Genomic DNA, 115,343 nt, shown 5'->3' on the forward strand with positions numbered 1-115,343 from the left:
TGAATTTCCAGTACATCGTAAAATTCAGCCACTCGCTCTGCTTCCTCTACTGATTTATTCAGGACAGTCTCGAAGAACTCACCTTTTTCGCAGCCTGATAAAATAAGCAACCCTTCCCTTAATTCGGCAAGCTTCGATTTAGGAATACAGGCAACTCTTTTGAAGTATTCGGTATGAGACAACGATACTAATTTGTAGAGATTTTTCTTCCCAGTTGTATTAAGCGCATAAATACAGCAGTGGAATGGCCGGGCATTCGACAAATCCTTGCCTACCTTAGCGTTAAGCTGATCCAACGTCTTATAGCCTTCAATTTTTACCGCATCCTCCAGAAGCCCGTTAAGAATTTCACCAAGTGCCAAAGTATCGTCGATCGCCCGGTGATGATTCTCAAGCGATACCTTATATTTGGCTGCCAAAGTGTTGAGGCGGTGATTCTTCATCGTAGGAAACAGCATCCGGGCCAGCTCAAGCGTATCCAACACCGGATTATTCAGCTGAGATAGCCCCAATTCCTTCAGCTTTGCATTTACAAAGTCGATATCGAATCTGGCATTATGGGCAACTAGTATGGCATCGCCAACAAATTCGACAAATTCCTTCAGGACAGGCTCTACGTCAGGAGCATCCTTCACCATGTCATCGTTAATATTCGTCAATTGCTGAATATTGTATGGAATGCGAACATGGGGATTGACGAATGTCGCATAACGGTCAACTTCCTTACCTTCCACCATTTTGACCGCGGCTATTTCAATGATCTTGTTTTGCGTAACCGATAAGCCCGTCGTCTCAATATCGAATACGATATAAGTAGCGCCCTTTAAATCATCCGATCGTGGATTCAATACGACGGCAACATCATCATTTACGACGTTGGCCTCGAGTCCATAAATCATTTTGATCCCATGCTTGCCTGCTGCTTTGACCGCTTCCGGGTAGCTTTGAATCCCGCCATGATCTGTCACAGCAATCGCTTTATGCCCCCATTTTGCCGCTGTCTTAATATACTCACCAATGGGGGTTACTGCATCCATCGTACTCATGGTTGAATGCAGGTGGAATTCGACGCGCTTCTCCGGGGCATTATCCTTGCGGCTTGGCGGTGAAGGCACTTCGTTAACGTCTGAAGGTATCATAACAAGTTCTGGAACTTGCATGAAGCGATCCATTTCCACCCGGCCGCGAGCCCTGATCCATTTGCCATTAGCCAGTTGATTCATTACTTTCAAGTCTTCCTTATTCTTGGCAAACATCTTCATCTGCAAGGAGTCCGTGTAATCGGTCAAATTGAATATAAATAGAGTATTCCCATTACGAAGCTCTTTGCGATCCAGGCCAAAAATCATGCCCTGAATCGTAATCTTCTTCTCTTCATCCTGAATTTCCTGAAGCGGAACGGGCTGCTCCTTAATATCATACCCGACCTGCAGTTTGATGACTTCCCCAGCATCCTCTTCCGGTGGAGCTTCCACCGCCATGCTCTCCATCATCTGCTGAATAAAATCCCGTTCTTCCTCAACAATGCGCTGTTGAAATTCCTCAAAAGCCTCAGCACTATTCTTCCCCGTCTGAAGCTTCACGCGCAGAGTCAGGGCGAAATATGTTTCGTAGAAGGACACGATATAACGATCGATATTCTTCTTCTTAGCGAGCTCAAGAGCCATATCGTCAGTAAGGGTAATCGTTAGCAGATCCCCCTCGGTTTCGTAAATAGCCCGGGCCATCCAGCCATTCACTGAGGGCACTTCACGCTGCACCCACTCGAGGAACAGCTTCCAATATTCCGACACAATATCGGCGGCCGCTGCATCTTTTCCATAGCGAAATTCAAACGAGATTTGAGCGATATGCTCCAGTCGTTCTTTCACACGCAAACAAAAAGTACGATAAGCCTGAGCGGGAACGAGCGTGTCTTTGCAAATCACAATCTTCCACTCCCTGTTGCTGCGACTTACTTCCACCTGCTCGATCCACCCGTCCAAGAAATAAGGATTTATTAATCCATCAGGCATTTCCGCTTGCTGCATTAACAATTCCAGCCTCTGTCTCTTCTCCCCAACTGCGGTCATGATATCCTCCCCTTGATACATTCCTCAATATGAGGTTAAGGTACTCGCTGTTTAAGAAATCCTATGATTTAAAAAAGAGAGCTTCCGTTACGAGGTCCGAGCGGGAATCATGCCCACCCGGCAGCTCACTGCCGAAAGCCCTCCTATGCTATATTACCTATATTACTAACCTAACCAGTGACAAATCAGCTACTGTAGGGAGCTTTTTCGCCAAACACGATAAATCAGTATGCTCTTGCAAAAACAACAGTGTGCTGAGCCTTTTCACCACATACAAGACACTTCGACTTCTTCGTTGCCGGCTCAAAAGGAATATTGCGGCTGGTTGCACCTGTCTCATCTTTGACATGCTTCTCGCAAGCCTCCGATCCACACCAGCCAGCCAGCGTGAAACCACGCTTCTCCTCAATGCTCGCTTTCATCTCATCAAGTGTATCTACACTGTAGAAGTGCTCATCGCGGAAGGCTTTTGCCCGCTCATACATTTCATTATGAACCTGCTCCAGCATCACCTGAACTTCTTCCACAAGTTTGTCCTGTTGCACGACCTTCTTCTCACCGGAAATCCGGGAGACGAGTACACAGACTCCATTGTCCATATCACGAGGGCCAATCTCTAAACGAACCGGCACGCCGCGCATTTCATATTCATTGAACTTCCAACCTGGACGCACGTCAGCGCGATCATCCATACCGACACGAATGCCCGCTTTCTTCAACTCGGCAAACAGCTCGTCTGCCCGGCCAATAACAGCATCCCGCGTTTTTGGCGGTCCGATCGGAATAATCATAACCTGCTTAGGCGCAACCTTCGGCGGTAAGGCAAGTCCTCGATCATCTCCATGCACCATAATGAGCGAGCCGATCAAGCGGGTACTCACTCCCCAAGAGGTGGTATGAACATATTCCTGAACGTTGTCCCGGTTCAAATATTGAATATTAAAAGCGACGGCAAAATTCGTTCCAAGGTAATGAGAAGTACCCGCTTGCACCGCCCGACCATCCTTCATCATCGCTTCAATCGAATACGTATCCACCGCCCCGGCAAACTTCTCCGAAGGTGTCTTCTGCCCGACAATGACGGGAATGGCCAAATAATTTTCAACGAAGTCACGGTAGATCTCCAGCATTTGCATCGTTTCTTCTCGAGCTTCCTGCTCATTCTCATGGGCCGTATGACCTTCCTGCCACAGGAACTCACTCGTCCGCAAAAACGGCAATGTCCGCTTTTCCCAACGAACGACGTTGGCCCATTGGTTAATCAGAACCGGCAAATCCCGGTAGGATTGGATCCATTTCTCGTACATATGGCCAATCATCGTTTCCGAGGTTGGGCGAATAGCCAAACGCTCCTCTAACTTCTCGCCTGCCGCCTCTGTTACCCAAGGAAGCTCGGGATTAAATCCCTCGACATGCTCCTTCTCCTTCTGAAAGAAAGTCTCTGGAATAAAGAGTGGAAAATACGCATTGCGATGCCCTGTCTCTTTGAAGCGACGATCCAACTCTTCCTGGATGTGCTCCCATATTTCGTAACCGTCGGGCTTGAATACGATACAACCGCGCACTGGCGAATAATCCATCAAGTCTGCTTTTTTGATGACATCAATATACCAGCGTGAGAAATCCTCACTTTGCGGGGTAATCTCCGTTACGAACTGCTTCTCCTCGTTTGCCATTAAAACCTTGTCCTCCTGTTAAAAACAACTTTATTTTGAAGCACCGAATAAACCTATTTTAATTGGTTAACTCTGTATCAACCGCAATATATCATTATACGTCACCGCGAGCATAAGCAAGAACAGTGCAGCGAAGCCGATAAAATGCACCAAGCCTTCACGGTTAGGATCCACCGGTTTGCCACGCAGCGCTTCAACCCCCAAGAATATAAGTCGGCTTCCATCCAGGGCAGGAATCGGCAATAAGTTAAAGATCCCTAAGTTCAGGCTTATTATTGCTGTCCAAAACACAAAATCGGTAAACCCTTGCTTTACAATTTTACTTGTTGCTTCAATCATACCAACCGGCCCGGCCAAATCATTCATGGAGAATCGGGCAACCAGTTGCTGTAAGCTAGAGAAAATCAGCTTGCTCATGCTTGTCATTTTTTCGGCAGCTACGGTAAATGTCTCACTGAAGGAAGCGCTGCGCGTCTCGAAATAAGTGACAACGACCGCGCCGATCTTGCCGCCTTCCTCATTCTCCACAGGCCGCGGAGTAACATTAATCGTTAACAGTTCATCTCCACGCCGGACCGTCCAATTCATCGGGATGTCCTTGGAGCCGGAAATCGTTTCGATCAGCTTGGTTGCGTCTGTACCTACAGGTACGCCGTTAATTGACTCAATAACGTCACCCTTCTTAAGACCTGCCTCAAAGGCGGGCCTTTGCTCTATGATATCCCCGAGTTCCAGATGCTCCGGTTCATCCAGCGGAATGCCCGCCATTTGCGTATGAAGTGCAAACAGTACAAATGCTAGAAGAAAGTTCATCAAAGGCCCGGCAAAAATGGACAACGCACGCTGTCCTACTGTCTTGCTGCCATATTGACGGTCACGGGGCGCAATTTGCGTCTCACTGCCTTTCACGACGATCATGGCCTGCGGATGAACCCGGTAGGAGATAACTTCCCCGTCGACGTCAAGCACGATTCGCAGTCGATCTTCAAGGTCCACCTCTTGTATTTCACCACGGATTACATTCTTACGGTTGTCCAGGCGATCGAGATAAATTTTGCGAACCTCGTCCCCTTCTATTCGCAGGGCTACGGTTTGTCCGGTCTGAATTTGAACGAGCTCCGGATCCTCACCAGCCATCCTCGCATATCCGCCAAAAGGCAGCAATCGAAGCGTGAATTGGGTTTCGTCTCTTCGATAAGAGAACAATTTCGGCCCGAAACCAATCGCGAATTCACGTACCAATATACCCGCTCGTTTGGCAAAATAGTAATGTCCCCACTCATGTACTGTAACGATAATAAAGAACATGAATACTGTCAAAAATATGATCTTCAGTAATTCCAATCGAAAGCATCCTCCTTTTGGCCACAGATCGTCCAATTCATTTAGATTATCATTATTCTCCGATCAGGCACAAGAGAATACCAATATGGAAACTTTTTCATACCGTGATCGGGGTGATCACAATGATGCAGCCATAGCTCTAGCCCACTGATCGGCAGCTTGAATCGTCTCTAGATCGGCTTCTTGTTGAGGTATATGCCTGGAGAGTACGGTTTCGATAATCGTTTCAATCTGCAGAAATGGAATTTCTCGCTTCATAAAACGGGCGACCGCCACTTCATTAGCTGCATTGAACACCGTCGTCGCCGTCCCTCCTATTTTACCACATTCAAAGGCAAGTCTTAAACAAGGGAATCGTTCGTAATCCATCTCTTTAAAATGGAGCTTGCCCACCTCTGCCAGCGATAGCCGCTTGGATGCGGAAGGAAATCTTGCAGGGTAAGTCATGGCATATTGAATCGGTATCCGCATATCCGGAGTACCAAGCTGAGCAATCACGCTCCCATCACGATATTCAACGAAAGAGTGGATAATGCTCTCCGGATGCAGGAGCACATTTATTTTGTCATAAGGAAGACCGAAGAGCCAATGCGCCTCAATGACTTCCAATCCTTTGTTGACCATCGTGGCCGAATCTATCGTAAGCTTGGCCCCCATTGACCAGTTCGGATGCTTCAGCGCATCCTCCAGCGTTACATCCTTAAGCTGCTCCCGCGTCAAATGACGGAAAGAACCACCCGAAGCCGTCAAAGTGATTTGTTCAACATCATCTAGACTCTCACCTTGCAAGCATTGAAAGATGGCAGAGTGCTCACTATCTACAGGAAGTAATGCAACGCCTTTTTGTTTAGCCAATCCTGTAACGATATGCCCTGCCGTCACAAGCGTTTCCTTATTGGCGATTCCGATCGTTTTCCCTTCAGTAATGGCGGCTAACGTCGGCGGTAATCCCGCACTGCCTACAATCGCACTGAGCACAAAATCTGCATCGGTGCCTGCCGCTACTTCAACTAAGCCATGCTCGCCGTAGAAGAGCTCGACTCCAGCCGGAATCAGGGGAGCTATTTGATCCGCCAACTGCTTATTTCCAATCGAAGCCTTCTTCGGACGAAACGCATTGACCTGCTGAACAAATAGATCGATATTCGTTCCGGCAGCTATACCTTCCACGACAAATTGATCAGGATGTTGTCTAACGACATCTAATGTTTGCGTTCCAATCGATCCTGTGGAACCAATGACAGCTATTTTTCTCATAACATACCTCGCATGATTTAGATGACTATTCTGACGGCAGTCTTAAAATCGTTCAACGATTAAATTCTCAATAGTAAGGAAGCAGCATTAGAATATGTACAAACGGAAACACCACAACCCAACTATCACAGCGATCAAGAATGCCGCCATGACCCGGCAGAAGTTTGCCTGAATCTTTGATTCCGTAGACTCGTTTGTAGGCAGATTGAATTAAATCACCAAGCTGTCCCACTACAGCAGCCGCCATGCCAAGCAGTAGAGCCCGTCCAATCGAAAGAAGCCCGTCAGAGAATAGGGAAAACAGTACTGCTGCAACAACGGCAAGCACGATACCGCCGATCGCTCCCTCCACAGTTTTATTCGGGCTGATAGCAGGCCAAAGCTTATTTTTCCCAAATCTTCTTCCAGTGAAATATGCCCCCGCATCACTGCTCCAGATCGCAGCCAGCATAAGGAACGTCCAAAATACGCCTTGTCCGTCCGGTGTTATCCGCGTAATCGCAATGGCTGAAAAACCGATCCCAATATAGGCTGTGCCAAGAAACAATATCGCGGCCTGACTAACCGGGAATTCATTTTTGCTAAATACTGTAACTGCCAAAAACAGGAACATCATTAACCACAGGGCAGGCAATACCTCAAGCGGCATGTTCAGACCCAGCAGGCTCCAAGGAAATGTCATATAGAGTATACATAAATAACCGAGAATTGCAGCGCCTCTGAAAGCCGGCAATTTGATCATACGCACAAACTCATAATAACCAACCAAAGCCATCGCCATAATAAGAAGTTGATACCCTAGCCCACCGAGCAGGCACATGCCTAGAAAAAAAACGCCAGCAATCAGTCCTGTAATTAACCGTGTCTTCAACCTTCCACACCTTCTATCCTGCTATGATAACCCACCATAGCGACGCGTACGCCGCTGATATTCGGCGACCGCTTCTAACAGCTGCTCGCGACCGAATTCAGGCCAATATAAGTCCGTAAACCACAATTCACTATAAGCCACCTGCCAGAGCATAAAATTGCTAAGCCGGAGCTCCCCTCCCGTGCGAATAAGCAAGTCAGGATCGCTCATTCCACAAGACAACAAGTTGGAATCGACCATTTCTTCTGTAATGTCATCCGGGGACAATTGTCCATCCCGAACCTTACGCGCGATCACCTTCATACTCTCCGTCATTTCACGACGACTGCCATAATTCAATGCAAAATTCAGTATAAGGCCGGTATTATCCTTCGTCCGAGAGATCGCTTCCTCCATGGCTTCAATCGTATGCTTAGGGAGATTATCCGTATGTCCCATCATCCGAACCTGGACGTTCTTCTCAATAAGCTCCTCTAGTTCGAGTGCCAGAAATTCCTGCGGCAGCGACATCAGGAAATCCACCTCTTCCTTTGGCCGCTTCCAATTCTCTGTGGAGAACGCATATAAGGTCAAGATTCGAATGCCGAGCTCATCTGCAGCAATAGTGGCTCGTTTCACAGCCTTCATACCGTTGCGATGTCCAACCACACGCGGCAGTCCTAATCTGCGAGCCCAACGCCCATTCCCATCCATAATAATGGCAACATGCTCTGGAATGTTGTCGTCTTGCAATATTTCTGCAGTACGCTTCCCCTTATTTTTCCACCAGGATTGAAATAACTTGATCATTCCTCTTCCTCCAGCCGGTGACGAAAAAGAGACAAACCCCACCGTAAAAGGAGGGGCCGCTTTTCGTCTCTTAAACTTCCATAATCTCTTTTTCTTTCGAAGCGAGTACTTTATCGACTTCCGCAATAAATTTATCCGTCGTCTTCTGGATATCATCTTGATGACGGCGAGATTCATCTTCCGAGATTTCCGTTTTTTCAAGCTTCTTGATATCATCATTGGCATCACGACGGATGTTGCGGATCGCAACCTTCGCTTCTTCACCGTATTTCTTCGTCATTTTGACCAGATCAACGCGGCGTTCTTCCGTTAGCGGTGGAATCGACAGTCGAATGATCGAGCCATCGTTAGCGGGCGTAAGTCCCAGATCGGACTTCTGAATCGCTCGCTCAATTTCAGCCAGGGATGACTTATCCCAAGGCTGGATCATCAGCGTACGTGAATCTGGCGTGTTGATATTCGCCAACTGGTTAATCGGCGTCGGCGTTCCATAATAATCGACTTGAATACGATCCAGCAATGAAGGCGCCGCTCTACCGGCACGCAGCGTTGCTAAATCTCTTTTTAAAGACTGAATCGCCTTATCCATACGTTCTTCAGCATTACTCTTAATCGATTGTGGCATTAATCTACACTTCCTTTCACAGTCGTTCCGATTTTCTCACCAAGGACTACTCGTTTAATGTTGTCTTGTTCCGTAATTGCAAACACAATGAGCGGGATGTCATTGTCCATGCACAGTGAAGATGCTGTAGAGTCCATAACGCCCAGATTTTTATTGAGCACTTCCATATAGGTCAACATTTCATACTTTTCTGCGGACGGATCAACAAATGGATCCGCAGAGTATACGCCATCGACTTTATTTTTAGCCATCAAAATCACTTCAGCTTCAATTTCAGCGGCGCGCAAAGCTGCTGTCGTATCCGTTGAGAAGAATGGATTACCCGTGCCAGCAGCGAAAATAACGACCCGCCCCTTCTCCAAATGCCTAATCGCCCGGCGCCGTATGTATGGCTCAGCGATTTGCTGCATAGCAATCGAGGTCTGTACGCGTGTAGGCACATCGATTTGTTCAAGCGCATCTTGCAATGCAAGTGAGTTCATGACTGTTGCCAACATCCCCATATAGTCCGCCGTAGCACGGTCAATACCCTTTGCACTGCCCGCAATACCGCGCCATATGTTGCCCCCGCCGCAAACGATAGCGACCTGTACGCCCAGCTCAACGACTTCTTTCACCTGCTCGGCAATCGACGAGATGGTTTCCGCATCGATTCCATATCCATTTTGACCGGCTAACGATTCCCCGCTAACCTTCAAGACAACACGTTTAAAAACTGGCTGCTCCAATTGTATACCCTCCACTTTAGATGAACCCTCTTAGAGGTTACCTGGAAAGGCGGTGACAAAAGTCCGCCTACCCAGGCTCACACAATTAAGGGCGTTTGGTTAAAAAAGAAGGAACACACCGTGTTCCATCTCGCTATAACATTTAATTTAACAAACTCTTATTGATTCACTTGGGACATAACTTCTTCTACGAAGTTATCCACTTTTTTCTCGAGTCCTTCGCCAAGCTCATAACGAACGAAACGACGGATCGAGATGTTCTCGCCGATCGTTGCGATTTTCTCGTTAAGCAATGTAGCAATTGTTTTGTCAGGATCTTTAACGAAGGTTTGCTCCATCAAGCAATATTCTTCGTAGTATTTAGAAATACGTCCTTCAACCATTTTTTCAACGATTTTCTCAGGTTTACCTTCGTTGAGTGCTTGAGCTTTCAGGATTTCCTTCTCTTTTTCGATCTCCTCTGCCGGAACATCTTCGCGACGAACATAACGAGGGCTTGACGCAGCAATATGGAGCGCGATATCGCGTACGAATTCTTTAAATTGATCCGTCAAAGCAACGAAGTCAGTTTCACAGTTCACTTCAACGAGAACGCCGATTCGGCCACCAGCATGGATGTAGGATTCTACGACACCTTCAGTCGCAATACGTCCAGCTTTTTTCGCAGATGCAGCCAAACCTTTCTCACGAAGAAATTCAATTGCTTTCTCGATATCACCATTCATTTCTTCAAGCGCTTTTTTGCAATCGAGCATCCCTGCACCCGTTTTTTCACGTAGTTCTTTTACCGCTTTTGCATCAACTGCCATTATTATTCCCTCCACATCGTTAATTAGGACGAAATCCGTGAATTTATCCAGAGATTTATCCTTTAAAAAAAGGGCAGTGAGAGGTTTGACACCTACCAACCACCCTTTTCATTTAATTCATTCTTTATAATAGAAGCCCAGCTATTAAGCTGTTGTTTGCTCCCCTTGGTTAGCTTCAATCACAGCGTCTGCCATTTTACCAGTCAACAATTTAACCGCGCGAATCGCGTCATCGTTACCTGGAATGACATAGTCGATTTCATCCGGATCACAGTTAGTATCTACGATACCAACGATTGGGATACCCAATTTACGAGCTTCTGCAACAGCAATACGCTCTTTGCGAGGATCAATGATAAACAGTGCGCTCGGCAGACCCTTCATGTTTTTGATTCCGCCTAGGAATTTCTCCAGACGATCTTTCTCCTTGCGAAGAATAATAACTTCTTTCTTCGGAAGCACTTCGAAAGTGCCGTCTTCTTCCCAGCTCTCCAATTGTTTCAAACGATCAATACGCTTTTGAATCGTTGAGAAGTTGGTTAGAGTTCCTCCGAGCCAACGTTGGTTAATATAGAATTGACCAGCGCGCTCAGCTTCTTCTTTTACGGAATCTTGAGCTTGTTTCTTTGTACCTACGAAAAGAATTGTACCGTTGTCTTCGGCAATACTTTTCACAAAGTTGTAAGCTTCTTCGACTTTTTTGACCGTTTTTTGCAGGTCAATAATGTAAATCCCGTTTCTTTCTGTGAAGATATAACGATCCATTTTCGGGTTCCAGCGACGTGTCTGGTGACCGAAGTGTACACCTGCTTCAAGCAGTTGCTTCATGGAAATGACTGCCATCTCCACGCACCTCCTAGATTTGGTTTTGTTTGATGCTTCCTCCGCGGGTTTCATCCCTCACCAAGACTTCTCATCCTCATGAAAAGCACCCTTGGTAAAATCAACCCCCGTGCGTTATAACACCGTCAATTAATATACCATAAGTGGCAAGTGGATGCAACCAAAGTTCATCCGTTTGCCACTTAATAAACTCCTTTTCAATAAACATGAAAAACCATCTTACTTTCCAGATGGTTTGGCGGTAATCTTCGTAATAATAGAACTGTACTTTTCCCCAATTTGAAACGAGTACGTTCCCGTCCTAATTTTTGTGTTAATGCCCCGCTTCGATGCTTCCTTAATAAATGCTTCGCTACTAGAGATGATGCCAGCCTGCTTTAAACCGTCGGCTACCGCTGTTAAGCTGTCACCGTAAGCAATTTTGTATTTTACCGTTACGGGTTCAGGTTTATCAACTACTGCAGCCTCTGTACTTTCCGCGGCTTTGGGCACTGTAGCCTCTGGCTGCTTCGGAGCTGTCGGAACGACAGCTTCCGATTTACTAGTTGAGGGCTGGTCAGAAGTTTTGCCGCCATCCGATTGCGGCTCCTGAGGGGTCGAAGGCGATTCTGGAGCTTCAGGCTGCATTGGCTGGTCTTTCTCCCCCGCCGCAGACTCTTCCTCTGCCTTTTGCTCCAACTTAGCCTCCCACTCCTCTTCCGTCAGGAGCTGCTCATCTTCACCGACAACTTTTAAATTAAGTTTCTCAGCAGCTTGCTGAACTTGCTCAACTGTAATGATCTTACTCTGTTGACCTTGCCCGATATTCATAATTTGTAGCAAAAACGCACCGATAATAAGGCCTACACCAAGTCCCAACATGAAGTGGCGATTTCTAAACATTACGCATCCTCCCTGTTAGCCAATTGCAAAATAAGCTGAACCTCGCCGCGTTGGATACCGACTGTTTTGGCGATCATATCGATGGACTTACCTCTAGCATACAAATCAAACAGCTCAGGATATCTACTGCGCAGTGAGTTCGTAGCTTCCGGTTCCTCCTGCTCAAGTAATGTAGCCTGATCAGGGTTCTCCGACACCTCAAAGGCTTCAATTGCCCCTAAATCTGCTGAAGAAGAGCCAGTATCAGGCAGATGAGATATGGTCATTTGAGAAGGTGATTCGCCAAAATTTAGAGTCGATGAAATTGCAGTGCTTGATGGAGATGACGACGCAGCAGATGTCTCAAGAGTTCCGAGACGGGACTCAAGCTGCCGGTTCAACTGCTCCACTTCAAGCAGCCGCTGACGCAGCTCAGATATCGATTCCTGCTGCGACATTTGCTTGGATGCCAGATCCTGCTTCATCCCCGAAACCAAATCGACCAGTTCCGCATTTTCCTTTTCGATCTCAGCCATATACTGTTCAAGTATGACTTCCATATCACTGGCAGCCTCACTTATTGCACTACTGGAGGTTGTCCGGCCCGGTAGAAAGAATGCATAGAGTATAGAGGCAACCCCCAGTATGACAATATAAAACCAAGGTTCTCCTAATGACAATGTTATCCTCACCTTTTACTGTTCGTAATGATTTATGTCGGCTTGTTGCTAGAGTGACAGGTCGATATGCCGTCCTTTAAAAGGATGCTCCGCCGCCTGTTCCTTTTCCCGTTCTCCCTGTTTCTCTTCAGCTTCGGCTTGTTCCTGCTCCTGATCAGCAGCAGCATTCCCTTCCCTCTTAACAGCCTTGTTATGAGCGCTTTGTTCCATAGCTTGGCTTTTCTTGCGTTCAAGTTCGCTCGCCTTCATATTCTGACCGGCAAGTATGCTCTGATCAATAAGCGGTCTTTGCTGCTGTTCCTGCTGGATGCGCCCTGCTTCGCTAGTACGAGGGAGCGCAATTTGCATTTCAACAGATTTCATATTCATGAAAATCACCTCATGACAATATCATAGAATAGCATGTCTTTAAGTGATATTCTAGACATAGGCCGACATGGATATGTCCCCTTCAGTGTAATAGAAAGACATCCTTGATACAGGCTCTTTGATATATTTAGTATATCTGCCAATTACGATTTTAGAGCCACCATAGATCATTTTCAAAACGTCTACCCGTGCATTGCCGGTTTCTTCTAGGGCCTTCTCGATGTACAGCATGCGCTCTTTAATCTCATCGAGCTCTTGATAGTGCGATTTCTTCGTAAGATTAAGCTTAGATCGCATCGCTACCTTATCCGGTGTCAGCTTGCCCATAGAAGCTAATTGATCAAGTAGGGTAAGCGCTTTCTCAGTCTTGTCGATATTTGCCATCTGGTCTTTCAGCTGCTGGCGCAATTCCAACAGCTCATTTCGCAGTTCCGGATGTACGCCAACCTCAATCGATGTAGCTGTTGATGTCGGATTACCAATAACCCTAGCCGTAACCCGTTCGCCGGCCTGAATGTTTCCTCCAACAATCAGACCTCTAGAGCCCCTGCATATAACGTCCCTGCCAGCCCGTACGTTAGAATGCATGATACTCTGCGTCACAACGACATCTTCGCCGGCCGAAACATTGCCGTCCTGAATAAAGGAGCTTTTTACCTGTTGCCCTGCTTTTACGAGTCCTTTATTATATCCAATAATACCACCGGAAATCTCAATGGAGCCCTCGGCGATCAACTCTGCACCTTCAACACCGCCAATGACACGAATATCCCCGGAAGCACAAACTCGAAAACCTGTCAGAACATTACCACGGATCACCACAGTTCCCACAAAGTCAATATTGCCGATGCTGTAGTCGACATCCCCATTGACTTCGTATACTGGAAATACATTCAACTTATCTTTATCAGTCCGTGTTACTAAACCATCAATCGCCGCATACATCGCAGTTTGCTCTGAATTGAGGACGACGTTCTTTCCCACCTTGAACCGCGCCGGCTTCCCGTCTTTACAAGGTATCTGCTCTCCGGTGACCGCCATTCCCGGACTACCCGCTACCGGAGGGATAAGCTCGGCAATAATTTGCCCCCTCCGAACGTTGTTCAAGCGAGTAACATCCTTAAAGTCCACGGTGCCATCATCGCTTTCCGAAGGACGTATTTGTTGCTCCTCATCATCTAGCGGCACGGAATACTTGATCGAACCATCCTGCCCTTGCACGGGTTCGACCCCAATGGCAATCGGAGTTTTACTAAAGAAGTATTCTTTCGGATTAAGGACGAATCTACTCACAATATCCTCTTGAATACCATATTTTACACCTTCTCCCCGCAAAAAATGATGCAAGGTATCCGCGGTACAGGAAAAATCTTCATCCTTTTTTAAAAATTGCAGGTAGGCTACCGTCTTGTCATCGTTCATCGTGACACTCAAAATTTGACCCAGATCATTCATATATTCCATAAGTCGTCCTCCCTTCATTCATAAATATTTATAAGTCAATTGTACTCGTTAATCCTCCAACATCAACAAATCTTTCTGCTTCTCCAAGCTGCCGCGAAGTCTAAGAATGGCTTTGGAATGGAGCTGAGAAATACGTGATGGAGAGAGAGACATCACCTCCGCAATTTCACTTAAGGATAAATCCTCGTAATAGAGCAAGGACACTACAGTTCGTTCTTTTTCTGTCAGCTTTTCGATCCCTTTCGCTAGAGATTCCTTAAGGAAGAATTCTCTTACTTTATAGTCAGGGTTCTTGGCTTTCTCGTCGATCAACAGATTCAAGCGCGTTTCGGATTCTTCCTCACGGATCGGATCCTCCAATGAACACAGCGTCATAACAGCAACTTCCTGCAGCATATTTTGAAATTCCCTTTCACTTACATTCAAATATTCGCTCATTTCTGAATCTGTTACGGAGCGAAGATACTGCTGCTCCAACTGCTGATACCCCTCTTCAATTTTTTTGGCTTTCTCCCGAACGGAACGAGGAACCCAGTCCCCTTGCCTCAAACCGTCCAAAATAGCGCCTCTCACTCTCCACGAGGCATAAGTCTCAAATTGCAATCCTCTTTTATAATCAAATTTCTCCACAGCATCAATTAAACCCATTACGCCATTACTGGATAAATCATCTTTAGAGACATTTTTGGGAAGGCCTACAGCCAGACGTCCGGAAACATAATCGACAATGTGCAAATGCTTCTCGATAAGCTGCTTCTTGGCCTCAATATCTCCGTGTTCTTTCCATTGCTTCCACACATCGGCGTAGTTCAAAGTGGATGTCTTCCGCTCGTTCAATTGCCTTCACCCTCCTTAGTTTTCTGTCAGGTGACGAACAACTTTAGCTAGCTCTTCAGGATCTTTGTCATCAGGCGTTTTAACCAATCTTGGCGGGTTTAACGGTGTAAAATCGTCATTTCCTGTCTGATTTCCCGGTGGCTGCTTTAGCAATTCGTTCAATTCATCCGTTTCATCAGGTGTTGTCAAATCTAGCTGTCCACCCTTACCCTCATCATCTTGGGGCGTGATCAGATCCTCGTCCATCGAAGCAGGAGCCATCTCTTTCATAAAACCGATCATCCAATTGGCAGCATAAGAGAGTCCAAACCAAACTATAAAAGCGATAATCCCTCGAACGAGGCTTGTCGTAAACAAGTTACTACTAGAAGCCACTGCAAAAGTAAGCAAAAATCCAAAAAGTCCAAACAACACAAAATATCTCATTTTTCCTGGCATGGCTACAATTCCTTTACACCCTTTTGTACGCTACGTATAAATAATATACCCGTTTCGCAATCAAGCTCGATTGTTCTTCCGTAATTGCCTCCCGTATCTTCTGCTAACAGCGGGATACCCAGCTCTGAAAGCTTTTCCTTACAAGACTCCACATTTCTTGGGCCAATCCGCAGCGAATCGCCAGATCCGGCAAAGGTAAACATCTGAGATCCGCCTGCCATTTTGGCCACAATCCGTTTTTGCTCTGCTCCGATGTTCAATAATTGTTCCAACAAAGCCGGAACAGCAGTATCTGCATACTTTGCAATATTTAATGCGCCATCACGGGCAATAGAGGAGGTAGGAAGCATGACATGAGCCAGTCCAGCCGCTTTTACGACTGGATCAAATAATGTCAGTCCCACACAAGAGCCAAGCCCTGTCGTCCGAATTAGTCCCGATTGCTGAATAATATTGAGATCCGCCATACCAACCTTTACAATTCGCTGTTCCTCAATCATCATTCATCGGTACTCCTAAAGCAATAAATATTTTGTCGAAAAATTCAGGATCCGGGATGAGGATAAATTGTCCCTCCACTTCTTGCTGGTCCTCGATGAATGTCGTATCAATCAGCAATGCCGAATCGCCCATCTCGCCAAATTGCAAAAGTCCATATCCTAGTATGGCACCAGCCATATCCATAGCTAGCGCAGGAACAGTTGGGGTCATGGCCAGCGATGTAAAGTCGGCTAGAGAAGATAGATAAGAACCTGCTAGTATGTTGCCAATCTCCGATAGTGCTGACCATTCCATTTCAGAGAACTCTTCCTCGCTCTCAACCTGAATTCCAACTAGACGTTGAAGGAGCTTCTTCGCCGCTTCAGGACTGAGGATAAAAAATAGATTGCCCGGGGCATCCCCTTCTACTCTCAAAAAAATGGCTAGTACAACACTTTCCGCTCCCCCAACCTTGTCAGCTACAGCCTCGAAAGGCAGCATTTGAACTTTTGGAACGGCCATATCTACCGGTTTATCAAGAAGTCTGGATAAAGCCGTTGCCGCATTGCCTGCACCGATGTTTCCGACTTCTTTCAACACATCCATTTTAAAGTCTGCAAAGCCTTTAAATAGATCCACCTTTTAACCCTCTAAACTTTCCAGTTGAATGATTTCAGAACGGTTCAGTACTTCAGACAAATTCAGCATGACCAGTAGGCGCTCCTCGGAAAGACGAGCTACACCATGCAGATACTTTGCTTTGATTCCGCCAACAACATCTGGTGGGGAGTCGATTACATCGCTGTTCAAATCTATAACGTCATTCGCCGAATCTACGATAAAGCCTACTTCCATCTCATTTACCGCAACGATAATGATCCGGGTATGATCCGTGTACTCAGTCTCCGGAAGGCCGAAGCGTCCGCGCAAATCCATCACCGGAATGACCACGCCCCGCAGGTTAATGACACCCTTCACAAAAGAGTATGTCTTCGGCACGCGGGTAATCGGCATCATGCGTTCAATCGTCTGGACCTTGTCTACCTCAATACCGTATTCTTCCTCTCCCAGTTTAAAAACGATGACTTTCATTTCCTCTCCCATGGAACATCCTCCTTAATGGTTGTGGCAATGACAAATCTGCTCTGCCTGCCGCTTTTGTGTAATGTCTTACTTAATGAATGCATTGGGATCTACAATAAGAGCTACTTGTCCATCACCCAAAATTGTCGCTCCAGCAACGCCTTGCACAGGAGGCAAATATTTGCCCAAGTTTTTGATAACAATCTCACTTTGGCCGATGAAGTCTTCTACCGTTAAGGCCGCCAAACGATCTCCCTTTCGAATAACGACAATCTCCGTCTCCTCTTCAGCAGCCTCATCAAAATCGGAAACCTCAAACAGACTAGCTAAGGATAACAAAGGTATATTTCCGTCACGGTAAGGCACCATCGTATAGCCATGCACATTACGAATCTGTTTTCGCTGAATGATTCCCGTTTCGACGATCGATGAGAGAGGTATCGCATATTTCTCCGAGCCTACCTTGATCAACATCGCGGAAATAATAGATAGAGTCAATGGTAGCTGTACAGAGAACTTCGTTCCTTTGCCCAGGGTTGAAGTGACGGAGACATCGCCGCTGAGAGATTCGATTTTGGAACGCACCACATCCAGGCCGACTCCTCGTCCGGAAATGTCTGATATAACCTCAGCCGTACTAAAGCCTGCAGCGAAGAGCAGCATAAACACCTGCTCGTCCGTCATTGCAGCAGCTTCACTTTGCGTGACGACCCCGTTTTTAACCGCTTTGCTGACAATTTTGTCGCGGTCGATCCCGCCCCCGTCATCCTCAATTTCGATGAACACATGGTTGCCGCTATGGAAGGCACGGAGTTGCACAGTTCCAGTCTCCGGTTTGCCTGCCGCAATGCGTTGAGCAGTAGACTCTATCCCATGGTCTACCGCATTTCTAAGCAAGTGTACAAGTGGATCCCCGATCTCATCAATGACTGTGCGATCCAGCTCGGTTTCGGCGCCAAGGATAATCAGATCGATTTTCTTATCCAGCGATTTAGCCACATCCCGAACCATTCGCGGAAAACGGCTGAATACCGTATCGATCGGAACCATCCGCAGCTTAAGTACAATATTTTGCAAATCACTGCCAACCCGGCTCATATGCTCTACCGTCTCGGTTAGGTCGGAACGTTTGATTTCATCAGCAAGCTGCTCCAGTCTTGAACGGTCAATCAACAACTCACTGAGCAAATTCATAAGCACATCTAGCCGCTCAATATCCACGCGAATGGTCCTGGACGGTGCTGCTCCTCCACCCGCTCGTGGAGTCCCCTTGGAATCTGGCGCTGCCGGCTTGGACGCCTGAGCAGGCTTCCCATCGACAGGAGCCGAAGCAGGAACAGTTGGCGCCTCTGCCGTTTCAGCTGCTGCTGCTACCTTAGCTTCGGAGGAAAGCTGCTTCAGCGTCTCATGATCAAGAGACATCACTTCAGCTGATTCGATCTCGGAAAGATTCACAATCATGCTCTGCAATTCTGAAGCTTCCTTCTGCGTTATGTAATACAGTGAGAATCTGCGATCAAATTTCTCTTGTTCAATATCTTGCACAGAAGGATGCGATTTAACGATTTCCCCATAGCGCTCTAGTAAATCAAACACTAGATAAGCACGTGCTGCTTTTAATTGACAGTCTTCGCGAATAGCAACCTCAATATATAGCACCCCGTGGCCTTCCGAGATCGATTGCTCCAAAACAGAGTGCTGAAATTCATCCAACTGAATGCCCGTATTAATCGCCGCTGTAGCTCCCGTCGCCTGTGTAGGTGGATTGCTGTCAGTTCCTCCAGGAACCTCACCGCGAACGATCGCTTGAAGTGAAGCTACGATAGATTGAACGTCAGCTTTACCATCACCGCCTTGCGTTATATCCTGAACCATCATTTGCAGGGCATCCAGACTTTGGAACAGCGTATCAAAAATATGATCCTGCATTTTTAATTTTTCATTGCGTACCAAATCAAGAACATTCTCCATTTGATGAGTCAGCGAGGATAAATCCTCAAAGCCCATTGTTGCAGCCATCCCTTTCAAGGTATGTGCAGACCGGAAAATAATTTGCACTATTCCGATATCGTCAGGAGCTTTTTCTAGTTCTAGCATATTCTCATTTAATGATTGCAAATGGTCGTTGGACTCATCGATAAACATGGATAAATACTGATTCATGTCCATGGTGAGGCACCTCCTCTAAGAGATTCCTTATTTCACTACTTGTACAAGTTTGGGGCCAATTTCTTGTAACGGTAAAACATGGTTTACACAGTTCAATTCTATCGCCGAGCGCGGCATACCATATACAACACAGGTCTCTTCACTTTCAGCAATAGTAGAAGTTACTCCGGCCTCGTACAACTGTTTCATGGCTTTTGCCCCGTCACTCCCCATCCCCGTTAAAAGCACAATATGCCTCCTCAGGGATTTAAGCGGCAACAGCGACTCGTATAATACTTCCACGGATGGTCGATGACCATTCCGCGGCGCCTGACTACTCAAGCTTACCTTGTATCCTTCCACATCCTTAATCACACTCATATGGAATCCGCCAGGTGCGATATAGGCGGTACCCGGAAGAAGCCTCGACCCTTCTTCTGCCTCTATCACATGCAATGGGCTCAGACTATTTAAGCGCTGGGCAAGTGACTTCGTAAAGTTCGGCGGCATATGCTGCACAATCACGATTGGCGCCGGAAAGTTACGAGGGATATTTTCCAGCACAGCCTTCAATGCCTTAGGCCCACCTGTTGATGTGCCAATAGCCACGATATCTGTAAAGTCAGTTTTGTTAAATCCGGGCTTTTCCTCTTGCAATTTTCCCTGATTTTGAGTTTTTACTATTGATGTACCTGACTTTTCTATCAATGATTCTTTAATTGAATTTGTAGGACTTTTCTTTGGACTCGGGAGCTTTGCGACTCCTTTATCTTGAATTGCCGGACTGATTCTTCGTTGTTCCGCGCTACCAGCTCTAACTGGTTCAACATTCGCTTTAGTCAAAGAGTCCAGTTTGGCATATCCCCTTTTAGCGGGATCATCACGAGTTGACCCCATTATGCCTTGATCGACGCCTCTAGTAGTTGCCCCGCGCTCCTGCTTAAGTTTACTCGGTGCTTTTCTTAGTTCGGCATCCACTGAACTCAGCGAGTTATCGACCGGCCGCACATTCGGTATAATTTGAGACTGAATTGCGGACTCCCTTGCGGCTTTACGCTCTTTCATCAGCATAGCCGTTCGAATCTGTTCATGGAGTTGGCGTCTCACCTGCCCAATGTCATGCGTATTCGTAGAAGCAGATGGTTTACGAATAAAATCGAAGGCGCCGAGCTCCAAGGCCATGATCGTTTCACGCATCCCCTGCTCATTAATGCCGGAAAGCATAATAACAGGTAGCGGGTGACGCTCCATAATAATTTTCAAAGCGTCCAGTCCATTTAATTCTGGCATTTCCACATCCATTGTGACCAAATCCGGCGATAAAACAGCAATTTGTTCAATGGCCTCGCGTCCATTTCGAGCAGTACCGATCACTTTGAAAGCAGGATCCTGCTCAATCAAATCTGACACGATCTTCCTCATAAAAGCCGAATCATCAACCACCATAATCCGGTAAGCCATCGTCCCACCCCTGTTCCTTAATACAGAATCATTTTGTGTGTTTGAGCCATCTGTGTATAAATCCTTTGATTCCTGTCAAGGTATCTTTTTGCCCCACCTGTGGAACTTCTAAAAATTTCATAGCCAAACGTTGAATGTCACGTGCAGCTGCACAGCTAGGAAATGCGGTTGAAAATGGGATTTGTTTCTTGACTGCCTGCATGACATGAGGGTCATCATGGATATGTCCGAGCATTGGGATTTCCATATCGAGAAAGCGTTTAGCTACCAGCGACAGCTTATCGGTTACTTGCCGTGCCTCCTGCTGACTCGCAACCCGGTTAACCACTAGCCGAAACGGTATTTCCTGCTCCATACCGTGAACAACTTTGATTAATGCATAAGCATCTGTAATGGATGTTGGTTCAGGTGTTGTTACCACAATGCATTCATCGGCAGCAGTAATAAATTTTACAGTTTCTTTGGACAGGCCTGCACCCGTATCAAAAATGATGTAATCCATCTTCTCTGAAATCTTTTCAATTTGGGATGTAAAGTAGTTCAGATCGGATTCCGATAAAGTAAATAAGTCTGCCATCCCTGAGCCTCCTGCAATGAAGGGCAAACCGTTCAGCCCAAGCTCGATGATCTCCTCTAAATTTCTCTCACCTTTTAATAAGTGATATAAGTTGTATCTTGCTCGAACGCCCATAAGCACGTCGATATTCGCCATGCCGATATCCGCATCAAAGATAAGCACTTTTCGTCCCAGTGTTTTTAAAGCAAGAGCAAAATTCAAGGTGAAATTGGATTTGCCAACCCCACCCTTGCCACTGCTTACGGTTAAAACCCGGGCGGAATGAGTTCTGAACGCTTGTCTTTCACGCGAAGCTTCCAACTTCGAAACAAGTCTTCTAAGAGATTGGGCCTGATCGTTCATGTCCGTTTAGCCCCAAGGAGCATATCTGTAAACAGTTCATTATTCGCAGGCAGCAGATCATCCGGTACATTTTGTCCGTTAGTTACATATGAGACCTGCACGGGATACTCATGCAGCAAATTATAAATAGGTCCTACACTTTCCGTTTCATCTAGCTTCGTAAATATCACCTTCTGGATGCCGTATTTGCTAAAATGCTCGGTAATTCTCTTCATATCCCGACTTTTGGAAGTCAAGCTTAACACTAAATAAGTTTCGCTTTGTTCCATGGGGTTAAGAAGACTATGAAGCTCCGCTACATATAACTCATTGAGATAATTTCTACCCGCTGTATCCATTAAAATCAAGTCACAATGCTGCAAACGCTGCATAGCTCTTTGCACATCACCTGGCGACTGGACAACCTCCAGCGGAACATTCAAGATTGAGGCGTAGGTGCGCAATTGCTCAATCGCAGATATTCGATACGTATCTGCCGTTATAAATCCGACCTTTTTACGGAGACGGAAAATTTGATCCGCAGCGAGCTTGGCTATCGTCGTCGTTTTCCCGACCCCAGTCGGTCCGACAATATAAACTACTCTAGTTCCATCCTCAATGCCGTTGTCGATACGGTCCTCCATGAATGACTGTGCGCTTATTCTTACCGAAGAGATCAACTCCTCATCGCTCAGCGTCATCTCACTGTGCTCCCAAGCTTTATAGGTAGTATCAATCCATAAATCAACGAGTTCTTCGCTCACCTCTTGCTCCAGTAGCCGTTCTTTCACTTCGCTCAAAGGCTCAGGCAACTCGGGTAACCCCTCCTGAAAGCGGGCAAGCTTAGACATGAGCATCTTCATCTGTTCAATTTCTATAAACAGCCGATCTTCCCTAGTGTCTCCCCTAGTATGATTTGGCTGCACTGACAGTGTACTTTCATGTCGCTTCTCGCCTACCACACTGAGCTTGGTTGAGTTCGCATTCTGCATTAACAATGTACTGTGCTCCATTTCCGACAGAGTGACGTCTTCCTTACCTGCCGCAAGTACAGCAGCAGATAATCGATTATCCTCGAAACCATCCTTATCTTCCATCTTACTGGAAGGCTGTCCCTCGTCTGCATGCTGCGACATCATCAAAGTGGATTTACGATAGGCCTGTGGCACAGATTGAGGTGCAATGGACGGGATGGAAGGAGCAGGAACGACGGTCCGAGAAGGTTGGCCTTTCGGTACAGTAGACTCCTTACTTTCCGATGCAGCGATGACCTCAATCTTTTTCTTCTGAAACATTCCGAGAAATCCGCCGATTTTCATTTCCTTTGTGCTTAAAATAACGGCATCTTTTCCAAGTTCATCACGAATTTTCTGCATCGCATCAGGCATTGTGTCGACGATATAGCGTTTTACTCTCATAAGTTCACCACTCCGACACTCTGAATTTCGACATTCGGCTCAAGCTCACTATAGGACAGTACAGGGATGTCTTGCATCGTCCGTTCAATCACTTGACGCAAATACATGCGGATCGTCGGTGACGTTAGAACAATCGGCTGCTGCCCGGATTGAATTAACCGGTTGATCTGCTCCGTCAGTTTCTGATAGACCGTTTGAGTAGAGGCCGGGTCAAGCGCTAAATAACTGCCCTGCTCAGTCTGCTGCACACTCTCAGCGATTTTCTTCTCAAGTGAAGGTCCTACTGTAATGACCTTCATCGTCTCGCCTTGCTGCGTGTATTGTTGCGTAATTTGTCTGGATAACGCCTGCCGTACATACTCGGTCAATACGTCAGGATCCTTCGTATACGTACCGTAATCGGCGAGTGTCTCAAAAATCGTCACCATATCGCGAATAGATATTTTCTCACGCAGCAGCTTGGCCAATACTTTCTGCACATCCCCGATGGAAAGAATGGACGGGATAAGCTCATCGACAAGCACACCGTAATTGTCTCTGAGATTATCGACAAGCGCCTTCGTCTCTTGTCTGCCCAGAAGCTCATGAGCATGCTTCTTGATCATTTCGGTGAGATGAGTAGCTACAACAGATGGCGGATCTACTACAGTATAGCCTGATAATTCCGCCCGGTCTTTGGTCGATTCATCAATCCAAAGCGCCGGTAATCCAAAGGCAGGTTCCTGGGTCTCTATACCTGTGATTGAGTCATCATCCACCCCAGGACTCATAGCCAAATAGTGATTAAGTAATAATTCACCACCGCTTACGATATTCCCTTTAATTTTGATCACATATTCATTCGGTTTTAGTTGAATATTGTCACGAATGCGAATCACGGGCACTACAAGTCCCATTTCCAAGGCACACTGCCGTCGAATCATGATGATTCTATCTAACAAATCTCCACCCTGTCCAGTATCCGCAAGTGGGATCAAACCATATCCAAATTCGAATTCGATCGGATCGACCTGCAGCAGATTGATAACACTTTCCGGACTTCGAACTTCTTCGATTTCCTGCTCCTCCTCTTCCTGCTCTTGCTCAATTTGGCGGCGATCCAGATTTTTCTGCATCCGATAGGCCGCAAAACTTAGCATTCCGGCGAAAGGCAAGGTCGTGACTGCCCCAATTGGAGTAAAAAGTCCTAATAAAGCAATAGTTCCAGCAACAATGTATACCAGCTTTGGATAGGAGAACAGTTGGCCTGTAATATCATCTGCCAAATTCCCTTCCGACGAAGCCCTCGTAACAATTAGACCCGCTGCTGTAGAAATCAATAATGCCGGAATCTGGCTGACAAGGCCATCCCCGATTGTAAGTAACTCAACTTTCGCAGAGCGAAAATCGGCTTACTTGCTTGATGTGATTAGATAAACCCTGATTAGAATATGGATGTTGCAATAATAGAAAAACACCGCTTCATTTGGTAAAGTGAGAGTGTCGAATCAATCACTACCATACAGAAGAGGTGTCCTCTACATGATAGAGCAAAGCATATTACAAAATCAACTTCCAAATGAAATTAAACCCGCTTTTAAAGAGCTGAAAGTATTGCAACATTTAAGAACAGCTGGATTTAAAAAGAGATTTGGTTATACCTGTTCGTTTTTATTCCAGCTTGTCTTTGTCCTTTTGTTTCACCACAAAAACTGGTTCCGCCTGTTGGAAAGCGAGAAAGGTGATACGTTTCCTGGGAAGGATGCGATCTATCGATTCCTGAATCACAGCGGCTATGCATGGCGCAAATTTCTGTCATTGCTTAGTTCCTCCACTATCGATAAAATTCGCCCACTGACAGGTGAAGATCGCATGTCTGCATTTGTTGTTGACGACTCCATGTTTGAGCGCAATCGTAGCAAGAAGGTTGAACTGCTTTCTCGATTTAAAGATCATGCAACGGGTTCCTTTTATAAAGGATTTCGGATGCTTACGCTAGGCTGGTCGGATGGTCATACGTTTATTCCCGTTGACTTCTCCTTGCTAGCTTCGATGAAATCGCAAATAAATGGGATCATGCAAGGGATCGACAAGAGAACGTCTGGCTACAAGCGTCGGGTCGAAGCTTTGCTTCCTGCTCCTGAAATTATTCCATCGATGATTGATCGTGCGCTTTCCGCTGGTGTGCAGGCTTCATACGTGCTAATGGATAGTTGGTTCACACATGCTCCATTAATCCAAGCCATCGTTGATCGAGGCCTAGATGTGATCGGCATGGTCAAAGCGGATAAGAAGCGTTATCTTGTTGACGAACGCCGATTATCTTTGCAAGAACTTTATTATGAAGCCATCCCTGTTCAAGGAAAAAACAAGGGAATCTTACGCTCTATCCGTACCGAGTTGTCTCCAGGGATTCCAGTCATGATGGTTTTCGTGCGTCACCGCTCAAAAAAGAAAGAATGGCTTGCCATTCTATGCACCGACCTAACGATTTCGGAAGAAAAAATGATTCAGATATACGGCATTCGCTGGGATATCGAAGTCTTCTTTAAGTGTGCCAAATCCTTACTGCGCCTACAAAAAGAGTTTCAAGGACGCTCATATGATCTCCTTATCAGCCATACCACGATTGTTTTTTCACGGTATATTTTGCTAGCGTGGCAACACCGACAAAGTACCGACAACCGTACGCTTGGTGGCTTGTTTTATTTGCTATGTGATGAAGTAGGTCAGCTAGATTGGGCTGTAGCCTTAAAACAACTGATTGAATTAATCGAAGATATCTCCAAGAAAGCCAGTAAGAAGATCACAACACTCATTCAAACACAACTACAGCAATGGATCGCTGGCTTGCCCAGTTACATCAAGGCTTATTTGCCGATTTCAAGCTGCGAAAGTTGAGTAAGTAATGAGTATGTAGCGAGCGCCTCTTGAAATGGCATGCCATGAATCGACATTCCGATAATAAATCCGCCGATTAAGTTAATGAGGAGAATAATGATACTGGCAATCGCATCCCCTTTGACGAACTTACTCGCCCCGTCCATTGCCCCGTAGAAATCCGACTCTCTTTCGATCTTGCGTCGGCGATCCCTAGCCTGATGTTCGTTAATTAAACCGGCGTTCAAATCAGCATCAATACTCATTTGTTTACCAGGCATCGCATCCAAGGTAAAGCGTGCAGCTACTTCTGCGACCCGCTCCGACCCCTTCGTAATAACGATAAATTGAACGACAACGAGAATAAGGAATACGATAAATCCGACTACTGGCTGTCCCTGAGATACCCAAGTCCCAAATGTTGCAACGACATCCCCAGCCTTCGCCTGTCCGAGAATCAACTTCGTTGTCGATACGTTCAACGCAAGTCGGAACAAGGTAGTTATGAGGAGCATTGCCGGAAAGATGGAGAACTGTAATGCTTCCTTCGTATTCATGGCAACAAGCAAGATCATCAGTGCGATCGAAATGTTGATAATAAGAAGAATATCCAGCAGCCAAGTGGGGATCGGAAGTATCATTAATAGAACGATGCCGATAACTCCTATAAGTACAAATAAATCTTTAGCCTTCTTCATGGCCCCGCCTCCGATCCCGTCCATTATTTAGTCTTACCTTTCATTCTATATACGTAAGCCAGCACTTCGGCTACGGCTTGAAACAAATCTGCAGGAATCGAATCCCCGATTTCCGCTCTTTGGAACAATGCACGCGCCAGCGGCTTGTTTTCCATAATAATAACGCCATGTTCCTTTGCAATCTCTCGAATACGGAGAGCAACATAATCCTGACCCTTCGCAACGACTTGCGGGGCATCCATTTCTGAGCCCTCATATTTTAGAGCAACGGCAAAATGGGTCGGGTTCGTAATAATAACGTCCGCTTTAGGTACTTCCTGCATCATACGCTGCAGCGCCATACGCCGCTGTCGTTCACGTATTTTACCTTTAATGAGCGGATCGCCTTCCATTTTTTTATATTCGTCTTTAATGTCCTGCTTCGACATTTTCAAATTTTTCTCGTGATCATACTTTTGATACAAATAATCGAGAACTGACAGTACGAATAACGCTGCACCAATCTTTAATCCCAAATTCATTGTTAATCTCGATGTAAAGTAAAATGCATCATCAATGGTAACGTGGCCTAAGGAAGCTATATTGCCCCGTTCTCCCCATATCGTTGAGTAGACCAAGAATCCAATGATTGTTAATTTGAGAAGGGACTTCAAAAATTCAACTAAAGAACGCATGGAAAAAATTCTTTTGAACCCTTGAATAGGATCGATTTTTTTCAGCTGCATCTTTAATGGCTCTCCTGTAAGGAGAAAACCGACCTGTATGTAGTTCGCTAATGCTGCCATTACAACAACAATCAAAAGTAATGGGGCAATTAGCAGCAAAATTTGGACCGCATAGTCTCCAAACATCGTCATCACATTTTCTTGCGTAACGTCCATATTCAACCGGTGAAAATACACATCAGAAAAAAGCGCAATCAGCCTTTCTTTCATATATCCCCCGAACATTAACAGGCATAAAAATCCGGATAGTAATACGACTGAGCCTGATAAGTCCTGACTTTTGGCAACCTGGCCTTTCTTCCGGGCGTCCTGCCGTTTCTTAGGCGTAGCCTTCTCTGTTTTCTCACCGGCAAACAACTGCAGATCCAGCGCATACCGAAACGACATAACGATCCCCCTATCCTACTTCGGCCTTTCCCCGATTGTACCGAACAAATTATGCAACGATTTGAACAACACCTGAAACAAATTCTCAAACGCATAAATCAAGCTGGGTACTAGCAAAAGCAGCATAGCTAACCCAACCAAAATTTTGAGCGGAATTCCGATCACAAAGACGTTGAATTGGGGAGCCGTTCGAGCTAAAAAACCAAGCGCAACATCGGTTACAAATAGAGCAACGACCAACGGTGCCGCCAGTTGAAAAGATAGTAGGAAAGCTTGACTAAAGGTTCTAGCCAAAAATTCGGCGATGTTTCCATGGTATATTTTCTGAAACAATTCATTAGATAGCGGCATCCAATTATAACTGCGAATAACCGCATCCAGTAAATAATGGTGGCCATTTATCGACAAGAATAGCAACGTAGCAATGATATACTTTAAATTGCCAAGTATCGGGGCTGATGCACCAGTCATAGGATCGAGTACGTTCACGATACCAAATCCCATTTGAATGTCGATAAAGGATCCTGCCATCTGAATAACCATAAATAATAAGAGAGCGACATATCCCATCAGCAATCCGATCAACAGCTCACGAATAACAAATAGAAGATAGCTAAAGTCTGTCGGAATAGCATGATCGATACCTTGAATGATAACAATCAACAAAGCAACCATGGCTGACAAGCCAACTTTGAAGGTATTAGGAACACCGCGCGATGAAAATATTGGTGCAACTACAAAAAACGCAGTCATTCGACAAAAAACAAGCAAAAAAACCGAAATTCCTTGCAACAAAGTCTCCATAATCTTTTACGCCTAACCGATATAATTAGAAAGATTGTTTAAAATGCCGTAGGTGAAATCAACCATAGTTGTCAAAATCCACGGCCCAAAGATCAGCAGGGCAAGTAAGACGGCGATAATTTTAGGAACAAATGCAAGGGTTTGTTCCTGGATTTGAGTCGTCGCCTGAAAAATACTTACAATTAGTCCGACCGTCAAGCCAATGACTAGCATCGGCGCACTCACCTTTAGAACGGTATAAACCGCTTGTCCGGCCAATCCGACTATAAAATCCGTATTCATCCGTCTTCCCCCTTTATGTGATGTCATTTAATCCTTGTTGTACGCCGGAATCGGTATAATAGCTTTGCCGTATTCCGGCTAAGGACTGAAGCTTACTAGTAACGATTTCACAACAAGATACCAACCGTCTACTAGAACGAATAGCAAGATTTTGAACGGAAGTGATATCATTACCGGTGGCAACATCATCATCCCCATCGCCATTAATACACTAGACACAACGATGTCAATAATGAGAAATGGGATAAATATCATGAATCCCATTTGAAATGCCGTTTTAAGCTCGCTAATTGCAAACGCAGGCACTAGAACAGAAATCGGCAAATCTTCGTAACTGGCAGGCTTCTCAGTTTTGGTATAACTCATAAATAACTGCAGATCCTTGGGACGGGTGTGCGTATACATAAACTTCTTCATAGGCACAGCCGCTTTGTCCAGCGCTTCCGTTTGCGTCAGTTCGCCTTTGATATAAGGCTGCAGAGCAACTTCATTTATCGAAGATAGCGTCGGACTCATGACGAATAACGTAAGGAACAACGCCAAGCCAATCAGAACCTGATTGGGGGGCATCTGTTGTGTCCCTAAGGCGTTCCGGACGAATCCTAGTACAATGACGATTCTCGTAAAACTCGTCATAAGCACCAGGATCGCAGGTGCGATACTTAGAACTGTGATGAGCAAAATGAGTGAGAGTGAACTTGTACCCGGCTGTCCATCCGAATTCCCAATTTGTATTCCGATATCCGGTATTGGATTCACTGGCGCCGCCGAAGCGGCCGACACGGTCAGCGCACTCCATAACGCAAGCAATAATCCTACTATAAAGACCTTTTTCTTCATGAATTCCTCAACCGATCTGTAGATTGTTCTTCCTTGTTCTGAAGGAGTTCCTCCACTTGCTGTTTCCGTGTAGGCATACTTCTTAGCTGAGATTGAAACACTTCATGGAATTTTGTCTCGTCTAACTCCTCCTCCTCTGGAGTCGGTTTTCGAAAACGAGAAACAAAGTTACTTATGATGGAAGCCAGGCCTGGAAACTCAACCGCATCTTCCGCAAAGGCCTGATGCAATAACGCAACTTCTTCCGGATCACTAATTTTATCCACCAAGGAAATGTCTTCGCCGACTCCGACAAGGTAGACATTTCCTCCAATTTCAATAACTTGCAAAGATTTATTTGGTCCCAGACCGACGGCCCCCAAAGTGCGGATCGTTCGGCTTTGGGACAAATAACGATTCCTTTTACCCAGAAAACGAATTAATAACACGATTAAAACAATGATGATCGCCAGAACAACGATAACCGTTATCAAGCTACCCCAAATATTCATATCGTTCCCAAACTGCGGGATCTCCGGCTGATTCGAGTTCATCGCTAACGTCCTATATGCCTAGCGTCTTGTTAATGGCTTCAATAACCCGATCGGATTGAAACGGTTTAACGATGAAGTCCTTGGCACCGGCCTGAATCGCATCGATAACCATAGCTTGCTGGCCCATGGCTGAGCACATAATGACCTTCGCGTTTGGATCCAGTTCTTTAATTTCTTTAAGCGCGGCAATGCCGTCCTTTTCAGGCATCGTGATGTCCATTGTTACGAGATCTGGCTGTAGTTCCTTAAATTTCTCGACTGCTTGTGCGCCGTCCTGTGCTTCTCCTACAACCTCGAATCCGTTTTTCGTCAATATGTCGCGGATCATCATTCTCATAAAAGCAGCATCGTCTACGATTAGAATTCGGTTTGCCATTGATTTAAAATCCTCCCTAAACTTCTACTATTGTAATTTTTGAATCCGGTCCCACTGACTGACTATATCAGTCACGCGAACCCCAAAGTTTTCATCGATAACGACAACTTCGCCCTTGGCGATCAACTTGTTGTTCACTAGAATATCTACTGGCTCACCGGCTAGCTTGTCCAGTTCGATAATCGAGCCCTGGGACAATTCCAGGATATCCTTAATTTGCTTCTGGGTCCTTCCTAATTCTACGGTCACTTTAAGAGGTATGTCCATCAGTAAATTTAGATTATTATCATCCGGTTGACCGTAAGTCGGAGCCCCGAGATTCGCGAATTGCACCGGCTGCACATTTAAATTGCGACCTTGCATTCCTCCATAGTGCTGTGGCTCATTATACGGCCGACTTTGCGGCGGCGGATAATATCCCTGATCCTGCATCGGCGGCATCATCGGCTGCTGCCCGTATTGCATTTGCGGCTGCTCATGCGCTGGAGTCTCCCCATAAGTTGGAGGTAAAGTTTCCGGTGCCGGAACAGACGTTGCTGCCGCAGGTGTTGGAGCCGGCGTTGGAGCAGGTGTTGGAGCAGGTGCAGAAGAAGCAGCACTTTCGGTGGTAGTCGAATCTGTAACCGCCCCATTAATAAGACTGTCTACCATGTCTTTCGAGAACTGCACCGTAAGAAGCTGCATAATCGTCGAATCAATCAAATCTCCGATAGTAAGTCTGAATGATACTTTAATAAGTGTCTCATCGGGAGGCAGGCTCGCCACTCCACTTCCATTCGACATGTTCAGAATATCAATTCCCGGCGGTGAAATATTAACAAACCGGTTAAATATCGTCGACATGGATGTCGCGGAAGAACCCATCATTTGATTCATCGCTTCTTGAACGGCACTGATGTGGATATCATTCAATTCTTCCTCAACTGGATTTCCTTCCCCACCCAGCATGAGATCTGCGATAACTTGGGCATCCTTGGTCTTAATAATCAGCGAATTGATTCCTTCAAATCCATCCACATATTGCACATGAATTGCTACATGCGGCTTCGGGAACTCCGTCTCGAATTGAGAGCGCCTAATAATAGAAACCTTCGGGGTTGTAATATCTACTTTTTTATTCAGCAAAGTAGATAAAGCGGTAGCGGCACTACCAAACGTAATATTGCCGATTTCCCCCAGTGCATCCTGCTCCAGCGGTGTCAGATAATCATCTACCGTTGGCTCAGACGGTGTATCGCTATTCGCCTGCTTAAGCAGAGCGTCAATTTCCTCTTGGGATAAATAATCTTTACTCGTCAAATTCCTCAACTCCTTCGCTGACAATTTCATCAATTTGAACGGCGACTCGGTCTTTGATCGTACCCGGACTGCCAATATACTTCAATCTATCGCCGATTCTTATAGCAAGTCCGTCATGTACAGGTTTATTCAGGGAAATGACATCCCCGACTGACAATCCTAAGAACTCTTGAATCGTTATCTGTGACTCACCAAGCTCAGCAATGATCGGCAGTTTAGTTTTGTTTACGCGATTTCGAAGCGCATCAACCTCTTCTGGAGCGCGTGCTTTCTTCTGGGACACGAACCAGTGATGAACCGAGAGTTTCGGCATGATCGGCTCAATAACCACATGCGGAATACATAAGTTGATCATCCCTGTTGTATCGCCGATTTTAGTACTCAGCGAAATGAGCGCAATCGTCTCGTTGGGCGATACGATCTGCATAAACTGAGGATTCGTCTCCAAAGCTTCCATTCGCGGACTAATATCAATGACAGTCTTCCATGCTTCCTGGAGGCTATCAAAGGCCCGACTAAAAATACGTTCCATAATAATGGTCTCAATTTCGGTAAGTGACCCGATTTTAGACGGAGCCATCCCTATTCCGCCTAACAGTCTATCCAACATGGCGAATGCGACGTTTGGGTGAACTTCGAGCACCATTCTTCCTTCCAATGGCTCAGCTTCAAAAATGTTAAGTATCGTCATCTTCGGGATTGACCGTATAAATTCATCATAAGGCAACTGCTCAACTTGAACTACATTAATCTGAACAAATGTACGAAGCTGCGCAGAGAAATACGTGGTAAGAAACCTCGCGAAATTTTCATGAATTCGAGTTAAACTGCGAATATGATCTTTGGAAAATCGCACCGCTCTTTTGAAATCATAAGCCCGGATTTTCTTCTGCGTTTCTTCTTTTTTCAGTTCCTCTGCATCCATTTCACCGGAAGACAACGCGGCGAGCAGAGCATCGATTTCGTTCTGCGATAACACATCTACCAAACATCTCACCCCCTTCAAGGATCTAATCTATCGATATCGCCCTAAATTGTTGTCATGATAAATTCTGTAATATCGATTTGAATCAATTTCCCTTCCGGTAGCGATGTATTGATCAAATTCAATAATTTCGTACTTAAGTTATCCTTGCCCTTTGCACCGATCAAATCCTCTGGTTTCGTATCGGCAAGCGTTTTGAGAATGATTGGCTTGATTTTGAATTCTTTAATCTTATCAAAAGATTCTTTAGATGTTTCCCGATCCAATTGGAACGCGAAATTCATAACTACTACATAGTTCGGATCCGATAAATTCGTTTTGATTCCATCGATTGCCGAGGTTACTTTTACTAGTTCATCTGCTGATAAATTTGCAGGCTGGCCTACATTTAATACGGCTTGGTTTACCTCATTGCCTGGGGCAGGCTTAGTAACTTGATTCACCAGCAGGAAAGCTGCCATTACGATTAGAGTGATTGCGAGTAACATCGTAATGAGCCAAGGCGCCATTTTCTTCATGACTATTCCTCCGTTTGTTGCACTTTAATGGTTGCTGCATGGATACCGATCTCACTGTAGTATTCATTCACCTTCGCGATGATGTCGGTTGCCTTCTCCAGCACGATCATACGCTTGCCCGTTACGAGGGTTACATATGTATCAGGCGTTTCTTCTACTGACTCAATCATGATGGCATTTAGCCATGCCTGTTTTCCATTCAAGCGTGTTACAGATATCATGCCACCCCTCCATTCGAAACGGGAATCCGTATTTGAAAATATTAGGCGGAGGAAGGAGCTTGTCCTCCCCCGCTAATCAATCGCCTAACGCTTCAGATTTACGACTTCCTGCAGCACTTCATCGGATGTGGTAATAATGCGGGAATTCGCTTGGAATCCGCGCTGCGCCACGATCATTTCTGTAAACTCACCGGTTAGGTCGACGTTGGACATTTCGAGTTGACCGGAAATAATTGCGCCAGTCCCTGCCTCCGCGTCATTACCAGTGGTTGGCTCAAGATCGTCCACGTTGGCATTCGGCGACAGACGATATAAGTTGCCACCGATTTTCTCCAATCCTTCTGGGTTAACGACGCGCGCAACGCCAATAACTTCACCAGCTACAATCTCGCCGTCCTCCATTTTCTGCATGATCGTACCATCCTGGGCAATCGTAAAGGCTACAACGCCCTCATCCAATGGCTCAAGCGGTGCACCGTCTGAACTCCAAACGCGCAAACCGTCGGAAGTAACCAGCTGGCGGGCTGCATCCAAATGGAAGTCCCCTGCTCGAGTCAAGAATGGTACCTCTTGATCCTCAGATAGGGTCACCATGAAAAAACCATCCCCATCGATTCTTAAATCAAGCGGATTATTTGTTGTCATCGCGCTTCCTGCAGTATGGAGTGTATCGATAGAACCAATCGATACCCCTAGGCCAACCTGTTTCGCATTGATACCGCCAGTTCCATCATCTGTAGGAGCAGTAACACCGGATATCGTCTGGCTCATAATATCCTTGAACATAACCCGTCCTGCCTTAAAGCCTACAGTGTTAACGTTAGCGATGTTGTTACCGATTACGTCCAGTTTCGTTTGAAATCCGCGCATGCCAGATACGCCCGAGTACATCGATCTTAACATTTAGTCTATTCCTCCTTGGAATGATGTTTGCTAAAAGTCACTTCAGTCGATCCGTGACTATTGGCTCTCCGTTTCCGGGCCAGCCAATTAAGAGATAATAACGGCACTGTCGATTTGTGTAAACACATTGCCCTTCATGCTATTTCCGTCCATCGCAGTGACTACGGTTCGATTATGCACATTCACGATAAGAGCCATATCCTTCATTAAAATGAGCGAATCCTTAGCTCCTTTGGCTGCGGCATCATCGATGGCAGATTCTATTTGATGAAGCTGCTCAGGCTGCAATCGAATGCCTCGTTGTTCAAGCCGCTTTACGGCATGATTGCTGAAATGAAGCAGGCGATCCTGCAGCATTTCCTCAAACGTTGTATCCTGCGACTTAGGTAATCCCGAATTTTTAACCTGATGTAATGTGCCGGGTTGAATTCTTCCAGGATACAAGCTGCCTATGCGAATGGGATCATTCATGGCGTACCAGCTCCGTCAGAAGACCCATTATGGGTTCCAGACTGCCCAGAGCTAGATTCAGTTGGGTTATCTGCAAATATGTTCGGTGCCCCTGCGCCTGGAATCTCATTTCCCGATCCTGTTATTGAATCTGTTGGAATTCCAGAGGTTTCGGTATGCCCAGAAGTTGTTTCTTCTGGCACTTCATCAATTTCCAAAATATCCGACAACTTGATTTCTTTGTCTCCGACTTTGGCATATTGAACATTTTCCCGAATCACGATACCCTCGACTATACCGCTACCGTTAGTAGTAACAGTTCTTTTGCCTGTTTTAATATCGTATTCGCCCGTATATTCCGTTTGAATCCAGGATACTCTCTTACCGATGAGTCCTGATACTGTCCCTAAGGATTGATTCATGACATCCAACTGTTTGGAAATATTCATTAACTGTTCCACCGAGGTGAATGTAGCCATTTGAGCAATGAACTCCTTATCTTGGAGCGGCTGCATCGGATCCTGGTTTTGCAGTTGGGTAATTAATATTTTTAGAAATTGGTCTTTGCCTAAGGCCTGATTATCTTCTTTGCTCTTACTTGTAACATTAGTCGATGAATAACCTGGCCAAGAGACGGATGTGAAATTTGACACGGCGTTTCCTCCTTCCCGTTAGACTCTAGCGACAAAGGAACTTCCGTAGTGTTCTTCACGAGCTCTTACTTCGGAAATCCACTCATTCCATTCTTCATTTAAATCGCCTAAAGCTAGTACATCATCCTCGCGGACTTCACGCCGCTTATTATTCTGCTGCTGATGTGAATCACTGCTCTGCTGGCGGCCGTCCTGATACATATGCGAGGATAGCGACGAGTTCTGAGTGACTTCCAATTTACTTACTTGCAAGCCTTGTGCCTGAAGCGCTGACCTCAGTTGAGCCATTTGGCCTTCAAGAGACTCTCTGGCAAAAGCGTGCTCTGTAACAAATTGAGCGATTAATTGACCGTTTTGCATCGTAATTTTCACGTCGACTTGACCAAGATGCTCCGGATAAAGGGAAATTCTGGCTTGCGACATGCCTTGAAGCTTAACGATTTCGAACTTGTTCACCAAAAACCCGCTGATTTCCTTGCCGAATTGTTCTACTGGCACTGCAGGTGCTGCTGAGGTTAACGGCTTTAACGGGGAATTTGCAGCTTCGCGCATCGCAAGTTGACCTGCGGTCATGACGGTGCCCGTATGTAACCCATTATCTGTATGATCTGCACTCTCAACGCCAGCCGAATAATCAACGGCTACCGTGTTATTAAGCGGAGACGCTTGGGCACTATTTTGACCAGCGTTATTCGCCATTGCAATTTGAAATGCTGGTGTATGAGCTTGCTGCTGAGCCCCGTTCCCGGTCGTCTGGTTAGATGAACCGTTCATGATCACTTGAATATTTTTCTCCAAAGCAGATGTCCAGCTATTATTCGCTAAATTTCCTCCTGCAGCCTGATCAGTTGGTTGACTGTTTGCTTGAGGTGACCCAAGCACTTGTTGCAGCACTTGTAATAATAGACCAGATTGCGGAGCTAAAGGTGTTTGCTCAGATGTCCGCATAAGCTGTACCAGTGTATCCTGGATCGCAAAACGCATCGTCTCCGGATGTTGAGCAAGTGCAGGAAGTTCAATAGTTTCTGCTCCATTCTCTATAGCGACTTCGCCGCTTTGAGGCTGCATAATCATTTGAACTCCTACCAGCCAATTTTGAAGGACGAGCATTAAAGAAGGATTGTCCTCCAATGCCTGATCAAGTTCATTCAATTGCCCAAGCAAGTTTTCAATGACCGGATTCAGATTTTGAAGCTCCTCATCGTTGGTTTCCTGCTCACTTGAATTCGTCAATCCCAGCATTGCTAGCGATTGTAACGAATTTGCTCCCTCCGTCGACGACCCATTTCCAAGGAGCATCGCTACTAAAGTCTGATCAAAAGTTTTGCCGCTCACTTGAACTGCTTCCCCTCTGCCGCTGGCATTGAGAAGAATACCGTTTGCCGGATTCCCCAAAGATAAATTAGTTATGATTTGGCTCATTTTCTTATTCACCTCCTTTCTCAAAAAGTAGAAATGATCCCTAGCTCTTACTTGCTCACAAGCTTGTTCAAAATTTTGGCGGTAAGCTCTTCATCTTCCTTTGTCATAGCAGCCAATATTTTGGAGCGAGTTACGTCATCAACAGAGTTTAATATTTTTAATGCTTTATCTGGACTAATTTTATGCGTCTGAATTATCAGCTTTGATGCTGAATCTGCCGACATGCCCGCAAATGTTTGGCCTAACTGTCGTTCGTCCAAGCCTGTTGTTGTAGCTGCCGCTTGAGCTGTATTCTCCGCATCTTTCTTCAATCTAGACTGCAGGGCGGCTATCGCCATGTCCTCAGCCGGCTTCGTGTCCTTAAGCAGAATGGAAATGTCAGCTGCTTTTTGAGGATCCATTTTCTCAAGAATCGCAACTTTGCTCTCATTATTCATTAAGCTGAGCATTTGTAAAGTTTCATCGACCGTTAATTTTTCTAAAATGGCCGCCGCTTTACTCGGGCTCATTTGTGCGTAGAGCTGGGATAGTTTTTTAACCTCTTTTTGGTAGGCTTCATCCCTAGCTGCTTCTTCCTTCTCGATCGTTTCCGTCAAAGCAGCATCCAATTGTGCTTGAAGCTGCTTTACTTTATCATCCTGCTCTGTAGCCAGGCGGTTCGCTGCTTCCAATTCTGCATCTTTTTGAGCAACCTGTTCTTTCAATTCCTTCAAGGTAGCCTCGTTGCTCTCTGCCTGTTTTTTGGTTTTTTCTTCCTCAGTTTCTTCTTCGGCTACCACACCTTCTGGATCAGGCACAAAATTTCTAACAATCGGTATTTTGTTGCCAAAATCAATCATGGTCGCCCGGAAATTCATATTAAACAGCGTCAACAGAACAGCCAGTAGAACTACAGTAAATAAAATCGGGGTCACAAAAAACAGAAATCTTGCAAACCCGCCACCCGATTCCAAATCTTCTTCCAAATCAGCCTCTGCCATTCCTATTCCCTCCTTCGCAAACCCATTGCTGATGCCCGTGTTACTCCTTACCGGGCTTTCATGGCAAACCGGACTGTAGCAATCTCGTCCAGTTCGTTTTGTTCCCGAAGAAGCATTTCGTGCTGAAATTTGTTTTTGGCTTTTTCCTTAGCTTTGAGCCATACCTTCTCATCAAGCATTTTACCGTTCAAAACGGCCTTCTTCTTCTCGACATTCGCTTCTGCTCGTTGAATATCTCCCAGCTTGATTTCGATGCAGCTCTCTAAATAGTCCATGTATCGCTGCAATTCCTGAAGCTTGATCATTGATGCTTTATTCCCCATCTCTGACTGAATTGCCGAAAAAGTCCTCGCTTTTTCCTCATTCAGCAATTCCAACGAGCGCTGCTCCGCCTGCAATTGACCAACGGCTGCGGATAACATCCACTCCGCTTGCGTCTTCTGATTTGATTTCAAATCGACAACTTTCTGATAGACGTAATGGAACCTCATCCTTTACTCGTCATCTCCTCGCAAATTCAGCAATTAAACGTTCCTGCACCTCAGACAATGTCGCTTTTTCATTTACTTTTTGCCTCGTAAAACTCCAAATCCTGTCGATGTATTCCAATGCCTCATCGATGTCAATATTCGAGCCTCTTTGGTAAGCTCCAATGTTAATCAGATCTTCAGAATCTCTATAAACCGCCAGCAGCCTCTTTAAATTATCCGCCGCTTCGCTTTGTTCCTCCGGGACGATATCCTTCATCACCCGGCTAATACTGGCCAGAATATCGATCGCTGGGAAATGGCCTTTGTTCGCAATATTTCGGTTGAGTACAATATGACCGTCCAAAATCCCCCTCACGGCATCGGCAATCGGCTCGTTCATATCATCGCCATCAACTAACACGGTGTAAAAAGCCGTGATGGAACCTGTAGGACCTGTCCCAGCTCGTTCCATGAGCTTCGGCAAAGCAGCAAATACAGAAGGCGTGTAGCCTCTCATCGCGGGCGGCTCACCTATGGCCAGTCCAACCTCGCGTAGCGCCATTGCGTAACGTGTAACGGAGTCCATCATCAGCATGACATTCAATCCGCGATCACGAAAATATTCGGCAATCGTCGTAGCGATTAAAGCGCCCTTCATGCGGATCAATGCTGGTTGATCCGAGGTAGCTACAATAACCACGGAGCGTTCCAGACCTTCAGGACCAAGATCGCGCTCTATAAAATCAAGTACCTCACGCCCCCGTTCACCGATAAGAGCAATTACATTGACATCGGCCGAAGTATTTCGGGCAATCATGCCCATGAGCGTACTCTTTCCGACACCGGAGCCCGCGAAGATCCCTACCCGTTGTCCTTTGCCGATCGTCAGCAATCCATCAATGGCTCTGACTCCGATATCGATAGGCTGTGTCACGCGCGGTCGATTCAGTGGATTCATCGGTTTGTTATATGTTGAATAATGTCCCATACGAGCCGGAATGACCGAGCCATCTAACGGTTCTCCAAGACCATCGAGCACCTTGCCGAGCAGCTCCGAGCCGACTTGAACCGTTAAAGGCTTGCCTGTTCCAACCACATCGCACCCAGGGCCGATGGATTGCAATTCTCCAAGAGGCATGAGCAATACTTTGTTATCCCGAAATCCTACTACTTCAGCTTTAAGAGGCTCTGAGGATTTACTCGGGTAAATGTAGCAAAGATCTCCTATGCTCGCATCAGGCCCCTCCGACTCAACCATAAGTCCGATAACCTGAGTAACTTTTCCGTTAATCCGAATCGGATCCATTTGCCGCAAATGCTCTATATATTTTGCTGTATCAAGTTTCATCATGAGCTTGTCCCCGAGTAGTCTTCATTATCAAGTGAAATTCGCAGCAGCTCTTTCTTGATTTCAGCAAGCTGCGTATCAATTCTGGCATCTACGCTTCCAAATGCAGAACGAATTACACAACCGCGATCTTGAACTGAGGCATCAGGCAAAATCTGCAGATCGGCTTGCGAATCAATAACAAGATTGAGTTCTTCCCTTGAAGCTTGAACAAAAGCATACTGCGCAGGCGAGACACAAAGTGCGATAACTCCTTGCTCTCTCTTTCTGGCCAAGCTTTTCTTTACTATATCCAGTACATAATCAGGCTCGAGAGCTAACTGCTTATCAATTACCTTCTCGGCAATAGAGCAGCTCAATTCCACAACGAACGGCTCTGCCTCCTGGATGATTCGCTCTTTCTCCGCATATGCTTGCTCCAGGACAGCACTAGCCTCGCCTATCATTTGTTCAATTTTCGCTTGCAGCGACTGTTCAGCCTGAAGCTTACCCTCTTCATAACCTTGGCTAAACCCCTCTGACTTCAGAGCTTCAATTAAGTCCTCGTCCTGCTCTCTTTGCTCCTGCCACCAGGATTCTATTTGCAGTTTGGCTTCCGCAAGCATATTCTCCGCCTGTTCTGACGCTTCCCTGATTTGTCGCTCAGCGAATTCCTTAGCATCGCTTAGCATCTGCCGCCTTGTCTCCTCGGCCGCTAAATCTTCAGCAGAAACCGTCTCAGTTGGAGCTTCTGAAATCTCATCATCTAATTCTTGATCCTGGGGAGTTTCATATGATTTCCCTAGATTCAATTGTTTGAGAATGTCAACCGGAACATATTGGGACACCTTAATCAAATTAGACAATGATGTCATCTCCTCCGCCGCGGGCTATAATAATCTCTCCAGCTTCTTCCAATCTGCGGATCGTGGCTACAATTCGAGTTTGAGCTTCCTCCACATCACGAAGCCGCACAGGCCCCATAAATTCCATTTCTTCCTTGAAGGTGTCCGACATACGTTTGGACATATTGCGGAACACCGCTTCCCGTACTTCTTCACTGGCCACTTTGAGCGCAAGTTGCAGATCCGCATTCTCCACATCACGGATAATGCGTTGAATAGAACGGTTATCGATGTTAACAATATCTTCAAATACGAACATCCGTTTCTTGATTTCTTCTGCCAGTTCTGGATCTTGGATTTCAAGCGAGTCCAGGATCGTTCGTTCTGTACCGCGGTCAACGCCATTCAAAATTTGGACGATGGATTCAATCCCGCCCGCGCTTGTATAATCCTGGGTCACCGTTGCGGACAACTTCTGTTCCAGCACGCGTTCTACTTGAGAAATAACTTCCGGCGAAGTACTGTCCATCATCGCAATTCTGCGCGCGACTTCCGCTTGCTTCTCCTGCGGAAGAGAAGAGAGAATTGCCGCTGATTGCTCGAACTGCAAATAAGACAAGACAAGAGCAATCGTCTGGGCGTTCTCATTCTGGATAAAGTTCAAAATTTGATTAGGGTCAGCCTTACGTGCAAAATCGAACGGTCTGACTTGAAGTGTCGCGGTCAAACGATTAATGATCTCGAACGCTTTCGTTGAACCAAGAGCCTTTTCCAGAATTTCTTTAGCGTAATTAATTCCCCCTTGCGTAATATATTCCTGAGCAAGGCAAATCTGGTGGAATTCCGCCATAATCATATCTTTTTCACTACTGTCCACTTTGCGGACGTTAGCGATTTCGAGCGTAAGCTGCTCTATTTCATCATCACGTAAATGTTTAAATATTTGTGCTGATACCTCAGGCCCGAGCGTAATCAGCAAAATAGCCGCCTTTTGTTTTCCGGTAAGACCAGAAGCCATCGTTTTTGACAATACGTTCACCTCTACTCGTCTGCCAGCCAGGTGCGCAGTAAGTTAACGAATTCATCCGGCTTCTTCTTCGCCAGCGTCTCCAGCTGTTTACGCACTTGACTTTCGTTCGTAATAGTTTCCAAGTTGATTGATGGGAATTCCGGAGGTAAAGGCAGCGGCAGCTCCTCTTCCTCTTCTTCCACATTCTTACGGCGGCGGAATATTAGCGCTCCGATCCCTGCTCCGACTAACAGAACAGCGATTGCTCCTCCCCATACCCAAGGGTTTGAAAAGGTTAGACTTGAAGCTTTTTCTTCCGTTCCGTGAAAATTTTGTGAGAAAACTGAAACTTTTCGCTGCAGATCAGCGTCTGTATAAGTAGTACCTGAATCCGCCAGATAAGACCCCACGATATTCATCAAGATATTCTCAATCGCATCCCGGGTAGTTTGGTCTAAAGTTTCTTGTCCGACAGGTGGTTCAACAGCCACGTTAATGGTTAAGTCTTTAATAACGTACGGACTAGCAACGATATCCTTGGTAATACGGTTAACCTCATAGTTGATCGTTGAAGAGGTTTCTTCTGAACTTACACCGGAATTACTTCCCGCAGCAGGATAACCCGGTACGTCTTCCGTTCCAGTGCCAGGAATTCCGCTATCCGGATTTCCTTCGCCAGTGTAACTTTTTTGAATTCTTTGAGCACTAATTTCAATTCCCCTCATATTTTCAGTATCGACAGGGGTAACAAGGTTGTTCTTCTCGATAATTTGATCAAAATTTAGCGAAGAGGCTACAAGCACCTCAACTTTGTCAGGCCCGGTCAACTTCGAGAGGAATTGTTTTACACTGCGGCTTACGTCGCTCTCAAACTTTTTCTGTAATGCCATATTTTCCTGGACTGCTGTTGTTAGGGAGCCCGCATTTCCTCCTTGCCCCGTAGGCAGAAGAACAGTATCGTCACTGGAAGATATCGAAATGTTTTCGACTGGCAGGTTTGGTATAGATGTCTTTACCAGGTTGAAATAACCATCCACCGCTTCCTGATTCGGGCGATATCCCGGTTTAAAGGCAATTACGATGGAAGCAGATGCCTTTTGCTGCTCCTCCGGACTAGCAAATACATTCTCTTCCGGCAGATTAATCAGAACTTTCGCATCCTGTACACCCTTCATGCGTTTGAGTAGCTGCTCTACTTCACCATTGAGTGCACTTCTATACTTCACGCTGAATTCATTATCTGTCATTCCGATGAGGGACGAGCTCTCGTTAAATGCTTCCCAACCAATAGAACCATTCTTGACGATACCTTTTGAGCCCACGTCTACTTTGACGCGCGATGCTTCCTTGCTAGGCACAGAGATACTCGTTCCATCCGGGCTTAATTTATATGGGATACCACTGGAATCAAGATGACTCATAATACCTGCGGCATCCGTGGCATCTAAATTCGTGAAGGCCACTTCATATTCTGTCTTAGAAAATTGAACCGTTAGTAATATAATCGCTAGTAATACAATTGCAATCGTCGATATTAAAAGCGTTTTTTGCTTATTGCTAAAATTATTCCAATATCCGGTTACTCGCTCCCGATATTGGGCGATTCTCTCATTCACAATTTCACCTCATCCACAGCTTGCTAATTTCTTTAAATTTGCGTACGCATAATCTCTTGATAAGCTTCTATCACCTTATTCCGAACTTGCGTAGTGAGTTGCAAACTTAACAGCGCCTGTTCTGAGGCGATCATGACCTGATCGACATTAGCTTGACCTAGGAGGAATTGCTCATTGAGTCGTTGGACGTTGTTTTCTTGCGCGGCGACTCCGTTCAGAGCGTCAGTCAAATAATTACTAAAACTCTTAATGGCTTCTGAAGGAGAACTGACTACGGGTTTATGCGGCTCGGCTATTGCCTCTAATTTTTGAATTGTATTTAGGCTAAAATTGTTGTGTATCAATTATTCCCAACTCCTGACTGCTTCAATTTGACTGGTTATTTACCGATTTGCAATGCCTTTGAAATCATCGCTTTACTTGCATTCAACGCAGTAATGTTAGCTTCGTAAGAACGCGTCGCCGAAATCATGTCCACCATTTCCTTCATCAAATCCACGTTTGGCATGTAGACATAGCCTTCACCGTCAGCGTCGGGATGCGTCGGGTCATATACCGGCTTAAAAGGTGTTGGGTCTTCTGCAATTTGGGTGATCTTTACTCCCTGGGTAGCGGGCTTCTGACCCATAACCGCGTCTAGGGTACTTCCAAAACCCACACTATTCGGAGCCATAACAACCGTCTTGCGTCGGTATGGAACAGCTTGACCATTCTCCATACTAGCTCGGGTTGTTCTTGCGTTAGCAATGTTAGATGAAATTACATCCATCCGAAGGCGCTGCGCTGTTAGTGCTGAAGAACTAATATTAAAACTATCACTGATTTTCAACGCTTATTATCTCCCTTCTGTCGCCACGCGCTTCATTTTAATTTGGTAATTCAACTGTTCTATGTACGAATCGTACCGGAGTTTATTTTCCGCGAGCAAGCTCATCTCGCTATCGATGTCCACATTGTTCAAGTTGTTGTTCATTGCTGTTCTGTCATCGACTGTAATTTTCGGTTCCGGTACTTTTCCAGAAGAACCTATGATAAAGTGCCTAGAATCGGTTCGATACCCCCGGAGAGTAGGCATTCCGCCATTCAATTCATTCTGTAACAAGGTCTCGAAGGATACATTCGAACGTTTAAAATAAGGGGTATCCACGTTCGCTATGTTGTTTGCTATTACTTGCTGCCTAGTTCCGGCAGCCTGAATTGCGTTTTCGAGCCTGGCGAATCCTACGCCATTAAGAAGCTGCATCTTCCTATCCCCCTTAAATAATTTAATTTTAATCTTAGACTCAAAACTAATTCAACATGAAATTGCAATTTCCTCTTTTTTCGACAACAAACTATTTTCAATAGTCTTTCTATTGTCCTATTAGGTCAAATTATAGCTTAATGTCATATATCCTAAGTTTCAAGCAGTTTCGACATTATTACAATAAGAAAAAAGCCCTATCTTTACAAATTTTCACGTTTAAATATACACTTTTTGCTTATTTTTCAAATTTTCACGAAAGTTCGACAAAACCAAGCGTGACTATATGCCGATTAAAATTGTCGGAAAAAGCAGAAAAGCCGTCGCCCCATTTCCATGGGACTAACGGCCTTAAATAACTTTCACATATTATTCAAAAGATCTCCAGAGCTATAGAATAAATTGGCTAAGATCACGATCCCGGGCAATATCACCTAATTTTTCCCGGACATACTCCGGTGTAATGGTCATTTTATCGAGGGTAAGCTCAGGAGCTTCAAACGATAAGTCTTCCAGCAGCTTTTCAAGGATGGTATGCAGCCGTCTTGCTCCGATATTCTCGGTATTCGCATTAACGGATGCTGCAATTTTAGCGATTTCGCTAATCGCTTCAGCTGAGAACTCGATTTCTATATCTTCTGTACGAAGCAAATCTGTGTACTGCTTAGTCAAGGCATTTTGCGGCTCTGTAAGGATGGACACGAAGTCATCCTGGGACAAACTATTCAGCTCCACGCGAATCGGAAATCTGCCCTGTAGCTCAGGGATCAGATCAGAAGGTTTAGCCACATGGAACGCACCAGCCGCAATAAACAGGATATAGTCGGTTTTCACCGGGCCGTATTTCGTCATTACCGTTGATCCTTCTACGATCGGCAAAATATCTCTTTGTACCCCTTCACGTGACACGTCTGGTCCCGATCCCCCGCCGCCCCGGCTGGCTACCTTATCTATTTCATCGATAAATATAATTCCCGACTGTTCGGCGCGGGTTACCGCTTCCTGCACAAGCTCATCATGGTCAATCAGCTTGCTGGCCTCTTCCTGGGTAAGCACCTTGCGCGCTTCCTTTACGGTCAGCTTTCGTTTCTTTGTACGCTTGGGAAGGAGATTGCCGAACATTTCCTGCATATTCATCCCCATCTGGTCATTCCCTTGGCCTGCAAACATGTCCAGCATCGTTGGGGCCGTATCTTCAACCTCGATCTCCACGGTATCGTCCTCCATTTGTCCCGCGGCAAGCTTCGCCCGAACCTGGCGCCGACGTTCGGCGATAGAGCTATCTTCCTGAGCCTCTTCCGCCGTCTGAGTCTCACTTGCGCCCTGATTTCCGAACAGCATTTCGAAGGGATTTCGTCCGCTCTTCGATTTATGATTTGAAGGAACAATAATTTGTACCAACCGTTCGTTAGCTAGTTCTTCAGCCCTATCTTTCACTTTTTCGGTGCGTTCCAGCTTTACAGTTCGAATCGCGGTTTCGATCAAATCGCGTACCATTGATTCAACGTCCCTACCAACATAACCGACCTCGGTAAATTTGGTTGCCTCTACTTTGATGAAAGGAGCGCCTACAAGCTTCGCTAGACGACGCGCAATTTCTGTCTTCCCCACACCTGTAGGGCCGATCATCAAGATGTTTTTAGGCACGATTTCATCCTGCACTTCCTCACTGAGAAGACTGCGACGATAGCGATTTCGCAGAGCAACTGCAACCGATTTCTTCGCTTGCTTTTGTCCTACGATATATTTATCCAACTCAGCAACAATTTGTCTTGGTGTAAAATGACGATCCCTCATAGTATTTCCCCCTTCGAAGGTTAAATGATTGGCTGTAGTCCACGAAAAAAAGTCCGGTACGCCGGACATTTAATCCGATGGACAGCTGATCCGGCACAAATCGCGGCCTTTAGAACAGCGTCACATCAAAGTTCTTCGACAGTTATGTTATTGTTCGTGTATACACAAATTTCAGAAGCAACCAATAATGATTCGCGCGCGATATCCTTTGCTTCCAATTGAACAGCGTGGCGTTTAAGAGCCCGCGCAGCTGATAAGGCAAAATTCCCCCCTGAACCGATCGCCAGCACATCATCATCTGGCTCTATGATTTCTCCTCCACCAGAGATAAGCAGCATGCCGGTTTTGTCCATCACGATCATCAATGCCTCCAACTTACGCAGCACGCGATCCTGTCGCCAATCCTTGGCAAGCTCAACCGCCGCACGCTGAAGATTGCCATGATGCTCCTCAAGCTTTCCCTCGAACTTCTCAAAAAGAGTAATCGCATCGGCCACCGATCCAGCAAAACCAGCCAAGACCTCACCACGGTATAAGCGACGAACCTTCTTCGCGGTCTGCTTCATAACGACGCTCTCACCAAATGTAACCTGTCCATCACCCGCAATAGCTCCATGACCATTGTGGCGGACAGCACATATCGTAGTGGCGTGAAAAGTAGGAATCATTACAATCCATCTCCTCTATATATGGGATCCCCGTATATATCATTCTATGATAAACTTGCGTGATCAATACTTTCAAGTATCCATCTTAAATACGGGCACCGCTTATAAATGCCTTTAAGCTGTTTAATGCCCGATTAGCCAGCGCTTCGTTCTTCTCCGCCTTTTTGCGATAGCGAGTATCGAGCTTAGGGAATAAACCGAAGTTTGCATTCATGGGTTGGAAATGCTTGAAATCAGCCGTTGTTATATACCTAGCCATGCTGCCAAGAGTCGTATCCTCCGGGAATATAATTCCCTCTTGCTCATTCGCTGCCAAAGCTGCATTAATCCCCGCAATTAGCCCGGACGCTGCAGACTCCACATATCCCTCTACCCCAGTCATTTGCCCGGCAAAATACAGCGTAGGCCGCTCCTTCAACTGATAGGTGGGCTGCAGAAGCTTAGGTGAATTGATAAATGTGTTGCGATGCATCACGCCATAACGTACGAATTCGGCATTTTCTAATCCTGGAATCATTGAGAATACCCGTTTTTGCTCCCCCCATTTCAGGTGGGTCTGAAATCCTACTAGATTATACAGCGTGCCCGCAGCGTTGTCCTGACGCAATTGAACGACCGCATGCGGAAGCTTGCCATCATGAGGATTAACGAGTCCTACCGGCTTCATCGGGCCAAATAGAGCCGTCTGCTTGCCGCGGCGCATCATAATCTCAATTGGCATGCAGCCATCAAAATAAATCTCCTTCTCAAATTCTTTCAATTCCGCGACTTCTGCATGAATAAGCGCTTCGTAAAACGCATCGAATTCCTCTTCATTCATCGGGCAATTCAGGTAAGCTGCCTCGCCTTTATCATATCTTGAAGCAAGATATACCTTGTTCATATCGATGGAATCCTTCTCGACAATCGGAGCTGCCGCATCGTAAAAATAAAAGTAATCCTCACTCGTCAAGCGCTTGATTTGCTCCGAAAGGGCAGGCGACGTCAGCGGCCCCGTAGCGATAATCACGATTTCTTCTTGAGGAATCTCTTGAATTTCTTCATTGATAACCTCAATGAGCGGATGCTCACGCAGTATGCGCGTAATCTCACCCGAGAAACCGTCGCGATCCACCGCAAGTGCCCCACCTGCCGGAACGGAATTGCGATCAGCTGCACCGATCACTAGCGAATCCAGCAAGCGCATCTCTTCTTTTAACACCCCTACCGCATTCGTTAGGCTGTTGGCCCGGAATGAGTTGCTGCAGACGAGCTCAGCAAATTTATCGGTATGGTGAGCCGGCGTCTGTCTGACAGGGCGCATTTCATATAATTTTACAGGGATGCCGCGCTTGGCAAGTTGCCAAGCCGCTTCACTTCCAGCAAGCCCTGCTCCTACAACAGTAACTCTATTTGATTGCTCCACTTTCTTTATACCCCCTAAGGCGTGTTCAATAAGTCAATTCTAGATGTTGTTTATTCATCGGAGGTATCCTCATTCTCCTCGATTTGTTCCACATGGTCGCAGGCTTTGCATTGCAGCTTGCCACCTTGCTTATTACGCTTCTCTACGAGCAGTCCTCCACATTTAGGACATGGCTTCGCTGACGGCCGATCCCATGACACAAAGTCGCATTCGGGATAACGATTGCATCCGAAGAATACTCTTCCTTTCTTGCTGCGTCGTTCAACGACATGCCCTTCCTTACACGTAGGACAGGTCACGCCGATGTCCTTGACGATGGGCTTCGTATTACGGCAGTCCGGGAATCCGGAGCATGCAAGGAACTTACCGAATCGCCCTAATTTATATACGAGCGGCTTGCCGCATTTTTCACAAATTTCATCGGAAACCTCATCTTCGATTTCGATTTCCTTCATCTCTTCTTCAGCAACTTCCAAGCGTTTCTCAAACGATTCATAAAAATCGCTCAGAACGCGAACCCAGTCTTCCGAGCCTTCCTCGACATGATCAAGATCATCTTCCATATGAGCAGTAAACTCAACATCTAAAATTTCTGGAAAAAACTGCTCCATCTGCTCAATGACAAGCTCACCGAGCTCGGTCGGCATGAATTTCTTATCTTCAATCGCCACGTAGCCACGCTTCTGAATCGTCTCAAGTGTAGGGGCATACGTACTAGGGCGTCCTATGCCCAGTTCCTCCAACGTTTTGACCAAACGGGCTTCCGTATATCTCGGCGGCGGCTGAGTGAAATGCTGCTTCGGTTCAATATTCTCCGTCTTCAGTTCATCACCGACATGGAGCGGCGGCAAATATTTATCATCATCCGTCGTTCCATCGTCGTTCCCCTCTACATACACCTTCATAAAGCCGTGAAAACGGATTTTAGAGCCGACTGCACGGAACGTAGCGTCCCCAGCTGCGATATCCACTGATAAAGTATCCAGCACCGCCGAAGCCATCTGGCTAGCCATAAAGCGTTCCCAAATCAATTTATATAAACGATACTGATCCCGGCTCATAAAGGGTTTCACAGATTCTGGATCGCGTAACGCCGAGGTAGGGCGGATCGCTTCATGTGCATCCTGAGAGCCCGCCGCTTTCTTCGAATATTGCCGTGGTGATTCCGGTACGAATTTTTCACCATATTTAGCAACGATGTATTCCTTCGCTTCCATTTGCGCCGATTCGGCAATACGCGTAGAATCCGTACGCATATAAGTAATCAGACCTACAGTTCCCTCTTTGCCTAGATCTACGCCTTCATACAGCTGCTGAGCAACCGACATGGTCTTTGCCGCACGGAAATTCAGCTTTCGGGCCGCCTCTTGCTGCAACGAGCTCGTCGTAAATGGTGCGGCTGGATGACGAAGTCGTTCCCTCTCCTTAACATCGGTAACCTTGAATTGTGCATCTTTAATGGATTTTAATATCCCGTTTACCTGTTCCTCATTCGTCAGCTCCAGCTTCTCACCACGTAATTGATGAAATTTCGCTTCAAATGATGAATCTCCCGTCTTAAGCTTAGCTGTGATGCTCCAATACTCTTCCGGAACAAATGCGGAAATTTCGTTCTCCCGATCCATAATAATTTTTACAGCAACCGACTGAACTCTTCCCGCCGACAAACCTTTTTTAACTTTTTTCCATAGTAAGGGACTAATCTTATAACCAACCAGCCGATCAAGAATCCGCCGGGCTTGTTGGGCATTCACGAGATCCATATTGATTTTGCGCGGTGTCTTAAACGCATCCTTGACCGCTTGCTTCGTAATCTCGTTGAATACGACGCGACAAGATTCCGTTTCATCCATATCAAGCGCATGGGCCAAATGCCAAGCAATCGCTTCTCCCTCGCGATCGGGGTCAGCTGCGAGATAAATTTTCTTTACCTTTTTGCTGGCATCCTTCAATTCCTTCAATACAGAACCCTTACCACGGATTGTTATATACTTCGGACTGAAGTCATTTTCTACCTCAACCCCAATCTGGCTCTTGGGCAAATCACGAACATGCCCCATTGAAGCTTTCACGATGTATTTACTGCCTAAGTATTTGCCAATCGTTTTCGCCTTGGCAGGCGATTCCACGATGACGAGTGAATCCGCCACAGGGTCATCCTCCTCTCAAACGTCACAAAGCTAATGTACCATTTCCAAAAAGTCATATAGTCATATTTTATGAACCACTCTCGGTTAGGAATGGACTATACTACCTTATACACAGAACCGGGTAGTTGGACTACCGCATTTTTCATGATTAAAGATAACAGAACTGAATGTAAATGTCCAAATTCCCATTCCGTCTTCATGAGCAATTCATCAAGTGTACAAACACTCTGCTCCAACATATGGTATATGCGGCGCTCCTCATCTGTCAACTCACCATTCGATCTGTTTTTTTCCTTTTTTTCCATTAACTTAGGAAGTAAACCTTCGTACTCTTCTAAAATATCTCCCGCATCGATGACCATTTTTGCCCCCTGCTTAATGAGATCGAGCGTACCTCTGCTTTTGGGCGATGTAATTGGCCCAGGAACAGCAAATACGTCACGCCCCGCTTCCAGTGCGGCATCTGCGGTAATTAAGGAACCGCTGCGAGCATCCGCCTCCACGACAACCGTCCCATACGTTAAACCAGCGATAATTCGATTACGCTGCGGAAATAATCCTGGGTGTCCAGGGGTGCCTAACGGATACTCCGACAAAATCAGCCCTTGCTTCGCTATCATTCGATATAAGGAAGCATTTTCCGGGGGATAAGCGATATTTATGGCGGTTCCAAGCACCGCTACCGTCTTACCGCTGCATTGGAGCGCAGCTTCATGACATTGGCCGTCAATTCCCCTCGCCAGCCCACTAACGACAACGAGTCCCCGGCTGCATAGAGACTCTGTCAGTTCCCTACATACCTTACGTCCGTAAGCAGTTGGAATACGAGTGCCGACCATGGCGATTGAAGGGGCAGCCAGCAAATTGATATCCCCAATTCCATACATAACCCAAGGTGGCCGAACGGTTTCCTTCATTAATAGGGGATACTCAGGATCGAATATCGTCACAGCAAATATGCCCGCACGTTCCATTTGAACTGCTCTTTCTTCGATCCAGCTTCTTGTCAATGTTCTGGACAGCTTTAAAGCAAGCTCCGCCCCAATTCCGCGTTCGATCCAATCCCCCGGAGTAAAATCCAAAGCATGTACCCAATTATCATCCCAACTTAGCAATTGCTCAATTCGTTTCCAGCCAAGCCCCGGGCTTTCGTGCAGTCCTATGAATAATGATCGCTTGTCCAATTTCATGCCTCCCGTCACTAAATGGTTTAACTAAAAATCAACAAAAAAAGCAACCCTCCTGCCATGTTGGCCAAGAAGGTTGCTTACCTTTATCTACATTATAACAAATTCAACTTAGTGTGTCGTGCAGAGATTAAGAATGCCGCGTTCTTCAAGTACGCTCACAAGCGTAGAGCCCATTTCGGAAGGTGTCGGGGCTACTTTAATGCCGCACTCTTCCAACTTCGCGATTTTTTCCTTTGCAGTTCCTTTACCTCCGGAAATGATCGCACCTGCGTGGCCCATTCTTTTGCCCGGAGGGGCAGTTACCCCACCGATAAATCCAACGACTGGTTTGGTCATATTGTCTCGAATCCATTCCGCAGCCTCTTCTTCGGCCGTTCCGCCGATTTCTCCAATCATGATTACGGCATGCGTATCGTCGTCTTCATTGAAACGATGCAGGATATCGATGAACTCTGATCCTTTGACAGGGTCTCCTCCAATACCTACTGCAGATGACTGGCCGATACCACGGGTCGTCAGCTGATGAACGGCTTCATAAGTAAGCGTTCCGCTCCGCGATACTACGCCAACATGGCCTGGCATATGAATGTAGCCCGGCATAATTCCGATTTTACATTCCCCAGGTGTAATGACGCCAGGACAGTTCGGTCCAATTAGTATCGTCTTCTTCCCTTCCATGTAACGGGAAACTTTGACCATATCAAGTACAGGAATACCTTCTGTGATACAAATAACAAGCTCCATTTCCGCTTCAACCGCTTCGAGAATGGAGTCGGCAGCAAATGCTGGTGGAACATAGATCACGCTTGCCGTCGCTCCGGTGGCAGCCTTTGCTTCTTTTACCGTATTAAACACTGGCAAACTAACCGTTTCGCCGTTATCCAGCGCGATATCAACCTTGGTGCCGCCTTTGCCCGGCGAAGTTCCGCCAACCATTTGCGTACCGTAATCTAGAGCGCCTTTCGCGTGAAACAGAGCTGTTTTCCCTGTAATTCCCTGTGTAATTACTTTCGTATTTTTATCCACCAAAATACTCATCGTTCGAGCCTCCTCTGATATGGATTGGAAGATTAATTTAAGACACTAGTTTGACGATCTTCTGAGCGCCGTCGGCCATAGAGTCAGCAGATACAATCGCAAGTCCTGAATTCGCCAAAATATCCTTCCCAAGCTCGACGTTCGTTCCTTCCAGCCGTACAACTAGCGGACGATCCAGACCCACCTGCTTTGCAGCCTCGACGATCCCCGAAGCAATAACATCACATTTCATAATGCCGCCAAAGATATTTACGAATATGCCCTTTACTTTGGTATCGGACAAAATAATTTTGAAGGCTTCGGTTACTTTCTCCGCTGTGGCACCACCCCCAACATCGAGGAAGTTGGCAGGGTCGCCGCCGTAATATTTAATGATATCCATCGTTGCCATCGCAAGCCCCGCTCCATTAACCATGCAACCGATATTGCCGTCCAGGGCGATGTAGCTAAGGTCATATTTCGAGGCTTCGATTTCCTTCTCATCTTCTTCTTCCAAATCACGAAGCGCCAGGACATCCTTCTGGCGGAATAATGCGTTGGAATCAAAATTCAACTTCGCATCAAGTGCCATCACTTCACCGTCACCTGTAACAACAAGCGGGTTAATTTCAGCAATAGAGCAATCCTTATCTACAAATGCTTCATATAACGCCAGCATAAACTGAGCCGCTTTGTTCACTAGCTCATTCGGAATATTGATGGCATACGCCAATCTGCGCGCCTGGAACGGCTGCAAGCCGATGGCTGGATCCACGATTTCCTTAAAAATCTTCTCCGGCGTAGCTGCAGCTACTTCCTCAATTTCCGTACCGCCTTCTTCCGAAGCCATCAGTACGACACGTCCCGTTGCCCGGTCTACAACGACACCGACATAATATTCCTTCTTAATGTCGCAGCCCTCTTCGACCAACAGACGCTTTACTTCCTTGCCCTCAGGGCCTGTCTGGTGGGTAACAAGCACTTTGCCGAGAATCTCCTCAGCATATGCCCGCACTTCATCCAAATTTTTAGCTACCTTGACACCGCCGGCTTTCCCGCGGCCCCCAGCATGAATTTGGGCTTTAACCACAACGACTCCGCTGCCCAATGCTTCGGCTGCTTCCACAGCTTCATCCACCGTAAAGGCAACTTGTCCCTTCGGCACGGTCACCCCGTATTGCTTCAGGACTTCTTTTCCTTGATATTCATGGATATTCATTCGTAGAATCCTCCTATCAACAGGCGGTTATTAAGGTGAACATATGAAACCCAGATCATTGTACCATGTTTTTAAAACGCTTTCCTTAAAAATTCATTCTTTATACACAACTTTTTTTATATCGGTTCAATCTAATTTTGATATAGATAGAATATAGTCCTTCGCCAATTTAAAGAATCTTGTTTAAACTACAGATGGTTATCCCCCTAATAAACCTAGGGTTTCAGCGAAATAAAAACTAATTCCCACTTATTTATAAAAAAATAAAATATATCATATTGAGATTGTTTTACATAAACACAACCTGTCAAGATCAACATATTGCATGTAACATTTTTAATAGCTATGAGACATAACCACTGATAATAACCTGATCATTCTTGACTTTTCATGGATTTCCTACTAAAATACGGACAAGTAATCGGTGGAGAATTGAGGAAGCACCCTTTTTCCAGCCTGCTTTGGCCTGCATGCCAGCTGGCGTAAAGAGAAGAAAGGGTGTTTTTGTAATGTATGAGAAATTATTTAGTGCTTGTCTGTACGGGATAGATGGGAGATTGATCGAGGTCGAGGTGGATTTGTCCAACGGCATTCCACAAACGATGGTTGTCGGCTTGCCGGATTCGGCGGTGCGAGAGGCTGTAGAGCGTGTCAGATCAGCGATCAAAAACTGCGGTTATTCCTACCCGCTACAGCGGGTAACGATTAATTTGGCCCCAGCCGATTTGCGCAAGGAAGGCTCAGCTTTCGACCTGGCAATAGCCCTCGGCATATTAGCTGCCAGCAAACAAATTGTACTGCCGGAAAACGAACGGATTCTCATGATCGGGGAGTTGTCTCTCGATGGATCGCTCCGTCCCGTACACGGGGTCATTTCCATGGTTGATCTCGCCAAGCGTCAAGGTTTTGATGGAATTCTTCTGCCGATAGCCAATGCAGAGGAAGCAATGCTGATCAGTGGAATTTCAATTTACGGTATGAACCATTTAAATGACCTAACCGCCACCGTAGATATTTCGAATCCTGAAAATAAAATATCTTCCCATGGTAAGGCGTTTCCCAAGGAGCATTCAAACCTGAAGCAAACCTCGTCATTGTCGAAAAACAGGACTTTAGTAATAACATCGTTTAAGCATTTGCAAGCCTCAAAAGGAGAGTCCTCCAGTTTGCTTTCCCCGGCAATTCCCTCTGTCGAAGACTACAGCGATGTGCTTGGACAGCGCCATGTGAAGCGGGCGTTAACGATAGCTGCCGCAGGCAGGCACAATATTATGCTAATCGGGCCTCCTGGCACCGGAAAAACGATGCTTATCCGCCGTCTTCCATCTATTCTTCCTGCTCTGACCGAGGAAGAAGCGCTAGAGGTAACGAAAATATACAGTTCAGCCGGAAAATTCACAGACATGGAATCAGGCCTGATCCGCAGTAGGCCATTCCGCTCACCTCACCATACGATATCTGCCGCTGGATTAGTCGGAGGCGGTGGGATACCCAAAGCAGGAGAAGTCAGCCTGGCTCATCACGGCATACTGTTTCTCGACGAGCTTCCTGAGTTTGCCCGGACCGCACTGGAGGTACTGCGTCAACCGTTGGAGGAACGAGAGGTGACGATTAGCCGGACGAGGGCTGCATTTACTTTTCCGGCAAGTTTTTTGCTTGCCGTTTCTTTAAATCCGTGTCCGTGCGGATATCTCGGAGCTGAGCCTCCGCTGCCCCGCTGCACATGCAGTCCGTTTCGAGTAGCCCAATATCGAGAACGTATTTCGGGCCCCTTGCTGGATCGTATTGATATGCATGTCGAGGTTCCCAGGCCTGTCAGTTGGCTGACAGACCAACAACCGCTTAGTTCTGAAGAGATGAAAAATGCGGTGCTGCGTGCACAGCATAATCAACAGCAGCGTTACGCAAGATTAGAAATATGCTACAATAGTGAACTTAACGGCAGAACGCTACGAAAATACGCCAATATTAGCAAAGAAGCCGAGCAGTTGCTGCAATCTACTTTTCAAACGGTTGGACTTAGCATGCGTGCCTATGATCGAATTATTAAGCTGTCCAGAACGATCGCGGATCTGGAAGGCTCCGATCGTATCGCGGTCAGTCATATCGCCGAAGCTATTCAATACCGCCAGCTTGACCGTCAGGTTACGGATATGATGAACGACTAGCCCTATATTCTCCGACCTAGCATGGCCTTGCTGTCACTGGAGCGAAGGGAGCATTCGAGCTCCTTATCACATTGCGAGACAGCAAGGCTTTTTATATTTTAGAAAGCATTAACAATATGTTCGATGGCAATTATTTCATTCCGTTGCATCTTTACGCCCACAACGTCAAACCGAATGATCTCGTTCAATTGATGGGTCTGTTGCAAATATACGATCGCTGTTTCTCTGACTTGCTTTATTTTACGAGGAGTGATAGATTCCGCAGGTGTGCCATACTGTTCGTTATGCATGCTGCGGCTTCTCACTTCGACAATAACAATGACACCATCCTTTTTAGCGATGATGTCGATTTCGCCTGAGCGGCAGCGCCAGTTACATTCCAGCAGCGCATAGCCCTGTTCCTGCAAATAGCGCCCCGCTGCCTCCTCTGCTAGCCGCCCTCTTGCTTTCCGTCCATCCAACCGAACGCCCCCCCGCTTGTCCTTGGGATTAATCGTCATAAGACATCCCCTTCTCCGCCAGCTTATCTGTGCGGTATATAAAGCTGAGTATTTCAGCAACCAACGTGTACAGCTCCGGCGGGATTTGCTGATCCAGATCCAATTTTGAGAGCACTTCGACCAATGCAGCATCCTCCTGCACGGGAACACCGTGTTCTCTTGCCTTTTCCAATATTTTATCCGCCAGGTGACCGCTGCCCTTGGCAGCGACGACCGGGGCATCGCTTTGGGCCGGATCGTATTTGAGGGCAACAGCCTTTTTAATTTGATAGGGGCGGAGCTGTTCCTTGTTGTCATTCATACTCTATAATCCACCCCTTTATAGGTCGTCGGCGTATAAGAAAACGGCGAGCCCGGATCGTTTCCTCCGATCATCTCAGGCTCAACAGACGGCAATAGGTCGCTTTTTAGAGAAACTAGCTGATATCCGGCTGTATTCAGCGCTCCCTGGATATCCTCCTGCCTAGATTCCAAGAACTGGCTTGTCGCCTCTGCTTCCGTATAAAGTTTCAGCATAACCTTCTTATCTATAACCTGAACATCGAGCATAATTAGGCCGAGCGATTTCATTTGCAAATCAAACCAGAGTCGGCAGTTGGATGCGTCCAACTCCCCTTTGTGCCCGCGCCGCGATTCAATATGAACTGCGGCTGTTTGCTCGCCGTCCGCGCCAACAAAAGGCAGAAACAGCGTCACCTGAGCGAAGGGCGCGGTTCGATCCGTGTTCAGCAGCAACTGCTGCCCTGTTAGCTGCAATACGAGCTGACGTGCAGCTTCCTGCAGTGGGGCTGGCACGTCGTCTGCTGCCAGTAATTGCAGAAGCACCCCCTTCAGCGTCTCGCGAGCCGCGGCCTCGGGGCCAGCAGCAGCTTGCTGGGCAGCGGCGTTCGCAGCGGCTGCGACCTGCGCCTGCGGCGCCCCAGGGGCTGCTGCAGCCCTGTCCGCGCCTCCGGCAGCCGCACCGGCGACAGGAGGCTGCGTCACGCCCGCTGCAGCCTCGCCACGCTGCGCCGCCGCTGCAGTGGGCGCCTCTCCCGGCGCGGATGCTTGTGCGCTGCCGGGCTGCCCGCTGCCGCCTGGCGCCTCCGCGCCTCCGGCGGCTGCCCGCTGCGCCGCGCTTGCAGCCGGCGGCGCTTCTTGCGCGCTGCCCGGTGCTGCGCGCAGCACCTGCTGCTCGTGCTCCGCACCGAGCAGCTTCAGCACGCGTCCCACCCACGGCTCTGCCGCGGTGGCGGGACGCGTGAGCGCCGCTGGCGAAGGCCCTGTGGGCACTTCGCCTTGCGCCTGCGCCTGCGCAGCAGCGGGCGCAGCTTCAGCTGCCGCAGGCATAGCGGCGGCGGTGGCAGCGTTTGGCGCGGCGCCCGTGCCCTGTGGCGACGTGCTCGCGGCGGCGCGGTCTGCGCCTGCTGCTGCGCCCGAAGGCGCCGACATCGCCCCGCGCAGCTCCTGCAGCACCTGACTCAGCTTGCCTAACAACGCTTCTGCCGCCCCTCCACCGCCAATCCCAGCGGCCTGTCCGCCCTGCGCCATTGGTGCAGCGGTTTGACCTGCAGCGAGATGAACTGTCGCTCCAGTTGGAGATGCCGCTAGCGGTGTACCAACTGGATTAGCCTGATGCGAAGCTGTACCCGCTGTATTAGCCAAGGGTTGACCCGCCATTGCCTGCCCCTGCGCTTGCAGCGGCACTGTTACATTCGCAGTCCCCCCCTTACTTGCATTTCCTCCGGCTGATCGAGTCAAATTCCCTAGCAGTTCATCCAGCATAGAGAGCATTTCATGGAGTGGCGGGCCAAAAACGGTCTGATGCAAGCTAGCAACCGTCTCCCCCGTGAGCGGAAGCCCTCGTCCCAGTGCAATACCTGCTGTCTGAATCCATTCCGATAATGGAACAGATGCGGGTTTATGTAAGGTTAACTGCTGTAAGCTTTGCAAACTCTCTTTGGTTAGGGGCAACCCGCTCGCTCGCATCATCTGCACTAGCTCCCGATTAGCTACCGTATCCTCCAGCCCCATATCCGCCAGAGCACGGGCTAGCGAAGCAGCTGACATCGGAGCAGAAGCATTAGAGGTAACAGGCTTTAATACAGCCAAACCATCAGCTGAAGGCTGCTGAATCTGCAGCAGTGTCGTTTCTCCTTGACGTAACGGAGTTTCCAGTGCAGCATGCAGCTTCACACCCTGTACCTGAATCACTGCTTCTTGTCCATTTTCCGAAACACTAAGAACTGTTCCTCTCACTACTTGTCCAGTTTTTAGTTCTAACGCCCGCGGTTCCCCCGGCCGGGAATCCCCCATAAGACTGCGCATCAGCGGTCCGATATTCATGAGTATCCTCCTGTAATTCCATCATTGATACGGAAAACCCGCCTTGCTACAAGACGGGTCAAATAAGTACATTAAAACAACGTCTGTTCTTGCACGAATAAATTACGCATAAAACTCTTGCGATGCATAGGCGTCGGCCCCAGAACTTGAATACGCTCTCGGTGATGCTTGGTGGCATATCCTTTATGACTGGCAATACCATATTCGGGGTACAATACATCCCATTCACCTTCGCACAGCCGATCCCGAGTCACTTTAGCCACAATCGAAGCCGCGGCGATAGACTGACTTACTGCATCTCCTTTAATCACCGCCATTTGCTCGATATCCACATCGATTTTCTCCGCATCCACGAGCAATACTTCCGGCCTAATCGCCAGTTGTTCTACGGCCTGCTTCATAGCAAGGCGCGTCGCCTGCTTAATATTAAGTCTATCAATCGTTTTAGCATCAACAAAGCCAGTGCTTACAGCTAACGCTTCCTTCATAATAATATCGTACAGTCTCTCCCGCTTTTTGGCAGTCAATTTCTTCGAATCGTTAACTTCCTCTAAGACTAATCCTTGCGGTAAAATGACGGCCGCAGCAACGACGTCGCCAAACAAGCAACCTCGTCCCACCTCATCAATGCCTGCGATATGAAGATATGAGCGCTGCCAGTATTCTTTTTCATACGTTAATAAGTCACCCATTATGCCTCCTTGTATTTTAAACCACCGACCCCAACAAATCTAACCCAATCGTACTTTATTTATCTTCAAAATACTGCGATAACACTTGCCTTACGTATGCTTATATCAGTAATATCGGAAATCAAACTTCATTTATATAGATCTTAAACAAAATAAAAAACCGGGTCGTTACACCCGGCCAGATATATTTTAAGTTTGAATAAGGAGCAGAATAATCGACGACAAGCAGAGACACGTGCTGATTAGCCATAAAAACATTACGGTTTGCCGATGCGTCAGACCAGCGCGAAGCAAACGATAGTGCACCTGGCTTGCATCAGCCTCATAAATTGATTTTCCCTGCAAAAAGCGCTTGACGACAACAAAAATATTATCAAAAATCGGCACCCCAAGCGCCAATACAGGTATAAATAACGATAAGACCGTTGCCTGCTTAAAGGCCCCATCCAAGGCAATCACCGCTAAAATAAAGCCGAGAAATGTTGCTCCTGCGTCCCCCATAAATACTTTGGCCGGGGGCTTGTTGTAACGCAAGTAGGCTAATGCCACGCCTACTAAGATCATAGCCATGATTGCAGAATTGGATTGCCCTTTGGTCACAGCCACGATAAACAGCGTAATCGCCGAAATAGCTGAAAGTCCGCCAGCCAGCCCGTCCAATCCATCCGAGAAATTAATTACCGTAGTAACGCCGAAGATCCATAGAATCGTCAAAATAAACTGCAAGATTCCCGGCAACACGACGTACTCCCCTGAAATCGGGTTAAAGAAACCTGTGAAGGAAATGCCTGACGCATATACGATCACAGCAGCCGATATTTGAACGATCAGTTTAGGAAGCGCTGGAAAATCCTTGCCTTTGGTCTTGTACCAATCGTCAAGTGTACCGATCACAAGCAGTAAGATTCCACCGATAAAGATCGCTACCGTTTCCATGTTGTATTCTCTGCCGACAATCAGATAGGTAATAAAGAAACCAATGAAAATGACGTAACTAGCAGTAAGCGGAATAGGCTCGCGATGTAACTTTCGTTCAACATCCTTCCGGGGTTTATCTACGAAATCAAGCCGAAAGGCCAATCTTGCGAATGGAGGAATGAGTAAATATACGATAAGAAACGACATAATAAACGAAATTACATATAAAATGATCAACACCACCATCAAGTATAATCAACAAGATTATACAATTTAAGCGGAAGATTGTCGATAATCTAGCTAAACTAAGGAGGCAAAGCAGGGCATTTTGCAGCATCTGACAAAATAACCGCCTCCCTTAAGGGCAGACGGTTATGCATAGATTTAATAAGGAGCCTCCAAGGAATACCTGCCGAGCTTGCCAGCTCTTAGTTCACGCAAAAGCACGCTAGATGCCTTCTCCAGGTCTACTCGCCCGCCACTCATTAAGCAGCCGCGTTTACGGCCTACAGCCTCCATAACAGCCACAATCTCATCCGGGTTCTCAAAGTCCTGGGGGGCCTCTTTAATCTCAAAACGCTGGGCAAATGGCTCCCAATAATATTTTGCTAAATATTTCACTGCAAAAAAAGCAATGTCCTCGATATTTAGTATTTCTTCCCGGATCGCTCCCGTCACAGCCAGTCGATAACCTACGTTCTGATCCTCGAATTTTGGCCACAATATCCCAGGCGTATCAAGCAGCTCCATCTGGGTACCTACTTTGATCCACTGTTGGCTTTTTGTTATTCCTGGTCGATCCCCGGTCGCCGCGATATTTCGCCCGGCCATCCGATTGATCAGCGTCGATTTGCCGACATTCGGAATTCCGACAATCAAGGCCCTGACCGATCTTGGGTTCATACCCTTAGCCAACTGCTTCTCAATCTTATCCTTCAGCAGCTCTCTAGCCAAGTCAGGTATTTCTTTGATGCCTTGACCACTGGAAGCATCTACTGCAATAGCGGCAAAGCCCTCTTCCCTAAAATAATCAATCCACTCACGCGTTATCGCCGGATCTGCCAAATCCGCTTTGTTCAGCAGGATAAGCCGAGGCTTACCCTGTAATATTTCATCGATCATCGGGTTACGGCTAGACAGCGGCAATCTCGCGTCCAACAGTTCTATTACAACGTCAATCAGCTTCAGCTTCTCCTGAATTTGTCGACGCGCTCTCGTCATATGTCCGGGAAACCACTGTATCGTCATATCATCACCTCAGTTCCCGTTAATCCCATTTTGGGTCATCATTTATGCTTAATCATTTTAATGTCCGGTAATGGCCAGAACACAAGCTCTGCTCTTCCTATAACATCCTCGTAGGGTACAAAGCCGATCCGCCGGCTATCCGTGCTATTCGAGCGATTATCTCCCAGCACGAATATATGTCCCGCTGGAACCGTACTCTCCTGGACGAACTCATTCGGGAAATTTCCTTCTGTATTATAAAGCTGATTATTATTATGTTTCTCATTTACAACATCTTTAATGTATGTTTCGTCCACCACTTCCCCGTTCACCATAACAGTATCGCCCTCAATCTGTACCGTATCTCCAGGAATACCGATCACGCGTTTAATGAAGTCACGGCCTTGTGAAGGGACATGAAACACAACAACCTCGCCATGCTTCGGTGCACGGATGTCATATAGAATTTTATTAACAATAATTCTTTCGCTCGTTTGAAAGTTCGGCTGCATCGACTCTCCATCAACAATAAAAGGAGCGAACAACAGCCAACGGATGAGAAGAACCAACACGACAGCAATAACTATGGCTTTCAACCACTCTAGAGCTTCGTTCTTTTCTTTGCTTGGCGGATCCTCCGGCATCCCGGTCTGACCCGTTTCCGATTGAAATTGCTGTTCCATAGATCGCAACCTCACTTTGTCGTAAAATATGTAACAAACCGACTGTAATTAATACAAATAGCAAAGGGGCTTGAATAAATACAAGCCCCACTTGATCGTTAAAGGAATTAACGACGCGCTTCTTTAATTCTAGCTGCTTTACCGCGAAGTTCACGAAGATAGTACAGTTTCGCACGACGCACTTTACCACGGCGAGCCACTTCGATTTTATCGAGTTTCGGGGAATGAAGTGGGAAAGTTCTTTCCACACCAACACCGTTAGAAATTTTACGAACTGTAAAAGTCTCACTGATTCCGCCGCCACGACGCTTAATTACAACACCTTCAAACAACTGGATACGCTCACGAGTTCCCTCAATAACCTTAACGTGCACTTTCAAAGTGTCACCGGCGCGAAAGCTCGGAATATCCTTGCGAAGTTGTTCTTGCGTAATCGCTTGTACGATATTCATCTATGACTCCCTCCTTCCACTCAGGTGTTCTTGCCTCTTCCGGAGAACCCTATTGTTCTCCCTCATCATCCGCAGAGGACCACCGAATTCACAACAAGAAAAATTTTATCACATTTAACCAGCGTTAGCAAGCTATAATAAGAACCTTTGACACCTTAATCACTAAGGATAGTTTCTGCATTTTAAGAAGCATTGTTTAAAAATTCTACAACTTTCTTTGATTTATCCTGAGTAACTTGAACAATGAAATCAAATCTCTTTTTCAGTATTGTTCTCGTCTTAACCATTCCCTTACCATCCATTTGGATACTACCCTCTTTTGTAGGTTATATACGCTAACCATTGCTGTCGCATTCATTTTCTCAGAATTTGTTCAAGTTTTGTGTCCTGTAAATCCTGTAACATTGCACTATAGACTTTATCTAGTTATTTATTACCTCAGAAAAACCTATAATAAATATTCCAGACAATACAGACCCAAACGCGACAAAGAAAAAAGTTATGCAAGAGAATCGACATCTCTATGCATAACTTTATTGGATCGGAGTAGCGGGATTCGAACCCACGACCTCACCCACCCCAAGGGTGCGCGCTACCTGACTGCGCCATACCCCGATTTAAAATATGTATATGTCCAAAATAATCAGTAAGAACTCGATCTTGGAAAGATTAATAAATGAATCTCATGAACATGACTCTAGAAAAATGGTAGCATAAAACATACATTTTTGTCTAGTATGGGAGATCCTATCAATAATAAAGAGCGCCTGCAATGTACCTCTGCAAACGCTCTCATATGAGCTGATATATTATTTTGGGATAATTAATCATAGGGCAATACTTCGTTCAATAACTCAAAATCCGCGTCAATCGGGTCAATTAAGTATTCACTTAACATTCGGGTTAACTCCCTTCGCTGTAAAAAAATTATTGCTGGCCATCGGCATAAAAATTCCGGCCATTGGCATAAAAATCGAGAATATCGTCTACTGTCAACATCCGATCATCTTCTCTTCGTCCATTATCCTGTGACTGTTTTGATTCATTTTCCTCTGTCTGTTCCATGAAGCTCTGCCTCCCAAAGAATAAGCGTGAATAGGCGCCTCTAGTTTCATTAACCAGAAGCTCTAATGCTGAAACAGTAATGCCGCATTATCTTTTGTACTCCGTCAAAAAATATACAGTGACATCATTATTCTATTCCAAACGAAGTCAAGAAGTGCCTGTCTACAAAAAAATTATCGATAATTACAGTTTTTACACTTATTTCGCATCTTCCTTCGTTTACAATAAAGGTAGCAAGTTACTAAGCGAAGGAGAATCACGATGATCCGATTTAAGAAATATGCTTTCATTTCACTAGCTTTAATTATTATTCTATATGCGGTGGCGGTTGCAAATCCTGGCACAGTTCTATCACGGAAAGCATGCAGCTCCTGGAGCTTAGTTAAGGATCAGATCTTTCTAATGACTCACCCCCGTCAGGATGAGCCGAAGCTGCCTGCCAACTTCTCCATCCAGCCCGGTACGGCCGAACAGGTTCCTGTACTTATGTATCACTACATTACTCCAGAAGCGTACAACGATCAACCTGACAACAATTCGATCATTAACCTGGAAGCTTTTGAGGAAGGGATCGATTACTTATATGAGCAAGGGTACTATACAGCGACATTGGAGGAACTGGAGCAATACGTACTTGGCAAGGCGTCCCTTCCTGCGAAGACGGTCGTTATTACTTTTGACGACGGCTACCAGAACAATTATATCTATGCTTATCCTATCTTAAAGAAATACGGATTCCATGCAACAATCTTCCTCATCGGCAGCAGAATTCAGGCGGAGACAACACCGTTTGATCCTGCCAAGAAAAGCTTTCTCTCGCTGGAAGAGATCGAGGCTTCTACCGACGTATTTGAATATCACAGCCATACGTACGACCTGCATCACAAAGAATTTATAAAATGCGGACTAAACTACTCATCAGGATTCGACACAACAAAATTGGAGAACGATATCAATACTATGAAAGAGCTTGGCATAGACACTCCTTACTATGCATATCCATTTGGCGAAAAAAGTACCCCTATGGTTTACTATCTACAAAAAAATAATTACAGAATGGCTTTAACTGTCCATCAAGGGTTCGTTAAGCCTGGCGACTCTCCAATGAGATTACAACGTCTTACAGTTACTTCCGCAACGAAAATGCATGAATTGCTACAACCTTAATAGAACCAAATCTAATAAAATCAGGACATGGACAACAACAAACTTCCGTGCGACTTACATCGCATCGGGAGTTTATCTTCAATCTGAGAGCCTCTCTAGCGAGCTTTTTTAATAATATTTTTAACAGTCAGACAGACACTACTCAATATAAAACTGAATCACAGCACCGTCTTGAGCCCCATTTATTGACCATATTTCCCCTTTAAAATTAGCTCTCTTTCATTAAAACATCATAAACAGCAAATATCAGGTTTTAATAAAAAAACGCCAATTAGGCGTTTTTATCATATCGAGGCTTTACCTCTTTGCAATATTTAGTTTCTAATTCATTTCCTATGAAACTATTCATCCTGCTCCGCCCGAATCTCCTCCAGCCATTTCTGATCCTTTGGAGTAAGCTCGATATGCTTCAGTAAATCGGGACGACGCTGCCATGTTCTGCGCAGCGCCTCCTTGCGTCGCCAATCCGCTACGTTCGCATGATGCCCGCTGAGCAGGATATCCGGCACTTTCCAGCCCCGGAACTCTACAGGTCGAGTATAATGCGGATATTCCAGCAGCCCCGTGCTAAAGGAATCACTAATGGCGCTCGTCTCATTTCCAAGCACGCCAGGCAACAGACGGACGACACTGTCGATGACAACCATTGCCGGCAGTTCCCCGCCCGTTAGAACGTAATCGCCAATTGACAGTTCGTCCGTAACGAGATGTTCCCTAATACGTTCATCATACCCCTCATAATGACCGCATATGAAAATCAGGTGTTCCTCCTTGGCCAGCTCCTCCGCCTTGCGCTGCGTGAAGCTTTCACCCTGTGGGCACATGAGAATAATACGAGGAGCTGGCGCGCCTGTAGGCCGAGCCATTAACAGATCCTCGACCGCCCGAAAAATCGGGTCAGGCTTAAGCACCATGCCTCCACCGCCGCCGTACGGCGTATCGTCTACCGTACCGTGCTTATTACCGGCATAATCCCGAAAATTAATCGGTTTTAGCGATACGATCCCTTTATCCTGTGCTTTACCTAGAATACTCGACCCAAACACGCCTGCGAACATTTCCGGAAACAGAGTTAATACATCTACCCTCATCCTTACAGCAGCCCTTCCATCAGATGAACTTTGACGACCTTCGCCTGCACATCGACATCAAGCACGACATCGTCAATGACCGGGAGCAGGAGTTGCTTACGGTTAGGCATTTTAACAACCCAAACATCGTTTGCGCCAGGGCGAAGAATTTCCTCAATCACGCCAAGCTCATTTCCTTCTTCATCAATAACACGGCAGCCGATAATTTCATAAAAATAATATTCATTATCCGGAAGCTCAACGGATTCATCCTTGCTAACTTTGATATCATAGCCTTTGTACTTCTCGACCTCATTGATATTGTCATAACCTGCAAATCGTACGATGAATGCTCCTTTGTTCGGGCGCGCGGAAGCAACAGTCACCTCGATTTGCTCACTCGTTTCAGGGTGAACCATCATCAGTCGGCTCTTCGGCGCAAACCGCACCTCTGGGAAATCCGTACTGGAGATCACCTTCAATTCCCCACGTATGCCGTGTGTATTTACAATTTTGCCAACAGACAGCAATGAATCCGACATAACATCCTCCTTGATAAAAATCTTCACTTGCAGAACTGCTATTATCTCCTGCTTCAGCTTCAGCATGTACGAAAAAGGGCTAGGACAGTCATCCTAACCCTCTTTCGTATATTTTTAAGATATGATGTCCACGGTGACCCGCTTATCCATCTTAACGGCTGCCGATGCTACAACCGTGCGGAGCGCCTTAGCGATTCTTCCCTGCTTGCCTATCACTTTTCCCACATCCTCAGGATGCACGGACAACTCATACACAATCAGGTGTTCTTTCTCCACGACCTCCACACGAACATCGTCCGGATGATCAACAAGAGCCTTCGCAATAACGCCGACTAATTGTTCCATAAAGGGACCCTCCGAATCAGCAATTATTTTTGCTGCTTAAGCTCATGAAATTGCTTCATTATGCCTGCTTTGCTAAACAAGTTGCGAACAGTATCAGATGCTTGCGCACCGTTCTGAAGCCATTTCAACGCCTTCTCTTCGTCAATGTTTACTGCTGCCGGCTGAGCGACCGGGTTGTAGTAACCAATTTCCTCGATAAAGCGGCCGTCACGCGGGGAACGGGAATCCGAAACCACGATACGGTAGAAAGGAGCTTTATGAGCACCCATGCGTTTCAAACGAATACGAGCTGCCACGAAATTCACCTCCTTCAAAGAATGAACTGTCTAATTAATATCAAGGCTTATCGGAAAGGAAATCTCATTCCTTTACCCGCTTTGCCCTGCATTTGCTTCATCAATTTGGAGCCCTTGCCTTTCGGCCCCATCATGTCGGAGAACTGCTTCATCATCCGGCGCATTTCATCGAATTGCTTGATCAGCCGGTTCACATCGGCAAGCGTCGTACCGCTTCCTGCAGCAATCCGTTTGCGTCTGCTGTGGTTGATCATATCCGGGTTCTGCTTCTCTTCCTTGGTCATGGAATGAACGATCGCCTCTACGCGTCCCATCTGCTTCTCGTCGACCTTTATATCTTTCATCTGCTTCATCTTACCCATGCCCGGGATCATATCCATGATCTGGTCAATAGGACCTAGCTTCTTTACCTGATCCATCTGCTCCAGGAAATCATCGAACGTAAATTCCGCATTGCGCATTTTGCGTTCCATTTCCTTCGCTTTCTCAGCATCGATATTCGATTGCGCCTTCTCAATGAGAGAAAGCATATCACCCATGCCCAAAATCCGTGAAGCCATCCGCTCTGGATGGAACGGCTCAAGTGCATCGATTTTCTCTCCTAGCGCCGCGAATTTGATCGGACAGCCGGTTACTGCTTTGACCGACAGTGCTGCACCGCCTCGGGTATCGCCGTCCAGCTTGGTCAATACGACACCGGTCAGCGTCAGCTGCTGATTGAAGCTCTCGGCCACGTTAACGGCATCCTGCCCCGTCATAGCATCGACGACAAGCAGTACTTCATCCGGCTGCGTTACTTCATGGATCTGACGAAGCTCTTCCATTAGTTCCTCGTCAACATGCAGGCGTCCCGCGGTATCGATCAGCAAATAATCATTGCCGTTGTCCTTTGCATACTGTAACGCCTGTCTCGCAATCTCTACCGGGCTGTTTCCTTCAGGCAGTGTAAAAACAGGCACTTTAATCTGCTCGCCAAGCACCTGAAGCTGTTTAATAGCCGCTGGACGATAAATATCTCCCGCCACAAGCAGCGGTCGGTGATTCCCTTTCAATAACAGCTTGGCCAGCTTCGCTGAAGTCGTTGTCTTACCTGCCCCTTGCAGACCAGCCATCATGACGACAGTCGGCGGACGATTGCTCTTCGCCAGCTTCGCTTGGCTACCGCCCATCAATTCTGTCAACTCTTTGTTAACAATATCGATAATAACCATGCCTGGCGTGAAGCTGTCCATCACTTCCTTACCGACGGCCTTCTCCTTCACTTTGGAGATAAATTCCTTGACCACTTTGAAGTTGACGTCCGCCTCAAGCAATGCGAGCCGCACTTCTCTCATAGCTTCATTGACATCGTCTTCTGATACCTTACCTTTGCCGCGCAACTTACTGAATACGCTCTGCAATCGGCTCGTTAAACCTTCAAAAGCCATCTTCGGTCACCTCCGTTCAAGGATTAAATACTTCTGAACCTAAATTGATCATTCTTCTATTTATAATTGCTCAGCTTGATCGAGCAAGTTCCTTGCTTCCTCTTTATGTACGGCGGACAACTCACTGTCTGCAATCAGTTCCCCAAGCCGGACAAGCACTGCATTGCGCTCTTCATGCTTATGAAGAAGCTTCAGCTTCTCCTCATATACCTCAAGCATTCCTTCAGCCCGTTTGATATGCTCGTAAACGGCCTGTCTGCTGATGCCGAACTCGGCAGCAATTTCACCCAGCGAAAAATCATCGTGGAAATAATATTTAAGAAACGTCTGCTGCTTCTCCGTAAGCAGCGTCTCATAAAAATCAAACAAAAGGTTGATCCGATTCGTCTTCTCAAGCCTATTCTCTTGACTCATATGGGCACTCCCTCCGTCAAGGAAAAACACTTTACAGCGCGCATCAACGTTCTTTATCATACCTAATGAAAAGTAGGATGTCAAGTAGTTTTCCTTAACATGCATTTAACAGCTGTACCTCAAGCGTTTCCGTCTATAAACGAACAAGGGCCGCATGTCGGTTCACACAGACAGCGGCCTTGTCATTTTCACAATCCTGCTAATTTTAATTGGGCAGCAGATACAGCAAAATGGCAAAAAAGTGGGCTACACTGCCCCCGAGAACGAACAAATGCCATATCGCATGATGATAAGGAAAAGCCCGCCATACATAGAAAACCGTACCTAACGAATAAAGAATACCGCCAGTGACGAGCAGTGCCATCCCCTGGAAAGGAACAGCAGCCGTTAACGGCCCCCAGGCAATAACGATCAGCCAGCCCATAATCAAATAGAAGAACGTGGACATGAACAAGAATCGTTTAACGAAGAAGGCTTTGAACAGCACACCGAGCAGGGCGATACCCCAAATGACCCCGAACAGGCTCCAGCCGAGCGGGCTGCGAATCGCCACAAGCAAGAAGGGAGTATACGTACCAGCGATATAAAGATAAATCGAAGAATGATCGAAAAATTCGAACAAATCCTTCACTTTACCTTCTTTAAAGCTATGAACAAGAGTGGAGCAAACATATAGCAGAAGCATGCTAACCCCATAAATTGTAAAGCTGACTACGTGCCAGGCCGTTCCCTTCAAGCTGGAAAAAACAATGAGCAGAACTAACGCTGCTACACTTAATACAGTTCCTATCCCATGGGTAATGGCATTGGCGATTTCTTCTCTGCGCGGATAAGTATGCGTATTTGCCATACTATCACCTCCTAGATTTTGGTATACCTCTGTCTCAAGTAACGACTACTCGCCAGCCCCCGCTGCCGAATCTTCTTCCTGAATTAATCCAGCAAACAAACCGTGAACGAATTGCTCGGAATCGAATCTTTGCAGATCCTCCATTTTCTCCCCAAGACCGACGAATTTTACCGGAAGGCTCAGCTCTTGACGAATCGCAATAACGATGCCGCCCTTAGCTGTTCCATCGAGCTTCGTCAGTACGAGGCCGGTTACCCCGCTTTTCTCACCAAACAGCTTCGCTTGACTGAGCGCGTTTTGCCCCGTCGTGGCGTCAAGCACCATTAGTACCTCATGCGGTGCATCCGGAATTTCCCGTTGAATCACTCGATAAATCTTATTCAGTTCCTCCATCAAATTCGACTTGTTCTGTAAACGACCTGCCGTATCGCAGAGCAAAATGTCAACACCGCGCTGCTTTGCTGCCTGTACCGCGTCAAACATAACGGCGGCCGGATCGGAGCCCGGATGCTGCTTAACAACATCTACGCCAACTCGTTCACCCCACACCTCAAGCTGCTCGATAGCTCCTGCCCGGAACGTATCCCCGGCGGCTAGAAGCACTTTCTTGCCTTGCTGCTTATAATGGTGGGCCAGCTTACCGATCGTAGTCGTCTTACCAACGCCATTAACGCCAACAAACAGAATAACGCTAATGCCATTCGGATTCAGCTTCATCGCGTTATCTTCATCGCCTCGCAGCAGCTCTGTAAGCTTCTCCGACAGAATCGGCTGCAGCTCAGCTGCATCCTCGATCCGCCGCTTCTTCACTTCACTGCGTAGGTCGTCTATCAAGGTCATTACCGTATTTACGCCAACATCGGCTCCGATTAATATTTCTTCCAATTCCTCAAAAAATTCCTCATCGATTTTTTTACGACGAGTGACGAGTTCAGTCACTTTCTCGACAAAGCCTTTACGGCTTTTTTCGAGACCGTCCTTAAATTGCTTCGTCACCGTCTCTGTTTTGGAAGCGATGCTTTCCTTCAATTTTTTAAAGAAACTCATGAGGCTCCTCCTTAATAGTCATCCTGATCCAATTTGCAGCTCAATCTATACTGCTTTAATTATGCCACGGCTGGGCGGCTCAAGCAATTTCCACGGTCTCCTCATCCTCCAGCTTCACAGAGACGAGCTTGGATACCCCGCCTTCCTCCATTGTTACCCCATAGAGGACATCCGCCTCTTCCATTGTCCCTTTACGGTGGGTAACGACGATAAACTGGGTCTGTTCGGAGAATTCGCGCAAATATTGGGCGAACCTCGCCACATTGGCTTCATCCAGTGCAGCTTCCACCTCATCGAGCACACAGAATGGCACAGGCTTTACATGCAGAATTGCAAAGAGCAGTGCCATAGCCGTTAATGCCCGCTCCCCCCCCGAAAGAAGCTGTAGGTTCTGCAACTTTTTCCCCGGCGGCTGAGCCACAACATCAATCCCGGTCTCCAGCAGGTTATCTGGATCTATGAGCACGAGATCCGCACGCCCACCTCCAAAAAGCTTGGTAAACACCGTACCGAATTCCTTCCGGATGGCATCGAAGGTTATTTTAAAGCGCTTGGACATTTCGTCATCCATTTCCTTAATAACCTGATAAAGCGTCGTCTTTGCTTCAATCAGATCATCCTTTTGCTCAGTCAGAAATTGATAACGCTCCGAGACTCGCTCGTATTCGTCAATCGCTCCCAGATTCACTTCCCCAAGTAACGTAATCTGCCGTTTCAGCTCCTTGACTTCTCCTTGCGTTTGCGGCACGTCCTCCGGTACAGCGTAGCGCTGTTTTGCCAGTTCAAAGCTAAGCTCATATTCTTCGCTTAGCTTATGCAAAATGTTATCAAGCTCCACATCTAGCCTGTTTGCCTGAATTTCTGTTTGACGAAGCTGCTCCTCAACGGCCTTTAGACCGATTCTTTGCTCCTTGGTCTCACTCTCGCCGTCCTCGAGCTTCTTAACCAATACGATTCGCGAAGCACGCTCCATCTCAAGCTGCTCGCTTGTGCGTTCTTTCTTCAGCCTGAAATCATTCATCTCTTCGCGCTGATTGACGCTTTGTATTTCATTCTGTTTTAAATCAGCCTCTATCGATTGAAGTATGCTGCGGTTCTGCTCCAATTCCTTCTTCTGGATCTCGAACTCTTCCTCTGAACGCTGAAGCTGCTCACGAAGCGAGTTACATTCCTGATCCAGCTTGCCCTCCCGAACTTTAAGTCCGGTCAATTGGTGCTGCAACTCTTCCTTCACAGATTCATTTGCTTTACGGGCAAATTCCGCCGCTTGTATCGATTGACGAATCGTTTGCTCCTCTTTCTCCAGCTCCTGCAGTCTCGCTTCAGCTGCTGCTTTGCTTTTGACTAGTTCCTCGATCTCTTGGGCGTAGTGTCCCTTCTCTTGTCCATAAAGCTCAAACTGTTCGGATACATGCCGCAATTCGTGCTTCACCTGCTTGAGCTCGCTTGTCTGAGACTGTTCCTCCGCACGTTTACTATCTCCAGCTTCACGTAATTTGTCTAGTTCCTGCTCGCACTGCTTCATTTGAGCGCGAACATCATTCATTCCCAGCCTCAGCTTCTCCAGCATTTCCTCGCTTTCACGAATATCCCCAGCAAGCTGATCCAGTTGGCGCTTACGCCCTAATAAATTGCTGTTCTTCCGGTGCTGGCTTCCCCCGGTCATCGAACCGCCGGCATTAACGACGTCGCCCTCCAAAGTAACGATTCTGAACCTGTACTGACAACGGGCCGCCATCTTATTGGCTCTTTCCAAATCACTGGCAAACACGACACTCCCCAGCAAACTGCCTACGATATTCGCATAACGTGGATCATGACCGACAAGCTCGGCTCCAATACCGATAAAACCTTCCGCTTCCTCCAGCGTTCTCTTATCCGCCGCAGAAATTTGCCGGGGACGAATGACATCGAGCGGCAGGAAGGTCGCCCGTCCAAGCTGGCGCTGCTTTAAAAATGCAATCGCTTGACGGGAAACTGCTTCATTCTCCATCACGATATGCTGCATCGCGGCTCCCAGCGCAGTCTCAACGGCAAGCTCAAGCTTCTCCGGAACCCGAATCAGTTCGGCTACTGCACCGTGGACTCCCCCGAGTAATGATTTGCGGGAGGCCTTTAACACTTCCTTGACCCCAAGGATAAAGCCGTCAAAATCCTCCTCCATCTCTTTCATCGTATCGCGTCGGGAAATAAGGGCTTCGCGCCTTTGCTCCCATTTGCGAATATTTGTTGAACTTTCCTCTGCAAGCTTCTGGAGCGATTGATGACGTTCGCTTTCAGTAATGTAGCGGCTACGAAGGTCGGCAATTTCTTTGCTGAGCCGGGACAGTACTCGCTCTAGATCAGCTTTTCTACCTTTTAGGCGAGCCAAGTCCTCCTGCCATTTCAAGCCTTCTTCCTCCGAGCGATCCATGCGCCGTTGGACGCTTTCTTTCTGCTGATCAGCATAGCGAATTTCATTTCGAGCTTCGGCCATTTCATTCATCGTTTCCAGCAATTGTCCTTTGAGCGCTTCCTCCTGAGCCTGGCTAATTCCACCAGTTACGCCAATGAGCTTGACTTCTTCTGCCGAGAGCTCCGTTCTCAGTTCGTTCAACTGCTTTTCCGCCTCGGCAAACTTCTCAGACAGGGCATTCATCTCTTCCGCCCGCTGGGCATAACGCTCCTCATTGACAGCGAGTGATTGGCGAAGCTGTTCCCTATTCTGGATCAGGTTCTTCTCCCGCTCCTTCAGCACCTCGCCAAAGCCCTCGCTCTTTTCAAAGCTTTCACTATATTCCAAGAGCTGCCCTTGAAGCACATCAATATGCTCCTCGATCTGGCGAAGCGCAAGTCGATCGCTTTCCAGCTTGGCATCATGAGCCGATACGATTGTCGATAGGGCCAATTGCTCCTCCTGCAGCTTGGCCAGCTTAGCGTTAGCCTCGCTCCAGGTTTCATGAATTTTCTCGATTTGGTGCACATATAGCGATATTTCTTTATGCTTTAACTCCTCACGGAGCTCTTTATAACGAAGCGCCTTCTCCGATTGCTCCTTCAAAGGCCCGATTTGATCTTCTAATTCACTGACCAGATCGTGAATACGCAGCAGATTTTGTTCCGTATCATCGAGTTTGCGCCGGGCATCCCGTTTACGGCTTTTATATTTAACAATCCCGGAGGCCTCTTCAAAAATTCCTCGTCGATCCTCAGAACGTGTACTTAAAATTTCTTCAATACGTCCTTGGCCGATAATTGAATAGGCTTCTTTTCCGATCCCCGTATCCATGAACAGCTCGGTAATGTCCTTCAAGCGACAGGATTGCTTATTGATCATGTACTCGCTATCCCCGCTGCGATGAACCCGCCGCGTTACTGTCACTTCACTGAAATCCAACGGAAGCGCATGATCCGTGTTATCAAGGGTCAGAGAGACTTCTCCGTAATTCACCGCTTTACGCGAGTCGCTGCCCGCAAAAATAATATCTTCCATTTTGCCGCCGCGGAGCGACTTGGCACTCTGTTCGCCCAACACCCAACGTATGCCGTCCGAGATATTACTTTTTCCGCTCCCGTTAGGGCCAACTACAGCCGTAATGCCACGTACAAATTCCATTTCCGTTTTGTCGGCAAAAGATTTAAATCCTGCTAACTCGATCCGTTTCAAAAACATACCTTCACGATCACCTCTAGCAACTATTGTAACATACAAAAAAGCTGAATGGGACAAGCAAAACGTCCCCGTGCGGCAGGCAACGGGGACGTTCCATCAACATCGATTCAATTGTCATTCATACGAAGATTTCAAACGTTCTAACGCCACTGCGGCAGCCTGCTGTTCAGCTTCCTTCTTGGAACGCCCAGTTCCTTGCCCCAGTGCCCGACCATCCATGGAAACCTCGGAGACAAACTCGCGTTCATGGGCCGGTCCACGCTCCTCCACGATCCGGTACTCAAGCACCCCCATATTATGATGCTGCGTGAGTTCCTGCAGTTCAGTCTTATAGTCCGTAGTCTGGAGCTTCCCATTAAGCGTAAATTGAGAGAATACATATTGATGAAGAAAGGCATTAACAGCCTTCAAGCCTTGATCCAGATAAAGGGCACCGATGAACGATTCGAATACATCCGCCAGCAAAGCCGGGCGGGTTCGTCCCCCGGTTAATTCCTCTCCTTTTCCGAGCAATACGTATTTGCCAAACTCCAGGCTCTCGGCGAATTTCACCAAAGAAGGCTCGCATACGATCGCTGCCCGAAGCTTGGTCAATTCTCCCTCAGGACGATCCGGAAACATCCGATACAAATGCTCGGATACGGTCAGCTCCAGGACAGCGTCGCCCAGAAACTCTAGACGCTCGTTATCCTGATGCTGGCTGAACCGATGTTCATTCACATATGATGCATGGGTAAAGGCCTGTTTCAACAGCTGTCGGTTTTGGAATACAATTTGAAGTTTGTGCTGTAACTGCTTCAGATCTCCACTCAACAGACTGACCCCTTATGCTTCAAATTTCTTCAGAACAATGGTGGCATTATGCCCTCCAAATCCGAAGGAGTTGGACATAGCTACAGTAACATTCGCTGGTCTAGCTTGGTTAGGCACGTAATCCAAATCGCATTCCGGATCCTGATTTTCCAGATTGATCGTCGGCGCGATCATTCCATTCTTAATCGTCAAGCCGCAAATAACGGCCTCCACACCACCGGCAGCCCCGAGCAGATGGCCCGTCATCGACTTGGTCGAGCTGACGGCAATCTTGCGAGCATGATCACCAAGGGCTTCCTTAATAGCAAGCGTCTCAGAGCGATCACCTACAGGCGTTGATGTTCCATGTGCATTAATATAATCTACCTCATTCGCAGCAATGCCTGCATCGCGAATAGCCATTTCCATACAGCGACGCGCTCCATTCGGATCTGGATCGGTCATATGATGCGCATCCGCGCTCAAACCATAACCAATCACTTCCCCGTAAATTCTCGCGCCTCGCTTCTGGGCATGCTCCAACGATTCAAGCACAAGAACCCCTGATCCTTCGCCCATAACAAACCCATCGCGTCCTGTATCGAATGGACGGCTCGCCTTTTCGGGCTCCTCATTACGAGTCGACATCGCCCGCATCGAGCAGAATCCGGCGAGACCAGTCGGTCTGATCGTCGCTTCTGCGCCGCCGCAAATCATGACATCGGCGTCACCACGTTGAATCAATTTATACGAATCGCCAATGGAATGAGTTCCGGTCGCGCACGCCGTTACAGCTGTACTGTTAGGTCCTTTAGCTCCGAACAGTATCGACACGTGGCCGGAAGCCATGTTTGCAATCATCATCGGAATAAAGAATGGACTTACACGCTTCGGTCCCTTCTGCAGCAAAATATTATGCTGGTCTTCCCATGTTCCTAGGCCGCCAATACCTGAACCGATAATAACGCCAACACGCTCTGGATCAACTTGTTCACCAATCACGAGGCCGCTGTCTTTTATAGCATTCGTAGCCGCCGCTGCCGCAAATTGAACAAAACGATCCATTTTGCGGGCATCCTTACGGTCCACGTAATCTTCGACATTGAAGTCCTTCACCGAGGCAGCGATCCGGGTCGGATATTCGCTAACATCAAATGATTCGATAGCGGATACCCCCGATTTCCCTGCCGTTAGATTATTCCAGAACGTATCCAAGTCTTGACCGAGGGATGTTACGACTCCCATGCCGGTTATTACCACTCTATGCTTCAAACACACTCACCTCGTATAGATCTCATGTGCAATTATAATGTTCTTAACCATGTTATTCGTCGTCTTGCAAAAGATGAGGAGAAGTCCCGCCTACAAAGGAGGTACGGGACTTTGAATGACATTAGGTATGAGATTGTATGTAGTTTACAACTTCACCTACAGTCGTAATCTTCTCAGCATCTTCATCTGAAATTTCCAAATCGAACTCATCTTCGAGTTCCATTACCAATTCGACTACATCGAGCGAATCAGCACCTAGGTCATCTTTGAAAGACGCTTCAAGCGTCACTTCAGCTTCATCTGCGCCGAGGCGATCCACTACAATACGTTTTACGCGCTCCAATACATCGGACATCCGGTTCACCTCCTCCTTCGTATTATACGAAAATTAAAATCAAAATGCCATAGAGCTAGGATGATAAATCACATATACATCCCGCCGTCTACATGCAGTGTTTGACCAGTCATGTAGGATGCAGCGTCGGAAGCCAGGAACACCGCGACTTTTGCGATTTCTTCAGGCTGGCCAAGACGGGATAGCGGAATATCGGCAAGTAAATTTTGCTTCAGATCTTCCGATAACTGATCCGTCATATCCGTCGCTATAAAACCCGGTGCAATGCAATTCACTGTAATATTCCGGCTCGCCAGCTCACGCGCAGACGATTTGGTCAAGCCAATAACTCCGGCCTTAGCCGCCACATAGTTCGCCTGTCCGGCATTGCCTAGCACGCCTACGACCGAAGATATGTTAATGATGCGACCAGACCGCTGCTTCATCATTGGACGAGTAACCGCCTTAATACCATTGAATACGCCCTTCAAGTTCGTCTCAATGACTTCGTCGAACTCTTCTTCTTTCATACGCATAATTAGATTATCTCTAGTAATTCCAGCGTTATTCACTAAAATATCAATTCGGCCCCATGTGTCCAAGGTCTGCTTAACGATGGCCTCAAATTGCGCGCTGTCCCCGACATGGCCTTTGACGGCAAATGCCTCTACACCAAGCGCCTTAATCTCGCTAACGACGCGAGCAGCCGCTTCTTCATTGCCCGCATAATTAACCGCTACATTTGCTCCTGCTTCGGCCAGCGCAAACGCAATAGCGCGTCCAATGCCGCGGGAAGCTCCAGTTACCAGAGCGGTCTGACCACTTAGCAATTTCGTCATTGTACTCTCTCCTTTCCTAGGATAAACGAAATGATTTATTCGCCTGACCTTCAGATTTTTTATTCGGATGACTGCCCTTTAACCAAGGCGCCTCCTCGTAAAACTACAGCAGTGATGCCGCCGTTTGGTTCAGACTCTCCAGGCTATTTACATTGTAGGTTGCAACGCCTCGGTTTATTTTCTTCATCAGTCCGGTTAACACGCTACCAGGTCCAATTTCTACAAAAGTATCCACGCCCTGTTCCAACAGCCAAGCAATGCTATCTTCCCAAAGAACAGGTGAATACACTTGTTCCACAAGCAATTTGGAAATGTCCGCGGCGCTCTGAACTGCTTCAGCCGTCACGTTGGCCACAACAGGGACGGACGCATCATGAATCGTTATTTGCTGCAGCTTGCCAGCAAGACGCTCAGCAGCCGATTTCATTAGCGACGAATGGAAAGGACCGCTGACTTCGAGTGGAATCGACCGTTTGGCACCGATTTCCTTCACGCGCTCGGCCACGGCAGCGACGCCCTCACGACTACCGGAAACCACAATTTGTCCCGGGCAGTTGACGTTCGCAAGTTCTACCAGATTCCCGCCTGCCGTAATTTCAGCGCACAAACTAGCCAATGCCCCCCGTTCTCCGCCGAGCACCGCAGCCATCGCTCCTTGTCCGCCTGGAACGGCTTGCTCCATAAACTCGCCACGCGCCCGTACGGTAGAGACCGCATCGCTGAAGTTAAGTGATCCAGTAGCCGTCAAAGCACTGTACTCCCCAAGGCTATGCCCCGCTACGAAGTCTGGACGCATCCCTTTAGCCGCAAAAGCTTGATACAACGCTACACTAGTCGTCAGCAGAGCAGGCTGCGTATTCGCTGTCTGCTTCAAATCTGTTTCAGGGCCTTCGAATATAAGCCGGGACAACGGAAAGCCTAGAACTTCATCCGCTTGGTCGAATAATTGCCGAGCCTCCGGTACTGATTCATAGATGTCCCTACCCATTCCTACACTTTGAGAACCTTGTCCCGGAAATATAAATGCGAGCTTACCCATAAATTATGTCAGCACTCCTTCTCCCTAGAAACCATACAAAGATCGTTGTTACATTTAGATCAGACTGTGCACTGCATGCCAGCGATCATGCTCACCAGACAAGAACAGATGCGCCCCAGGTCAGACCGCCGCCAAAGCCTACGAGAAGCAAAGTATCGCCTTCTTTAACGCGCCCTTCCTCCACAGCTTCCACAAGCGCCAGCGGAATTGATGCTGCCGACGTATTGGCGTATTTATCTACGTTTATGACACATTTCTCTTCCGGCAAATCCAGCCGCTGCATAGCTGATTGAATGATCCGGATGTTAGCCTGATGCGGAACGAATAAATCGATCTCGCTCTTGTCCTTTCCAGCTTTACGCAGCACTTCTTCCGTAGCCGCCCCCATGACCCGGACAGCGAATTTGAACACTTCACGACCATTCATATAAATAAAATGTTTGCCACTGCGCACCGTCTCCTCGCTAGCCGGACAGCGCGAACCGCCACCTTCCAGCTTAAGCAGTTCTCCGCCTGCTCCTTCTGCCCCCAGATCAAAGGAAAGGAAGCCTCTTCCTTCGGGAACCTCACCGAGCACGACAGCCCCTGCCCCATCGCCAAACAGTACGCAGGTATTTCGATCGGTATAATCCGTAATACGAGACAAGGCGTCCGCTCCGATGATGAGCGCATTGTTGTACATACCAGTTTGGATGAAGCCATTGGCCGTAGCCAAGCTGTATACGAATCCAGAGCAAGCCGCCGATAGATCAAAAGCCGCCGCCTTCTTCGCCCCAAGCTTCTCCTGCAAAATACATGCCGTAGACGGAAACGTCATATCCGGCGTTACTGTAGCCACAATGATCAATTCTAAATCTTCTGCAGCCAGACCTGCTGATTTCAATGCTTTCACAGCGGCTTCATATGCCAAATCTGATGTTGCCTGATTAGGAGCCGCGATGTGACGCTCGCGAATTCCCGTCCGCGATACGATCCATTCGTCATTGGTTTCTACCATCGTCTCCAATTCGGCATTCGTTAACACTCGTTCAGGTACGTACTTCCCAGTCCCTATGATGCCTACTGAACGTAATTTCATCATTCTACCACTCGCTTCCCGATGATTTCCTGTGCAATGCTCTCTGTCAATCGACTCTGAATAGCCACTCTTGCCTGCCTTACTGCATTCTTAATCGCTTCGCCGTCCGAGGAGCCATGCCCCTTAACGACTAGCCCGCTAAGTCCAAGTAGCGGGGCTCCGCCATGCTCCTTATAGTCCAGTGTCTTCTTCAATCCGTGAAGCGAAGGCATCAATAGAGCGGCTGCCAGCTTGTTCTTCAACGATTTGGAAAACTCCTGCTTCAGAATCGAGAATATCGTCCCGGCCGTTCCTTCCAGCGATTTAAGTAAAATATTGCCAGCGAAACCGTCGCACACAAGCACATCACATGCGCCTGTCAGGATATCCCTCGCCTCAACATTACCTACGAAATGAACCGGGAGCTGTTCAATCAGCGGATAAGCTGCCTTCGTGAGCTCATTCCCCTTCATTTCCTCCGTTCCGACATTCAGGAGGCCAACGCGCGGTTTGTGGATACCATGTACCTTCTCCCGATAAATGCTGCCCATAAGCGCATATTGAGCTAAGTGTTCCGGCTTCGCATCCATATTCGCGCCAAGATCGAGCGCCAGCACACCCCGCTCGTCCACTGTCGGAATCATCGGCGCCAAGGCCGGACGCTCAATGCCGTTCATCCGTCCTACAACAAGCAACCCGGTCGTCATCAACGCGCCTGTATTGCCCGCCGATATCATCGCTTCCGCTTCACCCTCACGCACAAGCCTGCCGGCAACGACCATGGACGCATCTTTCTTGCGTCGCACCGCCCGCACAGGCTCATCATCCGCTTCTATCACTTCAGCGGCATGTAGAATCCTTAGATTAGTAGGTGTCTCCGTGCCTTTCAACAGCGGCTCCAGCTGCCCCTGATCGCCAACGAGAATAATTTCAATGTCATTCCACTCCTTGGCCGCCGCCAAGGCACCTTCTACTGTGCTCTTCGGCGCGTGGTCACCGCCCATGGCATCAATGGCGATTCTCATGCTGACTTCCTCCTTCGTTGTTGTCTTCTACCGCTGAACGGTAAATGACAAAGTTCCCTTGGAACACCATCTCTTCGCCGACATAAGTGAAGACCTCTACTTTAGCCTTGCCCTTACTTCCCGAGACTGGGCGCACATACGCTTTGGCGATACATTTCTCGCCCAGATGAACCGGACGGATAAAACGAATATCCGCCGAAAACGTAAGCGCAATCTCATCGTTTATAACTGCTACAGCCAGTGAATTGGCCTGTGCGAAAATATGATGTCCACGTGCGATGCCTGTCCGTGAAAAGACATGCTCCTTGCTAATTTCAAAAATAGATATCCCGCTCTTGTCCAATTGCAAATCAACGATTTCTCCAATAACTTCATGCAGCGGCAATGAACGTACCTGATCATAGGAACGTTCCGCCATCAGCTTCATCCGTTCTCGAAGCTCAGGAATGCCCAGTTCCATCCGGTCGAGCCGAATCGTCTGAATACTCACCTTCAGCTGACGGGTCAATTCCTGATCTGTCACAAACGGATTTTCTTCGATCAGTTTGACGAGCTGCTGCTGCCTCGCCCTCTTGGGCAAACGTTCGATGGGTAACACCCCCGAGTGATCACATTATTTTATGTAAAACGAACACATCAGTTTAGAACCTGGTACTAAGATAGAGTATAAAACATCTCCCTGCAAAAATAAAGAGAAACTAATCTCCCGACCTAAAATACCCAATAAAAGCAATAAAAAACAGCACTTCGTGGAGGAAGTGCTGTTTGAGTTCTGAGATATTATCTGGTATTAGCCTTTGATAACTTCTCTTGCTTTGTATGTTCCGCAAACTTTGCATACGTGGTGAGCAAGCTTCAATTCTCCGCATTGTTCACATTTTACCATGCCCGGCACAGCCAATTTGAAATGCGTGCGGCGTTTGTCGCGGCGCGTTTTGGACGTTCTCCGTTGAGGTACTGCCATGGTTCCCACCTCCTTAATGAAGTCAACCTTATTACGGTGTCACATTGTAATCTCATTTTTTGAAAAAGTCACCTAGCGCTGCCAGCCGCGGATCAATTTGATCCTTTTCGCAGTCGCAATCCCGTTCGTTCAAGTCCGTCCCGCAGCTTGGACAAAGTCCTTTGCAGTCCTCCTTGCATACGGCAGTGTATGGAAGATTCAGAAGCAATGCTTCCTCAATATATGGACTTAAATCCACCTGATCTTCAGCAGTGAACCGAATGTCATCCTCTTCTTCATTCTGCCCTTCTTCTTCGGGGGTGTCAATGCGTTTGAAAGTTTCCTCAAATTCGATATCGACTTTACGCTTCAAAGGCTTCAGACAACGAGAGCAGGACATGTCCAATTGCGCGGACAGCGCACCTGTCACCTCGACTACATTCCCTTCCACGTATACAGCCGTCAAGTCGCATGCCAGCGGACTGATACCGTGTATGTCTTTACGTCCTTTGACCACATGACTCATATCGAGAGCTTCCTGCAGTTGCTTCGGCCCATCGTGCGATGCCATCTGGCGAAATTTAAAATTCATGAGTATCACTCCAAACAAACAAAAATTATTATACCGATTTCAAGTAAGTTTTGTCAACAGCAAAGCGGGGAATATAGTGGTTGTCTCACCTAATATTACACATCCCTACCGTAAACGTCTATGGACATGCCTCCAAACAACACAGATTACGATAATGGGATTTGACCCCACGCTAACGAAATTGTTCGTTGGAGAAAAATATGGGCCATTCCAATCATCTTCAAAAAGGCCCAACCTTCATGGTATAGTCAAGTCATAAATCATAGGCCTGTAAAGGTGGTATATGCCATTGAACGTTGTCGGATTAATCGTTGAATATAACCCGTTTCATAACGGGCACGCCTACCATTTAGCGGAAGCGAAGCGGCTAGCCCAAGCCGAGGCGGTCGTTGCCGTCATGAACGGCGACTTCCTGCAGCGCGGCGAGCCGGCCATCGTGAGCAAATGGGCGCGTGCGGAGATGGCGCTGCATGCCGGCGCCGACCTCGTGCTGGAGCTGCCGGTCGCGTATGCAGTCCAGCCGGCCGAGTGGTTCGCGCACGGCGCCGCAGCGCTGCTGGATGCGACAGGCATCGTGTCGCATCTGTGCTTCGGCAGCGAGGCTGGCACGCTCGCCGAGCTGCAGCCGCTCGCCCAGCGGCTCGCGGGCGAGAGCGGCGCGCTCAAGGCGGCCATCGCGGAGGAGCTCGCCACTGGGGCGAGCTATCCCGCGGCCTACGCCGCCGCTGCCGCGCGCAGCATGGCCGCCCCGCAGGAGGGCGGCCCGGACGCCACCGCTAGCGCTGTGCGCACGCGAGCGTTGCTGGAGCAGCCCAACAACAGCCTTGGGCTGCACTACCTCATCGCGCTGCAGCGGCTCGGCAGCGCCATTGCGCCGCTCACTGTGCGGCGCGAGGGCGCTGGCTATCGCGACGCGGAGCCGGGCTCCGCGAACATAGCCAGCGCTACCGCCATACGCGGGCTCATCACGGGCGGCAGCCTCGAAGACGCTGCCCCCTACATCCCGCCCTATACGGCGGATATCCTCGCCCGGGAATTCAAAGCCGGGCGAGGCCCAATCACCTGGGAGAGCTTCGCCCCGACGCTGTTCCACCTGCTCTTGACCAGCTCTCCGGAAGATCTAAGCAAGCACTATGAGGTAACCGAAGGCTTGGAAAATCGCATAAAGAAAACACTGCCCGAACTTAAGCAGCTAAACGTGGAAGAGCTGCTAATAAAACTTAAAACGAAGCGCTATACTTACACGAAATTACAACGCATGCTATTGCATATTTTGCTGGGGCATGACCGCCACGCCCTATCTTCGAGCAAGCTAGCGAAAGGTCCCGGTTATTTACGCGTGCTCGCCTTCAGCTCCACAGGCCGTCGGCTGCTCAAACAAATGAAGAACTGTGCTTCACTTCCCATTGTTACAAGAGCAGCTGCACTATCCGATCCCGGTCTTGCGCTCGACATTCGAGCTGCTGCCGCCTATGCAAATGCCATGACGAACCGGAACGATTCCGAAATATTCCGTGACTATCAACAACCACCAATCATGGTTTGACTTCGGATTTAGCTGATTTTTTCGTCGGCAGCTCTTCCAAATAGCGAAGTGCCTCCTCGGCATGCTTTACGGCAACAAGCTGCATCGTCGTACCGATTTCATCCGCTTTCGCCTTAGCATCCTTATAGTTCGCTTCCGGCACAAAAAATATTTCCGCTCCCTCTCGGTGCGAAGCAACGATTTTAAATTGCACCCCGCCGATTGATCCGATCGTACCATCCTCTGAAATCGTGCCTGTTCCGGCGATCCGGTAGCCTTTACTGAGATCGCCCGGAGTTAATTGATTGTAAATTTCAAGCGTAAACATCAGCCCCGCCGAAGGTCCACCGATTCGCGTATCTGCAAATCTAACTTCTTTATCCTTATCAGCGGGCTTTACCTTGCGAACCTCTCCCACACTCACACCAAGACCAGCCTTGGGAGCAACATCCCCCTGCCCAATTTCTACCAATTCCACTTGCTGGCGGATCTCTTCACCGTCGCGGTTTAACACAACCTCCACACGATCCCCGGCTTTTTTACCCTGCAGCAGTTCAGGCAGATCCTCAAAACGCTCGACCGGTTGACCCTCCACCTCAGAAATAATATCTCCGGATTGAAAATCTCCCTTCGATGTGAACGTCTTAGATAATCCAACGACAAACACGTACTCCGGGACGACATCATATTTGACATTAGCTAGATTGTAAGCGGCCATAATCGCATTCGATTGAGAGCTGCTCATGTAATAATGCTGCTGCGTAGCATATTCTTTCTCATCCCGATCCGGCTCTTTACGAACAACCTCAGTATGTGATTGAAATTGCGAGGTCGCAAGCATCGCGATATTCGCGTAGCTAACAGACACCGTTGTCAACATAAACGTGCCTTCTTCTTCCGGATCGCCAGCAGGTATTGTCAGCATCGGCTTAATTTCCTCCGCAGTACCTGGCTGGTTGATCATATAAGGTGTTGGCATATAAACAACCACATACACAATAATCGCGAGCGTAATGATGTATAACCCCGCTTTAATGACTCCTGATCTAGATTGACGCATATATTTGCTTCCTCTCTTTCACCAAGGCGGTGTAACTGGTGGTCTTTCAACGGCTGGTCGAGCATAGACATGTACTAGCCTTTCATATGCCCATAAAGAGGTGAACGCGCCTATGAGTTTCGAACGTTCCGAAGATAGCAGTCTCTTCTCCACGATTCTATTAGGGATAACTGCTATCCTGCTGGTTGTCTGCATCATTTATGCTCCTAACCAAGCTTTTGAAGCCTCGAGTCAAGGACTTGCCCTTTGGTGGAGAATCGTATTCCCCGCCTTGCTGCCATTTCTCGTGCTCTCCCAAATCCTCATGGCCTCAGGGTATGCTCACGGGCTCGGAACCTTCATTGAGCCAATGACCCGCCGGATCCTCGGCTTACCGGGAGCTCTGGGCTGGGTGCTGCCTTTAGGGATGACCGCCGGATTCCCCGCTGCCGCAGAGGCGGCCGCCACCTTATATAAGCAAGGAAAAATCACTGCCCATGAAGCGGAGAAAATGGCCAGTTTCGCGCACTACTGCAGCCCTGTCCTGATTGTCATTGTCGTTGGCACTGTTTTCATGAAACAACCTGAAATAGGTCTGATTCTGCTCGGCATCCACTGGATTTCCGGCCTGAGTGCCGCGATGACCATGCATCTCCTCTCCCCCGGCAGGCATCGTGGACAAAATCATTCAAAGCTTGCGTCAGCAGGCGCGACAAACAGCCTCTCCATCCCCCGCTGGCGACTTGCTTTGCGCCATATGGAGGAGGGGCGGCGCGAAGATGGCCGAAGTTTTGGCAAGCTGCTCGGCGACTCCGTAAGCTCGGCGGTACAGACATTAATGGCTACCGGAGGAAGCATGCTTATTTTTGCCGTCATCATTCACATTGCTTCATCGCTACTTGCGCCGATGATATCGCCAGCTTTGACAGCAACGCCAATCGCTGCCTTTCTAGAAGTTCATCTGGGTTCACACGCTGTCTCCAAGCTCGGCTTAGACTCTTCCATTCAGACAGCCTTGATCGGAGCCTTGCTCGGCTGGAGCGGGGCGAGCGCTTATTTGCAGGCTCGTGCAGCGCTAAAGCCTACCGGACTTAGCGGAACTTTTTTTCTAATCAACCGGATGATTCACAGTCTGTATGCCTATGTACTAACTTTGCTATTCTGGAAGCCGTTAACGGCGCTAATACCACCATCCACCGCAGCCCCCCAAAACTACAACGGAGCCGCAGTTTGGATCGCCAATGGAGATATGCAATTTTCGAAATGGGAAATCTACTTAAGCGTTCTCTCCTGGCAGTTATGCATGCTTGGATTGCTAATGATTCTTATCCTGTTTACCGCCTTTCTATGGATAAAACATATCAAGACGAAAGGTGTTTTCTAACAATGACGATGTCGCCAAAGTCATCATGAACCAAATCGAATTAAGCTTTTGCAGGCTTCGATCTATATTTGCTCCTTAATGCTACCTCTACCACCGGTGGAACGAGATCTGACACATCCCCGTGGAAGGTGGCAATTTCCTTCACCACACTTGAGCTCAAATAAGAATATTTGGGATTCGTCATCATAAAAATCGTCTCAACTTCGCTATTAAGCTTGTGGTTAGTCGAAGCCAACTGAAGCTCATACTCGAAATCCGTCACGGATCTGATACCGCGGACAATGACATGGGCTTGCTTATAGTCCATATAGTTCACGAGAAGATCTCGAAAACTGTCAATCTCAATATTAGGTATATGCTGTGTCGCTTGCCGAAGCAGCTCCTTCCTCTCTTCCACCGTAAAAAGAGGGTTCTTGCTTGTGTTGTTCAATACGGCTACAACCAGCCGGTCAAATTGGCGGGAGGCACGCTGAATAATATCCATATGCCCTCTCGTTACTGGATCAAAACTGCCGGGATAGACCGCGATCCGAAGCTCATGTTGTTGCTCCATGTCGTTATTGCTCCTCCTTCTCCATCGAATCCGATCCTGTCTTGTTTTCGTGATCTTTTTCGTAGACATAGATCGTAATTCCTGTCTCTCCATAATCTGTTTTACGAATCATTTTGAAGCGGCCAAAATTATCCCGATAGTCAAAGGTAGATTCGTACTCCAGTACGAGAACTGCCTGATCCTCGAGCAAATTCAGCTCGTCCATTCGTTCCATCAGCTTATCTCCGTGTTTCAACCGATACGGCGGGTCTAGAAAGACAAGATCAAAAGACGCTCCCCGTTTGGCCAGCGTCTTCAGTGCTCTTTCGGCGTCGTTCTTGTAGACTTCTGCCTGCTCGGTTAGCCCTGTGGCCTTTAAATTTGCTTTTACCGTTTCTACACTTTTGTAATCCAAGTCCACGAATATCGCTTTGTCCATGCCACGGCTGAGCGCCTCGATGCCGAGGCCCCCTGTGCCCGCAAATAAATCAAGTGCGTGCCCGCCCTCAAAATAGGGGCCGATCATGCTAAACAAAGCCTCCTTCACCTTGTCCGTGGTTGGTCTTGTACCTATGCCGGGAACGGCTTTCAAAGGTCTGCCCCTCGCGCTTCCCGATATTACCCTCATCGCTATTCACACCTTATTTGAGTAACCAAATTGACCATGTTTTACATGGTATGTCGATATCGTACCACAATCATTGGCAGATTGAAATTTGCAGTGAATTTTAATATTTTTACATCCTGCAGGTATAAAACCCAGAGACCGGGACAAACTTGAAATATCGACATCACAAATGTCGTAGACAACCGCGGAGAAGACTTACGTTTCCCCATAAGCTCTTCGTCCGGTTTCTCCTCTCCCATGATGGGGCTCTCGAAAGAGGGCCCCGATTTTTTATTAATACAGATTATCCCCCCCTATTCATAAGGCTTTTTTAGCTAAAACAGAATTCGAAACATTGTGTAACACAGACATTTTTTGAAAGTTGGGGACTATCTGGGGACCAAATCTTCAATTAACTACCTCATTTAGCCTTGATTCACATTATTCTGTACCTGCTTTTTTATCATCATCTCAAGATCATCTTTCCTAAAAAATATTCGGCTACCGATACGAAAAAAGGGGATTTTCTTTTTCCGTACCATTTCGTAAATCATCCAAGTAGAGACCCTTAAAAAAGCTACCACTTCTTTAACATCTAAAGTTTAATTTTCTGCTGGTGAATTGTGTTGTTCCACCATTTTTGCTAACTGCGAAATTATTACTGGAAGCTCAGTTCTACTGTCAGGCAACCTTCTCAAAATTTCAAATTTATGACTATTGTTAAGTTCCATAGAATAGTTCCTCCTCTAAAATAGAAATAGACCTGTGAACTGAGGTCACAGGCCAGTTGAAATTAATTACAACAAAAAATAAAGGAATTCTATAATCTTTGCTTATGCAAAAGTGCCCTTGCATGACTATTTTCTTATCACCTAGCTCATTTCATTAGCTTTTGCTCTCCTTGTTCCCGCTGATTCTAAAACAGGAACCTATCCAGGCTAACAGAGCCGCAATCATGGGAACATACCCTGTTGTAAAACGAGCGTGCCAAAAAGAGTATTCAGGGCTTCAACAATTATATCACTAAAAATCCAGCGAATGATCAGCCCTCCTAAATACCCAAATAAAACGGAAAGTATTGGAGGGATGAAGGTGATACCAGCTAACACCATGACGACAGCAACAAACCAATTTATTTTGATCATATTTAAATAATTGCTTTTCATTTTTATCTCCCTTATTACCATTAATGAGCCATCCATCAAGGCTAAATAGTATTAAACAATCAACCAAATTGCTCCATATCTTTAATCATGTAATCAAGCCTTTTAAGTACAAACTGCTTGCTTGTTGCACCCTTCTGACAGAGTTGGCCATACGGACTATCCACGGAATATGATCAATCAGAAACGATTCTACCCATTCACCAAAACGCTCTTCTGTCCACCCTTGCTCAATAGCATGATCGACAACTTGAAACAAACTACCGACGTGAACCTTTTTCAGCATTTTACGCTTGGCCTGATCCCAATTCCGGAATGCAGCATCCATATAGTCAATTTTCTGCTCAATCAGATCCGCAACATGGGCTGGAACCTCATCCAAACCTGATATGAACTTATTCAGACTTGCTCCACTGAAATCCATGTCCTGATTCGATGCTGAAGCAATAAACTGCCAGATAAGCTGTTCATCCACATACCGATTGCGATCTGCTTTGGTAAAGGCAATCTTCTCAAAGAACAAATGTTGTCCCAACTCTTCACCCGTTCCCGCACAGCAGGACTCACTTTAACTCTGGTCTTCTCTGTTGACGTTAGTGGAACAGATTGGTTCACACGGTAGAACATCTCTTCTACTTCTTCAAAGGTACATTCTCTGAACTCTGTTACCGTGAAGTTGTACGTCAGAAACTCAAACTGCGTATCAGAAGACAATTCTTCAAATTTCTTACCAGCAATGTCCTCTCCATTGAAATCAGCCGTTCCTTTGCTGAGCTTATACTCACCATCTGCAAAGAAGAAAATGGATTCCCAACGCTGCCGGCCATCAATGACCCAAATATATCCGTCTCCGTTATCCCAAACGAGAATATTGGGGATGTAGCGATCACGAATGACAGAATCAACAAGATACGAACGGCGATCGTTCTTCCAGACGCTATTGCGTTGAAACGGCAAATCAAAATCTTTCCACGTTCATAAATCAATGGATCAGCAGCATGTGAAGAAAAGGGAATCCATGCAAAATCTCTTCTCTGCTTTCGAGCAATACTCATCAAGGCAAGAGCAAATCCTTTTGAGATCGTGTCTCGGCCTCGCATACTTCCGGACTGATCCAGACACAAGATGATCGGTCCCTTACCAAGCTGCTCAGGCCCCTTTGTATCGTACTGAAGCGTTTGGCCCTCCACATAACGACGTAGGAAGTCCATTCTGGTTGTTGGGCTGGCATAGCTGCCAAGTTCCATTGGCAGCAGTTGCTCCACAGCATTCCCTTGCTTGATACCATTGCGGTTAATGGCATCCTTATATTTAGAACGCTGTTTTCGATTAGCGATCACCTTCATTCGACCAGCCCATCTTGCAATATCCTTCATCTTTTTATCGTGGCTTAACCTTTCAGCCAGAATCAGTTGATCTTTCAACGGAACTTTTTTCAGTTCACTCATCTCCACTTCCTGCCTGCATACCTCCCAAAAGAGATTTCACATTCTCCTTGGCTTCAGTTGCTTCTTGGGCAGCTTGAGAAAGCATCCGTGATAAAGAACCACCTTGTTGATTCAAGGCTGAGGATAGCGCCTCTGCTGCTTCCTGAGATGCTCCCTGCTTTCCCTTCATGTAGTTTTGCAACGCATCCGCCAAGTCCTGGTCTCTTTGCGCTTGTTCCTTAACCCAGCCTAAAACCGTCTCACTATATTTCGTTGTTCCAAGAGCAGCAGCCAGATCATCCAGACGAGTAAACTCACGGAACTCCTGATAGCCTTGGTCAGACATGACCTGTTCCATGAGTTGGTGGTTCATTTCCAGTCCAGCAGGAACGTCCTCCAGAAGCTCGGGCTTCATCTTAAACAACCCCGCCCACATATCGCCCATTAAAGGCCGGAAAGAGGGAAATAAACTACTTCCCTCATTATCAACCTCTCTGAGCTTTTCGGACATCTCAAAGAGCTGCCCGAAGCGTCTTCGATCATATGAATCTGTGTTTAAAACAGAACCTTTATGCTCTCTCATCTACTACACTCCCAACACTTGGGATGCGATGTCATTTAGTGATTTTCGAACAAGAACAATAGCTTGCTCAACTTCCGGTCTATTTGGACTATCCTTTTGGAGCTTTTTTAGTTCGCTAACTAAAATCTTGAGCTTTTTCGTACTTTCTACAGCCATATCCGTAGAGTTATTGGACTGTTCAAGCCCCTTCAAAATATCAGCAGCTTCATTTTCAATCTCTTCTACACGTGTCTTCACAGCATCCTGAGCATGATTACGAACGATCTTTGCTACCTTATCACGCTGTTCTGGTTTCTCCCACAAGCTATGCTTGAGAATCATGAGGTCCTCAAGTTCAGCGTAATCTCTACCAGCCAGTACAGCCTTCGCACGAATCACCGAAAGAATTTGCTTAAATCGTCGATCAGATGGACGAATGCCTTCATCCATCAACTCTCGTCTGATCTTACTCAGCGCATCGTAAACTTCATCAGGAATTGTGACCGTATCGCTAAAAAACTGAAGTTCAAATAATTCATCAATACTCATATCGGCTGGAATTGCTGTAGAGTCCTTCAACATAGATACAAAGGATTGATCTTCACCGATATAGTCAACTTCATATCGAAGCAAGAAACGGTCAAACAATGCTTCCAGTCCTTCACCTTCTTCGGGATATTCATTTGAACTGCCGATCAAGGACATTAAGGGAACCTGTGCAGGTGCGCGATCATTATAAAACATTCGTTCATTGATGAGCGTAAGCAGGGCATTCAGTATTGAACTGTTTGCTTTGAAAATCTCATCCAAGAATGAAGTGTGAGCTTCTGGCAGCTTTCCAGCCGTATTCCGCTTGTACACGCCTTGTTCCAGTTCTTTCAACGAGACAGGACCAAACAGTTCCTCTGGCGTACTAAATCGTGTCAGCAACCATTGAAAATAATTTGCTCCTGTAATTCGCTCGGTCAGATCACTTACAAGGGCGCTCTTTCCTGTTCCAGGCGGCCCGATCAAAAGGGCGTGCTGCCTGGCGATCATCGCTATCACCAGCCCCTCAACCACCTCTTCACGCTCAGCGAATTGACTATTTAATGCCATCTGGATATCCTTAATTTTCATTTAACTACCTCCGTTTTTAGTTAAAACAAAAAGAGCCAATGCTTCTTAAGAAGTCATCAGCTCTTTGTTTTATAATTTGTTAGTTATTGCTTAAACAGACCTGCTTGTTCCAATGATTCCAGAAGCTTGCGTTCATGTTTAGCAGCTTGGGTCGGATCAACTGGTTTAATCCCTAATTCAGCCTTGACCTTCTGAAAATAAGAGTCTGGAATCGCATCATAGTCGATGGCGATCAAAGGCTTTACTTCATCAGGGATCTGGTCTGCAATGCTAACAGCGATTTTTCGATCTTCATGAATCCCGACAACCGTTAAGACCGGATCAGCATTGGTGAAAGGCTGTTCACCAAACGGGTATTTTTTGACTTCATGCATTTCGGTAGGATCATTATGATACAGAATGGATTCGACCATCCTTTTTGTAATCATCCGTCCCTCCATACGCTCACCCGCATGCTGACTGTATCTTACTTTGTCCAAATCAATATGATCTTGAAGCACTTGTCGGATCAAAGGCCAATGCTGTAAAAAGGCCTGTCCGTTCATGAGTTATCCTTTCTGTTATCCAATCAGATAACGAATCCTGTTTTAATCCGCCATATTTGTCAGCGCGCTCGCCACTTTTTCACGGATAAACGCAACATATGCCTCCATCTCCTGCAAATCACCAGTAACAATGGCTTCGTAATCTTTAACATTGGATACAATCGTCTTGGCATCCTCAAGGATAGCTTTAAGCTCATTTTTCTTGAGTTGATTAGCTACCCCATTTTCGCATGCAGCAAGAGTGCCGCGAAGATGGTCCAAGAGCTTACGTGTCACCATGTTTTTCATATCTGTCGTGTTCATAACGGGAACCTTTTCCGCTTCACCTTTTTCAAGAGATATAACGAATTGAACCAATGCATCCAAGTTCCCTTCAAACTGTGCCGGTATGAAATACACACCGCCAGATGGTCTAACTGGCGTAGGAGACATACTCTTCAATACACAGGTAATTAAGGTTCTCAGGGTAGTGGAGCCGTAATTGTTTTTATATATATCAAACTGTAGGGCAGCGTTATTCACTAACTGCTGCGCCATAGATGATATGAAGCTGGACTCTACTTTCTCCGTTTTTCGATCTAATACCAGTGCCCCAGCATCAGGAAGGTAGTCTAATCTTCTGCCTCTGGTATCCTTAGTTTCGCAAACCAAATTTCGTTGTACAAAAGCGCTGGTAGAAGCCATTTCTCGGAACATATAGTTCTCGTACACACCCGGCGCTACTTCACGCTTGAATTTTTCACTTGTGGCTCTTCTAAAGGCATCAGGGAGTCGGATATCCTTCGGCATCCACCCAGCCCCTAATCCAGAATCAACAAGCTTTTGTTTAAGCTCATCCGGGGTAATCAGCATGTTGGATAGAGAATTCCAGGTTAAAAAACCAATGGTATTCCCTCGGCTGGACGGAACAGCTACGACATCTTTTAAAATCGAATTCACTGAATATTCCTCCTTGTTTTTAGAAATATAGAAAACCACCCGAAAGATTAATCAGGTGGTTAAATCACTTTTTCTGGTTTTAGTCAGCCTCTTGCAGACAGAAGATACAAAACACAACTGCAATATTCATGTCTGGTCAATTTCCCTAATACATAAGCATCAAAAGCTCTTTCAATCGTATGGAATACATGTGCTGAATCTACTCTCCAATTTCTTTTCATTAATTATTCACTCCCACTATAAATTAATATTTTCTCGCTCTTTCTCACATTTCCTTAGAATTTTAACATTGACTACCTCGAGAGGTGGATATAACGGGAAGTTTATTGAATTTATTTCCTTTCGGCAGTGTGCGGGAACAGAGATTGGAATGGATTTTCCAAAAAAAAGTGGTTTCCGTATGATCGCACCTTGGATATCCACAACACTTCCTTGATGGTTTACCCTCCCATGTCACACGGGGTCTATGCCCTTACATTCCTTCGTTCTACCTCTCAAGGGGTGGACGCCGTTTCTCGCTCCTTTACTGGGTCGTTGCCCTTATGGAATAGTTCCTGCGGCTGATCCGTGCTTCCATTGTCTCTGTATTGATCCTAAGCATATAGTGAGTCTATCGACCTGAACGTGATTGATTTAAGCAGCCAACTGAAGCTGAGCCCGGCGAACCGGTCCTAAGACATCAGCGGCATTGTATACGATTTTCCTTGTGCCTAACGTGTGTAAAATGCGAATCAGTTTTCCACAAAGTGATATTATCCCCTTACGGTAGACAGTGAAAAAAGAGTTCATGATATTATGAATTCAACACTGTAGACCGGAGGGGATTTTTCTATGCCACCAAAGAAGGGTCAGAAGTTTAATCGATACGACGAAGAAACGAAGCGAGAAGCCGTTCGTTTACGAATTGAAGAGCAATGGAGCTATACTCAGATCAAGGAAAAGTTGGGGATCAAAAGCGATGCTCAGATTGTAACTTGGGTACGCAAACATATGAATGGTGAATCGTTCAAGGATTATCGGGGGCGTTGGGCGAAAAAACACTTCAGCAGTCTCGAGGAAGAGAACGAGCATCTGAAAGCGCAGGTCGAATATCTAAAAAAGCTCAATCCGAATCTACATGGGGAGGGAAGTTGGATAAGCAAGCCCGGTTTAGGACCATCGAAAAAATGATTGGGAACCACTCGATAGTCATGCTGTGTAAGATTGCTGAAGTGTCTCGTGCCGGGTATTACAAGTGGAAAGCTGCTCTAAGTAACCAGCAACAACGTCAGGAGCGAGATGCTGATCTGAAGGAGCATATACTTGCCATTCACCGTTTGCGGCCCTATTTCGGTTACATCCGTATGTGTACGGCTTTACGTAGGGAAGGATTGCTTGTTAACCGCAAGAAAGTCAGACGGCTTATGCGTGAGCTCGGGATCCGGTCAGTCATCCGCAAGAAGCGTCCAAATGCAGGGCGCAAGCCTTCTGTCGTGTTTGCTAATGTCTTGAACAGGGACTTTCAAGCATCTGCTCCATTTACCAAGCTAGTCACGGATATTACTTACGTACGGATCGGTCACGATTTCACCTATTTGTCGACTGTAATGGATTTGCATAACAATGAGATTGTCGCTTGGGAACTCTCTGAGCGCAATGACTTGCAACTTGTGCTGGACACAGTAAAGCAACTCGGTACTCGCAAGGATGCAGTCTTACATTCTGACCAAGGCTTCCAATACACGCACAAGGCTTACGAGACTCAGTTGCTCGCACAAGGGCTCCAGGGCAGCCACTCAAGGCGAGGCAACTGTTATGACAATGCCTGCATGGAGTCGTTTTTCTCCCATTTGAAGACCGAACAGCTGTACCTTAAACGTCCGAACGATCAGCATTCAGCACGTCGTCTCATTGAGGAATATATTGAATTTTACAATCATGAGCGTTTCCAAAAAAAACTCGGCGACCGTTCTCCAGTTGAGTACCGGAAAGCGATCGCCGCATAAATTGATCCTCTTTTTTTACTGTCTACTTGACAGGGGTAAGACCATGCTTTTTCTCTTTTTTCAATGCTCTTCACTGGCTGTGATCAAAGGAAAGACGTTAGTCCACTCGATTCAAAAAAAAATACTGAAAATGAAATTAGGCATGATGCCTATACTAAGCTTTCTGAAAAAGAGGATCTGGATGAAAAAGTAAAAAACAACAAAGACATTTTTGTTGCTGAACAATACAAACCTTACAACATTTCTGCTACAGTTACTTTTAATCACGGACAAGATGCAGATCGTATTGTATATGAAATTGTAATGGATAATTTTACTTCTGAACTAAAAAACGTAATTCAATCTTTTACTTTAGAACCTGCTATGATTAACTACTATCTAACAGGTGATCTCACATCTACCAATGCCTTGAATAATTCTGAAACAAATCTTTATCCAAATAAAGAACCTTTTGGGTTGAGCCTTTATCGAGGTTATGTCATTAATAATGAAACGATAACCATGTTAACAGATGACTCTTACCTAAATATGTATATAAAAATTTCATATGGTGATGAGACAAATAGAACTGAAGACTTCTGGTATATCAAGGCAACACCAACTGAAGAAGTCATTGATTATTTAAAGTCAATAGCCCAATAATTTGTTCATTCCATTATATATAATCCTGTTTTCAAAAACATTACTCTCCTCTTAAAGATAAGATATTCTTAATTAATAGAAAAAATCATTAATGATAACGAGCTAAAAATGCCCTTTAGCCTAATCCGTAAATTCTTAAGTGACTCCCTCCCCATAAATGAGGAGGGCAATCATCAACAACTTCTCTTTACAATATCTTCAGCTCTGTTTTGTACTGGATCAGTCCAGTGCCGATCCTGACGTTCAATCAACGCCTGTTCAACTTCAATACGTAACTCACTATGCTCATTTACTGCCTCAGAAAGTTCATCTATAGCCACCTCAAATTGCTGCTCAAAACCTGCTTCTACAAGTAACTTCTGGACCAATCGCTGTCGGAGAATCTCCTTTGCTTCATCCTGGAGCTTTCTTTGAAGGACAGCATCATTTGGAATGACTTTCTTATGTCCGTATTCCTCCATTTTGCTTTCCAGCCAATGAATAAATTGTGGTGTTGTCATCGCATTCAACTCAACCCGATTTTCTTGCAACCATTCTTCCCACTCATAGTTGATATAACTAGCTGTAGAACGATGGCGATTGCCTCGCTTGAAGCTCTCGACTTGCAGCCCCATAGTTATAGCCTCTTCCGGATCAAGTCCCAAGTTAATTACTTTAAACTTACGTCCAGGTCGGGAGATGGTTGAATGCTGTAATGTCTCGTAGATCATTGTCCCGGCTGCAAGGCATCATGGACGCAGAAAAACGTAATTTCCTCATCCGTTTCCCCCAATAAGTCAAAAACGTCTTTAACTGCACGATTCGCAAATCCTTTGGAGGTAATCAATGCGCAATCGTATCTCTCTGGAAACTTTACATCCTTCAAAGAAGCAAAAGAACCTGTTAGTTTCTTGTACGAGCCTCCGTGTGCAAAATTACCAGCTTGACCTAAAGAATTAGCCTTCACATGTGAATTCCCACTTCTTAAAATATCAAGTAGGTGCTTCGTCTGCTCAAATGACAGTTCATTTGATAATGGGTTAGCATCAAAAAAACTTTCAATATGACTCTGGGTGCTTTTATCTGTCTTATGAAAATAAGCAGCCAGAGATATTAAATCAATTTGAGCAGCATTACATACTTCATAAAATGCTTCAGACGTATACCAAAACGGCGACGTTTTTCCCTTAAAAGATTTATTATGACTTACGTTTGCCATTCGTATAGCAGCTTTTCCCCACGCCAAATCCTGTTCAGTAATTTGTATAGACCCCAGATTAATTTCTATTTTCGTGCCTAATCCATTCCAATCAGCGACATGCCGTTTGGTAGTGGTTCCATCCTCGTTAAAAGTCAAGGCATAGGTTTTCTGATACGTAGAGACTAGTAAATTCCCTCCGGTTGAGATGACGGCTCCTGTCACTACACGAAGCCCATTCCCTAAAGCCCCCCGACTAGGCAGCCTTAGTAGCTTGCTTGAAACCATAGGTCGGTTAATGGAGAAGTATGTCTCAATAAGGTCAGGATTAATTCCGTCTCCATGATCAGCAACAACAAAGCTATTTTGGTCGGTTTTATGAAGTTCACAGCTCCCCGAAATATCCAGTGCGTTATCTACGAGTTCCTTGACAACAAGCCTTGGAATATAGTCTCGATGCACCCCTGCCTTATACCAAGAATCTCACCAGCATTTACTAACCTTTTGGTCAACCCAATATCTTCAGGACTTGGAGTAGGATCGCCCGAAGGATGGTTATGAACACAAATGATGGATGCGGCCCCTTTAATAATCGCAGGCTTGAAGACTTCACGAGGATGTACGATTGCAGAATTTAAAGTACCTATGGAGATAACCTCTTTAGACAAAATTCGATTTTTTGTGTTTAAGACAAGGATCATGAAATGCTCCTTATCTAATCCGACTATATCGGCAGCTACCGCCTGAAAAACATCATCTGGTTTACGGACATAGTAATCTTTCTCGCCCTCTATTACTCTTCTAATTAGTTCCATCAATTTTTCTGCTTGTCTACGTCTTCTAGGTGGCAAAGCACTTAATTGAGCTTCCTTAACCATAAAATCATTCAGCATATTCTCCTTCCTTTTTATCCCAAGCCGCCTTACGGCGGTGTCGGAAATAAACACCGCCGTTTAACGCCGGGCGAGAGGCGAAATTTGATTTTATAAAATAGCAAAAAAGCCAATGACTACAGGAGAACCCTGTGCATCGGCTTTTAAAAAACGAAATCAGATATTTATAAACTGCCTACTACGAACGAGCCTCTGTCGCTCGTTCAGCCTTCATTTTAGCAATCGCTTCACTGATGACCCTGTCACGCTCTGGATCGTAGCCTTTCGGTACTCTTCTTCCCTTGTTCTCGGCAAATGAAGATTTCGGGATGCTGCTTTGTCCTACTTTATCCTCAGCTCAACGACTTGTAGGAGAGGTATTGCAATCTTCACCTATTCAGGTGGCTCTTGTCTCCGGCAAGTGGGAGTGTAGAGATAAAATTGTATAACAATTATACCATCCTCATCTAAAAATGGAAACATGCATTCTTATATCAATACATTTGTTCCAACTGTTTGTCCAAGATTCGAGCTATCCAAATCCTAATGAAAGTAATGATAGCTGCGATATTAAGAAGAACGGAGCCAGTGGTATTTTCATTTTACAATTTTTTTTAACCAACATCCCTATGACTGCACACAATCCAGCTATGGCAAGCATCAAACAGAAAAATAACAATGACTCTTGCCAGCCAATAGCCACTCCGACTACAGACATCAATTTTATATCTCCACCGCCCACTGATCCTGGAATCATCAAAGCAACCTAAGTCAAAACAATCTCACCAAAACTACGACCACGGCAATGATTGCTATCACAATGAACAAATTACTGATTTGCCGCCATAGGCCAGGTACGCCCCTCTTATGCAGTTGCTGCTGATTGACCTCAAAATTGGCTTTTACCGCATGAGGATCTGTCTTAGTTACAAAAGGTTGTTGATGATTTTCACTCATTGCCCTCACTCCTTAATATAAATTTTGGGAATATTATACCATGTTATCCAATCAACAGATTTTCCTTCAGAAACACCAACATCCGCCAGACTATGCCCAGCGGATGTTGGTGTTCACTGTTATATTATAGTTAGAAAGCACGAGATACAATAACCAAGAGGATGAACAGCACAAGTATTACCCCAGTAGAAGTCCAAAGCCCTCCATTACCAATTTCGCCCATAGGGATACCTCCTTTGCTCTTAAGTACATATTTAGCGTATTCAATTATGACTGCACGGTTTGGACAATTGAAAAAACTGTATTTTTATCCTATTTATCTTGCCCATGGCAAAAGTCGAGCTCATGAATACCTTTCCCCTCTCAGGGAACCCTAACTTTGGTTTCTAATTTAAACAACTACCTTAGGAGGAGTTTCCAGCATGCATCAAAATGTAAACCAGCAAATTCGCCAAATCGAGCAAACTATTCAGCAGCTTGAACAGCAGACCCGCCAAGCGACTACGATGTATCAGCAATTGATGGAGCAGGAGCAGCAAAACGCAATGCAGCTTGAAGAAATCGCTCAGCGTGAGCGGAAAGCTGCCCAACAAATCCAATCGGCACTACAAGGACATCAAACAGCCATGCACCAATACCAACAAATTTCGCAACTTGCCAATCAAATTGAGAATATCGTCAGCTCAAATGTCTCCCATTTCAGCAATCCTTCCAGCTATGCCCCATCTGGAATCGGACAGCGCTCTATAGGACAAAGCTATGGGCAACCTAGTTTTGGACAACAAGGCCTCGGGCAACAAAACTACGGGCAACCTAGTAATTTTGGTCAAAGCAGCTTCAATTCTTCTCAATCCAGCTCTTCTCCGGGACAAGGCATGCAATTACGCGGTTATCAATAATCTTATAAAAAGGCAGAACAAGATTTTCTTGATCTGCCTTTTTGTATGTTTACACGTGACTACATATGTGAGCACAACCTTCCTTCTGCGTGGTATAATTGGAAAATAATATGACCGACGGAGGAGAACATGAAATTTTTAATTCTCATCATTCTTTCCTGGCTCACGGGAAACATATTCATTTCCTTGCTTATTTTCCTAGCAATCCTGTACTTTCTGGACAGACGATTCATCGGCATTTTCCCTAGTCTAACCAAGCCCTTTCGCAGATCACGCCAGATCGCCCGCCTGCGGCAGCAGCTAGCCCTTAACTCTTTTGACGTCTCATCCAAAAGAGAGCTGGCAAGGCTGCTGCTTGACCGCAAAAAGTTTAAGGAAGCTCACAATCTGCTCCAAGAGGTTAAGTCTTCCTCCGACACTTCAGCAGAGTATTGGAGCGATCTGGGAGAAGCCCTGCTAGGGATGGGACAGTTGGAAGAAGGCGAGCAGCACATCCTTCATGCACTGAAGATCAATGAACGCGTTAAATACGGCCAGCCCTATTTAAGCTTAGCCATTGCATACCGCGAGAAGAACCCCGAAAAGGCGCTGCATTATACCGAGCTATTTGGCGAGCATTACTCATCCTCCAGCGAAGCGTATTATCTGATCGGCAGCCTGTACCAATCCTTGAACCGGAAAGAAGAGGCCAAGCGAGCCTGGGACGAATCGATCGCGATTTATCGCACTCTCCCCAAATACAAGAAGCGAGATGAGCGGAAATGGGCATGGAAAAGTAATTTCAAAAAACTCATTCAATAGCTAAATAAGCTTCCAGCTAACAAGGGCTGGCAGCTTATTTGTCTTTTCCAAATTACAATTTCTTCAATATAGCTAACATTAATAGCAGCACGATGCCGGCAACCAAAAAAAAGCATACACGAAACAATGTCCATGTATGCTTTCTGCGCTTATTCCTCTTCGCGTTCATCCGTCTCATAGACGCAGCGAAAATACTCCGGCCCGCCTGGAAATTTCGTAAACCCAGTTACCTGAAAACCAATGCTGCGGAAAAAATCAGCACTCTCCTCATCCGTTTCCACTATTAAGAGATCCGGATTCTCCTGCACTAAGGCATCAAGAAGGATTCCTCTTCCATAGCCCATCCCGCGATCCTCTGGATGAACAGCAAGGTGCTGCAGCTCCATCGATTTTCCATCTACATTGCGGTAACCGATAATTCCGATATACTGTCCTTCTTCCTGATAGGCATATAGCTTGCAATCAGTCTCCGTTGCGTAATGCTGCACCGTCCGGGCAAGTTCCTCATCATCGCCATGCACCGCATATTCAAGCAGCTCCCGAATTTCTTCGTTCCCCACTTGCGATTTAACATCTATAAGCATTTAAAGAACTTCCTTCCTACTTCGCAATAACTTCCGTACGTCCATCCTCGTAACCGACAATGACCGTGTGAGCGATACCTACAAACAAACCATGTTCAACTACACCGGTCGTCGCCTTAAGTTCGTCGCTTAGCCCTTTCGGAATATCAATTTTTCCAAATGAAGCATCGGCAATATAGTTGCCATTATCAGTGACATACAGCTCATTGCCGTTCATGCGCATTTCTATGGGTACGTTGTAGCGCGTCTCGAGTAGCCGCAAGGTCCATTCATAGCAAAATGGCACGATTTCGATCGGCAGCTTGAATTGTCCTAAATGAGCCACTTTCTTGTTGCTGTCGGCAATGACGACGAAGCGATCGCTTTGCACTGCAACCAGCTTCTCTCGAAGTAAAGCGCCGCCACCACCCTTAATTAAAGAGAGATCCGGATCCACTTCATCCGCACCGTCAATCGCAATATCAAGCCGATCCACCTCGGCCGCAGGGACAAGTGGAATATTATATTTTGCAGCAAGCTCTTCCGAAGCCTTCGATGTCGCAATTGCCCGAATGCGAAGTCCAGAAGCTACCATTTCACCGATTTTCTCGATAGCGTAATAAGCTGTTGACCCTGTTCCGAGGCCGACCGTCATTCCTTCCTTTACCAATTCCGCTGCACGGTAGCCCGCCGCTTGCTTTGCATTCATGGTTACCCCTCCTGGTTGCTTGTCTATTATGTAAAGCCTGTTTTGATAAGAATCACGCTTACATCATACCAAAATATACAGTAAAAAAGAACAGCAAGTCCTTTACGGACTTGCTGATCCAGGCTATGGATTCTCAATACCCTCAATCGCCGCTTGAATACCGGCAAATGAAGCATCTTCGACCTCTATTCCATTAACGAACACCGTCGGCGTTCCTCGGACTTGGTAATGCTCCACGATCATAAGATCCTTTTTTACATTGGCACTATAAGTCTGGTTGTCCAATTCACGCTCAAACTTCTCTATATCCGCTTCCGGGATATGGGTGCGCACTAAATCAAGAATAAAGGCTTTCGTTGCCCAGGTGTCATCCTTTTTCCCCTGAAATTCGCTCATTTTATGATGATAAGTCCAAAAATACTCCTGGTTTTGCTGATACAGCGTCTCCCCCGCTAACGCCGCCAAGTTGGAGTCCGGTGCAAGAAAAGGATAGTCCACATAATAAAACACAGCCTTGCCTGTATCCAAATATTCCCGCTTCAGCTCGGGAAGTACTTCCTCATTCCACCTTTTGCAGGCCGGACACTTGTAATCAGAAAATTCAACAATAGTGATCGGAGCATCCTTGTTACCGATATAAGGCTGCTCCGCCTCGTTAAATCCTTCCAAGTCCAACTGAACCGTGACCTGATCAAAATCGGGAAATTCCGCTTCCGCTGTTTTGCCAGGCATGCTGCAAGCTACAACTCCTAGCGCAAGCAATGCAGTCACTGCCAACGTTACAAGGCCGAGCTTCTGATTATGCTTTTTCACTTCTGTTCCTCCCATCAACATCAATTTTATACTTGATTCCTTGATTATAAAGGGCGGAACTAGAAAAAAATAGGACAAATATAACACAAATGCCATCTAATCTGTTTTTTTGTGAAATTTAGACAATTTAAGATTCATGAGCTGGACGCACGGTCTTTTTGACTCTTCCCTTGCCTTGATCCGATTCTGGTTTGACCATGATTAACAGTAGAATAACGGCGGCGAGCGACACACCGGCGATTACAAAAAACAACGTCATATGCCCTGCTTTAATCAGTAACGATACGACCGGGGGGCCTAACGACACGCCGATAAATCGCATACTTCCATAAATAGAGGTGATTGTTCCACGCAAAGATTTCTCAATGCCTTCGGTAATCAAAGCATCCGAACTAGGCAGAACGATACCAATCCCCGCGCCGCATACGATCAAGCAAGCAATAACAAAATATATGTTGTTAAAAAAGCCAATGCCAAAAAGAGCTCCCGTGGACATGACTAAACCAACAACCCCGCACCATTTCATCAGTTTTTTGTTATTGCCGATTTTTTTACCCGTAAAATAAGCAGCAAGACATAGAGCAGCGAGTGGAATAGCCAGGACCAACCCCTTCAACACGCCGTCAAGACCATGCTTGCTCTCCAATTGTTCAGATAAATAGAAAAGTACGCCAAACAATAGAAACATGCAAATACAACCGATTGCAAAAATAGCGTATAGCCAGCGGCCCTTTTCTTGAAACACTTTTTTCACCGAACTCCAAAATTCCCCAAACGGCTTCGCCTTTTCCTTTCGCTTCGGCTCCTTCACCATAAATATGACGAGCAGCAACGAAATAAGACACAAAACGGGAATTGCCAGAAAAGGCACATACCAGAGCCATGCGCCAAGAAGAGCACCCAAGATCGGACTTAGCACTTTACCAAATGTGTTGGATGTTTCGATGATTCCCAGGCTATGACTGACTTCCTCATCATCGTCGAACATGTCGCCGACAAGCGGAAGGACGATGGGGAATGCTCCGGCAGCTCCGATTCCCTGCAGCAGGCGCCCAGACAGTATGATCCAATATACCGCCGCCCCCTCTGCAAACCAGCTTGCCGCCCCGGAAACCGCCCCACCGACACCAGCTATGATCAAGCTCGGGATAATGATCATTTTCCTGCCGAACTTGTCCGATAAATAACCAGCAATCGGTATAAGCAGGATGGCGACCACCGCGTAGACCGTGATAAGCATGCTGACCTGGAGGGACGTAACATGCAGCTCACGTGAAATTTGGGGTAATATCGGAATGAGCATTGAATTCCCAAGTGTCATAATTAATGGTATGGAAGCAAGAGCGAATAAATCCCCTTTTTTGTCATCCATCATTCGGCCACCTTTCACCACAGCATCTATTACACTAGTGTGGTTGAAAAGTGAAAATATACTCCGCTATTTCCTGTCTTAAGATCGGGTATAGGTGTGTGGCTCACTCTCGTTCACAAAACGGCTTGGTTCCCCAATCGTGTAAATATGCAGCAGATGCATCGCTCTCGTACATGCCGTATAGAATAATTTGCGTTCTGCCTCTCTCGTATAGTTATCATTTGAGCCATCGTAGATAAGGACAGCGTCGAACTCCACACCCTTCGCCAGGTAGGCTGGAATGATATGAATCCCCTTCTCGAAGGACATCGTGGTTTTCTTAATCAGCTTGACAGGCAAGTCATTCGTTAGCATCCCATATACCTGCTCACTCTGCTCGGCCGTCTTGCAAATAACCGCAATCGTCTCATACCCGGCTGTCCGTAAAGCGGACAGATCCCGCTTAATTTCAGAGTGCAATGTCTCCCGATCCGCGAATACTCTAACAAGCGGCTTCTCGCCTTCACGATTAAAAGGGATTATATCTTCTCCTCCGGCAATCATCCCTTTCGTAAATTCAACGATTTGCCGCGTCGAACGGTAGCTCTGCTTCAATACAATAAGCTCGCTTTCCTCTGTTCCATATAAGTCAGTCAGGGTCGCAGACTGCTGTAACACGGAGGCATGGGCATAAATCGCTTGGTTCAAATCGCCGAGCGCCGTCATTCGCGCACGCGGAAACAGCCGCTTAAGGAAGAACAATTGAAACGGCGAATAATCCTGAGCTTCATCAATGATCACATGGCGAATATCTGTATTCGAACGGAAGCCCAGCACCAGCTCCTTTAGATATAGAAACGGGGTGGCGTCTTCATAAAACATTTCGCCTGCCCGAATTTTTTCCACAGTCTGCCGGCCGATGGCGCTCCAATCCTCAGGAAGCGCTTCAAACCCTAGTTCAGCTGCCATGTTGACGTCACTAAATAGCTGTGTATACAGCTTAGTGATATCGACGAAGCGTAAAGCCTTTACCCAACGGCGCAAAGGTTTCAATCGATCGCTCACAACCATGCGGCCGAGAATTTCCTTCTCATCCTCATAATCGTTGAACGAAGCCCCAGCTCCCCGTTGTTTACGGCGCATGCGCTGGTATGCCCGCTGATAATCCTCCGCATCGAGAAGCTGGATCTGCTCCTCGACCCACGGTGCGTCCAACTCGCTTTTTCCAAAAGCAGAAATTTCCTTCAGCAGCCAATCCTTTAACAATTCGCAACGGTTCGCCAAGGTAATAGCGGAATCATAACTATAAAATTGGCGAGAGATTTCCTCGGCGTCCACCACGGTCTTGCCTTGAAAACGAATCGGACGAAACTTCATGCCCTTCTTTTCCAACCAACGCTTATATCGATTTACCGCCTCAAGATATAAAGGGGAAGATTTATAACGAATTCCGCTAATGCGATGGGCGTAATCCTCATCCTCCGTACCCGTTAGAACATATTCGATTTGCACGAATGGATCCTCAAGCTGGAATTCTCGGCCTAAACGATGCTCCAAATATTCTTGAAACGTCGTCTGTTGCATATTCTCCTCGCCAAGCTCCGGGAGTACGGTAGAGACATAGCTATTGAACATCGGATTGGGCGAGAACAAAATCATCTGATCCGCGTTCAAATGCTCACGATGCTTATATAGCAAATAAGCAACTCGCTGAAGTGCTGCCGAAGTCTTCCCACTCCCCGCCGCGCCTTGAACAATCAGCATCCGGCTGTGATCGTTGCGTATAATTCGGTTCTGTTCCTTTTGGATCGTAGCCACAATGCTCTTCATTTGCGCATCCGAGCTTCGGCTGAGCACCTGCTGGAGCATCTCATCGCCGATCGTAACTCCCGTATCGAACATCAGCTTAATAATGCGCCCATGAATAACGAACTGGCGTTTAAGCGACATCGTTCCCTCAATCATCCCCGAAGGTGTCATATAAGAGGCTGGACCAGGTACACCGTCATAATACAAATTGGAGATCGGTGCGCGCCAATCATATACAAGGAACTCCTCATCTCCTTCTGCCAGCAAGGAGGCGATTCCCAAATAAATCGATTCCTTCTCCCCACCATCCTCGGCGAAATCGATGCGACCGAAATACGGAGATTGCTGGAGCCGTTTCATTTTCCCTAAAGCTACAGAAGCATGCCGATGACTTCTCTCCCGGTCATTCAGAACCTGCGATTGCTGCCGTAAGCTGGTGGAGGTTTCACCAACATCGTCGGCTTCGCTGAAGTTGACAGTGACTTCATCCCAAAAATCCCTGCGCATGCCGACAACATCCTCACGTACAACGCTTACTTCCTGTTCAAGACCACGAATACGCTTCTCAATTTGATCGGCAACAATTTCAACACGAAGCTGCTCTTCCTGCCAATCTTTATCCGTACTATTCAATGATGATCGCCCCTCTACATTTACTTCGACTATTTCTGCGCTGTCCCTTAGCGCCTCACCACTTGACATATGTAATGATTTGTGATAATATTAAAAAAGGACTTCTCAATACACCTTATTATATACAGTCCATTTTTCATTTTAACCATTTTTTATTACAATTTCAACAGTCCCCTGTCCGCATGGATGGAGGGACTGTTTTTTATAGATCATCCTACTTGTCATGTAAATGCGAAGCTGGCATATCGGAATGATCAGCAAGCCGATTTAAACGCTGCAGTTGGTGACCATATTCATAAATTTTCGCCGAAACGATAGATAATCGAAGTATTCCCTCCCGCTGCCCGGCAAAACGATCTAGCATGCTTCGCTGAAACCTGTCATTTTCCCGCTCGTACCATTCCGTCTCCCGAGCATTAGGCTTCAGCTTGCCCTCAAACTTCAGCATGATATGCTCATGAAATTTGATTAGTTTCTCTAAATGCATATCAAACTCCTCATTGACTTCCTGCGGGCGAGACGCCTGAAAATAATACTGTTCAATGGCATCCAACACCTCATAACCTTTGCGGAGCGTCCGCAATATTTGCTTATATACGACCAATTGGCGGCTGTTGCTAAACTTAGGCTTTTTTAATTTTTTCTGATCTTCTTCCATCATCTTATAAGTATCTCGGATAGAATTAATCATTTCTTCCAGTTCCCGCTTCTGATTGCGGAATACACTTTCTTTCATTTCACTTGAAATTGCCGTACGAAGCAGAATGGATAATTGGTCGAACGTCTTCTTTGTCTGATTCTCATATTGAACCCTTGGTTTAGGGGGGTATACGACGATATTTATGACGAAAGCGGAGATGATCCCTACTAAAATCAACGTAAACCGGGTAAGCGCAAATTCCCACTGTCCGGATGCCTCCATGACTGCAACGACCGTAACGAGTGTCACGCCGATCGTCTCGCCCATCTTTAAGCGAATACAAATCATAATTACGAGTATGCACATTAGGCCAACCGCGATCGGTTCATTCGAGAATATTGCGCCTCCCGCCATGGCGAGTACGGCACCAAGGGTATTCGTCTGCAGTTGGTCCAGCAAGTATCTCCATGAGCGATAGATCGACGGCTGCATCGCAAAGATAGCCGCTACTGCCGCGATTACAGGTGATGATAAATCAAACCAGAAGACTACATAAAGTGCTAGTGTTACTGCAATTCCGGTTTTGAGCATTCTGGCTCCAAACGTCACAAATATTCACTCCTGTTCCCCATGTCTATCCTTACCTCTTTTTTACCCAAATACCGGGCTAATTTAATTTTTAGTTCATTTTAGATAACCTTTGTCTTTTTGGTCAAAACTATAAGAGAGAAACATCCAATCATTCTAAACGATGAGGTGAAAAATGTCTATGAGAGAACAGTTTCGAAAAACGGTGAAGAAAAATATATTGGCTGCCGTTATAGCCATTGGCGCATATGGAGCAGCATCCGGGGTCCTGCTGGCCAATGATATGGAAATGACACCCCTTATGGTTTTACCCGATGAAGCGAAGGAGAGGCAGCTACATCCCCATCATCACGAAGGACATTTCCGAGGCGGACATATTGTAATAGATACCGCTGAGCTGCTGAATACAGAGCCAAAGATGCTTGTAGAGGAGTTAAAACAAGGTAAGTCACTACTGCAGGTCGTTCAAGCTCGTAAAGGCTGGAGCGAAGCAGAATATGTGCAGAAACTAATCGTTGTCGTCACAAAACATATCGACAAGGCTGCTGCTGAAGGAAAGTTTAGCAAAGAAAAGGCCGAAACGATGAAAATAGAACTCCCCCTCAAACTCAAAAAAGTCGTCAACCGCACTTGGAAGAGTCCAAGTAAAGGTCATCCAGTTACTGACTATCGCAACAATACAATTCAACAGCGGATGCCTGAATAAACTCTATGCTTTACAAACCTGTATATAGATTATGACATCTGAAATAAAGAAGAACCTCGCTTGTAGTACAAGCGAGGTTCTTCGAATACAACAGCTGTCCAGCCAATCAGCAGTTCTTAAGCCCAGGTCAGGGGGCTCAATCATCCTACCCTTTAACTGCTGCTTTCTTCTTTTTCTTGGGCTTCACTGTTAGCCCACTGACCGGAACTTCAAGAATATCGAGAAGGAAAATAAAGACCGGCACACCGACGATTAGTCCCCATACCCCGAAAAAATGCTCCGAGACTAATAGAATCATAAATGTATAGAAAATAGGCAAATGCGTCTTGTTAGACATGAATTTCGGATTAAGGAAGTATGCTTCGAACGCGTGGACTACCGCGATCATAACCAGAACGTATACGATTTTAATCAATCCGCCTATTTTAAATGCAATCGCACATAACGGAATGAGTGAAATAATAACGCCCATTACCGGAACCAGTCCGAGCAAAAAGATCATAATTCCAATCGCGATCAGGTTTGGGAATCCGAAGATCCAAAGAAAGATCGTAGACAAGATCGCATTTACGGTAGCTATTAGAAATTGAACCTCGATTACTTTACCAAAGGAAGTAACGAATTTATTACCGAAATACTCAAGCTCGTTAAACAGAAATGCTGCCCGGCTCTCTTTGAATTTCGCGGTAAAATTCGTAACCTTCTCCTTTTCCAACAGGAAGAATAAGCTTAGGATGATTGCAATGAATAAATTCAAGCTCCATTTTCCAATATCCGAGACGGTTTTAAGCAAGAAATTAAAGCCGTTGCCTACGTACTTCGATAGATCGATTTCCTTCAAAGAGTCGACTAGAAAATTCAACAGCACATTATCCGGCAAATTCGTCGGAGGATTATCATAGAACGAAATCACCTGATTGACTAAGTCATTGAATTCTTCCAGAAATACAGGCAGATAATAATATACCGTAGTAACAAGTAAGGTCAGTATAATAGTATATATGAGCAGTATCGTAATGCTACGGTTAATCTTTACGATCTTATCAACATTGCGTGTAATGAAATTATGTAAGCGATTGATGAGATAGGTCAGTATAAAGGTGATCAGCAACATGTTCAACATGCTTCGTGAAAAATAGAGGATCAAGATGACGAATAACAAAGCAAGAAACCTGCGGAAGCCCGCGATTTGAAATAGCTCTTTAAAAAAAGTCATTATAAGCGACCTGCTCCTTTAATTCAAACTAACTAACGGTATATAGGCAATTACAGATTTAGGTCTAAATCTAATCTATTTCCTTAGGTTTATCTTAAGGCAGTATATAGGTGAAAGCAAGTCAGCGAAGATTGTTTTTTACTAAAATTACGGTAAAACGCAAAGAGTCCTGCCAATAAACAAGCTGGGCAGGACTATAGATATGATTGTTATAGTTGAAATAATACAGGCTGTACGCACACGGGCTTCGAGATTTGTGCGGTATGCCCCGTGAAATTCAATTTACCGGTAGCCGAATCTACGCGGAATACGGCTAAATTGTCCGAGTCGCGGTTAGCCACAATGAGATACTCCCCTGTTGGTGTCAGTGCGAAATGGCGCGGATGCCCGCCTTCGCTCGAGGTATGCTGAACCAGGCTCAATTTGCCGTTGGTTTGATCGATGGCAAAGACAACGATACTGTCATGGCCCCGGTTGGAGCCGTAAAGATACTTCCCGTCACGGGAAATAGCAACCTCGGCCGTCGTATTCTCTCCCTTAAAATCCTCTGGCAAGGTCGGCACCGAATCAATCACGGAAAGCGTTCCAGCTTCTGGATCAAATGTGTACAACGTAAGCGAGGAGTTCACTTCATTGATCGAATACAGCCATTTGCCGTTCGGGTGAAATGCGAGATGACGAGGACCTGCAGCGGCTTCCGTCTGCATTTCACTGTGATAGACCAGCTGGTCGCGCTCTGCATCCAGGCGATAAACAAACACTTTATCCAGCCCTAAATCAGCAACGAGAACATAGCGGCTATCCGCCGTGAACAACGCAGAGTGCGGATGCGGTCGATCTTGCCGCACAGGATCTGCGCCCTGGCCTTCGTGCTGACGCTCATCGACTTGACGGTCTACAAGTCCATCGTCCTGCAAACGAACTAATCCTACGTTGCCGCCGTGATAGCCGGATACGACAACATAACGGCTCTGGGGTTCAAGCTCGATATGAGAGGTCGATGGCTGCAGGGTAAATGCCCGATTCAATTCCTCCAGGCTTCCCGCCGCAGGGTCGATGGCAAAGCTTACTGTCTCGCCGATACGTCCCCCGTTTTGCGTTGTCGTTTCTGAGATGGCATACAGCTTCCTGCGCTCTTTATCGACCTTAAGGAAAGTCGGATTTTTAAGCCCAGATGCTTCGCTTAAGCGCGTTAGCTCCCCTGTGGATGGGTTCATCTCTACCACATATACTCCGGAATCAGCGGCTTCGGCATAAGAGCCTATGTATAACAGCAGTCGTTGTTGTTCTGACACTCTGGTCACTCCTTCTCTATAATATCTTGTCTTCTATTCTTCCGTACTTTCTGCCAAATGTCCAGTCCGGCAAAGGATGGAAATATTTTAAATTTAATCTGAACACTACACAAAACTCGAAAAATATGTTATACTGCAAGCGCTTCCACAACATCATCTAAAGGGGGATTTTGGAATGATGAATGTCGGACTTGAGGAAAAGAACGTCTACGAGGCCCTCGATCCACATGACGCTTATTTCTTCAAAGTAGGAGGTCACGGCTTAGTTTGTTTTCATGGCAGAAACTACAGTATAAAAAAGAGACTATCTGCTGATCAAACCTCAAAACTAATTTCGGACTCCTCATTTTACCGCGTAAGCACCAACTGTTACGTCAACTTGCGTAAGGTTACGGAAATCCAGGACAATGTCCTGCTGTTCAGGGATCAAGTTCATGGCATCAAAACGATTAATGTACCAAGAAGAAACTTGGAGCAGATCAAGCGCCTCTTGCCTGAACGCAGCAAGAGTGTAGCAGAAGTCGGCTAATCTGCCGCATTCGATCGTACCCAAGCAAAAAGCAGCCTGATGCTCCGCATTGACGGAGATCAGCGCTGCTTTTTGTATGTCTGGCTTAAGCTAGCTATTGATCGCTACTAGGCTAACTTTGCATGCTTTCATGCTATTTTGATGGCTTTAAGTAAAATCTAGCAGTCTCCTCCCAAATTTCACCCGGTGCCAAGCTGAACAACCCAATTTCATCCGCAGGCAAATTCACATGCGGCGCATTCACCAAGTTAATTTGCGGTTCCGGACAGAAAAATCCTTCCGTCCCCCCATTGTTCCAAATCATCCATTGCTTGTAGGATGTTCCTACATCATAAACTAGCGTTAGACCCAACTTGGAATCGGTCAGTTCCATACGATTACGGCCGTTTTGCGGCAGAGCCGTATAGTGGTTATCCAATGAAGTAAAGTAAGGGTACACTCCTTCGCTCTTCATCGCTTCTTCCTCTACAGTTAACGGCTGATACTTCCCAGTCGGCAGCATCCGTTCATTCAGCTCCCATCGCTCGCCGATCGTGAACTTCATTCGATAATCACTGGCCTGGCTGCCACTTGCGAACGGGGCGTTTACAGCGGTATGGAAGGCCAAGAGACAAGGCATCTCTCCTTCACCGTCGTTGCGAACGAACACATGCTGTGCCAATCCATGCTCACTCAGCGTATATTTCAAGCGCACCGTAAATTTGAACGGCAGGAAACGATAGACCTCATGCGCTTCATCCACACTAACCTTTACGCTCACATAGCTCTCCTGTTCCGTGTTGCCGAACTCTTCCACCTGCCATGGTATCGTATGTAAGAAGCCATGCAGATGGTTTCCCGTAGCCTCCTCATTAACCGGAAACTGATATGTCGTCCCTTTCCATGGAAACTTTCCATCTTCATAACGGTTTGGCGGGAAAAGTACAGGAATTCCATACACGCCCGGATTGCTGCGGAACTCATCCATCTCGGTCTGGGCTGGCTCTCGCAAGAAGCGGAAACCGCTTACGTTATCCCGAAAAGCAATCAGATTACCGCCAACATTCGGCACCAGCGCTGCTTCATATTTACCAGCCTGCAGCCATACGGCCTTCTCGCCTTGATAAGTACCTTCATAAGCTCTAAATTGCGTCATTTGAATAATCTCCCTTCACTAGTAACAAGTTTAAGTATAGTATCTATCAAACTTGGCACTGCATCAAACATCTCGCAGTATGCGCCTACCCAACACGAGCGCTAGTACAATCATCGCCGAGCCAACAACAAGCTGCATCCCGAATACTTGAGCCCATTTCGCCCAATCCGCAATCCATTCATAGACCTTGCCACCAAGAAGGGGGCCAAAAAATGCGGCAACACCTGTAATCGCCGAATACATCGCCATATACATCGGACGTTCGCTTTTCGGGGTGTCTCCAATCATGAAATTGAATGCTAGTTGGTTGAAGCCCCCGACACCAATCCCGAACAGCATATGGGCGGAGAACAATACCGGCAGCTGGGGAAATGCGGAGAGCAAGCCCCAGGATAAGATTGAAGCCGCGATGATTGGCAACGTCCAAAACAGCAGACGTCTGTTGCTATACCTCGCATTCAAGTTCCCCCATATGTAGAAACTCCCCATCATCGTAAGGGTTTGGGAAACGCTCAGCAAGGAAATCGTTTGGTAATTAATTTTCAATAGCTCCAGCATAACATATGAATATAAGGGCACAACCAGGTTTTGCAAAAACAAAAAACTGGCCAAGAACAAAGTGGCTTTAATAAATGAGCTGTCCTGGAGCGGCTTGCGCAACATAGGTAAGAACTTGCTCTCCACAGAGCGCTCGAACGTAACATCCGGATAGAACATAAAAGTAATAATATTAGCTAACGCACATACCCACACAATAATATACAAATACAGGAAACCTTGGCTTTCTGGAAAACGATCCAGGAGCATTCCGCCGATGAACATCGTCAGCGTTCCAAGCGCATTCAGGAAAGTATTCCTGATGCCGAAATAACGACCCCTTACACGAGCTGGTACGATGTCGCTAATGAGTGAGTTCCATAACATAGCCCCAACCGTATTAAACAGGAATGCCGCTACATAAAATGCTATAAATGCACTGACCCAATACTGCTGAGGAAATAGAAATGGGACAAGCCCGGTAAACGCCCATAAAATCCGGTGCAATGAAATAAATAACACGAGTGCCCATTTTCGGCTTGTCAGCCGCTGAATGAGAAAAGCCACAGCGATTTGAGCAATATTCACAAAGGTCGTAATCGCCAGTACAAACCCCAATTGGCCAGATGTAGCTCCCAAATACAGCAAATACCCGGTTAAGAACTGCCCGCCCAGCAAAGTATGGAAGATGACGGACGGTACACCTTCCCAGGTCGCAATAGCCAGATTTCTACGCTGCAGAGACGTTTTTCGCCGTGTGTACAATTTCAGTTTAATGATGTCCCTCATGATGACACTCCTTCTAGTTCCTAATCCTCACTCGTGGAACCACTTCATGTCTATTCTGTTAAGTCCGGATTCGCGCCAAATCAATTATTCGGCAAATCACTCCTTTATGTCGTGGTAACAGCAAAATTTCCATTCGTTCTAAATTAACAGTATAATAAATACGTGGGTTTCTTTCCATACACTTTCTATACATAATGAGAAGAAACAGAGGAGATTTTGGCATGGACGAATTGAAAAAAGCATATGAACAGCTGGGCCTTCCCGAGAACGCTTCCAGAGAAGAAGTTGAACAAGCTTTTGATTTGGTGCTGCGCAAGTCCCGTTCTCGCAAAGGAGTAGACGAAGCAGACGATTATGAACGCTCGCTGCAATCTTATAAGCTCATCACTGAACATGAGGATCAACGTAAAATTGAACAAATGAGTCAGGAAAGATACGCCAAATGGGGAAAATTCGCAGGCACTGCGGAGAAAATCGACGACTTCTTCCGAATTTACAGAACCCGAGTCATTATCGGCATCATCGCGATCATCGTACTTATATTTGGAATCAACGCCTTTGTGGATTATCGTGCAGAGCAAAAACGTATCGCCGCACTGCCCCCTCTTGATCTATCCGTCTTAATAATTGGCAACTTCGCAGTCGATGAGATGAATAATGGTGAAGAAGCACTCAAGCAAGCGATATTGGCACAATTTCCGGAATGGAATCGGGTAGATTTGCAAATCGTCTACGTACCTGAGCAGGGTGAGATGGTATACCGACAAAAGGCGATGGCTGTCATTGCAACAGAGAAGCCTGATTTATATATTATCGACAGATCAACTTTCGACTGGATCTCTGGAGGCGGCGGCTTTAAAAATCTCCAGGAAGAGAGCAATAGTGTGCTAAGCTCTGTCCTTCCTGACCATGCTGCACTGCGTGCTCAGGCAGAGGAAGATCCTGAACCCCAGGTATATGCTGTCGATCTGACAGCCAGTGAACTTGCAGATCAGCTTCCGCTTGCAAAGAAGGAAATGATCGCTGCATTAGGCTGGAACGAAGAAAGATACGACAACACCCTTCTGTTTATTAAGCGTT

The 115,343-nt window shown here is 46.5% G+C and carries 119 protein-coding genes, 1 tRNA gene and 4 pseudogenes (2 of these 124 running past the window's edge); 12 read left to right on the forward strand and 112 right to left on the reverse strand.

The annotated features are described in order from the left end of the window. From EIM92_RS17640 to EIM92_RS17755, 24 genes and pseudogenes are all read right to left on the reverse strand, one after another. Nucleotides 1-2,072 carry the 5' end (the start) of a PolC-type DNA polymerase III gene (locus EIM92_RS17640; RefSeq protein WP_125083878.1) on the reverse strand. The gene continues 2,245 nt to the left of window position 1, outside the view, so only the first 2,072 of its 4,317 coding nucleotides appear in the window; its start codon is at nucleotides 2,070-2,072; the stop codon falls past the left edge of the window. Between the two features lie 224 nt (nucleotides 2,073-2,296). Then, nucleotides 2,297-3,748, reverse strand: a complete 1,452-nt coding sequence (proS, locus tag EIM92_RS17645; RefSeq protein ID WP_125083880.1) for a proline--tRNA ligase — start codon at nucleotides 3,746-3,748, stop codon at nucleotides 2,297-2,299. Between the two features lie 66 nt (nucleotides 3,749-3,814). Continuing rightward, entirely contained in the window at nucleotides 3,815-5,092 is a 1,278-nt protein-coding gene (gene rseP, locus EIM92_RS17650; protein ID WP_125083882.1) for an RIP metalloprotease RseP, read from the reverse strand. Nucleotides 5,093-5,209: 117 nt separating this feature from the next. Next, a complete protein-coding gene (locus EIM92_RS17655) occupies nucleotides 5,210-6,349 on the reverse strand; it encodes a 1-deoxy-D-xylulose-5-phosphate reductoisomerase (protein WP_125083883.1) in 1,140 nt (379 codons plus the stop codon). 67 nt (nucleotides 6,350-6,416) lie between these two features. Next, on the reverse strand, nucleotides 6,417-7,220 hold the full coding sequence (locus EIM92_RS17660) for a phosphatidate cytidylyltransferase (RefSeq protein WP_125083886.1): 804 nt from the start codon (nucleotides 7,218-7,220) through the stop codon (nucleotides 6,417-6,419). Nucleotides 7,221-7,241: 21 nt separating this feature from the next. Beyond that, nucleotides 7,242-8,009 carry an undecaprenyl pyrophosphate synthase gene (locus EIM92_RS17665; protein WP_125083887.1) on the reverse strand — a complete coding sequence of 256 codons (768 nt, stop codon included), beginning with the start codon at nucleotides 8,007-8,009 and terminating at the stop codon, nucleotides 7,242-7,244. Between the two features lie 70 nt (nucleotides 8,010-8,079). Then, nucleotides 8,080-8,634, reverse strand: coding sequence for a ribosome recycling factor (frr, locus tag EIM92_RS17670; RefSeq protein WP_125083889.1), 555 nt, complete (start codon nucleotides 8,632-8,634; stop codon nucleotides 8,080-8,082). Further along, complete coding sequence (pyrH, locus tag EIM92_RS17675; RefSeq protein WP_125083891.1) at nucleotides 8,634-9,362, reverse strand: UMP kinase; 729 nt, start codon at nucleotides 9,360-9,362, stop codon at nucleotides 8,634-8,636. The genes frr and pyrH overlap by 1 nt, the downstream gene beginning before the upstream one ends. Before the next feature lie 158 nt (nucleotides 9,363-9,520). Continuing rightward, nucleotides 9,521-10,195, reverse strand: coding sequence for a translation elongation factor Ts (gene tsf / locus EIM92_RS17680; protein ID WP_484217431.1), 675 nt, complete (start codon nucleotides 10,193-10,195; stop codon nucleotides 9,521-9,523). Nucleotides 10,196-10,315: 120 nt separating this feature from the next. After that, nucleotides 10,316-11,014 carry a 30S ribosomal protein S2 gene (gene rpsB, locus EIM92_RS17685; protein WP_125083895.1) on the reverse strand — a complete coding sequence of 233 codons (699 nt, stop codon included), beginning with the start codon at nucleotides 11,012-11,014 and terminating at the stop codon, nucleotides 10,316-10,318. A 219-nt stretch (nucleotides 11,015-11,233) separates the two neighbouring features. After that, complete coding sequence (locus tag EIM92_RS17690; protein WP_125083897.1) at nucleotides 11,234-11,896, reverse strand: hypothetical protein; 663 nt, start codon at nucleotides 11,894-11,896, stop codon at nucleotides 11,234-11,236. Next, entirely contained in the window at nucleotides 11,896-12,555 is a 660-nt protein-coding gene (locus EIM92_RS17695; RefSeq protein WP_125083899.1) for a hypothetical protein, read from the reverse strand. The genes EIM92_RS17690 and EIM92_RS17695 overlap by 1 nt, the downstream gene beginning before the upstream one ends. A gap of 48 nt (nucleotides 12,556-12,603) precedes the next feature. After that, complete coding sequence (locus EIM92_RS17700) at nucleotides 12,604-12,924, reverse strand: hypothetical protein (protein ID WP_125083900.1); 321 nt, start codon at nucleotides 12,922-12,924, stop codon at nucleotides 12,604-12,606. A 51-nt stretch (nucleotides 12,925-12,975) separates the two neighbouring features. Then, a complete protein-coding gene (locus EIM92_RS17705; protein WP_125083902.1) occupies nucleotides 12,976-14,388 on the reverse strand; it encodes a flagellar assembly protein A in 1,413 nt (470 codons plus the stop codon). A 48-nt stretch (nucleotides 14,389-14,436) separates the two neighbouring features. Further along, entirely contained in the window at nucleotides 14,437-15,225 is a 789-nt protein-coding gene (locus tag EIM92_RS17710; protein WP_125083904.1) for a FliA/WhiG family RNA polymerase sigma factor, read from the reverse strand. Nucleotides 15,226-15,240: 15 nt separating this feature from the next. Next, the gene (locus EIM92_RS17715) at nucleotides 15,241-15,663 is read right to left on the reverse strand and encodes a hypothetical protein (RefSeq protein ID WP_125083906.1); all 423 of its coding nucleotides are present in this window, start codon (nucleotides 15,661-15,663) and stop codon (nucleotides 15,241-15,243) included. A gap of 2 nt (nucleotides 15,664-15,665) precedes the next feature. Further along, nucleotides 15,666-16,163 (reverse strand): chemotaxis protein CheD, encoded by a 498-nt coding sequence (locus EIM92_RS17720; RefSeq protein ID WP_125085260.1) that lies wholly within the window; start codon nucleotides 16,161-16,163, stop codon nucleotides 15,666-15,668. Further along, a complete protein-coding gene (locus EIM92_RS17725) occupies nucleotides 16,156-16,749 on the reverse strand; it encodes a chemotaxis protein CheC (protein WP_425464212.1) in 594 nt (197 codons plus the stop codon). Before EIM92_RS17725 ends, EIM92_RS17720 begins: the two co-directional genes overlap by 8 nt. 36 nt (nucleotides 16,750-16,785) lie before the next feature. Continuing rightward, on the reverse strand, nucleotides 16,786-17,247 hold the full coding sequence (locus EIM92_RS17730) for a chemotaxis protein CheW (protein ID WP_125083909.1): 462 nt from the start codon (nucleotides 17,245-17,247) through the stop codon (nucleotides 16,786-16,788). A 66-nt stretch (nucleotides 17,248-17,313) separates the two neighbouring features. Next, nucleotides 17,314-19,395, reverse strand: a complete 2,082-nt coding sequence (locus EIM92_RS17735; RefSeq protein WP_125083911.1) for a chemotaxis protein CheA — start codon at nucleotides 19,393-19,395, stop codon at nucleotides 17,314-17,316. Nucleotides 19,396-19,422: 27 nt separating this feature from the next. Continuing rightward, entirely contained in the window at nucleotides 19,423-20,835 is a 1,413-nt protein-coding gene (locus tag EIM92_RS17740; protein ID WP_125083913.1) for a protein-glutamate methylesterase/protein-glutamine glutaminase, read from the reverse strand. A gap of 28 nt (nucleotides 20,836-20,863) precedes the next feature. Next, nucleotides 20,864-21,754: a MinD/ParA family protein gene (locus EIM92_RS17745; protein ID WP_125083915.1), complete on the reverse strand. Its 891-nt coding sequence runs from the start codon at nucleotides 21,752-21,754 to the stop codon at nucleotides 20,864-20,866. After that, nucleotides 21,751-23,151, reverse strand: coding sequence for a flagellar biosynthesis GTPase FlhF (flhF, locus tag EIM92_RS17750; RefSeq protein ID WP_125083917.1), 1,401 nt, complete (start codon nucleotides 23,149-23,151; stop codon nucleotides 21,751-21,753). Before flhF ends, EIM92_RS17745 begins: the two co-directional genes overlap by 4 nt. After that, a pseudogene (locus EIM92_RS17755) lies at nucleotides 23,148-24,515 on the reverse strand (flagellar biosynthesis protein FlhA); the annotation flags it as partial. The pseudogene EIM92_RS17755 and the gene flhF, both read right to left, overlap by 4 nt. A 157-nt stretch (nucleotides 24,516-24,672) precedes the next feature. Between EIM92_RS17755 and EIM92_RS17760 the strand changes: the two are divergent. Further along, nucleotides 24,673-26,031: an IS4 family transposase gene (locus EIM92_RS17760; protein WP_125081064.1), complete on the forward strand. Its 1,359-nt coding sequence runs from the start codon at nucleotides 24,673-24,675 to the stop codon at nucleotides 26,029-26,031. Here EIM92_RS17760 and EIM92_RS17765 read toward each other — a convergent pair. The 31 genes and pseudogenes from EIM92_RS17765 to sucC all read right to left on the reverse strand — a co-directional run. Then, a pseudogene (locus EIM92_RS17765) lies at nucleotides 26,031-26,708 on the reverse strand (FHIPEP family type III secretion protein); the annotation flags it as partial. The gene EIM92_RS17760 and the pseudogene EIM92_RS17765 sit on opposite strands and share 1 nt — an antisense overlap. A gap of 23 nt (nucleotides 26,709-26,731) precedes the next feature. Then, nucleotides 26,732-27,820: a flagellar biosynthesis protein FlhB gene (gene flhB / locus EIM92_RS17770; RefSeq protein ID WP_125083919.1), complete on the reverse strand. Its 1,089-nt coding sequence runs from the start codon at nucleotides 27,818-27,820 to the stop codon at nucleotides 26,732-26,734. A 15-nt stretch (nucleotides 27,821-27,835) separates the two neighbouring features. Then, nucleotides 27,836-28,624, reverse strand: coding sequence for a flagellar biosynthetic protein FliR (gene fliR / locus EIM92_RS17775; RefSeq protein ID WP_125083921.1), 789 nt, complete (start codon nucleotides 28,622-28,624; stop codon nucleotides 27,836-27,838). A gap of 12 nt (nucleotides 28,625-28,636) precedes the next feature. After that, a complete protein-coding gene (gene fliQ / locus EIM92_RS17780; RefSeq protein WP_125083923.1) occupies nucleotides 28,637-28,906 on the reverse strand; it encodes a flagellar biosynthesis protein FliQ in 270 nt (89 codons plus the stop codon). Nucleotides 28,907-28,984: 78 nt separating this feature from the next. Next, nucleotides 28,985-29,746 (reverse strand): flagellar type III secretion system pore protein FliP, encoded by a 762-nt coding sequence (fliP, locus tag EIM92_RS17785; RefSeq protein WP_125083924.1) that lies wholly within the window; start codon nucleotides 29,744-29,746, stop codon nucleotides 28,985-28,987. Further along, entirely contained in the window at nucleotides 29,743-30,279 is a 537-nt protein-coding gene (locus EIM92_RS17790; protein WP_125083926.1) for a flagellar biosynthetic protein FliO, read from the reverse strand. Before EIM92_RS17790 ends, fliP begins: the two co-directional genes overlap by 4 nt. A 10-nt stretch (nucleotides 30,280-30,289) precedes the next feature. After that, nucleotides 30,290-30,655, reverse strand: a complete 366-nt coding sequence (locus EIM92_RS17795) for a response regulator (RefSeq protein WP_125083928.1) — start codon at nucleotides 30,653-30,655, stop codon at nucleotides 30,290-30,292. A 27-nt stretch (nucleotides 30,656-30,682) separates the two neighbouring features. Next, nucleotides 30,683-31,954, reverse strand: a complete 1,272-nt coding sequence (gene fliY, locus EIM92_RS17800; RefSeq protein ID WP_125083930.1) for a flagellar motor switch phosphatase FliY — start codon at nucleotides 31,952-31,954, stop codon at nucleotides 30,683-30,685. Next, nucleotides 31,944-32,942: a flagellar motor switch protein FliM gene (gene fliM / locus EIM92_RS17805; RefSeq protein WP_125083932.1), complete on the reverse strand. Its 999-nt coding sequence runs from the start codon at nucleotides 32,940-32,942 to the stop codon at nucleotides 31,944-31,946. Before fliM ends, fliY begins: the two co-directional genes overlap by 11 nt. 41 nt (nucleotides 32,943-32,983) lie before the next feature. Then, nucleotides 32,984-33,457 carry a flagellar basal body-associated FliL family protein gene (locus EIM92_RS17810; RefSeq protein WP_125083934.1) on the reverse strand — a complete coding sequence of 158 codons (474 nt, stop codon included), beginning with the start codon at nucleotides 33,455-33,457 and terminating at the stop codon, nucleotides 32,984-32,986. A 2-nt stretch (nucleotides 33,458-33,459) separates the two neighbouring features. Continuing rightward, entirely contained in the window at nucleotides 33,460-33,678 is a 219-nt protein-coding gene (locus tag EIM92_RS17815) for a flagellar FlbD family protein (RefSeq protein ID WP_125083936.1), read from the reverse strand. A gap of 84 nt (nucleotides 33,679-33,762) precedes the next feature. Beyond that, nucleotides 33,763-34,581, reverse strand: coding sequence for a flagellar basal body rod protein FlgG (gene flgG / locus EIM92_RS17820; RefSeq protein WP_125083937.1), 819 nt, complete (start codon nucleotides 34,579-34,581; stop codon nucleotides 33,763-33,765). An 87-nt stretch (nucleotides 34,582-34,668) separates the two neighbouring features. Next, entirely contained in the window at nucleotides 34,669-35,052 is a 384-nt protein-coding gene (locus EIM92_RS17825; protein WP_125083939.1) for a TIGR02530 family flagellar biosynthesis protein, read from the reverse strand. Next, nucleotides 35,049-35,684 (reverse strand): flagellar hook capping FlgD N-terminal domain-containing protein, encoded by a 636-nt coding sequence (locus EIM92_RS17830; protein WP_125083941.1) that lies wholly within the window; start codon nucleotides 35,682-35,684, stop codon nucleotides 35,049-35,051. The genes EIM92_RS17825 and EIM92_RS17830 overlap by 4 nt, the downstream gene beginning before the upstream one ends. 18 nt (nucleotides 35,685-35,702) lie before the next feature. Continuing rightward, entirely contained in the window at nucleotides 35,703-37,106 is a 1,404-nt protein-coding gene (locus EIM92_RS17835; RefSeq protein ID WP_125083943.1) for a flagellar hook-length control protein FliK, read from the reverse strand. Between the two features lie 47 nt (nucleotides 37,107-37,153). Beyond that, on the reverse strand, nucleotides 37,154-38,086 hold the full coding sequence (locus EIM92_RS17840) for a MotE family protein (RefSeq protein WP_125083945.1): 933 nt from the start codon (nucleotides 38,084-38,086) through the stop codon (nucleotides 37,154-37,156). Between the two features lie 47 nt (nucleotides 38,087-38,133). After that, nucleotides 38,134-38,577 carry a flagellar export protein FliJ gene (fliJ, locus tag EIM92_RS17845; protein WP_125083947.1) on the reverse strand — a complete coding sequence of 148 codons (444 nt, stop codon included), beginning with the start codon at nucleotides 38,575-38,577 and terminating at the stop codon, nucleotides 38,134-38,136. Between the two features lie 10 nt (nucleotides 38,578-38,587). Further along, on the reverse strand, nucleotides 38,588-39,907 hold the full coding sequence (fliI, locus tag EIM92_RS17850) for a flagellar protein export ATPase FliI (RefSeq protein ID WP_125083949.1): 1,320 nt from the start codon (nucleotides 39,905-39,907) through the stop codon (nucleotides 38,588-38,590). Continuing rightward, nucleotides 39,904-40,749, reverse strand: coding sequence for a flagellar assembly protein FliH (fliH, locus tag EIM92_RS17855; RefSeq protein WP_125083951.1), 846 nt, complete (start codon nucleotides 40,747-40,749; stop codon nucleotides 39,904-39,906). The genes fliI and fliH overlap by 4 nt, the downstream gene beginning before the upstream one ends. Next, complete coding sequence (gene fliG, locus EIM92_RS17860) at nucleotides 40,742-41,746, reverse strand: flagellar motor switch protein FliG (protein WP_125085261.1); 1,005 nt, start codon at nucleotides 41,744-41,746, stop codon at nucleotides 40,742-40,744. Before fliG ends, fliH begins: the two co-directional genes overlap by 8 nt. A gap of 23 nt (nucleotides 41,747-41,769) precedes the next feature. Continuing rightward, a complete protein-coding gene (fliF, locus tag EIM92_RS17865) occupies nucleotides 41,770-43,353 on the reverse strand; it encodes a flagellar basal-body MS-ring/collar protein FliF (RefSeq protein ID WP_125083953.1) in 1,584 nt (527 codons plus the stop codon). A gap of 32 nt (nucleotides 43,354-43,385) precedes the next feature. Then, complete coding sequence (gene fliE, locus EIM92_RS17870; RefSeq protein ID WP_484217432.1) at nucleotides 43,386-43,649, reverse strand: flagellar hook-basal body complex protein FliE; 264 nt, start codon at nucleotides 43,647-43,649, stop codon at nucleotides 43,386-43,388. An 83-nt stretch (nucleotides 43,650-43,732) separates the two neighbouring features. After that, a complete protein-coding gene (gene flgC, locus EIM92_RS17875; RefSeq protein WP_125083957.1) occupies nucleotides 43,733-44,182 on the reverse strand; it encodes a flagellar basal body rod protein FlgC in 450 nt (149 codons plus the stop codon). A 6-nt stretch (nucleotides 44,183-44,188) separates the two neighbouring features. Further along, on the reverse strand, nucleotides 44,189-44,596 hold the full coding sequence (gene flgB, locus EIM92_RS17880; protein WP_125083959.1) for a flagellar basal body rod protein FlgB: 408 nt from the start codon (nucleotides 44,594-44,596) through the stop codon (nucleotides 44,189-44,191). A gap of 390 nt (nucleotides 44,597-44,986) precedes the next feature. After that, a complete protein-coding gene (gene hslU / locus EIM92_RS17885; RefSeq protein ID WP_125083961.1) occupies nucleotides 44,987-46,393 on the reverse strand; it encodes an ATP-dependent protease ATPase subunit HslU in 1,407 nt (468 codons plus the stop codon). A gap of 125 nt (nucleotides 46,394-46,518) precedes the next feature. Next, nucleotides 46,519-47,061 carry an ATP-dependent protease subunit HslV gene (gene hslV / locus EIM92_RS17890; RefSeq protein ID WP_125083963.1) on the reverse strand — a complete coding sequence of 181 codons (543 nt, stop codon included), beginning with the start codon at nucleotides 47,059-47,061 and terminating at the stop codon, nucleotides 46,519-46,521. Between the two features lie 85 nt (nucleotides 47,062-47,146). Continuing rightward, a complete protein-coding gene (gene trmFO / locus EIM92_RS17895; protein WP_342772927.1) occupies nucleotides 47,147-48,475 on the reverse strand; it encodes a methylenetetrahydrofolate--tRNA-(uracil(54)-C(5))-methyltransferase (FADH(2)-oxidizing) TrmFO in 1,329 nt (442 codons plus the stop codon). A gap of 41 nt (nucleotides 48,476-48,516) precedes the next feature. Then, nucleotides 48,517-50,616: a type I DNA topoisomerase gene (gene topA / locus EIM92_RS17900; protein ID WP_125083967.1), complete on the reverse strand. Its 2,100-nt coding sequence runs from the start codon at nucleotides 50,614-50,616 to the stop codon at nucleotides 48,517-48,519. 95 nt (nucleotides 50,617-50,711) lie between these two features. Continuing rightward, the gene (gene dprA, locus EIM92_RS17905) at nucleotides 50,712-51,800 is read right to left on the reverse strand and encodes a DNA-processing protein DprA (protein WP_211344383.1); all 1,089 of its coding nucleotides are present in this window, start codon (nucleotides 51,798-51,800) and stop codon (nucleotides 50,712-50,714) included. Between the two features lie 114 nt (nucleotides 51,801-51,914). Next, the gene (gene sucD / locus EIM92_RS17910; RefSeq protein WP_125083970.1) at nucleotides 51,915-52,844 is read right to left on the reverse strand and encodes a succinate--CoA ligase subunit alpha; all 930 of its coding nucleotides are present in this window, start codon (nucleotides 52,842-52,844) and stop codon (nucleotides 51,915-51,917) included. 37 nt (nucleotides 52,845-52,881) lie between these two features. Then, on the reverse strand, nucleotides 52,882-54,042 hold the full coding sequence (gene sucC / locus EIM92_RS17915) for an ADP-forming succinate--CoA ligase subunit beta (protein ID WP_125083972.1): 1,161 nt from the start codon (nucleotides 54,040-54,042) through the stop codon (nucleotides 52,882-52,884). 509 nt (nucleotides 54,043-54,551) lie between these two features. On the opposite strand from sucC, the gene EIM92_RS17920 reads away from it, so the two are divergent. Further along, complete coding sequence (locus tag EIM92_RS17920) at nucleotides 54,552-56,210, forward strand: YifB family Mg chelatase-like AAA ATPase (protein ID WP_125083974.1); 1,659 nt, start codon at nucleotides 54,552-54,554, stop codon at nucleotides 56,208-56,210. 98 nt (nucleotides 56,211-56,308) lie between these two features. On the opposite strand, the gene EIM92_RS17925 is transcribed toward EIM92_RS17920, so the two are convergent. From EIM92_RS17925 to EIM92_RS23760, 10 genes are all read right to left on the reverse strand, one after another. Next, a complete protein-coding gene (locus tag EIM92_RS17925) occupies nucleotides 56,309-56,710 on the reverse strand; it encodes a YraN family protein (protein WP_125083976.1) in 402 nt (133 codons plus the stop codon). Beyond that, nucleotides 56,700-57,011, reverse strand: coding sequence for an EscU/YscU/HrcU family type III secretion system export apparatus switch protein (locus tag EIM92_RS17930; protein WP_125083978.1), 312 nt, complete (start codon nucleotides 57,009-57,011; stop codon nucleotides 56,700-56,702). The genes EIM92_RS17925 and EIM92_RS17930 overlap by 11 nt, the downstream gene beginning before the upstream one ends. Beyond that, on the reverse strand, nucleotides 57,008-59,035 hold the full coding sequence (locus EIM92_RS17935; protein ID WP_125083979.1) for a flagellar hook-length control protein FliK: 2,028 nt from the start codon (nucleotides 59,033-59,035) through the stop codon (nucleotides 57,008-57,010). Before EIM92_RS17935 ends, EIM92_RS17930 begins: the two co-directional genes overlap by 4 nt. Nucleotides 59,036-59,106: 71 nt before the next feature. After that, the gene (locus EIM92_RS17940) at nucleotides 59,107-59,727 is read right to left on the reverse strand and encodes a ribonuclease HII (RefSeq protein ID WP_125083981.1); all 621 of its coding nucleotides are present in this window, start codon (nucleotides 59,725-59,727) and stop codon (nucleotides 59,107-59,109) included. 189 nt (nucleotides 59,728-59,916) lie between these two features. Beyond that, nucleotides 59,917-60,891: a glycosyltransferase family 4 protein gene (locus EIM92_RS17945; protein ID WP_211344476.1), complete on the reverse strand. Its 975-nt coding sequence runs from the start codon at nucleotides 60,889-60,891 to the stop codon at nucleotides 59,917-59,919. Nucleotides 60,892-61,029: 138 nt separating this feature from the next. Beyond that, a complete protein-coding gene (ylqF, locus tag EIM92_RS17950) occupies nucleotides 61,030-61,893 on the reverse strand; it encodes a ribosome biogenesis GTPase YlqF (RefSeq protein WP_125083983.1) in 864 nt (287 codons plus the stop codon). 38 nt (nucleotides 61,894-61,931) lie between these two features. Next, nucleotides 61,932-62,555: a signal peptidase I gene (lepB, locus tag EIM92_RS17955; protein WP_125083985.1), complete on the reverse strand. Its 624-nt coding sequence runs from the start codon at nucleotides 62,553-62,555 to the stop codon at nucleotides 61,932-61,934. A gap of 107 nt (nucleotides 62,556-62,662) precedes the next feature. Then, nucleotides 62,663-63,007 carry a 50S ribosomal protein L19 gene (gene rplS, locus EIM92_RS17960; RefSeq protein ID WP_110933136.1) on the reverse strand — a complete coding sequence of 115 codons (345 nt, stop codon included), beginning with the start codon at nucleotides 63,005-63,007 and terminating at the stop codon, nucleotides 62,663-62,665. A 537-nt stretch (nucleotides 63,008-63,544) separates the two neighbouring features. Then, a tRNA-Pro gene (locus EIM92_RS17965) sits at nucleotides 63,545-63,623 on the reverse strand. A 311-nt stretch (nucleotides 63,624-63,934) separates the two neighbouring features. After that, the gene (locus EIM92_RS23760; protein WP_164515143.1) at nucleotides 63,935-64,072 is read right to left on the reverse strand and encodes a hypothetical protein; all 138 of its coding nucleotides are present in this window, start codon (nucleotides 64,070-64,072) and stop codon (nucleotides 63,935-63,937) included. Between the two features lie 261 nt (nucleotides 64,073-64,333). Here EIM92_RS23760 and EIM92_RS17970 point away from each other — a divergent pair, with 261 nt between their 5' ends. After that, a complete protein-coding gene (locus tag EIM92_RS17970; RefSeq protein WP_125083987.1) occupies nucleotides 64,334-65,239 on the forward strand; it encodes a polysaccharide deacetylase family protein in 906 nt (301 codons plus the stop codon). 341 nt (nucleotides 65,240-65,580) lie between these two features. Here EIM92_RS17970 and trmD read toward each other — a convergent pair whose 3' ends face one another. The 19 genes from trmD to EIM92_RS18065 form a co-directional block, all read right to left on the reverse strand. Next, the gene (gene trmD / locus EIM92_RS17975; protein ID WP_125083989.1) at nucleotides 65,581-66,330 is read right to left on the reverse strand and encodes a tRNA (guanosine(37)-N1)-methyltransferase TrmD; all 750 of its coding nucleotides are present in this window, start codon (nucleotides 66,328-66,330) and stop codon (nucleotides 65,581-65,583) included. 2 nt (nucleotides 66,331-66,332) lie between these two features. Continuing rightward, a complete protein-coding gene (gene rimM, locus EIM92_RS17980; RefSeq protein ID WP_125083991.1) occupies nucleotides 66,333-66,851 on the reverse strand; it encodes a ribosome maturation factor RimM in 519 nt (172 codons plus the stop codon). A gap of 114 nt (nucleotides 66,852-66,965) precedes the next feature. After that, entirely contained in the window at nucleotides 66,966-67,196 is a 231-nt protein-coding gene (locus tag EIM92_RS17985; protein ID WP_125083992.1) for a KH domain-containing protein, read from the reverse strand. 23 nt (nucleotides 67,197-67,219) lie between these two features. Beyond that, complete coding sequence (rpsP, locus tag EIM92_RS17990) at nucleotides 67,220-67,492, reverse strand: 30S ribosomal protein S16 (protein WP_125083993.1); 273 nt, start codon at nucleotides 67,490-67,492, stop codon at nucleotides 67,220-67,222. 47 nt (nucleotides 67,493-67,539) lie between these two features. Further along, nucleotides 67,540-68,919, reverse strand: coding sequence for a signal recognition particle protein (gene ffh, locus EIM92_RS17995; RefSeq protein ID WP_125083994.1), 1,380 nt, complete (start codon nucleotides 68,917-68,919; stop codon nucleotides 67,540-67,542). 60 nt (nucleotides 68,920-68,979) lie between these two features. Next, nucleotides 68,980-69,333: a putative DNA-binding protein gene (locus EIM92_RS18000; protein WP_125083995.1), complete on the reverse strand. Its 354-nt coding sequence runs from the start codon at nucleotides 69,331-69,333 to the stop codon at nucleotides 68,980-68,982. Between the two features lie 205 nt (nucleotides 69,334-69,538). Beyond that, nucleotides 69,539-70,183, reverse strand: a complete 645-nt coding sequence (gene trhA / locus EIM92_RS18005) for a PAQR family membrane homeostasis protein TrhA (protein WP_125083996.1) — start codon at nucleotides 70,181-70,183, stop codon at nucleotides 69,539-69,541. 45 nt (nucleotides 70,184-70,228) lie between these two features. Then, nucleotides 70,229-71,230 (reverse strand): signal recognition particle-docking protein FtsY, encoded by a 1,002-nt coding sequence (gene ftsY, locus EIM92_RS18010; RefSeq protein WP_125083997.1) that lies wholly within the window; start codon nucleotides 71,228-71,230, stop codon nucleotides 70,229-70,231. Nucleotides 71,231-71,309: 79 nt separating this feature from the next. Continuing rightward, on the reverse strand, nucleotides 71,310-74,882 hold the full coding sequence (gene smc / locus EIM92_RS18015; RefSeq protein ID WP_125083998.1) for a chromosome segregation protein SMC: 3,573 nt from the start codon (nucleotides 74,880-74,882) through the stop codon (nucleotides 71,310-71,312). A 114-nt stretch (nucleotides 74,883-74,996) separates the two neighbouring features. Further along, nucleotides 74,997-75,695, reverse strand: coding sequence for a ribonuclease III (rnc, locus tag EIM92_RS18020; RefSeq protein ID WP_125083999.1), 699 nt, complete (start codon nucleotides 75,693-75,695; stop codon nucleotides 74,997-74,999). Between the two features lie 12 nt (nucleotides 75,696-75,707). Beyond that, nucleotides 75,708-76,946 (reverse strand): beta-ketoacyl-ACP synthase II, encoded by a 1,239-nt coding sequence (gene fabF / locus EIM92_RS18025; protein WP_125084000.1) that lies wholly within the window; start codon nucleotides 76,944-76,946, stop codon nucleotides 75,708-75,710. 121 nt (nucleotides 76,947-77,067) lie between these two features. Further along, nucleotides 77,068-77,301, reverse strand: a complete 234-nt coding sequence (gene acpP / locus EIM92_RS18030; protein WP_019638123.1) for an acyl carrier protein — start codon at nucleotides 77,299-77,301, stop codon at nucleotides 77,068-77,070. 68 nt (nucleotides 77,302-77,369) lie between these two features. Then, nucleotides 77,370-78,119, reverse strand: a complete 750-nt coding sequence (fabG, locus tag EIM92_RS18035; protein WP_125084001.1) for a 3-oxoacyl-[acyl-carrier-protein] reductase — start codon at nucleotides 78,117-78,119, stop codon at nucleotides 77,370-77,372. Nucleotides 78,120-78,222: 103 nt separating this feature from the next. Next, nucleotides 78,223-79,158 (reverse strand): ACP S-malonyltransferase, encoded by a 936-nt coding sequence (gene fabD / locus EIM92_RS18040; protein WP_125084002.1) that lies wholly within the window; start codon nucleotides 79,156-79,158, stop codon nucleotides 78,223-78,225. Between the two features lie 91 nt (nucleotides 79,159-79,249). Continuing rightward, nucleotides 79,250-80,239 (reverse strand): beta-ketoacyl-ACP synthase III, encoded by a 990-nt coding sequence (locus EIM92_RS18045; protein ID WP_125084003.1) that lies wholly within the window; start codon nucleotides 80,237-80,239, stop codon nucleotides 79,250-79,252. Continuing rightward, nucleotides 80,236-81,240, reverse strand: a complete 1,005-nt coding sequence (plsX, locus tag EIM92_RS18050) for a phosphate acyltransferase PlsX (protein WP_125084004.1) — start codon at nucleotides 81,238-81,240, stop codon at nucleotides 80,236-80,238. Before plsX ends, EIM92_RS18045 begins: the two co-directional genes overlap by 4 nt. Continuing rightward, nucleotides 81,224-81,820 carry a transcription factor FapR gene (gene fapR, locus EIM92_RS18055; RefSeq protein ID WP_125084005.1) on the reverse strand — a complete coding sequence of 199 codons (597 nt, stop codon included), beginning with the start codon at nucleotides 81,818-81,820 and terminating at the stop codon, nucleotides 81,224-81,226. Before fapR ends, plsX begins: the two co-directional genes overlap by 17 nt. 210 nt (nucleotides 81,821-82,030) lie before the next feature. Then, nucleotides 82,031-82,204 (reverse strand): 50S ribosomal protein L32, encoded by a 174-nt coding sequence (gene rpmF / locus EIM92_RS18060; RefSeq protein WP_055108505.1) that lies wholly within the window; start codon nucleotides 82,202-82,204, stop codon nucleotides 82,031-82,033. A gap of 52 nt (nucleotides 82,205-82,256) precedes the next feature. Further along, nucleotides 82,257-82,775 carry a YceD family protein gene (locus EIM92_RS18065; RefSeq protein ID WP_125084006.1) on the reverse strand — a complete coding sequence of 173 codons (519 nt, stop codon included), beginning with the start codon at nucleotides 82,773-82,775 and terminating at the stop codon, nucleotides 82,257-82,259. 289 nt (nucleotides 82,776-83,064) lie between these two features. Here EIM92_RS18065 and EIM92_RS18070 point away from each other — a divergent pair, with 289 nt between their 5' ends. After that, on the forward strand, nucleotides 83,065-84,321 hold the full coding sequence (locus EIM92_RS18070) for a nucleotidyltransferase (protein WP_125084007.1): 1,257 nt from the start codon (nucleotides 83,065-83,067) through the stop codon (nucleotides 84,319-84,321). Here the strand turns inward: EIM92_RS18070 and EIM92_RS18075 are convergent. Next, nucleotides 84,311-85,360 carry a SepM family pheromone-processing serine protease gene (locus EIM92_RS18075; RefSeq protein WP_125084008.1) on the reverse strand — a complete coding sequence of 350 codons (1,050 nt, stop codon included), beginning with the start codon at nucleotides 85,358-85,360 and terminating at the stop codon, nucleotides 84,311-84,313. The two genes, EIM92_RS18070 and EIM92_RS18075, sit on opposite strands and share 11 nt — an antisense overlap. Before the next feature lie 112 nt (nucleotides 85,361-85,472). On the opposite strand from EIM92_RS18075, the gene EIM92_RS18080 reads away from it, so the two are divergent. Beyond that, nucleotides 85,473-86,723, forward strand: coding sequence for a nucleoside recognition domain-containing protein (locus tag EIM92_RS18080; protein ID WP_125084009.1), 1,251 nt, complete (start codon nucleotides 85,473-85,475; stop codon nucleotides 86,721-86,723). A 40-nt stretch (nucleotides 86,724-86,763) separates the two neighbouring features. On the opposite strand, the gene coaD is transcribed toward EIM92_RS18080, so the two are convergent. The 11 genes and pseudogenes from coaD to EIM92_RS18135 all read right to left on the reverse strand — a co-directional run bounded on the left by coaD (nucleotide 86,764) and on the right by EIM92_RS18135 (nucleotide 93,617). Continuing rightward, nucleotides 86,764-87,276 carry a pantetheine-phosphate adenylyltransferase gene (gene coaD / locus EIM92_RS18085; RefSeq protein ID WP_125084010.1) on the reverse strand — a complete coding sequence of 171 codons (513 nt, stop codon included), beginning with the start codon at nucleotides 87,274-87,276 and terminating at the stop codon, nucleotides 86,764-86,766. A 4-nt stretch (nucleotides 87,277-87,280) separates the two neighbouring features. Continuing rightward, nucleotides 87,281-87,883: a 16S rRNA (guanine(966)-N(2))-methyltransferase RsmD gene (rsmD, locus tag EIM92_RS18090; protein ID WP_125084011.1), complete on the reverse strand. Its 603-nt coding sequence runs from the start codon at nucleotides 87,881-87,883 to the stop codon at nucleotides 87,281-87,283. Nucleotides 87,884-88,287: 404 nt separating this feature from the next. Then, nucleotides 88,288-88,449 (reverse strand): annotated as a pseudogene (locus tag EIM92_RS18100) (helix-turn-helix domain-containing protein); the annotation flags it as partial. A gap of 15 nt (nucleotides 88,450-88,464) precedes the next feature. Beyond that, nucleotides 88,465-88,593: a hypothetical protein gene (locus EIM92_RS24505; protein ID WP_281279633.1), complete on the reverse strand. Its 129-nt coding sequence runs from the start codon at nucleotides 88,591-88,593 to the stop codon at nucleotides 88,465-88,467. Nucleotides 88,594-88,815: 222 nt separating this feature from the next. Further along, nucleotides 88,816-89,028 (reverse strand): hypothetical protein, encoded by a 213-nt coding sequence (locus tag EIM92_RS18105; protein ID WP_164515144.1) that lies wholly within the window; start codon nucleotides 89,026-89,028, stop codon nucleotides 88,816-88,818. An 85-nt stretch (nucleotides 89,029-89,113) separates the two neighbouring features. Then, nucleotides 89,114-89,560, reverse strand: a complete 447-nt coding sequence (locus EIM92_RS18110; RefSeq protein WP_246021035.1) for a hypothetical protein — start codon at nucleotides 89,558-89,560, stop codon at nucleotides 89,114-89,116. 101 nt (nucleotides 89,561-89,661) lie between these two features. Further along, nucleotides 89,662-89,982: pseudogene (locus EIM92_RS24770) on the reverse strand (DUF262 domain-containing protein); the annotation flags it as partial. Between the two features lie 483 nt (nucleotides 89,983-90,465). Continuing rightward, nucleotides 90,466-91,035: a hypothetical protein gene (locus EIM92_RS23935; RefSeq protein WP_211344384.1), complete on the reverse strand. Its 570-nt coding sequence runs from the start codon at nucleotides 91,033-91,035 to the stop codon at nucleotides 90,466-90,468. Nucleotides 91,036-91,038: 3 nt separating this feature from the next. Further along, nucleotides 91,039-92,133 carry an AAA family ATPase gene (locus tag EIM92_RS18125; protein ID WP_125084016.1) on the reverse strand — a complete coding sequence of 365 codons (1,095 nt, stop codon included), beginning with the start codon at nucleotides 92,131-92,133 and terminating at the stop codon, nucleotides 91,039-91,041. An 83-nt stretch (nucleotides 92,134-92,216) separates the two neighbouring features. After that, nucleotides 92,217-92,678 (reverse strand): DUF4258 domain-containing protein, encoded by a 462-nt coding sequence (locus tag EIM92_RS18130; protein ID WP_125084017.1) that lies wholly within the window; start codon nucleotides 92,676-92,678, stop codon nucleotides 92,217-92,219. A 42-nt stretch (nucleotides 92,679-92,720) separates the two neighbouring features. Further along, complete coding sequence (locus EIM92_RS18135; protein WP_125084018.1) at nucleotides 92,721-93,617, reverse strand: DUF6744 family protein; 897 nt, start codon at nucleotides 93,615-93,617, stop codon at nucleotides 92,721-92,723. Between the two features lie 831 nt (nucleotides 93,618-94,448). Here EIM92_RS18135 and EIM92_RS18140 point away from each other — a divergent pair. Beyond that, nucleotides 94,449-95,602 (forward strand): IS3 family transposase gene (locus EIM92_RS18140; RefSeq protein WP_125081524.1). Its coding sequence is split into 2 segments (ribosomal slippage): nucleotides 94,449-94,710 and nucleotides 94,710-95,602, totalling 1,155 coding nucleotides; the frame shifts between segments, so codons are not numbered across the junction. 63 nt (nucleotides 95,603-95,665) lie between these two features. Next, nucleotides 95,666-96,244 carry a ribonuclease III domain-containing protein gene (locus tag EIM92_RS18145; RefSeq protein WP_125084019.1) on the forward strand — a complete coding sequence of 193 codons (579 nt, stop codon included), beginning with the start codon at nucleotides 95,666-95,668 and terminating at the stop codon, nucleotides 96,242-96,244. Between the two features lie 173 nt (nucleotides 96,245-96,417). Here EIM92_RS18145 and EIM92_RS18150 read toward each other — a convergent pair whose 3' ends face one another. The 6 genes from EIM92_RS18150 to EIM92_RS24310 form a co-directional block, all read right to left on the reverse strand. Further along, nucleotides 96,418-96,858 carry a hypothetical protein gene (locus EIM92_RS18150; protein ID WP_125084020.1) on the reverse strand — a complete coding sequence of 147 codons (441 nt, stop codon included), beginning with the start codon at nucleotides 96,856-96,858 and terminating at the stop codon, nucleotides 96,418-96,420. 92 nt (nucleotides 96,859-96,950) lie between these two features. Further along, nucleotides 96,951-97,883 carry an ATP-binding protein gene (locus tag EIM92_RS18155; protein WP_125084021.1) on the reverse strand — a complete coding sequence of 311 codons (933 nt, stop codon included), beginning with the start codon at nucleotides 97,881-97,883 and terminating at the stop codon, nucleotides 96,951-96,953. After that, the gene (locus EIM92_RS24635; RefSeq protein WP_342772873.1) at nucleotides 97,838-98,314 is read right to left on the reverse strand and encodes a JAB domain-containing protein; all 477 of its coding nucleotides are present in this window, start codon (nucleotides 98,312-98,314) and stop codon (nucleotides 97,838-97,840) included. The genes EIM92_RS18155 and EIM92_RS24635 overlap by 46 nt, the downstream gene beginning before the upstream one ends. Nucleotides 98,315-98,825: 511 nt before the next feature. Beyond that, complete coding sequence (locus tag EIM92_RS24815) at nucleotides 98,826-99,050, reverse strand: A24 family peptidase (RefSeq protein WP_125084022.1); 225 nt, start codon at nucleotides 99,048-99,050, stop codon at nucleotides 98,826-98,828. A gap of 14 nt (nucleotides 99,051-99,064) precedes the next feature. Beyond that, on the reverse strand, nucleotides 99,065-99,250 hold the full coding sequence (locus EIM92_RS18170) for a hypothetical protein (protein ID WP_125084023.1): 186 nt from the start codon (nucleotides 99,248-99,250) through the stop codon (nucleotides 99,065-99,067). Between the two features lie 130 nt (nucleotides 99,251-99,380). Next, a complete protein-coding gene (locus tag EIM92_RS24310; protein ID WP_125084024.1) occupies nucleotides 99,381-99,473 on the reverse strand; it encodes a dihydroorotate dehydrogenase in 93 nt (30 codons plus the stop codon). 199 nt (nucleotides 99,474-99,672) lie between these two features. On the opposite strand from EIM92_RS24310, the gene EIM92_RS24315 reads away from it, so the two are divergent. Both EIM92_RS24315 and EIM92_RS18185 read left to right on the forward strand, forming a co-directional pair. After that, nucleotides 99,673-100,149, forward strand: coding sequence for a hypothetical protein (locus EIM92_RS24315; protein WP_246021037.1), 477 nt, complete (start codon nucleotides 99,673-99,675; stop codon nucleotides 100,147-100,149). 129 nt (nucleotides 100,150-100,278) lie between these two features. Further along, on the forward strand, nucleotides 100,279-100,950 hold the full coding sequence (locus tag EIM92_RS18185; RefSeq protein WP_125084025.1) for a tetratricopeptide repeat protein: 672 nt from the start codon (nucleotides 100,279-100,281) through the stop codon (nucleotides 100,948-100,950). A 149-nt stretch (nucleotides 100,951-101,099) separates the two neighbouring features. Here EIM92_RS18185 and EIM92_RS18190 read toward each other — a convergent pair whose 3' ends face one another. From EIM92_RS18190 to EIM92_RS18215, 6 genes are all read right to left on the reverse strand, one after another. After that, nucleotides 101,100-101,534, reverse strand: a complete 435-nt coding sequence (locus EIM92_RS18190; RefSeq protein WP_125084026.1) for a GNAT family N-acetyltransferase — start codon at nucleotides 101,532-101,534, stop codon at nucleotides 101,100-101,102. Between the two features lie 16 nt (nucleotides 101,535-101,550). Then, the gene (gene rpiA / locus EIM92_RS18195) at nucleotides 101,551-102,222 is read right to left on the reverse strand and encodes a ribose-5-phosphate isomerase RpiA (RefSeq protein ID WP_125084027.1); all 672 of its coding nucleotides are present in this window, start codon (nucleotides 102,220-102,222) and stop codon (nucleotides 101,551-101,553) included. 123 nt (nucleotides 102,223-102,345) lie between these two features. Continuing rightward, on the reverse strand, nucleotides 102,346-103,035 hold the full coding sequence (locus tag EIM92_RS18200; RefSeq protein WP_164515146.1) for a thioredoxin domain-containing protein: 690 nt from the start codon (nucleotides 103,033-103,035) through the stop codon (nucleotides 102,346-102,348). Between the two features lie 127 nt (nucleotides 103,036-103,162). Beyond that, a complete protein-coding gene (gene bcbE / locus EIM92_RS18205; protein ID WP_125084029.1) occupies nucleotides 103,163-104,407 on the reverse strand; it encodes a bacillibactin exporter BcbE in 1,245 nt (414 codons plus the stop codon). Between the two features lie 78 nt (nucleotides 104,408-104,485). After that, a complete protein-coding gene (gene helD, locus EIM92_RS18210; RefSeq protein WP_211344385.1) occupies nucleotides 104,486-106,828 on the reverse strand; it encodes an RNA polymerase recycling motor HelD in 2,343 nt (780 codons plus the stop codon). A 214-nt stretch (nucleotides 106,829-107,042) separates the two neighbouring features. Continuing rightward, nucleotides 107,043-108,077: an FUSC family protein gene (locus EIM92_RS18215; RefSeq protein WP_125084031.1), complete on the reverse strand. Its 1,035-nt coding sequence runs from the start codon at nucleotides 108,075-108,077 to the stop codon at nucleotides 107,043-107,045. Between the two features lie 160 nt (nucleotides 108,078-108,237). On the opposite strand from EIM92_RS18215, the gene EIM92_RS18220 reads away from it, so the two are divergent. Next, nucleotides 108,238-108,762, forward strand: a complete 525-nt coding sequence (locus tag EIM92_RS18220; protein ID WP_125084032.1) for a hypothetical protein — start codon at nucleotides 108,238-108,240, stop codon at nucleotides 108,760-108,762. Nucleotides 108,763-108,907: 145 nt separating this feature from the next. On the opposite strand, the gene EIM92_RS18225 is transcribed toward EIM92_RS18220, so the two are convergent. Beyond that, the gene (locus tag EIM92_RS18225) at nucleotides 108,908-109,978 is read right to left on the reverse strand and encodes an AI-2E family transporter (RefSeq protein ID WP_125084033.1); all 1,071 of its coding nucleotides are present in this window, start codon (nucleotides 109,976-109,978) and stop codon (nucleotides 108,908-108,910) included. Nucleotides 109,979-110,187: 209 nt separating this feature from the next. Further along, entirely contained in the window at nucleotides 110,188-111,273 is a 1,086-nt protein-coding gene (locus EIM92_RS18230; RefSeq protein ID WP_125084034.1) for a lactonase family protein, read from the reverse strand. Between the two features lie 175 nt (nucleotides 111,274-111,448). Here EIM92_RS18230 and EIM92_RS18235 point away from each other — a divergent pair, with 175 nt between their 5' ends. Beyond that, the gene (locus tag EIM92_RS18235) at nucleotides 111,449-111,802 is read left to right on the forward strand and encodes a LytTR family transcriptional regulator DNA-binding domain-containing protein (RefSeq protein ID WP_125084035.1); all 354 of its coding nucleotides are present in this window, start codon (nucleotides 111,449-111,451) and stop codon (nucleotides 111,800-111,802) included. Nucleotides 111,803-111,935: 133 nt separating this feature from the next. Here EIM92_RS18235 and EIM92_RS18240 read toward each other — a convergent pair whose 3' ends face one another. After that, entirely contained in the window at nucleotides 111,936-112,937 is a 1,002-nt protein-coding gene (locus EIM92_RS18240; RefSeq protein ID WP_125084036.1) for an aldose 1-epimerase, read from the reverse strand. 63 nt (nucleotides 112,938-113,000) lie between these two features. Further along, nucleotides 113,001-114,263: an MFS transporter gene (locus EIM92_RS18245; RefSeq protein WP_125084037.1), complete on the reverse strand. Its 1,263-nt coding sequence runs from the start codon at nucleotides 114,261-114,263 to the stop codon at nucleotides 113,001-113,003. Between the two features lie 221 nt (nucleotides 114,264-114,484). Here EIM92_RS18245 and EIM92_RS18250 point away from each other — a divergent pair, with 221 nt between their 5' ends. Next, a protein-coding gene (locus EIM92_RS18250) for a molecular chaperone DnaJ (protein WP_125084038.1) crosses the window boundary here: on the forward strand, nucleotides 114,485-115,343 show its 5' portion. The gene runs 20 nt beyond the window's last position; 859 of the gene's 879 nt are visible here — the first part of the coding sequence; it begins with the start codon at nucleotides 114,485-114,487; its stop codon lies beyond the right edge, outside the window.

The sequence above is a fragment of the Paenibacillus lentus genome (genome assembly GCF_003931855.1).
GTDB classification, from domain to species: domain Bacteria; phylum Bacillota; class Bacilli; order Paenibacillales; family Paenibacillaceae; genus Fontibacillus; species Fontibacillus lentus.

Coding starts and splice junctions, on each gene's coding strand:
- EIM92_RS17740 (WP_125083913.1), bottom strand. CDS start 20,835: ATGGCTTACCGGATTATGGTGGTTGATGATTCGGCTTTTATGAGGAAG.
- rimM (WP_125083991.1), bottom strand. CDS start 66,851: ATGTCGGATTCATTGCTGTCTGTTGGCAAAATTGTAAATACACACGGC.
- EIM92_RS18190 (WP_125084026.1), bottom strand. CDS start 101,534: ATGCTTATAGATGTTAAATCGCAAGTGGGGAACGAAGAAATTCGGGAG.
- EIM92_RS17690 (WP_125083897.1), bottom strand. CDS start 11,896: ATGTTTAGAAATCGCCACTTCATGTTGGGACTTGGTGTAGGCCTTATT.
- EIM92_RS17705 (WP_125083902.1), bottom strand. CDS start 14,388: ATGGAATATATGAATGATCTGGGTCAAATTTTGAGTGTCACGATGAAC.
- EIM92_RS18185 (WP_125084025.1), top strand. CDS start 100,279: ATGAAATTTTTAATTCTCATCATTCTTTCCTGGCTCACGGGAAACATA.
- ftsY (WP_125083997.1), bottom strand. CDS start 71,230: ATGAGTTTCTTTAAAAAATTGAAGGAAAGCATCGCTTCCAAAACAGAG.
- EIM92_RS17700 (WP_125083900.1), bottom strand. CDS start 12,924: ATGAATATGAAATCTGTTGAAATGCAAATTGCGCTCCCTCGTACTAGC.
- flhF (WP_125083917.1), bottom strand. CDS start 23,151: ATGAGAGTAAAACGCTATATCGTCGACACAATGCCTGATGCGATGCAG.
- EIM92_RS17940 (WP_125083981.1), bottom strand. CDS start 59,727: ATGGGTGACTTATTAACGTATGAAAAAGAATACTGGCAGCGCTCATAT.
- acpP (WP_019638123.1), bottom strand. CDS start 77,301: ATGTCCGATGTATTGGAGCGCGTAAAACGTATTGTAGTGGATCGCCTC.
- EIM92_RS18130 (WP_125084017.1), bottom strand. CDS start 92,678: ATGAACGGACAGGCCTTTTTACAGCATTGGCCTTTGATCCGACAAGTG.
- EIM92_RS18225 (WP_125084033.1), bottom strand. CDS start 109,978: ATGACTTTTTTTAAAGAGCTATTTCAAATCGCGGGCTTCCGCAGGTTT.
- EIM92_RS17665 (WP_125083887.1), bottom strand. CDS start 8,009: ATGATCAAGTTATTTCAATCCTGGTGGAAAAATAAGGGGAAGCGTACT.
- bcbE (WP_125084029.1), bottom strand. CDS start 104,407: ATGGATGACAAAAAAGGGGATTTATTCGCTCTTGCTTCCATACCATTA.
- EIM92_RS17970 (WP_125083987.1), top strand. CDS start 64,334: ATGATCCGATTTAAGAAATATGCTTTCATTTCACTAGCTTTAATTATT.
- EIM92_RS18080 (WP_125084009.1), top strand. CDS start 85,473: ATGAGTTTCGAACGTTCCGAAGATAGCAGTCTCTTCTCCACGATTCTA.
- EIM92_RS18150 (WP_125084020.1), bottom strand. CDS start 96,858: ATGGGGCTGCAAGTCGAGAGCTTCAAGCGAGGCAATCGCCATCGTTCT.
- ylqF (WP_125083983.1), bottom strand. CDS start 61,893: ATGACGATACAGTGGTTTCCCGGACATATGACGAGAGCGCGTCGACAA.
- EIM92_RS17945 (WP_211344476.1), bottom strand. CDS start 60,891: ATGGTGGTGTTGATCATTTTATATGTAATTTCGTTTATTATGTCGTTT.
- lepB (WP_125083985.1), bottom strand. CDS start 62,555: ATGGAACAGCAATTTCAATCGGAAACGGGTCAGACCGGGATGCCGGAG.
- flhB (WP_125083919.1), bottom strand. CDS start 27,820: ATGTCGTTTCGGTATGCGCTGGATCTGCAGTTGTTTGCCGGTGAGAAA.
- EIM92_RS24505 (WP_281279633.1), bottom strand. CDS start 88,593: ATGGAACTTAACAATAGTCATAAATTTGAAATTTTGAGAAGGTTGCCT.
- EIM92_RS17795 (WP_125083928.1), bottom strand. CDS start 30,655: ATGGCAAACCGAATTCTAATCGTAGACGATGCTGCTTTTATGAGAATG.
- fliI (WP_125083949.1), bottom strand. CDS start 39,907: ATGATGAAACTTGATACAGCAAAATATATAGAGCATTTGCGGCAAATG.
- EIM92_RS18170 (WP_125084023.1), bottom strand. CDS start 99,250: ATGAGTGAAAATCATCAACAACCTTTTGTAACTAAGACAGATCCTCAT.
- EIM92_RS17730 (WP_125083909.1), bottom strand. CDS start 17,247: ATGGGAGAGGAAATGAAAGTCATCGTTTTTAAACTGGGAGAGGAAGAA.
- EIM92_RS18000 (WP_125083995.1), bottom strand. CDS start 69,333: ATGAGTCAAGAGAATAGGCTTGAGAAGACGAATCGGATCAACCTTTTG.
- flgB (WP_125083959.1), bottom strand. CDS start 44,596: ATGCAGCTTCTTAATGGCGTAGGATTCGCCAGGCTCGAAAACGCAATT.
- EIM92_RS17720 (WP_125085260.1), bottom strand. CDS start 16,163: ATGATTGAGGAACAGCGAATTGTAAAGGTTGGTATGGCGGATCTCAAT.
- trmD (WP_125083989.1), bottom strand. CDS start 66,330: ATGAGGGTAGATGTATTAACTCTGTTTCCGGAAATGTTCGCAGGCGTG.
- EIM92_RS18145 (WP_125084019.1), top strand. CDS start 95,666: ATGCTCTTCACTGGCTGTGATCAAAGGAAAGACGTTAGTCCACTCGAT.
- fliJ (WP_125083947.1), bottom strand. CDS start 38,577: ATGAGGTTCCATTACGTCTATCAGAAAGTTGTCGATTTGAAATCAAAT.
- sucC (WP_125083972.1), bottom strand. CDS start 54,042: ATGAATATCCATGAATATCAAGGAAAAGAAGTCCTGAAGCAATACGGG.
- EIM92_RS24635 (WP_342772873.1), bottom strand. CDS start 98,314: ATGCTGAATGATTTTATGGTTAAGGAAGCTCAATTAAGTGCTTTGCCA.
- EIM92_RS17840 (WP_125083945.1), bottom strand. CDS start 38,086: ATGGCAGAGGCTGATTTGGAAGAAGATTTGGAATCGGGTGGCGGGTTT.
- trhA (WP_125083996.1), bottom strand. CDS start 70,183: ATGGCAAATACGCATACTTATCCGCGCAGAGAAGAAATCGCCAATGCC.
- EIM92_RS24310 (WP_125084024.1), bottom strand. CDS start 99,473: ATGGGCGAAATTGGTAATGGAGGGCTTTGGACTTCTACTGGGGTAATA.
- hslV (WP_125083963.1), bottom strand. CDS start 47,061: ATGATTCCTACTTTTCACGCCACTACGATATGTGCTGTCCGCCACAAT.
- rpmF (WP_055108505.1), bottom strand. CDS start 82,204: ATGGCAGTACCTCAACGGAGAACGTCCAAAACGCGCCGCGACAAACGC.
- fliP (WP_125083924.1), bottom strand. CDS start 29,746: ATGAAGAAAAAGGTCTTTATAGTAGGATTATTGCTTGCGTTATGGAGT.
- rsmD (WP_125084011.1), bottom strand. CDS start 87,883: ATGAGGGTAATATCGGGAAGCGCGAGGGGCAGACCTTTGAAAGCCGTT.
- rpsB (WP_125083895.1), bottom strand. CDS start 11,014: ATGGCAGTCATTTCCATGAAGCAACTGCTTGAAGCAGGTGTACACTTC.
- sucD (WP_125083970.1), bottom strand. CDS start 52,844: ATGAGTATTTTGGTGGATAAAAATACGAAAGTAATTACACAGGGAATT.
- EIM92_RS17930 (WP_125083978.1), bottom strand. CDS start 57,011: ATGAATGACAACAAGGAACAGCTCCGCCCCTATCAAATTAAAAAGGCT.
- fliR (WP_125083921.1), bottom strand. CDS start 28,624: ATGGAGACTTTGTTGCAAGGAATTTCGGTTTTTTTGCTTGTTTTTTGT.
- smc (WP_125083998.1), bottom strand. CDS start 74,882: ATGTTTTTGAAACGGATCGAGTTAGCAGGATTTAAATCTTTTGCCGAC.
- EIM92_RS17760 (WP_125081064.1), top strand. CDS start 24,673: ATGATAGAGCAAAGCATATTACAAAATCAACTTCCAAATGAAATTAAA.
- EIM92_RS18245 (WP_125084037.1), bottom strand. CDS start 114,263: ATGAGGGACATCATTAAACTGAAATTGTACACACGGCGAAAAACGTCT.
- EIM92_RS17790 (WP_125083926.1), bottom strand. CDS start 30,279: ATGAACTCGAATCAGCCGGAGATCCCGCAGTTTGGGAACGATATGAAT.
- EIM92_RS17835 (WP_125083943.1), bottom strand. CDS start 37,106: ATGAGCCAAATCATAACTAATTTATCTTTGGGGAATCCGGCAAACGGT.
- EIM92_RS17925 (WP_125083976.1), bottom strand. CDS start 56,710: ATGACGATTAATCCCAAGGACAAGCGGGGGGGCGTTCGGTTGGATGGA.
- EIM92_RS18075 (WP_125084008.1), bottom strand. CDS start 85,360: ATGCGTCAATCTAGATCAGGAGTCATTAAAGCGGGGTTATACATCATT.
- EIM92_RS17935 (WP_125083979.1), bottom strand. CDS start 59,035: ATGAATATCGGACCGCTGATGCGCAGTCTTATGGGGGATTCCCGGCCG.
- EIM92_RS17745 (WP_125083915.1), bottom strand. CDS start 21,754: ATGAACGATCAGGCCCAATCTCTTAGAAGACTTGTTTCGAAGTTGGAA.
- EIM92_RS18220 (WP_125084032.1), top strand. CDS start 108,238: ATGAGAGAACAGTTTCGAAAAACGGTGAAGAAAAATATATTGGCTGCC.
- EIM92_RS18240 (WP_125084036.1), bottom strand. CDS start 112,937: ATGACGCAATTTAGAGCTTATGAAGGTACTTATCAAGGCGAGAAGGCC.
- flgG (WP_125083937.1), bottom strand. CDS start 34,581: ATGTTAAGATCGATGTACTCGGGCGTATCTGGCATGCGCGGATTTCAA.
- plsX (WP_125084004.1), bottom strand. CDS start 81,240: ATGAGAATCGCCATTGATGCCATGGGCGGTGACCACGCGCCGAAGAGC.
- EIM92_RS18235 (WP_125084035.1), top strand. CDS start 111,449: ATGATGAATGTCGGACTTGAGGAAAAGAACGTCTACGAGGCCCTCGAT.
- fliQ (WP_125083923.1), bottom strand. CDS start 28,906: ATGAATACGGATTTTATAGTCGGATTGGCCGGACAAGCGGTTTATACC.
- coaD (WP_125084010.1), bottom strand. CDS start 87,276: ATGGAGCAACAACATGAGCTTCGGATCGCGGTCTATCCCGGCAGTTTT.
- EIM92_RS17815 (WP_125083936.1), bottom strand. CDS start 33,678: ATGATATCTGTAACACGCTTGAATGGAAAACAGGCATGGCTAAATGCC.
- frr (WP_125083889.1), bottom strand. CDS start 8,634: ATGCCACAATCGATTAAGAGTAATGCTGAAGAACGTATGGATAAGGCG.
- fabD (WP_125084002.1), bottom strand. CDS start 79,158: ATGGGTAAGCTCGCATTTATATTTCCGGGACAAGGTTCTCAAAGTGTA.
- EIM92_RS17810 (WP_125083934.1), bottom strand. CDS start 33,457: ATGAAGAAAATGGCGCCTTGGCTCATTACGATGTTACTCGCAATCACT.
- EIM92_RS18125 (WP_125084016.1), bottom strand. CDS start 92,133: ATGAAAATTAAGGATATCCAGATGGCATTAAATAGTCAATTCGCTGAG.
- rpiA (WP_125084027.1), bottom strand. CDS start 102,222: ATGAATGCAAAGCAAGCGGCGGGCTACCGTGCAGCGGAATTGGTAAAG.
- EIM92_RS17825 (WP_125083939.1), bottom strand. CDS start 35,052: ATGAATGATCCCATTCGCATAGGCAGCTTGTATCCTGGAAGAATTCAA.
- EIM92_RS18105 (WP_164515144.1), bottom strand. CDS start 89,028: ATGAAAAGCAATTATTTAAATATGATCAAAATAAATTGGTTTGTTGCT.
- EIM92_RS24815 (WP_125084022.1), bottom strand. CDS start 99,050: ATGATTCCAGGATCAGTGGGCGGTGGAGATATAAAATTGATGTCTGTA.
- fliG (WP_125085261.1), bottom strand. CDS start 41,746: ATGGCTTCTGGTCTTACCGGAAAACAAAAGGCGGCTATTTTGCTGATT.
- EIM92_RS18045 (WP_125084003.1), bottom strand. CDS start 80,239: ATGATGAAATTACGTTCAGTAGGCATCATAGGGACTGGGAAGTACGTA.
- EIM92_RS17985 (WP_125083992.1), bottom strand. CDS start 67,196: ATGGAACAATTAGTCGGCGTTATTGCGAAGGCTCTTGTTGATCATCCG.
- rplS (WP_110933136.1), bottom strand. CDS start 63,007: ATGAATATCGTACAAGCGATTACGCAAGAACAACTTCGCAAGGATATT.
- proS (WP_125083880.1), bottom strand. CDS start 3,748: ATGGCAAACGAGGAGAAGCAGTTCGTAACGGAGATTACCCCGCAAAGT.
- EIM92_RS23935 (WP_211344384.1), bottom strand. CDS start 91,035: ATGAGAGAGCATAAAGGTTCTGTTTTAAACACAGATTCATATGATCGA.
- fabG (WP_125084001.1), bottom strand. CDS start 78,119: ATGACGAAATTGCTAAGTGGTCAGACCGCTCTGGTAACTGGAGCTTCC.
- EIM92_RS17725 (WP_425464212.1), bottom strand. CDS start 16,749: ATGGATGTGTTGAAAGAAGTCGGAAACATCGGTGCAGGCAATGCGGCA.
- EIM92_RS17715 (WP_125083906.1), bottom strand. CDS start 15,663: ATGCCAGGAAAAATGAGATATTTTGTGTTGTTTGGACTTTTTGGATTT.
- EIM92_RS17920 (WP_125083974.1), top strand. CDS start 54,552: ATGTATGAGAAATTATTTAGTGCTTGTCTGTACGGGATAGATGGGAGA.
- EIM92_RS18065 (WP_125084006.1), bottom strand. CDS start 82,775: ATGAATTTTAAATTTCGCCAGATGGCATCGCACGATGGGCCGAAGCAA.
- hslU (WP_125083961.1), bottom strand. CDS start 46,393: ATGAGGGATCGTCATTTTACACCAAGACAAATTGTTGCTGAGTTGGAT.
- ffh (WP_125083994.1), bottom strand. CDS start 68,919: ATGGCTTTTGAAGGTTTAACGAGCCGATTGCAGAGCGTATTCAGTAAG.
- EIM92_RS23760 (WP_164515143.1), bottom strand. CDS start 64,072: ATGGAACAGACAGAGGAAAATGAATCAAAACAGTCACAGGATAATGGA.
- EIM92_RS17655 (WP_125083883.1), bottom strand. CDS start 6,349: ATGAGAAAAATAGCTGTCATTGGTTCCACAGGATCGATTGGAACGCAA.
- EIM92_RS17735 (WP_125083911.1), bottom strand. CDS start 19,395: ATGGACATGAATCAGTATTTATCCATGTTTATCGATGAGTCCAACGAC.
- EIM92_RS24315 (WP_246021037.1), top strand. CDS start 99,673: ATGCATCAAAATGTAAACCAGCAAATTCGCCAAATCGAGCAAACTATT.